Genomic DNA, 114,476 nt, shown 5'->3' with positions numbered 1-114,476 from the left:
CGATCATAGTCTCGACCTGAAATACAACGCCACTGCCCAGGCCGGGGAGTGGTTGTCGAAACAGCTTCAAGACGTGCAGGATAAACTTGAACAATCGGAGGCCGCCCTGCACGAATTCGTAAAACAGAAACAGATTCTGACCGTCGGAGAGAAAAAAGATATCGTCACGACAAAGCTGGCCGATTTGAGCGAGGCGCTGACCAAGGCCCAGGGTGAGCGGATCGCCAAGGAGGCCCTGTATCGCCAGAGCCAGAAGTTGCGGTTCGATTCGATCCCTGCGGTCCTGGAAAACTCGATGATCTCCAACCTCAAGACTGAGTACTATAAGTTAGACTCCGAGTACCGTCGGCTGGGCGAGACCTATAAACCGGGCTATCCCAAGATGGTCCGGCTTCGCGAAAGTATGGACCAGATCAAGCGTCAGATCGAGGTGGAAATCGCTCGAATCGTCGACGCCATTAAGCAGGAGTATGAGGCGGCGGTCAAGAAGGAGCAGCTTCTCCAGGCGGCGGTCAACGAGCAGAAACATCTGGCCATCGGATTGAACCAGGAACTGATCCGGTACGACATCCTGAAGCGCGACGTCGACACGAATCGCCAGATTTACAGCGGGATTCTCGAGCGCCAGAAGCAGGCGGGGGTCTCCCAGGGTCTCGCGGCAAGCAACGTCCAGATCGTCGATACCGCCGAGGCGCCGACGACGCCGTTCAGTCCGAATAAGACCCGCAATATTGTGCTCGGGATCGTCCTCGGATTGACGGTGGCCGTCGGCATGGCCTTTTTCTTTGACTATTTGGATAATACCGTGAAACAACCGGACGCGCTTGAACGGACCCTCGGGATCCCAAGCCTGGCGCTGATCCCGTCGCTGGCCTCAGCCCTGCCCAAACAAAGACGGGGCAGGCTGTCACGTAACGGCAATAACGGGAATCACAACGGCGCACCGGCCTTTGCCACGGTTGCGCACAGCGATCTGCGCTCCGCATTGGCAGAGGCGTTCCGCACGCTTCGCACCTCGCTCCTCTTTTCATCTCCAGGCTCGCCTCCAAAATCGATCCTGTTTACCAGCGCTCAACCCTCAGAAGGCAAGACCGGACTGTCCATTAATACGGCTATTACCCTGGCACAGTTGGGGGGCGGCGTGCTCCTCATCGACGGCGACATGCGTCGACCGAGTTGCCATTCGCACCTCGAGATTCCTCTGAAGGCCGGACTCTCAGATTACCTGACCGGGAATGCGGACCTGGTGTCGGTCATCAAGCGGACCACCGTCTCAAATCTCTATTGTATTCCGGCGGGAACCATTCCCGTAAATCCCGCAGAACTACTGGCGTCTCCACGGATGAGGGAAACCATCGACCTACTGTCCCAACGATTTGACTACATTGTCGTAGACTCGCCTCCGATCTTCAGTGTCGCCGACGCGCTGATTCTTTCGACAGTGGTCAAGGGTGTGATCCTGGTAGTCCACGGCGGGCGGACGCCGCGCGACATGATTCAACGGTCCTTCAAAAACCTGATTGAGTTGAACGCGCCGGTTTTGGGCGCCGTCCTGAATAATATCGACATTCGCGGCAACGGCTATCCGTACTACTATCGCTACCATTACAGCCACTACTACCAATACGCGGCCCCGGACACCGTGCCCGATCCGGCATCTACTGTACAGGCTCACGCGCCCGTCGAGTCGCAGCCGACGAACGCGGGAAACGGCGATCGGCCTGTCTAACCCCACTCCGGGAGCGACCTCCGAATGGTCATTCGCCTGCACGCGCGATCGGCGCAAATTATCGTCGCCGGCACGATTGCGCTCGTCTTTCTCGCTGCCTCGTGGGCGGCGCTGCGGCCATGGCTCGCTGAAAGGTCGTTGAGTCGAGACCCGACGCGCGAGACCGCCAGTCGGGCGCTTTCGCTCGACCCCGCCAACCACCGCATCCGCGCCATGATTGCCGCCCTGCACCACTATAGTCTGCGGCTTCGGGATTACCCCGCAGCCCTCGCCGCCTATCAGTCAATCCTGCGCGACAATCCGCTCGATGGCGTCGTCTGGCTGCACCTCGGAAAGCTCTACGCGGCCCTGGGGCGGCTATCGGAGTCCGACCGCGCCCTCCGCCTCGCCGCACAACTCGGCCAGAGCAACACCGCGCTTCTTTGGGAAACCGCCGTCGCCTATCTTGATCAGGAACAGCCGTCCAGGACGCTGGACGCCTTGACCGGATTGCTGTCGGCCTCCGAGAATCCGTCAGACCTTGCAAAAGGGTACGAACTGGCGCGCACACTGCTGACCTCAGAAGAGATGCTGGACACCTTCATTCTACCGACTGTCGCCCACTATACGCGCTATGCGAATTACCTACTCGACCGCAATCTGAACGATCAGGCGCTGGCCGTCTGGATACGGCTCGCCGACCTGGCGCCTCGTACGGCAGAGCCGATCGACCCGTACCTCCAACTCCGGGTGGTCGATCTCTTGATGCAGGCCGGTCGGCTTGACTCGGCGCACCAACTGTGGACCGCCGCCGTGCAGCGGATGGGGTTCGCCGACGCCAAGGCTCAATCGAATCTCGTGTCCAACGGAAGCTTCGAATGGAACGCGACTGTGGGCAGGGGCTTCGACTGGCGGATTCGAGGCGTCTCCGGGGTCGCGGCGTCGATCGATCCCTTCACGGCTTACACAGGACGGCGTTCGCTCCGGCTGATCTTCACTAAAAGCCGCGCCGACTTTTCATACGTGTCGCAACTCGTTCCGATACGGCCTGATGCCACGTACGCGCTCCAGGCTCAGATCAGGACCGACGGCCTGACCGACCCTACAGGGATCGCCGTTGAGGTCATCGATCCGGATGGCCACGCGTTGGTGACAACCGACGCTATTACAGGAACTAAAGGCTGGACCGCTGTTACCGCACAATTTCGCGCCTCCGACGGTATCGAGATTGTCACCCTGAGAGTTCGTAAGGCCCCTCCTCCCCCGTATCTCCCTCCGATCTCCGGGGTGGCATGGATTGACAACGTTTCGCTGGCGAGGGTACCCTAAGGCTTCGCATCCAACCTTCGAGGTTCGAGTTCAGGGTAAAAATGCCACCAACAAAGCAAAGCCCAAGGGATTCCGACCAGGACAATGCAGGCAATCGTCAACTGATGGAGGCATTGGCCGGCGGCAATCCGATCCCCGACACATCGACGATTTGTCCGGATAAGCGACAACTTATTACGCTCCTCGCCGAGATCACCAAAGGCGAGCGATCGGCCCTGTGGCTGATGATCCGTCAGGTGGCGGAGCGTCGGGGACTTGCGCCGCACGAAATCGCCTCACGGGCGGCCTTTCTGCTCGCCTGCCTCGATTCCCCCGGCACAGACGACCCCTATACCATCCTGGGCGTCGCCCCGACTGCAACGAACGACGAGATCAAAGAGGCGTGGCTCAGCCGCCTGACCGTGTATCATCCTGATCGCCACCCGGAGAACAGCGAGTGGTTCACGCGGCAGGCCGCCCGTCTGAACGAAGCCTACCACGTCTTGAAGGACCCGGCGCGGCGACACGCCTACGATGAGCGAAGACGACGCGAGTTTCTGGCGCGAGAGCAATGTACGTCAATCGGGATGCCTCCTGGTTCGTCTGCGCCCCCTGCCGCATCGCCCCAACCCTCGCGGCCGACGGGTCGTCGCATACCGGTGCTGGTAACGGTCTCCTCAATCGCGGCAGCCGGACTGCTTCTGTTGGCGCTCTCCGATCGTGATGCGCCGAGACCGCAACTCTATCTCCGAACCGTTCCGCCCGTCGCCGCAGTCGGCCTTCCGCCCGTCGTCCCCACGGCGAAACGTCATCCTGTGAAGCTGCGCCTCGGCCAAGTCGCTTCGCGGCCTTCGTCCCTCACCACTCCTTCGGATCATCAATCGGAACGACGTCCCACGCGTGTGTCTCAAGACCCTCTGCCGCTTGACGCCCACGCGAGCGGCCCCGGCTCCTCTGACGACCCGACTATCTCGGCGCAGCCACTCGACCATTCCGTTCAACTCGCCCAGGCGCTCCCGCCTATAACGCCCGAGCCCAAGGCCCTGGATCGGCAGGAGATCGATGCCCTGCTGGACGAGTATGTGGACGCCTACGAAAAGGCGGACGTAGAGCGCGTCATGGCCGTCCTCTCAACCCGGGTGCGCGAAAAGGGAACCCTGGATTATCAGGCCATCCGTAACGCCTACATCAAAGGATTTGCCGGACGAGACCAGATCATCTATCGGCTGAAGAACGTGCAGGTCGAGATCAAGGACGAGCAGGCTACAGTGACCGCCCAGTATCTCATCTCAGCGAGGAACGGCGCTCACTCTGCGAAGGCGACCACGGTATCCGGGCGTATCGAATGGAAGATCCGGCGGGAAAGCGAACGACTGAAGATCGTAGCCATCAACTATTAACGAGGCCCGTGCCGGCCGACCGTGTGTGACATACGGGCGGACGGACGGCTGAGCAGGAGGACGCGGGACGCTACCGCAGACAGGAGGACGAAAAGAATGGCATTGGCCAGGATGTGGAGGTTGAAGTCATAGACACTGTGGATCAACATCGCCACAAGCCCGGCCAACAGCCCAAGTCCGATTCCCCGCGTATGCGATCGCTCATGTTGAGACCAGGCGTTCAGCAACTGGGTCCCGCCCCAGAGCAGTGCCAAGGCCAGGATCGCCATCAGAGGCAGTCCCCCTTCGGCGTACGCCTGCAGATAGTCGTTGTGGGCATAATCATAGACAGCCTGCCCGATCAGCGGTTGCTTGTACGGCGGAAAGGCCCAGATATAGGTGTCCAGGCCGGTGCCGCTCCAGCGAAAATCGTGGCCCAGACGCAGTGTATCCTCCCAGACGAGGAGCCGTCCCTGAAATGAGGCATCGTCGGTCCCCACCCAAAGAATCGCGAATGTCTTCAGGACGCGGTCCGGGTTGAGCCAGAGGGCATAGGTCAGCCCCAACGCCACAAACGAGGCCGGCATCCCCCACAGTCGCCGGCTGTGTAAGCGCCCAACCGAGAGTAGAAAGGCGATAAACAGCATAGAACAGAAGAAGCTGAATAACCCGGCCCGTGATCCGGTCAGCAGCAGGGCCACGACCATGATCAGTCCGCTAAAAAACGCCAGTAACGATCGACTCGCCTGCGGCGTTCCCCAGTGGAGCAACCGGCTTCGCCAGTCTCCCCTCTCATCGAAGCCGGGTCGCCGGTTCGCCACGATATAGCCGATTGCGAGCGGGATCACCATCTCCATGTAGCCGCTGAAGTGATTACGATTGACGTAGGGACCGAACAGACTGCCGCCATGGGTCAACTCGCGTACCCAGTACAGTTTGCCGTTCCCGGAGAAATGCTGAAGAATCCCGAAAAGCGCAAGCCCGAAACCTGTCATCATGATGACCCGAACGATACGGTCGATCTGCTCGCGGGTCTGCAGGTGGTTGACGACGATCCAGAACACGAGCGCCAAGGCCAGAAGCCTCACAAGCGCCTGTCGGGTCGCGTCGGGCACCAGCGACAGGGTGTGCCACGAGGCTCCAGGTTCGCCGTTGAATTCTACCTGCTGATAGAGGGCCGCGGCCTTGGGTGAGATGACGCGGATGAAATTGGGCGGAAGCGGGACGGCCTGCCACAGCCCATAGGCGAGGACCATGAGCCAACAGAGGCTCAGTGCCGTACGCTCGATACGGATCTCGCCGGCGCTGACCATGGCGAGTCCCCATACCAGTGCGATGGCGAAGATCGCAAACTCTGCGAGGCCGATCGACCAACGCTCGACGGCGCCGAAGGCCAGGGGTGTGAGGACGATCAGGCCGTACAGACCGACCTCAATGATGCGATCGGCCATGAGGGCGTATCGAAGCTGAACGACCTTCCAGGGTGCGAGCGCGGGGCGGTCTGCCGACGATGAGGTCCTGATCGTGGAGGCGTCACGATCGTGGGGCATATCCGAAACGTATTATACCGGCACGACGTCATCGGCGTCGATCTCGACCGATGCGCCCTGACGAATCAGACTGACGGCGATGACGAGACGAGCCTTGGCGGCCTTTCGGACCAGGAATCCGCGAAGACCCTTGAGGGGGCCGCGCCGTACCTCAACAGCCCTGCCCGGCTCCAGGAAGGGATACGGATCGACCCGCAGGGTGCTGGTGACCAGACGGCGCACGTTCTCGATTTCGGTCTCGGCAACCGGAACGCCCTGACCCCCTACTCCCAGCACCTCCACGACACCGGGGGCGGTCAGGACCTGCAATCGATCGTTCCAGGCAAAGTGCGCGAAACAATAGCCGGGAAAGAGGGGGAGTTCAACCTTCACCGTCCGATCCTTCCAGCGGTTCCGCCGTCCGATAAGCGGAAGAAACACTTCGATACCCCGGCTATCCACCTGGGCCGACACCCGCTTCTCGTGTCGAGAGCGGGTACGCAACGCGTACCATCTTGGCGTTCCCATCCGTATCGCCCTACAAAGATTCGTGGAAGTCGGTACTCCGCCAAGGATTGGATTTGAGCCCATGGATCGTCCACGGCTCGCTTGACGCAAACTCTAATGTATACTAGCAATTCACACATAACTGTCAAGAATAATTCCGTATCAGAATACGAGATATCTTAAACACCATGGAAATGAAGGATGAATGGCAACAACGTATAAGACTATTCGATCTGTTGAAAGGTTGCGTGACTCGATTACGCAGTTATAAGGGATTGGTCAGGCAATCCACAATCACCTGTCGAGGTGATTCGATACCTGGATGACTTCACGCGAGGGAAGGATCAGGCAGGTCAGCTTGTTACCATAGACACAGGCGGTGTCGATGCCGATTCGGTCCTCCTCCATCAGCACCTCGCGCATCGGGGTGTGGCCGAATACGACAGTCTTGGGAAACCGGCCCGAGTAAGCATAAAAGTCGTCGCGGATCCACAGGAGGTCGCGCTCGTCCTGCTCGTGCAACGGAACCTCCGGCCTGATCCCCGCATGGACGAAAAAATACTCCTGGTTCTCATGGTACGGTCGTAACCGTTCCAGAAACGCCAGATGCGTTGCGGGAATCCCGCGGAGCCCGCCGTAGCTGTCGAGGGTCGCGGTCCCGCCGTTGTACAGAAACAGCGCCCGCTCTTTGCCCTGAAGAAAGTCGAGGAACATCCGTTCATGGTTGCCCATGAGGAAGGTGTAGCGTCCGCGGAGGGTCAGCAGGTAATCGATGACCCCGCGCGAATTCGGTCCTCGATCCACATAATCGCCAAGAAACACGACGTCGTCATCATCGCCCGGACGAAGTTGTGCGATAAGACGACGCAGAGGGTGCAGACAACCGTGAATGTCGCCGATCACGTAGATCACGTCTCATCGTCCAGCGTGGGGCAGGGTCTCGGTGATCTGCTGTTGGGTGTGGACAGAACAGGCGGCGGCTGAGGACCAATGGCTGGGGTCACCACACTACTTGTGGCCGATAGCATCCAGGACGCGGGCGATTTCTTCCTTGACGTGTGTGTTGATCTTCAGCCGCGCAAGAATTTCCGGGTGGTGTTCGGCGAGGAATTGAATCATTGCAATGCCGTCGAGCGGGGAGTCGTGGGGCTGACTATCGAGGATCCAGTCGCTGAGCGCATCCTTATGCGCCCGGCGTGTGCTCGGATCGCAGAATAGAATATCCAAAATGTCCTGAGCCAATGACTTTTGCATGACGCCGCCTTCATCATCAATTCTAGTTGTAATATAGCACCTCCTAAACGACTCTACAAGGAAGAAACCTCACGATCCGGAAAGAAATAGTCGTCCGCTTTACAACGGGATGAGCGTCGAGTACCGCAAAAATCGTCCAAGAAACTCTCCGATAGAGCTGGTCACAACCGCGATGTACAGAAAACCGGTTGCGGACTGGACGTTCGGAATGCTCAAGGTGTCCCAGATCACGCACGCCAGGATGAACGAACCCAGGATTCCAACCCCTATACGGCTCAGAAATTCCGCCAGAAAGGAGGTCGAAAGCAGTCCGATCCTCGCTGTTCCCTCGGCTCCGCCAAAGAGGTGGAGCGACCCAAGCGTGACGATCAGCAACAGGGCCTGGAGCGCCGCAGATGCCAGAAAGAGGATGGCCAGCCGACGGATCAGTGCGACGGGCAGGCGGGGATCTCTCAGGTAATAGTGGCCGAGCAACATACCGGTCAGGGATGAACCCAAGAGAAGCGCTGACGTCATGGTACCGGCAATATGGAATACTGTTTCGGCGACACCGACCGATTCCTGAGTCGACGGCAGAGCGGGGATCAGTGCCCCGACCCCTCCGACCGCGAGGCTCAACCAGAGTATCCGCCTCGACCACCGCTCGTTCGGCATCCAGAAGGCCCCGGCATACAGGACGAGCAGCCCGCACAATACGAACGAGATCGGTGTTGGCTTAACCCAGATCATGACACCGAGCGCGCTCAGCAGAACCAGCACGCAGGTCTGGAAAAAGCCTCGTCGGATGGGTGGCGAATGCAAAAAGCTCAGGCAGAACACACTGCCGACGACCGCTTCCTGGATCGTCTGAAATACCGGAAGCGCTACAGGCGACATCAGTCGATCTCAAACATGTCGATCCCCTTTGGAAAGCGGGTCAGATTTCGACACCCCATTGTCGTAACAACCACGAGGTCTTCAACTCGAATGGCCCCTGCGTCAAGGTAGTAGAGCCCGGGTTCAACGGTGACCACATGGCCGGTTCGCAGAACGGCGCCCGTCTTATTGATACGAGGAGGTTCGTGAATATCGAGGCCGATCCCGTGACCCGTCCCGTGAAAAAAGCCTTGCATACGACCGGTTGTCATCCCGGTATAAAATCCGTCCTTTTCCAAGACGGCATTTACCTGGCTATGAATGGCGCTCCCGTCGGCTCCGTCCCTGATGAGCTCTATCCCGCGTTCCTGGGCATTGAGGACCGCTTTGTACATCGCCCGAAGCTTGGGTGATGCCTTCCCCTTGACGACGGTCCGACTCATGTCGGCGAAGTACCGGCTCTGTTCGGATCTCGGGAAGACGTCGATGACGATCGATTCGTGCGCCCTGATAGGTCCATGTCCATGATGATGGGGATCGACCCCCTGCAGACCGGGCGCCACGATGGTATGTTGCGCCACACACTCGTGCTCCATTAACGTTGCGTGCATGATCTTCTTCAGCGCCTCGGCCGTCAACACCCGGCCGTCCAGGTACAGCAGCTCGTCATTCCCCACCCTGGCTGCGCCGATCGCCGAGATGGCCGCATGCACGGCCTGTTCGATCGCGCGCTGGGTCGCGGTAATCGCCTCGACCTCTTCGTCGCGCTTCACCAGTCGCATCTCGAAAAACGGTTCGCGTTTGACGGCGATTGCGTAACCTCTGGCCCGCAGACCGTCGGCATACTCGATACCCAAATTACCGGGGACCAGCAGGGAGCGCACACCACGATCCCGCAGCACCAGGTCCAGCACAACCAGCAAAGACGGTATCTCGACACCCTTCTGTCTCGCTCGCTGCTCATAGGCGCTATACGAAAGAACCGTCTCGACCCTTGCCTCACTCCTGGCCCGATCGATCTCCAGATCGCTCATCACAACGATCTTTTCTGTCTCAGTCTGGACAAAGATAAACGGATCTGGTGCGGCGAACCGAGTTGCATAGTAGAGGTTCGAGTCGATTTCGCTGGTGGCGACCATCACGATCGCATCATATCCCGGCTGTTTCATCATGGACACCTGCTCAATCCGACAGAATGACTTTACCCATTCCAATCGCGGCCAGCAACCCGAGCGTCCATACCCATGGGAACGCGCCGGTGCAGTACCAGGCGATTACCGGATAGGCCAGCGTCGAGAGCGGCAGCAACGCGGTCGCCCCAAGCACGCCCCTGACCCCCCAGACGTCGCCGTAGCCCACCAGCATCCAGGCAAAAAGGACCAGCATCAGCGCCATCCAGGCGAAACCGTAGCAGCCGCCCCAGAAGGTCGGCCCTTTAGACTTCGTGCTGGTCATATGCGTGATGTCCTCCTCCAACGGTCACGCTGACTCGCGGGCGGCCGACGGCTCGTCAAGATGCGACGAGATGTGCATCGAGCAGAACTTCGGACCGCACATCGAGCAGAATTCGGCGCGCTTGAATGCCTCGTTGGGCAGGCTCTCATCGTGCATTCGGCGTGCCGTCTCAGGATCGATCGCCAGCGCAAACTGCCGTTCCCAGTCGAAGTTGAATCGGGCGCGGGACAGCGCATCGTCCCGGTCGCGCGAACCTTTCCGCCCGCGCGCGATATCGGCAGCATGCGCAGCAATCTTGTACGCGATACATCCTTGTTTGACGTCCTCCGGCGTAGGCAGACCGAGGTGCTCTTTCGGCGTCACATAACAGAGCAGCGAGGCGCCGTACCAGCCGACCATCGCCGCGCCGATCGCGGAGGTAATGTGATCGTATCCCGGCGCAATGTCGGTCACCAGCGGGCCAAGCGTGTAAAACGGCGCCTCCTGACAGATCTCCTGCTCCATCCGGACGTTCATTTCGATCTGATCCATCGGGACATGCCCGGGCCCCTCGATCATCACCTGGACATCGTGCGCCCAGGCGATCTTCGTCAGTTCGCCCAAGGTCCGAAGCTCGGCAAACTGGGCCGCATCCGAGGCGTCGGCGGTACAACCCGGCCTCAGGCCGTCGCCCAAGCTGAAGCTGACGTCGTATTTTCGGAAGATCCGACAGAGCTGATCGAAATGGGTATAGAGCGGATTCTGTGCGTTATGGGCCAGCATCCATCGCGCCATGAGGGCGCCGCCTCGGCTGACGATCCCGGTGATTCGAGACTGGACCAGCGGCAGGTGCTCGAGCAAGACGCCGGCATGAATCGTCATATAGTCCACACCCTGCTGGGCCTGGTGCGCAATTATGTCGATCATATCGTCGGCGCTCAGATCCTCGACCTGATTGACCGCGGCGACCGCCTGATAGAGCGGGACGGTCCCGACTGGAACCGGGCTGGCTGCGATGATCGTCCTGCGGATATCGTCGATACGCCCACCCGTGCTCAGGTCCATCACCGTATCGGCTCCGTACTGTATCGCCAGCTTCAGTTTCCGCAGCTCCTCCTCGATGTCGGAGATCAGGGCGGAGTTGCCGATGTTGGCGTTAATCTTGACGGTCGCGACGGTCCCGATCCCCATTGGTTCGAGGCTGACGTGATGAATATTGGCAGGAATAATGAGTCGGCCGCGGGCGACCTCGGCCCGGATTACCTCGGCGTCGAGTCCTTCCCGTTCGGCGACGTAGGCCATTTCGGGCGTCATCACCCCTTTGCGGGCGTAGGACATCTGTGTGACGCAGTCTCCATTGCCGTGAGTCATCCGTACACTCATATCAGCCTCCTCTTGATTGCGTCTATTGCGTCGGCGCGTCTATCGCGTCTGTTGCGTCGATGGCGGTCAAGGCGCGCGGCTTCTGATCAATCGGCTGGAGCTCCTGGATCTCTTTCTTGCCCACAGCCCCAAGCGTCTGAAATTTTCTCGCCGTAGAAAAGACGCGGGTCTCGAGCGAGGCGACCGCGGCGTTATATGAATCCACCGCCTTCCCCATGGCCCCTCCCACCCTGATCAGGTGCTCGGCAAGCGTTCCCATCCGATCCGACAGCTCCTGCCCCAATGCGCTGATCCGCTGGGCATTTTCGGTGAGCTGCTCCTGTCGCCATCCGTAGGCAATCGCCCGAAGCAGGGCAATAAAGGTCGTGGGTGTGGCAATCACAACCTTCTTTGAGAGGGCCGATTCGACCAGCGCCGGATCCTTTTCGGCGGCCGCGGCGAGGAAGGAGTCGTTCGGGATGAAGAGGACAACGAACTCGGGAGCAGCCGCGAACTGATCCCAGTACTCTTTGGAGGCCAGTTTCGTTACATGTTGGCGCACCTGCGCCGCATGCTTCACAAGCGCCCCTTCACGATCCTCGTCAGTTTTGGCTTCGAGCGCCTCAAGAAATCCGCCGAGGGGAACCTTCGAATCGACCACCACCTCGCGTCCGGCCGGTAGCTTGACCACCATATCGGGACGCACGCGTCCCTCCTCGGTCGTCACGGTCGCCTGCTCCACAAAATCGCAGTGGGGCGACATACCGGCGAGTTCGGCCGTCTTGCGCAGCGCGATCTCCCCCCATCGGCCGCGTACCTGTGGCGACCGCAGGGCATTGACAAGTTTGGCGGTCTCACCCTGCAAGATCGTCTGACCCTGCGCGACGGCGCGAAGCTGTTCGCCTACTGTACTATACTCTCTCAGCCGCCTGTCTTCGAGCGCCCTGGTCTCCTGCTGATAGGCCACGAGGGTGTCGCTGAGCGGCTGAATGATCGTCGCGATGGCCTGTTTTCGACTCTCCAGATCAACCGCCGCTTCATCCTTCAGCGCCCTGAACCTCTCCTCAGCCAGGACGAGGAACCCTGCGTTGTTGCCCGCGAGCGCCTCCGCCGCCAGCGATTTGAACGTATCGGATAGCCTGCTCTTCGCCTCGTCGAGGAGGGTTTTCTGCTCGGCGAGGTTCTTTCCGGTCTCGATCACCCGGGTTTCGGCGGCAACCCGCGCTGTTTCCGCCTGTCGCAAATCCTCGCGCAGCGTCTCGAAGTCGTTTCTTGCCGAGGCAAGCTGTTGCCGGACCTCCTCGACCCGCGCCTCTGCGGCGGCCGCTCGCGCCTCCCGCTCTCGCAGGATGGCGTTCACCCCGGCCTTGGTTCGGGCGATGCTGATGAACCATCCCAGGACGGCTCCAATCCACAGTCCCAACAACAGGCTTAGCCATTCAGTCATGTGCGTCTTTCGTGTCGATCGCGTCTATAGCGTCTGTTGCGTTGGTTGCATCGTTGCGTCTGTTGCGTTGGGGCTCTTATCCCTTGATGACGCCCATGGGGCGGAGGCGCGCCACCATCCTGGAGAGGCCCGCACGGTGCACAACCGTCACGACCTGCATGGCGTCCTTATAGGCCTCAGGCATCTCCTCGGCCAGCGACTCTCGTCCCGATGCCTTCACGATAATCCCCTGGTCCTCCAACTCGCGATGGATGGCCCTGCCCTTCGCCGCTCGAATCGCCGCATGTCGGCTCATCACCCGTCCGGCACCGTGGCAGGTGCTCCCGAAGGTCTGCTGCATGGCGCCCGTGCCGACCAGGACAAATGAGGCGCGACCCATATCGCCAGGGATCAGCACAGGCTGGCCGATTGCCTGGTAGTGGGCGGGCAACTCGGGATGTCCGGGCGGGAAGGCCCGGGTCGCGCCCTTGCGGTGGACCGCCAGCTTCATCCGTTTGCCCTCTACCTCGTGCTCCTCGACCTTGACGATATTATGGGCCACGTCATAGACCGTTGCGAGCCCCAATGTCCTGGGAGAGATGTTTAAGACCCTCAGCAACACCTCCTTCGTCCAATGCGCCAGACACTGCCGATTCGTCCAGGCGAAGTTGGCGGCGGCCCGCATCGCGCCCAGATACGCCTTGGCCTCGGGTGAATTCCATGGGGTGCAGGCGAGCTGCCGATCCGGCAGTTCGATCCCGTACTTGACAATGGCCCGCTCCATCTCGACCAGATAGTCGGTGCAGACCTGATGGCCCAGGCCCCTGGAGCCGGTGTGGATCAGTATCGTTACCTGCCCCTCGAACAGACCGAGGACTCCGGCAGCATGAGGATCGTAGATCTCGGCGACGCTCTGTACCTCCAGGAAATGATTGCCTGAACCCAGCGTCCCGAGCTGGCTGCTCCCCCGCTCAAACGCCTTATGGCTCACCGCCTCCGGATCGGCATCCGAAAGACACCCGCCGGATTCGATGTGCGCGAGATCCGCCGACTCGCCGTACCCCTGCTTCACGGCCCACGCCGCACCTTTCAGCAGCGGCTCCTCCGCCGCTTTCTGGCTTAAGCGGATCCGGCCCCGCGAGCCGACCCCTGTCGGAATCTCACGAAACAGGGCCACAACCAGTTCCTTCAGCCTCGGTTGCACATCCGCCTGTGTCAACTCGGTTCGAAGCAGGCGGACCCCGCAGTTGATGTCGTAGCCGACGGCGCCGGGGGAGAGGACGCCATCCCTGATGTTGGTCGCCACTACACCGCCGACCGGCAGGCCGTACCCCTGGTGAATGTCGGGCATGGCAAAGGAGGCCTTGACGATCCCCGGCAGGAAGGCGCCGTTCGCCACCTGTTCCAGAGAGAGGTCCTTCATGATGGCCTCCATCAGGGCCTCATCGGCGTAGATGATCCCGGGAACCCGCATCCCGGGTTTATAGTCCTGCGGGAGCAGCCATCGATAGTCGTCGAGTTTCTGTACGACCGTACCCATATTCAATCCCTGCGGTCTGTCTTTGTCTCGCCGGTCTTCCAGATGTCACGTCCGACGTGAGGCTCATTCCCCTTCTCTGTTTGCCGCAGCAACTCGCTATACACCGTCACCGGGAGAGAGGCTGCCCACTCCCTCGCATCCTCATCATCCTTGAGCGTCTGGGCAACATGGTGCTCGGCTTCTTCCTTCGAACGAAAGAGCCTCCACAGATAATAATACCCCGCCCCGGGCCTGCTCAGGTAAAAGAGTGCGTCCTGAACACCAATCGGTTCCTCGGGCGGCATCCGCTGCCCATCACCGATGAAGCACAGTACCACGCCAATACCATGGCCCGCCAGTACGCGCGCCCTGACCGAATCCTCACTCGGCAGGTCCTTGAGACCTGGCTGTAGATGGCGGGGGTAGTAGATTGGAATGCGATCGCTTGAGATCTCGGCCAAAACCGTAAACGTGATTCCGACCTCTTCCAGGGCGTGCCGTGCCTCGGCCGCAATCCAGAAGATCCCCGGCTCGAAGACATCGCTCCAGATCTCGATGTACCGCCCTTTCAAGACCTGGCGAAGTCTTTGCCACAGATCGCTCAAGCTCAGCCCTTGGCCGAGCGCGATTCGACTGATCATCCCTATGCCGCTCTTTACAGTTACCATGCCGACGGAACGGTCATTCGTTACAGCGAGATAAGTACCAGACTCACGACCAGGAACTACTCCAGAAGCTGATACCGTGTCGTGCGGCGCGTTGGCACAAAGCCGGCATCCCGTACGTTGCGTCGAATCTCTTCGAAAGACATCAGTTGCCGCGTTGCATGCGTCCTCACCACATTCTCCTCGAGGACGGTGCTGCCGAAATCATCGACCCCATATTGTAACGAAAGCTGCCCCACCTTGGGACCCATCGTCAGCCAGGCGGCCTGGATATGCTTGACATTGTCCAGCACAATCCTCGAAACGGCGACGGTCCGAAGATAGCCGTAGCCGCTGCCGGCATAACCTCCGAATGCATCACCGTTTGGTTGGTAGCTCCATGGGATAAAGGCCGTAAAACCACCGGTATGATCTTGCAGGTCTCGAATCTTCATGAGGTGTTCGACCCGCTGGGCCAGCGCCTCGCCTACCCCATACATCATCGTCGCCGTGCTGGGTATCCCAAGTTCGTGGGCGGTCCGCATCACGTTCAGCCAATCGGATGCGCTCTCTTTCAGCGGCGACACACGCTGCCTCACCTCATCAACTAACAGCTCGGCGCCGGCTCCAGGGATCGAGTCGAGACCGGCCGCCTTGAGTCGCTTCAAGATCTCCATGATGGATAGTTTGGAACTATTTGAAATATAACTGATCTCAACCGTTGATAACGCGTGCAGATCGACCGAATAGCGGGCCTTAATGGAGGCGAACAGATCCTCGTAGTAGTCGATCTTCAGACTGGGATTCAACCCCCCTTGAAGCAGGACCTCTGTCCCGTCCAGTTCGATCAGTTCCTCAATCTTCTGAAAGATTTCATCCTTAGACAGGAGATAACCTTCCGGAGAGGTCGGCAGCCGGTAGAACGCGCAGAACGCACATTGGACCCAGCAGATGTTGGTATAGTTGATGGTGCGGCCGATGACATAGGTTACGACCGGATCGGGATGCAGGCGCCGGCGCACGCAATCGGCCATGGCGGATAGCTCGAGCAGTGTCGCCCGCTCGAACAGCTCGACCCCCTCATCGAAGGTCAGCCGCTCCCCCGCCTCAACCTTCTCCCCGATCGCCTCGATTTTTCTGTTCCACTCAGTCATGCCGTACGCGTCTCACATGCATTGTCTCTAAGATCCGTCCGAATCGTCTGTCCTTCGTCACTTCGCCTTCAATGGAAATCGATCCGGGTGGTCTATCATCTCGATCGTAAGATCGATATCCAGATCCGGCCAGTAGAAATGGCCGAGCATCGGTTCCTCAACAGTAAGGACCTTGCCAATAGGGGCATCTTTGAACCACGGGAAGTCCTCATAGGATAAAAACAGTTCTCTCTCCGGGGTCAGAAGCCATATCCCGTGGCTGGAAATGTTTGTAACCTCAACGGGTGAAGTGCTTTTTCCAAGCGGTTTGGATCTCATCGTGATGCGCCCCGATTAGCTGTTCGATCTCCTTTAACTGAGCATGAGAGAGGCGATGATTCTTGCCCAACTCGATCTCCGGTTCCAGCCAGTACTTCGCCTCACCATCCGCACAAATCGCATGCACATGCATCCGTGGTTCCTCGCGCGAGAAGAAAAAGAACCGATAGCCTTTCTCCCGAAAGATCGTCGGACTCATCTCTTAGCTTATAGAAACACGGTTGTAGAGCGCATCGCGCTCGACCGGCTGCCGGCCTGTTTCACGGATCATGGTGAGCAACTGGTCATGGCGAAGTTCCTGATGGTGGGAGTTATCCCCCAGCGCATGGGTAATCTCATAGTGCGTCACCGTCCCATCAAGGTCGTCCGCGCCGTACCAGAGCGCGAGCTGTGCCACCGCCGGGGTGGTCATGATCCAGAACGCCTTCACGTGAGGGATATTGTCCAGAAGCAGCCGAGCGATCGCAATCTCCCGCAGGTTGGCATACCCGGTCGTGGTCGGCAGATGGCTGAGCTCGGTGCCGGTCGGATCGAACGCCAGCGGGACGAAGCACATGAAGCCGCCGGTTTCATCCTGCAGCTCGCGAATATGCAGCAGGTGCGCCACCTTTTCCTCGATGGTTTCGATGTGGCCGTAGAGCATCGTCACGTTCGATGGAATCCCGGCCCGATGTACGGCCCTGGTGACGTCGAACCACCCCTCGTTGTCCAGCTTGGCCCGGAACAGCTCTTCGTGGACGCGGTCGCTGAATACCTCTGCCCCGCCGCCCGGACAACAATCGAGTCCGGCCTCCTTCAGATCGGTCAGCATCTCCGTCATCGACCTACCGGCCACACGCTGGATCTGTGCCAGCTCGATCATCGTAAAGGCCTTAACCTGAACGCCCGGTCTCGCAGCTTTGACGGCCTTCACGAGATCGAGATAGTACTGGTACGGAAGCCTCGGGTTGATCCCCGCCACGATGTGGATCTCTCGAATCGCAACATCCGCGTGTTTCCGGATCTGATCCCGAATCTCTTCGATGCTCAGCGTATACGCGCGCGGGTCGCCGGCTGTCGCATAAAACGAGCAGAACTTGCATCCCTTGTTACAGATATTCGTATAATTGATATGGAGGTTGCGAACGAAATAGGTGAGGTTGCCGCTCAGCCGCTCCCGGACCAGGTTGGCCAGAAATCCCACCGAGGTCAGATCAGGCGTCCGATAGAGGGCCAATCCGTCAGAGATGTCCAGGCGAACGCCGTCCCGGATCTTCAGATAGATCTTGTCCAGATCGGAGGCCGCCAGCCGGGACTCCATCAGACGACTCATCGACGACGTTTCCTGGGTGACTGTGTCTTTTGATCGTCCTGTCGGCCACCCACTCGGTCGATTGCTTGAAGGATGGCGATCGCTCTCAGTTCATAGCTGTGACGCGCCTGCTCATAGTCTTCCAGGCTGAGCTTCCCTGCTTGGCGGTCGAAATCGAGCTCCTTGATGGCGGCGTAGATCATCTGCTTCTCGTCCAGGAGTTCCTGCAGATCGGCCGACTCCACCTCGACCGCAACGGCACGCGATTTGAAGAACGGAATAAGCACCGGCAAAAGGGCAAGTAAGAACAGTAGGATGATAATTAAAATAACCATAATGGGAGTTCAACGCTCAAGGTGGTACAGTTCAAGGTTCAAGATTGGACCGTTCGACGTTGAACGTTGCACGGTACACGTTGCACATTGAACCTTGAACGGTGAACGGTGAACGTTCTTTCATCGTTCCCACTCCTTGAGTTCCGATTCGAGTCGGCCGGCATATCGCGGATCGGAAGGAGGGGGCGGTTCGCCATGCGACTGACGGCCTCTCCGGATTGAGCGGGAGATGGTCAGCACAACGATCCCAAACCCGCCGACGATGGCGACAAACGGCAGCAGCCAGGCCAGCCAGTTGAACCCCTGGCGCGCGGGCGACAACAGGATCCACTCCCCGTAACGACTGACAAAATAATCGCGAATCTGCTCCGGACTCTCGCCGTTCTTTAACTTCTCGTGGATCACCTCTCGCATCTGGGTCGCCATCTCCGACGGCGAGTCGGCCACCGAGAGATTCTGGCAGACGGGACAACGCAACTCTGCCGCCAACCGAAGCGTCTGCTCCTCCACGCTCCCGGCATTCGCAACAGATACCCATATCCCGAACACCATCAGCAGCAGGGTCGGAACCAGAGATTGCTTTCCGCGCTTCCCGTTCTGCATTTGTTACCCTACCCCCCTCAAAAGCAGGGTATAGGGTTTAGGGTAAAGGGTTTGACAACCCCCGCCTTTGCCACCCTGTATCCTATACCCCACACCCTACCCCCTCCCACCCTGTCTTTATAGCATTTCCTCAATCTTCGCCTTCAGGATCTTCGCATCGAGGGCGCCGACGTGCTTGTAATGAATCGTACCGTCGCGATTGATGAAGAAGGTCTCCGGAACCCCGTAGACGCCATAGTCGATCGATACCTTACCCTGTACATCAGGACCGTTTGGAAAGCTGAGCTTGAATCGATCAATGAATACCTTCGCATCGGCATCCCGATCCTGGATATCCACACCGATGACCACCACCCCTCGATCCCGATAACTTTGCCAGGCCGCCTCCAGGTGAGGCGCCTCCTCGTAACAGGCCGGGAAGCACCAGGACGCCCAGAAGTTGAGTACGACGGGGCTCCCGCGGTGTTGCTCCAACGTGTGGCTACTCCCATCGAACGCAGCCATGGCAAACGGGGGCGCCTGACGCCCCACCAGCGGGGACGGCACCTCTCTCGGATTGGTTTTGAAGCCGTAGGCGAGTAAGAGGAGGATCGGGACGATACTGAGGAGCAGACTCAGCTTCTTCCAGGTTGCCATACCGCGTACTCCGAGGTTGCCTCGGCCACGACAGCCCGTCGCCGATCCGGCCAGATCGCGATCAGCGAGCCGAGGACCATCACCCACCCCCCGACCCAGATCCACATGACCAGCGGGCGAACCAATGCCTTCACCGTCGCCGACGTGCCGTCCTGGGTAAACGACGACAGGACCAGATACAGATCTTCCCGCATGGTCGAGCGAATGTCGACCGTCCCGATCGGCTGTTGCTCGGACGGATAGAACCGCTTGGCGGGTCGCATCTCGCCCACCTTCTGGTTCGCGTTAAAGATTGTAAAATTGCCCTGCACCACAAAGCGGTGCGGCTCTTGCCAAGCGCTCAGTTCGTCAAACCGTACCTGGTACCGACCGAGTTGAAGCGACTCGCCCTGCTTCAGTGTGACCTCCTGCTCCAACTTGAAGAACGACGAGGCGGTAATGCCGACCACCAGGAACGCTACCCCCAGATGAACGATCAACCCGCCGTAGCGCCGTCGCCCCCGGCTGGTCAGTTTCGAAAGCGCCATGAGATAACCCTCACCCGTATTTCGTCGCCGCGCGATGACGCCCCGACCAAACTCCTGAAAGACGGTGGTGACGGTGAAGAGACTGAGCGCGAAGGCGAGTAGCGGGTATAACCCTCGAACCCCAAAGAACCAGGAGATTCCCGTACCGAGGAGCGCCAGGTATAACGGCACAGCAAAGGTCCGACGCAGACTCTCCAGCGAGGCATGTCGCCAGGCAATCAGCGGTCCGATCGCCATCAAAAAGATCAGCGCCAGACCGATCGGAATGTTTACGGTGTTGAAGAACGGCTCGCCGACGCTGACCTTCACCCCGCGAACCGCCTCAGACAGCAGGGGGAACAGCGTACCGAGCAGAACCGAAAAGGCGAACCCCAGCAACAGCAGATTGTTCACCAGAAACGCGCTCTCGCGGGATACCAACGAGTCAAGATCACCCTCCGCCTGCAGCCTGTCGCTCCGATAGACCAGCAGCGCGAAGGAGATCAACAGAATGACGCCGATAAAGATCAGGAATAACGGCCCGACCGACGAGTTGGAAAAGGTGTGAACCGACGACAGGATGCCGCTTCGCGTGAGAAAGGTCCCGAAGATGGTCAGCGCGAAGGTGAGGATCACCAATGCGACATTCCAGAACTTCAGCATCTTGCGTCGCTCTTGGATCATCACCGTATGCAGAAACGCCGTCCCGGTCAGCCAGGGGAGCAGCGAGGCGTTTTCTACCGGGTCCCAGGCCCAATACCCGCCCCAGCCCAGCACCGCGTAGGACCACCGTCCGCCGACGATGATGCCGATCGTGAGAAAGCCCCAGGATGCCAGCGACCAGCGACGCACGGTCCTGATCCAGGTCTCGCCGAGTCGGCCGGTGATCAATGCGGCCATCCCGAAGGCATAGGGAATCGACCAGCCGACATAGCCGGCGTACAACCCGGGCGGGTGAACGGCCATCAGCGGGTGGTTTTGCAGGAGCGGATTCGGTCCGCGTCCATCCGGCGGCGGCGGGAAGATGGTCGTAAATGGGCTGGCCGGAACGGCGGCCAGGAAGAGAAAGAACGCCGAGATGCACAACAGGATCGCCGTCACATAGGGGATCAATTCACGCTGCCGCTTTCGCTCAAGCCACACCGCGATCAGGCTCATGAGCGCCAATAGCCAGATCCAGAGCAGGATGGAGCCCTCAAGCGCCCCCCACAACGCGATGATCTCAAAGAACAGCGGCGTGTCGGTGCTGCCGTTTCTGGCCACGTACTCAAGGCTGAAGTCGCGCCCGACCAGCCCGGCCTCCATCAGCAGAACCGCAAACGTACTCAGGCCGAACACCGATACGACGGCCCCTTGGCCGCTCTCGATCAAAGACGCCCGCTGCCGCCGCGCGCCAAGGATCGACACGACCGCCCCGTAGACCGCAAGGGCGAGGGCCAACCAGAGACTGAATCGACCGAGCGTCGCAATCATTATTGTACGCCCTGCGGCGCGGCCAACGGTCGGTGGATATGCTTGGCCGAGCCTTCGCCGTCCTTCGGGGGGGTATACTCCTCCGAGTGCTTGGCCATGATCATGCTTGATCGAAAGGGACCATCAGCCGTGCACTTTCCCTCGACCACGGCGCCGGCGCCCTCCTTAAAAAGATCGGGCGGAGAACCGATATGTTCGACCGCGACCTCCTCCTTGCCGTCGGTTAATCGAAACGTGAGTTTGAGCGTCTGCGGCTCCCAGTGAAGCGACCCCGGCACCACCATTCCGCCCAGGCGGAACGATTGATCGGAGACCGCCTTACCCTTCGCCTTCAGTTCGGACGGTGTGATGTAGTACACGCTCGCCTCACGGATCCCGCTGTTGATCAAGTACGCGAGAGCCACTATGATGAGACCTCCCCCCAACAGTAGTTTCGTCCTCTTCGTCATCCTGCCGCGTCCTTCTGCCGGCGTTTGAGGGCCTCACACTGCACGTCCACCGCCCTCTTCCGCCAGCCAAGCGATATGAGATACAGGAGTACACTGACGGCTGTCAGTGTATATCCAGCCAGAACATAACCCCATGGATTCACCCGAGTCGTTCCATTTGTAGCCTGAGCAACTCTTCCCTCGTCTCCTCGATCCGCAATCGCTTCACCAGGAGGTACCCGTAGAGTAACCCGAAGGCGACGAGATTCGTGTACAGCGCCATCTGCATATCCGGGGCCACCGTTGACAGACCCGGCTTGAGGATCGACGCCGGCTGATGCAACGTACGCCACCACACGACCGACATGTGAATGATCGGGATGTCGAGGAAACCGAGAATCCCGAGTACTGCACTGAACGTTGCGCCTCTCGACGGATCCTCTACCAGCGTCCGAAGCATCAAATAGCCGAGAAAGACCAGCAGCAGGATCGCCGTCGTCGTCAACCGCGCGTCCCAAGTCCACCAGGCTCCCCACGTCGGCCGGCCCCATATAGAACCGATGGCAATTGACAAGGCTGTAAAAATTACACCGATCTCTGCGGAGGAGTGCGCAATTGCGTCATACCCCCGATGACGACGCCATAGATACAGAATACTTGTGACGAAGACCACAAAAAACGCCAGATAGCCGACCAGAATCAGCGGGACGTGCAGGTACATCAGCCGCTGTACCTCTCCCTGCACCGCATCGGGCGGCGCGTAGACGAATGCGGTGTACAGCCCCGCCGCCACGCCAAAGACCGCCAAGATACCCAGCGTACGCTCCCACCCCTGTCCGCTCATCGAACCGTGCACCTTAAAACCAGGGTATAGGGTCCAGGGTTTAGGGTATAGGGTGACGGCTGAACCATATACTTTAGACTTCGTACCAATTTGTCATTCCTCAATCAGCAGTTCGAACGTCAGCAGCGACCCCACAAGAAACAAGACATCGAATGCTCCGGTCAGCTTGAGCCAAGGCATCGCCAGCTCGAATACCTCGCCTCGCAGGACGATCTCTGTCCCTCTGACCGCTGCCAGGATCAGGGGGATAGTCAGAGGAAACAGCAGAAACGGCAGCATCGCCTCTCGCGCCCTCAGACCCACCGTCATCGTCGACAACAACGTTCCCGCCGTTGCAAATCCGAACGTCGCCGGCACGGCGATCAACAGCAGTTTGGGAAGTTGCGACCAGATATCCATGTTGTAGAGGACAGCAAAGACGGGAAAGCTGATCAGCTCGACCAGCATGATGACGATGAAGCTGCCGCACAGCTTCCCCAGGAAGATGGCCTCCCGCTCGGCCGGATACAGCAGCAGGCCGTCGAGGCAGTCATTCGTCATTTCGCCCTGAACCGATCGAGCGAGACCGAGCACAGCAGTGAATGTAAAGGCCAGCCACAACAGGCCGGATGAGGCGCCACGGATCAGCGTCTGATCCCCTCCGAGCGCAAAGTTGAAGAGGAACAGCACCAGAAACGCAAAAAAACACATGGCGGTCATGCTCTCTCGATCGCGCCACTCCGCAATCAGGTCCTTCCACGCGATCGCCGCAACCCGCCGAGCGAAGATCATTCGCCCCCCCATAATTCGCCGTGGATCGAAAAGAGCGAACGCAACGACTCCAGACTCACCTCGTCCCGTCTCGCATCAAAGACCAGCCGCCCCTGTTGCAACACCGCCACACGATCCGCCATAGTAAACCCCATCGTCAGATCATGGGTGGCCAATACGGTCGTCACCCCGGCAGCCTTTGAGGCGAGAAGAAACTCTTCCAACAGCTTCGCCGCCTGTAGGTCGAGATTGGTAAACGGCTCGTCCAGGAGCATCACCTTCGGTTCGCGCAGCATCAGCTTCGCGAGGGCCAGGCGCCGCTTCATCCCACTGGAAAAGGTCTTGACCCGACCGTCTGCCGCCGTCTCCAGTCCGACCTTTGCCAGCACCTTGGCCACCCGCTCGGCCGGCCGATCCAGTCCGAGCATGGTCGCCGCAAACTGCAGATTTTCTCGAGCGGTCAAGGTCTCATAGAGCTGGTGACCGTGGGTCAGCACCCCGATCGCCCGCCTGACGCCGTCGCCACACTTGCCGACCTCCAGTCCGGTCACCCGTACTGATCCGGCGGTCGGTCGGACCAGCCCGGTAAGAATTCTCAGCAGGGTGCTCTTCCCTGCTCCATTCGGGCCAAACAGCGCGAGGATCTCGCCCTGACCGATCTGCAGATTTACGCCGCGTAGGGCCGGATGTGCGCCGTACCACTTGATCAGGCCTGTAGTCTCGACGGCCAGCACGACCCCATGAAGTCCCCCCGTTCCGTCAGCGATCGCCATTGGAAGCCCATAGCCCTGGAGGTTCGGCGCCGCCGTATGCGGTCTCATACGGGACGGCGCGGCCAAACGGCGGATTCACGCAGATGGCGAACATGAGGTCAGATAGCGATTCACACCCGGTTTTCAATACAAGTATAGTGTAGCAGAACGTCCGTGGAGGGACAACTTAAAAGGGGCCGAACGAGTGTCAAACTATAGCGATCTGGGTCTTGCCTTCTCTAAACCCACCAGATTCTGGCCCGACTGCAGCAAGCCGATAAACTGCTCAATTAATCGACGATCGCACGAGCCCTCCTGCGCTGCCTGCCGCATGATCATAACGGCCTGATGCAGATCAAGGGACGGCTTGTAGGGCCGGGCCGTCATCAGCGCATCATAGATGTCAACCGTCTGAATGATCCGGGCGGCCAGCGGAATCTTCTCTCGCGCCAAGCCGTCGGGATACCCGCGGCCATCCCACCGTTCATGATGGTGACGAATGATGGGGAGGACAAATTTCAACGACTTGAGCGGCTTGCAGATCCGCTCTCCGATGATCGGATGTTCCCGTATGATCCGCGACTCCTCTTCCGTCAATTCCGTCGTCTTATTCAGGATCGACTCCGGGACGGCGATCTTCCCGACGTCGTGCAGATAGCCTCCCCTATGCAGCGCTCTGAGTTGGTCCTTGGGCAGGCCAAGGCTTCGTCCGAGGGCTACTGAGTAGCGCGCTAATCGCTCACAGTGGCCATCGGTGTACGCATCCTTAGCCTCAACGCTGAGGGCCAGCGCGCACAATACGTCCTCCGCATCTTCCAATTCATCAGTAAACTGCTTGACCCTGAGCAGAGAGCGGACCCGCGCGCTCAACTCCGCCGGATGAAACGGTTTGCTCAAAAAATCGTCGGCCCCGACCTCGATGCCACGGATTCTGTCCGGCAGATCGCTAAGCGAGGTCACCATCACGATGGGAATCAGGCGGGTTCGCTCGTCCTCCTTCAGCCGGGTGCAGACCTCAAACCCGCTCATCCCCGGCATGATCACATCGAGCAGAATCAGATCGGGCGGCCGGGTGGCCACCAATTCAAGGGCGCGTTTCCCATCGGTCGCTGAGATGATCTCATAGCCCTGAGGGGCTAGAATCGTTTCAATCAGAGCGGAGTTGACCTCCTGGTCGTCTACGACCAGGATCGTCCCACGGGATGGAGGCAGAGGATTGATCACTGTACACCCCCAACGAGGGCTGCCGTCTCACTGATACCGAGTTCTCCGTGAATGGGTTCTGCGCTCATCAGCTCCGTCAACGATATGGGGAGCACCGACACCCCGAACTCCGTCTCAAAACATTCGACCAATGTGTCGGTCACCTTACACATCGAGATCGGACGGCTCAGCTCCTGCGCCATACTGGTCATTGCGACATCCTGGATCCCGCACGGAACGATCAGACCGAACGGCGTCAGATCCATATCGACGTTCAGGGCAAAGCCGTGGCGGGTGATCCAACGACCGATATGAATGCCCAACGAGGCGATCTTGCGCTCGCCGACCCAGACGCCCGTTCGGCCAGATGAGCGACCGGCGGTAATCTTGAACCGGCCTAAGGTCGTGGTCAGGACCTCTTCGAGCCGGCGAAGGTATCGATGTACGTCGCGGCCGTGATCGGTCAGATTGAGGATCGGGTAGCCTATTAACTGTCCAGGACCGTGATAGGTAATGTCGCCCCCGCGCTCGACCTCAAAAAACTCAATCCCCAGCCCGGCGAGGATTGATTCCGGGCAACGGAGGTGCGCTTTCTGTCCGGCTCGTCCGAGGGTAACAACCGGTGGATGTTCGACAAGCAGCAGGATATCACCCAGCGACCCTTCGGCCCGAAGGGTCGCTAACCGTCGCTGCAGCGTGAGTGCGTCAGCATAGGGTACGCGTCCGAGGTCGATCAGGCTACACGTACGCATGGACGATACCGGGGGTTAGGAATTGGGGATTGGGTGTTAGGGAACAACAAAAAGAGCTTCTCGATCCCATTGTCTAATCCCCAACCCCTATACCCTATCCCCTGCCACTACATGTGAAGGGACCGGCCGAGAACGGCAAGCGCGGCTTCCCCCATTGCCTCACCAAGCGTCGGGTGGGCATGGATCGATCTGGCGATCTCCTCTGGGGTAGCCTCCATGGTAATCGCCAGACCGGCCTCGGCGATCAATTCAGTCGCATGGGCGCCCATGATATGCACGCCCAGAATCTCGCCATGTTCGGCATCAGCGACAATTTTCACCATCCCCTCGGTCTCGCCGAGCGTCGTCGCCATTCCGCTGGCGCTGAAGGGAAATCGTCCGACACGTACCGTATACCCGTTTGCCTTTGCCTTTGCCTCGGTCAGACCGATGCCGGCGACCTGCGGGTCGCAATAGGTGCAGCTCGGGATTCTCCGCGGATCGACCGGCGTCACATCATCAAGTTTGGCCATCTTTTCGACCGCAACGATCCCATCGTGGGAGGCCTTATGGGCCAGAAGCGGCGCGCCCGCGAGATCGCCGATGGCGTAGATCCCGGCAACGCTCGACTCCATCCACTCATCGATCGCAACAAATCCGTTCTTCGTGGCGACACCCAGCTCGTTCAGGCCGCCCACCTCGGAGTTCGGCATCCTGCCGACCGCCACCAGGACCGTCTCGCCAAGAAGCTCTTGGCTCTTCCCATTGCTCGATATCCTGACCCTGGCCTGTCCGGCCTCGACGCTCACCTGCTCAACGCTGGTGCTGGTGTGAATCGTCATCCCTTTCTTGATCAGGGCGCGGCGGAGCAGCGCGGTGATCTCTTCATCCTCATACGGCAGGATCGTCGGCAGCAGTTCGACCAGTGTCACAGCCGTTCCATACGCCTGATAGATGTCCGCAAACTCGACGCCGATGGCCCCGGCACCGATGATAATCATCGATGCCGGGGCGTGATCCAGCAGCATCGCCTCGGTACTCGTCAGCACGATCTTCCCATCGACCGTGACGTTCGGCAGCAGCCTGGATCTCGACCCGGTCGCCAGGAGGATCCGCTCGGCGCGGATCGCACCGCTCGTCTTACCCTCTCGATCCGCAATCTCCAGTTGCTTAGCCCCGACAAGACGGGCCTCTCCGGGGAAGACACCGATCTTATTTTTACGCGTTAGGAATTCAATCCCCTTGGACAGTCGCTCTGCCTTCTCGCGGCTGCGCTTGACGGCCGCCCCGAAGTCTGCCCGGAGATTGTCCGCGTAGATACCGAACTCCCCGGCGCGGCGCATGAGCGATAGCACGTGCGCGTTCTGAAGCAGTGCCTTCGTCGGGATACACCCCCAATTCAGACACGTTCCGCCCAGGCGATCCCGCTCGATGAGGGCGACCCGCATCCCAAGCTGCGCGGCGCGTATCGCCGCGACATAGCCGCCGGGGCCTGCCCCGATGACCGCCAGATCAAATGTACGCTCATCCCCCATGATGGTCCTTCTGGTCTGTTGAGTCTGTCCGGTCTATCTGGTCTATCTGACTGAACGACCGAATAGACTGAATGACCAATATGTTAGAGAACGAGGTGCAACGGTTGCTCAAGCAGCCGCTTCACCTCTTGGAGGAATACGGCCCCTGTTGCCCCATCCACCGCTCGATGATCGCACGACAATGTCATTCGCATCCGCTGGCCGATCTGCACGACGCCGTCCACGACGACCGGCTTGCCCTGAATTCGTCCGACGGCGAGAATGGCGGCCTCCGGCGGGTTGATGATCGCGGTAAACTCATCGATCTCATACATGCCCAGGTTTGAGACGGTAAAGGTCGCCCCGACGTACTCTTCCGGCCTCAACTTCTGCGCCCTGGCCCGCTCGGCCAGACCCTTCGCCTCTTTGGCAATCTGTACCAGGCTTTTGCCGCCGCAGTCGCGCAATATGGGGTTGATCAGCCCCTCCTCAAGCGCCACCGCAATGCCGATATGGATCTGCGAATAGGCGCGAATCCGGTCGTCCATAAACGAGACGTTCATCTTTGGATGTCGTCCCAGCGCCATCGCTACCGCCCTGATGATAATATCGGTGAAGGTTACCTTGAGATCGGGCATCTGGATCGCCATCGCGTCGCGCAACTCCGCCGCCTTTTCCATGGCCACCTCGACCGTCAGATAGAAATGAGGGACGGTGGCCATGCTCTGGGCAACGCGCTTCGCGATCGCCCGGCGCATCGGAGACAGCGGACGATCCTCAAATTCCGCCGACGGAGCGCCGATCGCCACGGCCGACTCTAAAGCTGCCGGCGCCGATACAATTGATGGCGCCTGCTGACCAGCCGTTACGGATGTTGGTGTCGCAACAGCCAGATCGCGACGGACGATCCGCCCGCCGGGACCGGATCCCCTGAGCATCGACAGATCGATCCCCTGGGCCTTTGCGAGCTTCCGTGCCAAGGGTGAGGCCTTGATCCGTCCCGCCGTCTCCAGAGCGGGACCGGTCGGCGCGGGCATGGTCGGCTGAGTCGATATGGCGGCAGGCATAGATGACACACCAGACGGCACCAGCGCCGCAATATCCTCGTCCGCCTCGGCTATCACCCCGATGGGCTGGCCGACCGGCGCCGACTGGCCGGCCCCGACAAGTATCCTCCGAAGGATACCGGATCCGAAGGCCTCCATCTCAATATCGGCCTTGTCGGTCTGGACCTCCGCGATGATCTCGCCGCCCTCAACCCGGTCCCCTTCCTTCTTCAGCCATCGAAGGATCTTTCCCTCCTCCATGGTGTCGCTCAACCGGGGCATGACCACGGTAATAGCCATCGTCGCGTCGTCTCCCTCCTCTGCAGATCTAGGGTATAATAGCGTGTAGGGTGTAGGGTGTAGGGAATGAGAGGAACAGGACAACATGGAAACGAAAACGACTCACCTTCATCCGTCTGTTCCCTGAACTCTTTACCCTGTCTAAATGGCGAGGACCTTTTTGACCGCCGCAATCAGTCGTTCCTTACTCGGAATCTTGGCGCGCTCAAGATTTTTGGCGTACGGTGTCGGGGCATTCGCGCCGGTGACCCGCTCGACCGGTGCATCCAGATAATCGAAGGCCTGCTCGGAAATGATCGCGCCGATCCCCGACCCGATCCCGGCGAATCCGGCGCCCGACTCCATGACCACTGCTCGATTCGTCTTTTTGACCGACTCGATGATAAGATCAATATCTAGGGGGCGGAGCGTACGCGGATCAACGACCTCAACCGAGATCCCCTCACGCTCCAACTCTTCGGCTGTCTGTAAGGCCAGCAGCAGCATTGTGGAGTAAGCGATGATAGTCACATCGCGTCCCTCGCGCTTGATCTCCCCGACCCCAAGCGGGATAGTGTAGTCACCGTCGGGTACCTCGCCCTTGGTCCCGTACAGCAGTTCCGACTCGATGAAGATGACAGGATCATCATCCCGAATCGAGCTCTTGAGCAGTCCCTTGGCATCCTTGGGGGTCCCGGGACGCACGATCTTGAGACCCGGAACATGATAGAAATATGACTCCATGCTCTGAGAGTGCTGGGCCGCCAGTTGATGGGCGGGGCCGCCTGGCCCGCGAATGACCATCGGGACATTGTACTGCCCGCCGGACATATAGAGGATCTTCGCGGCTTGATTAACGATCTGATCGATTGCCACCAGCGCGAAGTTAAAGGTCATCATCTCCACAATAGGCCGCAGGCCGACCATGGCCGCGCCGATCCCGACGCCGGTAAACCCGGCCTCGCTGATCGGGGTATCGATCACCCGCTTGGAACCGAACTCTTCGAGCAGACCCTGGCTGACCTTATAGGCCCCCTGGTAGAGGCCGACCTCCTCCCCCATCAGGAATACACGAGGGTCCCGGCGCATCTCTTCGCGGAGTGCCTGGTTCAGGGCCTCTCGATAGGTAATGATCGCCATAACTTTGTTTCCTCCCTCAGCGCTCGGAGACGTAGACGTCGGTGCACAGCCACTCGAGTGGCGGCTCCGGGGAGGCGTCGGCATACCGAACCGACTCCTCTACGATGACTCGAACCTCCTTCTCCAGCGCTTTCCAATCCGACTCCTTCATCACCGCGTCGGCCATCAGACGATCCCGAAACAGGAAGACGGGGTCCCGTTGTTTTTCGCGCTCGACCTCTTCTTTCGTTCGATAGGTCCCCGGATCCGCCGTCGAGTGCCCACGGAATCGGTAGGTCTTCGCCTCAATAAAGGAGGGAAGATGCTCTCGGCGCGCCCGTTCAACCGCCGCGCCCACACATTCCCGAACGGCCAGGACGTCCATCCCATCGACCGCCTCTCCGGGTATCCCATAGGCCTCAGCCCGCCGATACAGTTCGCTCACTGTGGTCGCGCGCTCTACGGCGGTCCCCATGCCGTAGCGGTTGTTCTCGCAGATATAGACGATCGGCAGGTGCCACAGGGACGCCAGATTGAGCGCCTCATGAAATACCCCCTGGTTCACGGCGGCGTCCCCAAAGAAGCAGAGCGTCACCTGATCCTTCCCCTCGTACTGGCTCGCAAAGGCGGCGCCGGTCCCGATCGGAATCTGTCCGGCCACGATCGCGTGGCCGCCCAGGAAGTTGCGCGCCTTGTCGAACAGGTGCATCGATCCGCCCTTGCCTTTACAGAGGCCGTCTGCCCGTCCAAACAACTCCGCCATGATTTTACCGGGATCGCACCCCTTGGCCAGGGCGTGACCATGTTCCCGATAGCTGGCAATGACGTAGTCGTCCGGCCGCAGGACGGAGATCGCCCCTGTCGCCACCGCCTCCTGGCCGATATACAGATGGAGAAAGCCGCCGATCTTTCCCATCGCGTACATCTCGGCGCACTTCTCCTCGAATCGACGCATCAGGAGCATCATCCGGAGCAGCTCTACCAGCTCCTTGCGCTCTAACTTGTGCATCACTCAGTCCCCCCGCGCTCGCGCTTCCGGCTGACCTCCTCAGCCTGGCCGCGCGCATGGTATGAACTCCGAACCAACGGTCCGGATTCCACATATTTAAACCCCATCTCGTCACCAATCACTTTCAGTTCCGTGAACTCCTCCGGGGTATAATATTTTCTAATCGGCAGGTGCATCGGACTCGGACGCAGGTATTGGCCCAGCGTCAGGATGTCACAATCCACCGCCCGAAGGTCCGCCATTGTCCTGAGCAGTTCTGCCCACGACTCACCGAATCCCACAATCACCCCGGACTTGGTCGCCAACGTAGGCGCCATGCGCCTCGCCCTGGCCAACAGATTGAGCGACTGTTCATAGTCCGATCCTGGACGCACCTCCCGGTACAATCGGGGAACTGTTTCCACGTTGTGGCTGAGAATCGCCGGCGCGGCCTCGACGACGGTTCGCAGGGCTGCCTCATTACTACGGAAATCGGGAACCAGCAGTTCGACGCTGCAATCGGGCAAACGTTCCCGAATGCGACGCATGACTGCCGCAAAGATGCTCGCGCCGCCGTCGGCCAGATCATCGCGATTGACCGAGGTGATGACCACATGGGCCAGCCCCAACTCGGAAATCGCCTTGGCCACACGCTCCGGCTCGGCCAGATCCAGTTCCGTCGGCTTTCCATGCGCGGCCGCGCAGAAACCGCAGTTACGGGTGCAGACCTCGCCCAGAATAAGGAACGTCGCCGTAAGCTGCTGCCAACACTCGCCGATATTGGGACACAACGCCTCTTCGCAGATGGTGTGAAGCTGATGCTCGCGAAGGAGCCGCTTCAACCGAAGGTAATTAGGTGAGCCGGGGGCCCTGACCTTCAGCCATGGCGGCTTGGGTGAGCCGACAATCTCGGGAAGCGACAGAAGCGGTGTTGTCTCGATCGGTTGGAGCACACATGCCTCGCTTGAGCCCGCAAACGTGATTGATCGGGTGCCGTATTGGCAGGCAGACGACTAGCGCGCTGTGTGTCCTTGTATCACGACTGGAGCCGTCTGTCAAGCTTCCTTGACTTGTTCTGAGGGCTCGGAATAATGCCGTATCAGCCCTCTCACAGCTAAGCCTAGGTACCGATAAAGCCCAGTAACGACACGGCCACCTCGGGGAAGTCACGCAGGATCTGCTGGTCGACCGTCACCAAGGTAATCCCGAGGTCCTGGGCAAGCGCTACAAACTCGCAATCGTAGGCCGAACACGAACTCGCAGCAACCAACTTCAGCACGTGTTCAGAGTCAACATGGTACTCGTTACCATCCATGAAGCTAAGCGCTTCACTCATGATCTGCCCACTCTCCTCTAACGACAACCATCGCTTGCGAATATACAGGGCGAGCACATTTCGAAACTCACTCCGCCACAGCAACGGCGCGGCCCAATCCCCCTCTTTCAGCAGGACTCGTTCAACCTGCGCCGAATGCACGCTTTCCAGGTACAAATAGCCGATTATATTTGTGTCGACGACGATCACGGGCGGCCCACAAGTTTGGCTGCCTTGAATGTACTGTCAGCGATTGGATGACGCCTGGTTTGCCGGCGCAGCTCTCGTGCGCGCGCGAGCAGAGCCTCAGTGTTGATCTTCCGGCCCCGCACCACACGCTCGATACAGGTAATCACTTCACTATTGATGCTGCGCCGGTTGGCCGCAGCCGACCGTTTGAGCAGTTCGTATAGATCAGGAGGAATATTTTTGACGGTAATCGCTGGCATGTTGAGCCTCCTTAACGGTTACAATATGGAACCATTATGGTACTAGCACCGCTCAATGTCAACCCAGTTATGCCTTAGGGGGTTGAATCATCATGCCCAGGCCAACACTCCCCTATTCCCGTCCGCATCATTGTTCCAAAAGTCTCCCGTGTCGGTCATTGCGAGGAGCGCCGCGACGAAGCAATCTCACCGTTCTCCGCAATCTGAAAAACGCTGAGATTGCCGCGCTCCCTCCGGTCGCCCGCAATGACGAGTCAGTGAGTGGCGCGGTCTCCCAACAGACTTTCACGCCCATGAGCACACCGCCAGGCATGGCGGCACCGCCCCCGTGGGCTCTTCTGAAATTTCGTTGACAACCCCGTAGAATGACTAGAGAATTCCACATATCGTGACGACCCTCGACCTGATGCCACGCGGATAGAATGGTAGTATACGATGATATGAAGTGTGATATCTGCGGTAAGAACGGTGCGAAGGTCCGACGCCTGACACAGACCGTCGGCAGGGGCAGCTCCAGCTTCCTCGTACGTAACGTGCCCGTTGTCAGTTGTTTGAGCTGCGGCGAGAGCTATCTCACTGCTGAGACGCTCAAGGAACTCGAGCGAATGCGGCTACACTGGCGCGAGTTGACCAAGCAGGAGAAAGTGCCGGTTGCAACCTTCGTGGACACGGCATGACCCGCCCCTGCCGCCGTTCGGATCTCTCAGCAACTGATAGGTAAGACGTTTGGCGGCATTGTCCGCCGCGGCAACACCGTCTTCACCGGACCTGGACGATGACGCGGCGCTCGCGGGGGCCGTCGAACTCCATGAACATGATGCTCTGCCAGGTCCCCAACATCAGCTTTCCGTTTTTCACCGGCACCGTTTCACTCGGGCCGAGGATGGTCGCCTTGATGTGGGCCGCCGCGTTGTCGTCGATCCGGTCGTGGCGCCAAACCCCCTCCGGAATCAGCTTCACCAGCGCGTCCTGGAGATCCAGGCCGATGTTGGGATCGGCATTTTCGTTGATGGTGACGGCGCCGTCGCGTGCGGGACAAAGACCGTGCACAGCCCCTCCTCCAGACCGTCCTGTGCCGCAATCTCCCGAACCCTCGACGTGATATCGACCACCTGCAATTTGTGCGTCGTCTTGACGGAGAACTCGCGCATCTGCGGCGTTATTTCGCTTGACTTGAGCTGTTGAATGCCAGAACTATGTATACTGCTCTTCTATCACAAAAGTGAGAGTTAATCATATTTGATCATATTTCTACCGTATATGCTTTTTTTCTTGACAATTTCCTATGATTTTGATTTATACAGCAATATTCATCTTTTCGTCCAGAGCGGCTGACAGACGAGGGTGAGGAGGCGATCCGGCTCAGTGCGTAAGGTCCGAGGGGGGCGGGTGGAAGATGGTAAGAGAGATCTCTCGGCGAGGGTTTATGGGAGTCACCCTCAAGGCCTCAGTAATCATTGGTCTCGGTCTTGGCGCCGAGAAGGGGTGGGCCGAAGAGGGATTGCGCTGCCGGAAGTGTGGAAGCCTCCATCGTCCACTCCCCCGAGAATATCGGACCTACTGCGCAAATTGCGGGATCCATCTGCAGCGGCTCGTGTACGACATCGCGTGCGAGAAAAAGGAGAGGCGATGCGACGGATGCCTGAGCGGAAGAGGGGAAATCCCGGCGTGCTGCCAGATCCCCTTCCCAAACATGGCGTACCTCAAAACCTCTCCTAAGCCGTACCTTTCCCTCTCGTTGGTCAGGATGTGAACCGGGGCCCTCTTTTAGATCTGCCATCCGGCAGGGTCTCGCGCTACGCGGGACGCGCACGATGCATGCCAGCGCACGTAGCCGTGACGGCTACGTGCTCAGGAGTCTCAGTAAAAGGGACCCCGGTTCACTTTTTCGAGCAAGGGCGCCATGGCTCGATGGGATGAGGACAAAGAGGCCTTCATCAGAAACCTGATCCAGGTCAACCTGAGGGCCGGGGTTGAACCTGAATTGGTAGACCTCTTGGCCGCTTATGCCCGGATCCGCCTCCAGCAGGGGGACAAGGTCACCTTCTACAGCGAGGATGCCGACCTACCTGGAAGCCGGAGGAAGGCCGTCAGGGCCCTCCTGGAAGCCAACCGCCACTTGGATCCCCGGGCCCTGAGTTTTCTCAGCACCTACGCCGAGGCCATGGTCCAACGGGGGCTTATCCCCATCCTGACTCGTACCCATCTCGCCAAACTTTTAGAGGTCTCCGAAAACGAGCTCTCGGATCTCGCCACTTGTACCGACAGATACTACGACGTCTTCTCCATCCCCAAAGCAAACGGCCAGAGGCGAAAGATCCAAGCCCCAAGACCTCCGCTCAAGGAGATCCAGCAGCGAATCGCGGCACTGCTGGAGCGGGTCAAGCTCCATCCCGACGCCCACGGCTTCAGGGGAGAGCGCTCCATCCTGACGAACGCCCGGCTCCACCTCGACAGGCAGGTCGTCATCAACCTGGATGTGAAGGACTTCTTCCCCAGCATCACCTTCGAGCGGGTTCTGGGGTGCTTGGGCTCCCTCGGCTATCCTCACGGTGTAGCGCTGCTGTTGACACAGCTTACCACCTATCACGATGTTATTCCAACCGGCGCACCGACGAGCCCGATTCTCTCTAACCTGATCTGCCGGAGGCTCGATCTGAGACTGTCTCGCCTCGGGGACCAGCTCAACTTTCGCTACAGCCGCTATGCAGATGACATGACCATCTCCAGCGAGGACGGGGGGATCGTCCGGCGCCTTCCGTTCTTCAAGGAAATCATCCGGGAGGAAGGGTTTGAGGTTCACGAGGAGAAGATCCGGGTCATGCGCAAGGGGAGCCGACAGCAGGTCACCGGCGTGATCGTCAATGAGAAACCCAACCTTCCTCGCCAGGAACTGAAAAAGCTCCGGGCCGTCATCCACAACTGCCTCACCGCGGACTTGGAGACCCAGCGGATTCGGTGGGCCCTCACTGAGAAGGGGCTCCAAGACCCTGACGGGTTCGCCATGGAGGCCTTCAGGCGTTCGCTCTGCGGGCGCGTGAGTCTCGCGCGCATGGTAAATCCCAGGGCCGGGGTGCAACTGCTTGACATGCTCAAGCGTGTGGAGTGGAGGATTTAAAGGCGGATCATGCCGTTCAAGGGGAAGGCGCTCTGCCTGATCGTCGTCCTCCACGCGCTTGTGCTGCCGGTCGTGGCGCAGGCCGCCCTGGGGATCATCGTAGCCCGCACAGCCGACCTCAAGGTGGTCCGAAAGGCGATGGAAGGGGAAGGGGTCGTGGTGAGGAATGGGCGAGAGTTCTACTCAGGGAGGATTGGCGCTGTTCCGGTGGTGATCATCCGATCGCCCAGGGGGAAGATCCAGAATGCCATAACCACCCAGATGCTCCTCCAGCACTTCCCCATGGACAGGGTCATCTCCCTCGGGACTGCCGGGGCCCTTGATAATGCGCTTGAGCCGGGCGATATCCTGATCGCCCAATCGGCCTTGGAGCACGATACCGGCACCATGAAGCCGTACGGGCTGATCTGGGAGGGGCGAGATAACGAGGGGTCGAGAACAAAAGATTCCTCAGCGGCTCAGCGAAAGTTCACTACCCTTGCACGAGAGGCAGCCTTGCGACTCTCAGAGCGGAATGGAGGATTTCATGTCGTGGAGGGGCCTCTTGTCTCCGGCGACCAGTTCATCGCCTCCGAGCCGAAGAAGGAGTGGCTGGTCAAACGCTTCGGCGCCAAGGCCGTGGATATGACCGGGGCGGCTGTGGCCCAGGCCTGTGAAGCCCATGGCGTGCCATTTCTCCTCATCCGTCTCATCACCGACCGGGCAGGCGATCAGGCCGGGGACGAGTACGTGGACTCGCTCCGACGCTTTGAGGGACGATTGGGCCAGATCGTGACGGAGTTCGTCAGGCAGATGTCGTCCTCACCTGTCACCCCAGAAGCTACGCCATGACGGCGCGAAGAGCACAGGTGGGACTGAGCCTTGCCCTGCTCCTCCTGAGCATACCCCTTCTGGTCTCGGAGGCGCCCGCCGGGGAAAAGGAGTGCCTCACGCAAGGCCTCAGCGCCGAGAGGGACAAGAACTACGCTCAGGCGATCACGCGCTACCAGCAGTGCCTCTCACTATTTTCTCAGCAGATCAAGACCTCGATCTCGATCTATCAGAAGCTCTTGAGAGTCTACCAAGTCCAGGGGCAGACCGAGGAGATTCAGCGGGTCGTCAGTTACCTCAAAGCGACCTACCCCACCCCGGAGTGTGACTTGAAAGACCTCGAGCGGCTGGCGCATATGTACCTGGAGTACGGCGCCGAGGCGGACGGACGTCAGCTCCTCGCACGTATCGTCAGCGAACACGCCACCTCACAACGCCCTGAGGAGATCAAGGTGGCGCTTCGGGCGGCTTCGAAGCTGTTAGCCTCCTATGAGAAACACGGCGAGCGTGAGGCTCAGGCACAGCTTATCGGCCACCTCCAACGCCATTATCCGACCCGAGCGTTCGAGACCAAAGACACCTACGACCTGGCCGTGATCTACCTCAAATACGAAGACGTGGAGGCAGGCAAGGCCCTACTCCAGTGGATTGCTGAGCGTCCGGGTGATGATGCTTTTGCCAAGAAGGCCCTCTTCCTCCTCGGTCGAAAGGCCATGGCCGCCCGGGATTGTGAGGCAGCCATTCGCCACTACCGGGCCTACATCGAGCGCTACCCTCAAAACCTCTTCTATGTGCAAAAGGCCTACCAGCGGATTGTGAGCTGCCACTGGGCCGCGGGACGGAAAGAGCTGGCTGAGGAGGAGCTCAAACAGATCGCCGACATTGTCAACGGCATTGCCGACTACCGCAGCCAGATGAACTTTGCTCGAGACCTCCACTGGAAGGGGAAGCATGCTTTGGCCCAGGCAACCTTTGCGTCGGCCTTGGCCCTCGCCAATCAGGTGATCGAGACCCAGCCAGGAAGCTATGAGGCCATGAAGGCGTACTACGAGATGGAGCGGCATGGACATGCCGTTGGCCGCTACGACGTAGTGGAACAAGCGGCGGCCGCCATCGCCTCGGAGTTCGAAACCTTGAGAGGGCAGGCTCGTGATCCCGGGCTCAAGAGTGCCATTGAGCAGATCACCTCCCAGTCGTATCTCTGGCTCGGCAAGACTCGCCAGGATCAGGGGCGGCACGCGGAGGCTGCGGTGATCTACGAGGAGTTTCGGTTCCGGTATCCCAAGCACAAAGATCACGATTACGCCACCTATGAGCTGAGTCGGGCTCACGAAGGACTCGGCCACATGGATCAGGCCGTTCAGCTCTATCAATCCGTGGGTGACGGTGGAGATGGTGTCTGGAAAAAGGAGGCTGCCAAGCGGCTGAAGAGCGTAAGCGATGGGAGTTCGACAGGGGTCAGGCCGCGATGAGGGCGCGCGCCGCAAGTCTCTTCGTGGGGTGGGTGCTGCTGGTCCTGTGGGAATCTCCTGTCCATGCCTGGGTCTGCACCGTCACGGTTAGTGGGCCATCGGAGGCGGTGGTGGGCGAGACCATCACACTGACCGCAACGGCCACCGTTCCAGGAGGGTCCTTTGACTGGTCACTGACCCATGGCCTCAGCCCCTTGGGAGCTTCCGGCACCTTCACATACACAGGGAGCAGCCCGGAGACGGTGACCATCAGCGTCAATTATCTGAACCCGAAAGGTCCCCCATGTTCGGCCAGTCACACCATCGCGATCATCGCCCCCACGCTAACCATCGTCCAGCCCCAGGCAACCTGGATGTTTATCACGGAGACTGAGACACGGGTGGCGAACCTCACGGCATCGGCGACGATCTCGCCGGATCGCATCCATACGCAGTTCGCGTCTGGGATTAGCTGGGAGCTGCCGGCTGATCCCACCAGTGGCCCATCGACGACCCTGACCGGCCAGGGAGAAACGTGGACGCCCCAGATTGATGTGCCCCCTCACGGGAAGGACGGAAGGCCGGGGCCACTTTCCTATACCTTCATGGCGAAGGTGACCATCTTTGGGAACACCTGGGACGCCACCCCGGTCACCGTGACAGAGCGCAGCCCAGACCCCGTTCGCCAGCAATATGTGGACCACGCCATCAAGGTCCCTGCGCGAGAAGACTTCGTAGGCGATCGCATCCCTCTCAAGCCCGAGCTGCCGGCTGGAGAGGCCGCCACGCAGACGGCTTATGCGGATTGGGTGCGCCAGACCCGACAGAGAGATACCGCCTACCGACTTGCGAATAATCGTTCCAGCACCTACCGCACCCCTCAGTACAATGAGTCCCTCAAAAAGGACCGAGGGTCCAAAGATCACAGCCTCCACCAGTACGGTTGGGCCGTGGATTGGTCACCGATTCTGGATGAGGGAGGGGGTCCAGGAAAACGAGACGATTGCGTTGAAATTGCGAGAAGAGCGAAGCTCTACGGAGGGGCAACTTATAGCTACTGCGCCCCGAAACTTACCCACGTCCATGGTCAGTGGCGTGATTACATACGAGTTTCTGACTTCCACTTCCCAAACATTTTGGAGCAGTGACAATCATGCGTCCACTTATTATCGCCGTTGCCGCGATCGGTCTGATCTTTTTGGGAACAGTAAGCGCGGCAGAGACCTATCCTCCCGCGCCGCAACGAGACGCCCTTAAGCTAGCGTTTTTCCTCTCGGAAACTCTGGCCCCTAATCTCCACCTCTTTACCCGCACCCTCGCCGCTGGCAGACTGGAGGGTGAGAAGTCCGATGTGCTCGTCGTTGAAAGCCGAAACCCTCAGCGAGCCGGTCTCACTGAGCTACATCTCTATACCTGGAGCCTAGCGGCATTCAGAGAAACTGGAATGCTCGAAGAGGGAAATGTTAGCTTAAGTGCACTCGTGGTCGCCGATATCGATCGCAACTCGAAAGGCGAGCTCATTTACTATGCCCCTATTTTCGAGGATCCGGAGAAAGCCGCAGGAGCCTTTCTAGTGGTTCAAAAAGAAGGGGAGCAGTGGAAGCGGAAGACGTTTCGCGTGCCCCTCGATGCCCAGCCCCAAGCTCTCGTTGCCGGGAAGCTTGTGGACCCGAAGCTGACAACTCTGGCCATTGATGCGGCGTGGTGGATGCCGGAGGACCCCGAATATGCTTTCGACGACGTGGTATTCTTCACATGGGAGGGTAAGGGCTTTCGTCAGGGTTCCAAGATCCACCTCAAGTACGATGTGCAGAGCCTCGTCCCTTTGGACCTGGATGGCGATGGGCGTGACGAACTGCTGATCCTTGGAGACGGGACGTCCACCTACGACGAGCCCCACAAGAAGTGCCAATTCGAGGTCTACGGGTATGATGTAAAGATCAAGGGCATGAGAGCGTTGGCCCAGTCTGTCCTCCCGTTTGAGGAATGCATGGGCAATAGGCTTGTCCTCGTGCGCGCGCTGGGGCGGCCCCACCTCCTCTTCATTCGCGGACACGAGATCTACGAGGTCAAGCTGCCAACAGGAATGGAGGCCCAGCCGACGGTTGAGCTCAGGGCCACGACCCATATGAACACCCCTGACGTAGCAGTGGGAGACATCGACGGGGATGGCAACCAGGAACTTCTTATCTCGGCCATGAAATTTGTCCAGGAGAAGCCCGAGCACGGCTTCTTCATCTACAAGTTCTTCCCCCAGTAGCCCAGCCGGTCATCGTGGCGCAACGCAGCACCGGACCGCTTAGCTGACCTGGACGATGATCCGCCGCTCGCGCGGGCCGTCAAACTCTACGAGCATAATGCTCTGCCAGGTGCCCAACACCAACCGCCCGTGCTTGACCGGCACCGTCTCGCTCGGGCCGAGGATGGTCGCCTTGATGTGGGCCGCCGCATTGTCGTCGATCCGATCGTGACGCCACACCCCCTCCGGGATCAGCTTTCCTAACGCCTCTTGAAGATCGTCGCCGATGTTGGGATCGGCATTCTCGTTGATGGTGACCGCCGCGGTCGCATGCGGCACAAAAACACAACACAGCCCTTCCTCCAGACCGTCCTGCGCCACGATCTCCCGAACTCTCGATGTGATATCGACCACCTGATACTTGTGCGTCGTCTTGACGAAAAACTCGCGCATCTGCGGGGTCATCCCACCTCAGTTCGAAGAGGGTGGGTGCGGGCAGCGGAACATGCGGCGACCAACTCGTCGAACCGCGCCTCCGGCAGGGCCGGCCTCCCGAGCCCTATCGAGCGAAGGCCGCCGGTGCCGTGATAGTCGGAGCCGCCGACCGCCACCAGGCCGTATTCCAGACGCATACGCTCATACCGGAATACCGATTCCGTGTCATGCTCCGGATGATACACCTCAAGGCCGTCAAGGCCGTGCTGCACAAGGAAGGGAACGATCTCGTCGCGGTGGTAATCTCCAGGGTGCGCCAGAGATGCGAGACCTCCAGCCGCCTTGATCGAACGTATCGCCATAGAAGCAGGAATCCGGGATCGTTCCACATAGGCGGGCTTGCCGGATGTCAGATACCGGTCGAAGGCATCCTTCAACGACGTCACATACCCGCGTTGGATCATCGCCTGTGCCACATGGGGGCGTCCGACCGAATAGCCCGGCGCCAGCTTGACGACCTCACCGACGTCAAGCGGGAGACCGAGAGTCCAGAGCTTTTCGATCATCCGATGCACCCTCCTGATTCGATCACTGCGGGAGGAGGTCAAAAATTCGGCCAGTTGGTGATCGGACGGATCAATGAAATGACCAAGGATGTGAACCTCAAGCTCCTCCGCATGGGCGGTGATTTCGACGCCTGCGACGATCTGCAGTCCCACCCGTTCCCCTTCAGCTATGGCCGCCGGCAACCCCTCGAGCGTATCGTGATCGGTGACGGCCAGGACGGCAATATCTGACGCTTTCGCAAGACCAACAAGGTCTTGGGGAGAACGTACGCCGTCTGAAGCGGTCGAGTGAGCGTGTAGATCGATCAGGGACATGAGACGAGTGAGGCGTGATTAGTGGCTGGCGGCCATGAGTGACACCTGCTGCGGCAGCAAACGTTCCGGATGGCTGTACACATTGAATCCTTCGCTACGGCAGTAGCCGATCACGGTGATGCCGAAGCGCTTGGCCGCGGCAATAGCGAGGCCGGTGGGTGAGGTACGAGAGATAACGAATGGGGTCCGCATGTGGGCCCCTTTGCGGAGCATCTCGGACGAGATCCGACCGGTAGATAGGAGGATTCGCCCGGCGGTGGAAATCCCTTGCAGCAACGCTTCACCGTGAATTTTGTCCAGTGCGTTATGACGGCCGACGTCCTCAGCAACCAACAACAATCGCTTGCCATCGCTCAGGGCCGCGGCGTGAATACCACGCGACTCCCGGTAGAGATACGCCTCAGCATACAACTGTTTCATGAGATCGAACGGTTGCTCCGGATGCAGGGTCGCGTCTTCAGGGAACCCCGTGACTCCCTCCATCGGCATGCCGAACGTGATCCCTCCGGTGCACCCGGAGGTCAGGATGCGCCGATGCGGGGGGGTAAATTTCTGAGTCAGCCTGACATCCGCCACCCCCTCCTCGGCAAACACCTCAAACGATCGCACCTCATCGAGCGAGCGGATGATCCCCTCAAAACTGAGAAATCCCAGGACCAGTCCGTCGAGCTTGACCGGCGTACAGAGCAATGTCGCGAGTTCATGCCCGTTGACGAAGATCGTGAGGGGTTGCTCTCCTACCACCGGGATCTCGACCGTCTCGAATGAACCGCCGCGATACCGAACAATCCGATGCATAGCCATATCAGTACCAGAGGGCGCCTAAGACGTACCCGATGCCGTAACCCGCAACCGAGACCAGGAGCCCGATCCCCATCATCTCCAACCCGCTCTTCCACCAGGTCTTTTTGGTGAGGACGGTTTTCCCTGCCCCGGTGACAAACAGGGCCGACGCGGCCACGCCGATCGACGCCACAAACGCCCATCTCAGTTCGAGAAAGAAGTATGGCAGGATCGGTAAAAACGCTCCGATAAGCGACGAAACCCCGATCAGCAGGCCGACCTTTGCGGGGTTGTCGAATCGATCCTCAATCAGTCCCAACTCCTCCATCATCATCGCCTTGAGCCAGACGTCCCGGTCGGCCGTCATCCGAGCCACGACCAGCTCGACCTCACGATCCGAAAAGCCTTTGCTCCGATAGATTTCACGCATCTCATCGCGTTCCCTCTCCGGCGCGGTCTCGATCTCTAACCGTTCCCGAACGATCTCCCGTTGGTAAAACTCCCGTTCCGATTTGGTGGACAGATAGCCGCCGAATCCCATTGACAGGGTCTGGGCAACCGCCTCCGCCAGCCCAGCGACGATGATGATACGCCAACTCGCATTTGCCGCATTGACCCCCGATAGGAACCCGATGGTGGTGATCAGACCATCGTGCATCCCAAAGACGACCTCGCGGATGGCCCGTCCCTTCCGAGAATGCCAACCCTCCTCAAATTCAGTAATCCCCGGGGCAGCCGTGCTCATTGTCTCGCCCCTTCAGCCTGTCTGGGCACGAAGCGCAGATAGGCAGGATCCGGCATCAACCCTCTTTCGCAGTCAGTATCTGGAGTTGAATCTGCCGCTCCCTCGGTCCGTCCAGCTCGGCAAAGATAATGGACTCAAAGGTTCCGAGGTTCATCTCCCCATCTACGACCGGAACCGAAAGCTGCCGGCCAAGCAGGAGCGAACGAAGGTGCGAGTCGGCGTTGCTCCGATCGCAATCAGAGTACGATGGATCGTTATGGCGATAGCCGTCTCCCTGTCCGACCAGCCGGTTCAGCAGATCCTGGATGTCGTGCAGCAGGGCCTCTTGCCACTCATTGATGAACAGCGCCGTCGTCGTGTGAAGAGAGTTGAGGACGACCAACCCCTGCTTGATCCTATGCCCCTGGATCAGATCTCGCACACGCTTTGTCAGGTCCATGAACTGGAGCCGATCCTCCGTCGCTACCGTAAACGTTTCGTGCCTGATTACCATGCCCTCCCTCCGTTAAGTTGCGAACGCGTCACACAGATACCTGCCGCCTCGGACGGGGCGGCGCCACCTTCTCGCATCCCGAATGCGCAGCGCAGCCGGCCGCGAACGTCGCGCGCCGTGACCTTCCTCACCCGCTTCGATCCCGCTACCAGTCGGGGTGAAGATCAGGCCGCTGCTTCAGCGCCTCAGCCAGCGGCGTCATCAAACGCTCCTTTCCGTACACAAACTCTCCCCGCTCGTAGGATGCGATCTCGTACTGTTTGCCCAGCACAATCGCCTCCTCAGGGCAGGCCTCTTCGCAGTAGCCGCAAAAGATACACCGCAGCATGTGAATCTTGTACACCTTCGCATAGCGCTCACCTTTGGAGTGGCGCTCCTGCTCGGTATTTTCAGCCGCCTCCACATAGATCGCGTCGGCCGGACAGGCGACCGCACATAATTCGCATCCTACGCACCGCTCCATCCCATCGTCGCCCACCACAAGCATGTGCAGGCCGCGGTAGCGAGGCGCCAGCGGCAGCCGCTCTTCCGGATAGGAGACCGTCACCGGCTTCCGGAAGATATGCTTGAATGTCGTCGCCATCCCCTTCAAGATCTCGGCGATCATCATAGCCACCCCTCACGTGCCACACGCAACGACCTTATGCCGCCCGTTTCCAGGGCAGGTGAAAAAGACCCTGCTTGCTCGGCCGCTCCTTCGCGATCTTTTCCTGCAGCAGCATGATCCCGTGAATTAACTGCTCCGGTCTGGGCGGGCAGCCCGGCACATAGACATCAACCGGAACGATCTGATCTACGCCCTGAACGATGGTATAGGTGTTAAAGATCCCGCCGCAGGACGCACACGCGCCCATGGCAATCACCCACTTCGGCTCAGGCATCTGATCGTAGATCCTTCTGAGGACCGGCGCCATCTTTCGGCTCACACGACCGGCCACAATCATCAGGTCGGATTGACGCGGCGATCCGCGAAAGACCTCGGCCCCGAATCGAGCCAGATCGAATCGCGAGGCGCCCGTGGCCATCATTTCAATGGCACAGCAGGCCAGTCCGAAGCTCGCCGGCCAGATCGATGACTTCCTCGCCCAATTAACCAGGTTGTCCAGGGTCGTCAACAGGAGCCCCCGCTCGAATTCTTCTTCTTCCGCCTTGGTGATCGGCCCCTCTGTATTCGTCAACTGAAGTTCTTTCATCCTATCTCTCTCTCAACACGCCCGAATACTCCACCGGGTGTCTTTCACATCGATCCCCTCAAGCGCCATCTCGTATAATGGCGAGAGCGCCCGCAGGCGGCTCACATTCTCTATCACGCGGGCGGCCACGTAGTCCACCTCTTCCTCGCTATTCGACCGACCCAGTCCGAAACGGATGCTGGCATGGGCGAGTTCGGCATTCAGTCCGATCGCCAGCAGCACATATGAGGGCTCAACCGTGGCGCTGGTGCACGCAGAGCCCGACGAGACGGCGATTCCCTTCAGCGCCATCAGCAACGACTCGCCCTCAACGAACTCGAACGAGATGTTCAGATTGCCGGGAAGCCGGTCGGTGGGGTGACCGTTGAGGTGCAGAAAGTCCAGGCCGGACCACAGCGCGTTGCGTAACCGCTCGCGAAGTGCAAGGAGTCGCGCGGGCTCGGTTTGAAGCTCGCGTTCGGCAAGCGCACAGGCGGCACCGAACCCGACGCACCCCGGGACATTCAGCGTCCCGGAGCGACGCCCCTTCTCGTGGCCGCCGCCGTCCATCTGTGGAATGAGTGTGACGCGAGGCTTGGTCATCCGCACGTAAAGCGCGCCCACCCCCTTCGGACCATAACACTTATGCGCTGACGCCGAAAGGAGATCGACCTGCCAGTCGTCCACCGATAGCGGGAGTTTCCCGACGTACTGGGCGGCGTCGGTATGAAACAGGACCCCATGACGCTTCGCGATCCGGCCGATTTCGGCGACCGGTTGCAGCGTCCCGATCTCGTTGTTCGCCGCCATGATCGAGATCAGGATTGTATCCTTTCTGATCGCTCGCTCGATGTCGGTCGGATCGACCCGCCCGGTATTATCTACCGGAAGGTAGGTCACCTGACAGCCCTCCCGTTCCAGCCGCCGACACGTATCGAGAACCGCATGATGCTCGGTCGTTGAGGTGATGATGTGTCGGCCCTTCTCTCGGTAGGCCGACGCGACCCCTTTGATCGCAAGATTGTCCGCCTCGGTGGCGCCGCTCGTCCAGACGATCTCTGCGGCCCTACAGCCGAGCAGGTGCGCAACCTGGGCGCGGGCCTGCTCCACCGCCTCCTCCGCCACCCACCCAAACGAGTGGCTCCGAGAGGCCGGATTGCCGAACCGCTCGCAGAAGTACGGACGCATCGCCTCGAACACCTCCGAGGCGACGGGCGTCGTCGCCATATGATCCATGTAGAGAGGAAGGGTCGCTGCCATCAGAATTCTCGCGGCTGTTCGGTTGTCAGCCCTCCGCCATCGGCCGTTTTACCCGGTCGCACCAACTGCTCAACGCTATCCATAGTAAGAATACTATTATGCGAGTGTCAATTTCAACGGTGATTTCGCCGCCCTCGTCTGTTTTTGGCCTCATGCCCCACACTTCTTGAATCGCAATGCGTCGGCCATAGCAAGAGGTATCAGATCCATCCCACCCGCACGATAAGGATGAGCGCCCGCATTCCCATCCGGTTCCATACGGCACAGCCGATCTGCGACCGAGTGTATCTTACAGCCCAGTGTCTGATTCCGTCCTGATGGGCGCGCTTCCAAGCCGTCGCCGATGCAGTGCTATCTCCAACGCGTGCGTCCCCAGGCCGACCGCCGTCCAGAATATCTGGTTGATTCGCAGGATCATCGAAAACGCCACACCCTCACTGAAGGTAAAGCCGATCGCCCGCTCGAAGATCAGCGCTCGCGTAAGTTCCTGCGTCCCGAGCCCAGCCGGAACCATAAAGATCATGCAGTCGAACCAGCTCCCCAAGGACCAGATCGCAGACGCCTTCGCCCAGTCGTCTACGCCGAACACATACCAGAGGAAGAGTCCGGCCTGCGCGATCCCCATTGTGAACGCCAGGGCGTGCCAGAATAGCGACAGGATCAGCGCCTTTCCCTGCTGCTCGTAGTGACTGCGCAGCCGGCCGTCCAACTCGGACAGGTTGGTCTCGATCCACTCGCGTGCCTTTCGCCCGGCAACGACCCCGACGATGCGGCTGAGAAATCCGCCCAACCACCCCTGCCGTTGAAAGACCAGAAATCCGATGAAGCCGCCCCACATGAGCGCGCTCGCAGCCCAGAACGTGAGCTTGACACCGCGGTCCAGCGGCGTCCACCACAGGATCACCGCGGATCCCAGAAAGGCCATCCCAAACTGCGCGACACCGTACGTAAACTTATCGACGATCACCGCTCTCGCCGCCTCGCTGCGCGGGACGTACTTTTCCAGGAGCATCGCCTTGACCACGTCGCCGCCAAACCCGGACGTCGGCGTGATAAAGTTGTACGCCGCCGCGGTACAGCGTACATACAGCAGGTTCATGAGCGGCACCTTCGGGCCGTCCGGGCTGAAGCAGTAGCGCGTCGCTATGGCGCGCATAACGTCGCCCACCCCCTCCAGCGCCAGAAAGAGGACAAGCCCGAAGCCGAAGCGTACGACCCCTCCCCACAGCTCCCGCGGCCCCGCTGAGTAGATCAGGTAGCTGAAGAGCGCAACGCCGGCGAGCGGCAGGAGAACGTGAACGATTCTGAGGCCGCGCTTGTCTGTTTCCTGACTCATCTAGTGTTCGGTAAGCTGGCAGCAGCGGTTGCAGATCGGCAGGAGCCCCCCTTGCTCCGACAGCATCCGCCGGAAGGTCTGGTACCTGTCGCCGAACCAGATATCGAGGAACGGTTGCTCGTTGACGTTCCCCATCGAAAGCGGCTCGTCTATGAAAAGGTTACACGGATAGACATGACCGTCAACGTCGATCGTCGGCTCAAGGTAGGGCACTGGGCAATGCGTGCGCCCGAGATTCCAGTTGTAGTCCGCGTAGAGCCTCGGAACCTCCGGCAATGGGATCGACGGTACGTGATGAACGAAAAAGTCATATTCCTTGGTCTTGAGCCGGCGGATCGTCTGCGCGATCTCCCGTGCCTCCTCCTCGAAATCTCCGTAGTCCTCAACGAATCCCATCCAGCTCGTGATGTCACCGACGCCGAAATACTGATCGATCATCTTGTTATAGGCTTCGCCCTTGTCCGTAGGAACCCAGATCGGATTCGACTTGATACAGAGAACGTCCAGCAACCCTTTCCCGGTCAGCTCCTCGCAGAGCTTGTAGAGCGACAGGCCCTTGTTATGGCGCGTCATGGTGAAGCTCACATGCACAAGCGGCCTATGGCGGTTGCGGCGCTCGCGCTCCACAATGATCGCCTCCATCCCCTCCAGCGTCTTGCTGTATGCCCACTCCGCTTGGCGCACAAAGTTGTGGGTGTGCTCATCGCCGTCGATCGACACGTGGATCGCATCGATCCCCGTATCGATCAACTCTCCCGCATACTTTGTCAAGAGCGTCCCGTTGGTGACGGGCTTCACGAACAGACGGTGGCGTTTGCATATCCGCAAGAGCTCGATGATGTGCGGATAGAGAAAGGTCTCGCCCCCCTCAATGTCGACGTACCTGAGGCCGTGCGGTACGAGTTCCTGAATGACCCTCTCAATCACCTCGAGCTTCAGTTTGCGCTGGAGCCTGGCGGTATCGTAACCGAAGTAGGTCCCGGTGTCGCCCCACTGGCCGCACATCCTGCAGCGGAGGTTACAACCGTAGATGATGCGCAGGTTAAGCTTGACAGGATAGAAGGTTCCCTTGTCGGGGAGGTCATTGTTCGCAAGCCGTCTGGCGGTCTTATCGTAGGCGCTCCTCCGAAGTACGAAGTAGTAGTAGCGCGGGTTTTCCACGACACCCTGGAGGAGGCGCCAGTACAGGCCGACCCTTGACATACATTCCTCCTCAATGCTGCGTCGTTCACCATGGCGCAGACCCGGCGAATAGAAACGTCTTCGTGCTGCGAGAGGATGGTGGGAGGCGCTCCGGATAAACCTGTGTCAGGCCCCGAATTTCTTGAATCGCAAGGCGTTGGCCATGGCCATTGGGATGAGATCGATCGCGTGCATTCGTGCCACCGGTCCCCGCGCACACTCCCGCTCTGTAAATCTCTCGACCCCGCTCGGGCGAGACCATCGCGACCACAGCAGAAAGGGGACCGGATGCCAGCTATGGCTTTTCAGCACGACCGGGGTCGAATGATCGCCGGTCACGATAAAGACATCGGGGTGAAGCGCAAGAAAATCGGGAATCCGCCGATCCGCCTCTTCCAGCGCGGCCACCTTCGCGTCAAAGTCGCCGTCCTCACCGGCCCGATCGGTCCCCTTGAAATGGACGTAGAAGAAATCGTACCGGTCCCAGTTGGCCGACAACGTCCGGAGTTCGTCATCCAGATCGGCGCAGAAGGGTAACGCCTCCATGCCGACAAGTTTGGCGAGACCGCGGTACATCGGATAACAGGTGATCGCTACCGCACGGAGCCCCAGCAGGTCGGGAAACGCCGGCAGCCTTGGCGGCAGAGCAAATCCCCTGAGGAGAATCATATTGGCCCGCTGCTCCGCCTTGAGGATGCCGCGCGCCTGTTCCAGAAACCGGTTCACCAGCGCTGCCGTCCGTTCGGCCTCATGGCTGAGCGCCGTGACCGCAAGCGGTCGCGCATCGATGGTCTGAGGATCGGAGTCGCACAAGGCATCCGAGAGCCCATCCCCCCGAAATACGACGACGAACCGATGCTCCTTGACGGGCCGTACAATAATCTCTACCCCCTCGACCCGGATCCGGTCGAGTTGCCGACACAAACGTTCACAGACATCCGTCGTGATTCGACCGGCGCGCCGGTCCGTAATCCTGCCCTCCCCGTCAAGTGTGCAGAAGTTGCCACGACTCGCGACGTCACCCGGACGAAGTTCCAGGTCGATGCCGCACGCCTCGAGCACCCCCCGTCCGATCTGATACGTCAACGGATCGTAACCAAAAAGGGCGAGGTGGCCGGGTCCGCTGCCGGGGATGATTCCCGGACCCACCATATCGATGAGACCGCAGAGCGAACGAGCGGCAAGGGCGTCGAGATTAGGGAGCCTTGCGATCTCCATTTCACTCCGACCATCGGCCTCTCTCGGCAGGCCCCCAAGCCCGTCGGCGACGAACAGGACGATCTTCGAGGACGAAGGAACGGCAAGTTGCTTGATAAGCGTCAGATCCATGAGGGTCTCGTCTCCAGACAGTACGGCCCGGACAGAACGCCGCGGGTAATCGGATGGGTGGTCAAAACAGGAGAACCTCCACGACTTCTCCCTTTTCAAGGAGGTCCACGTTGGCAGGAATCTCGATATACCCTTCGGCGTCGGCCATCGAGGTAATGGCGCCCGATTCCTTGAATACCGGGACGACCTCCCCTCCGTCGAGACGGACGGGCAGGTATTGATGCCGACCGATGGTCGAGGTGTAACGACGGGCCATCGGGGCCTTCAGCGAGGCGAGCGTGCCCCGGCCGAGCCTCGCCATTTTCCGAAGCGCGGGCGCCAGGATGCCATATCCGTTGGTCAGACATGACGTGGGATACCCCGGCATCCCGATCAACAGCCGGCCTTCCACGATGCCGCACAGGGTCGGTTTGCCCGGCTTGACGGCAATGCCGTGAAACTTTATCTCCCCCATCCGCTGTACCGCCTCGACCATCATATCCCGCTCACCGACCGAGCTGCCCCCGGACAGGACAATCAGGTCGTAGGCCAAGGCCTCGCGGATGGTCGCCATCGCCGATTCCAATGTGTCCTTCATGATAGGGAAGATGTGCGGAAGCCCGCCGTTCTCGCTGATGAGCGCAGACAGCGTATATGAATTGATATCGTAGATCTTCCCGGGGGTCAGCGCCTCCCCGGGCATCAGGATCTCGTTGCCGGACGGAATGACCGCAACCAAGGGCTTCTGGTAGACCGTCACCTTCTGGAACCCAAGGGCGGCCAGCACACCGATCTTGCTCGGGTCCAGACGCATCCCTCGCTGCAGGACGACGCGTCCGATTGTGATGTCCTCACCCATCGGGGAGGCGTGCTGCTGCGGGTAGACGGGCTTATAGACCCTCGCATTGGTCCCGTCCAGTTCCGTATCCTCCACCATCACCACGGCATCGGCGCCCTCGGGCATCGGGGCGCCCGTCGCCACTTGAATACAGCTTCCCGGACGAACGCTGAGACGGGCGGACTCGCCGGCGTGGATGACCTCGATGAGTTCCAGGATCCTGGGTGAAAAGTTGCCCGCGCCGAACGTATCCTCCGCCCTGACGGCATACCCGTCCATGGCCGCTCGGGCAAAAGGCGGGACATCCATCGATGCGCAGATCTCTTCGGCCAGGACCCGGCCCACCGCCTCCAGCAGCGTCACCTGGTCGGTCCGCTCTATCGGCGGGGCTGCGTCCATCACGATCCGCATCCCCGCCTCCAGGTCGAGGAGCGCCTTCATCGGTTTCATGGCCATCGGATTGCCCTCGTCACTTCACAGTGCCCCATGATGTGCCTGTGGCCCCTACCTATCAACGTCTACGACGAGACCTTCACCTAACAGCCTGTCATTGCGAGCGACCAACGGGAGCGCGGCCATCTCACTGTTGTTATCCCGAAGGACTGTGAGATTGCTTCGGCTTCGCCTCGCAATGACACGGGAGAGTTGGGCGTCGCATTCTGCCCCATACAGCTCGTCCTACAAGCTTTCCAGATACCGCTCGACATCCAGGGCGGCCATACACCCCGATCCGGCTGCCGTGACCGCCTGCTTGTAGACATGATCCTGCACATCACCCGCCGCAAAAACGCCGGGGACACTCGTCATCGTCCCGTTGCGCGTGATGATATAGCCCCGTTCGTCCATCTCCAATTGCCCAGCAAACAATTTAGTATTCGGGGAATGCCCGATCGCCACAAATACGCCGTCGCAGGCAAGCGTCTCCGCCGACGTCGAACCGTCACGGCGGGTGGCAATGCCGGTCACCTTCCCCTGCGACACATCAAGAATCTCTGCGACGGTCCGGTTCCACAAGATCTCAATCTTCGGATTCGCGAAGGTCCGCTCCTGCATGATCTTGGACGCCCGCAGCTTGTCCCGTCGATGAATCAGCGTCACCTTCGTGGCAAACTTCGTCAGGAAGAGCGCCTCTTCTACCGCCGAGTCGCCCCCACCGACTACCGCGACCTGCTGATCCCTGAAGAAGAACCCATCACATGTCGCGCAGGTCGAGACGCCATGTCCCAGCAGCTTACGTTCGGATTCCAACCCGAGCATATTGGCCGACGCCCCGGTCGCCACGATCAGCGCCTTGGTCTGACGGACCTCGTTGTCCACAGTGAGGGTAAACGGCCTGCTGTGCAGGTCTGCGGCCGTGGCATCCCCCTTTCCGAACCGCGCGCCGAACCGCTCTGCCTGCTGTCGCATCCGCGAGATCAGATCCGGCCCCATGAGCCCATCCGGAAATCCCGGATAGTTCTCCACCAGCGTCGTCAGGACCAACTGTCCGCCCGTCTCGTTCCCTTCGATGACCAGCGGATGCAGATTGGCGCGGGCGGTATATAGGGCCGCCGTCAGCCCCGCCGGACCCGACCCGAGAATGATCACCTCTTCCGTTGATGTACTCATCTCAGGCAGAGGGCGCCGCAGCGACCGCCTCAACCTTCTCCGGCTCCGGGGCCTTCTCAGGTTCAGGGGCCGGCGGCAGCGGCTTTTCCGGGGTCATCGGAGAGGGGTAGAAGCGCTCTGCGGTCAGGGCCTTGATATCAAAGACCAGGCCGGTGCGTTCCGGCGCGCTGAGTTCGCCGATTCGGGTCCACATCGTAATGGCATCGAAGGGGCAGACCTCAACGCACAGATTACAATACATGCAGAGGTTGTGGTCGATCTGAAAGGCGGACGGGTGGCGGTTCTTGCCTTTGCCGGTCCCGGTGAGCTCGATACAGCGCGTAGGACAGATCCTGGCGCAGGCCTCGCAGGCGGTACACTTAAGCTGCCCGGTCGTCTCGTCGATCCTGAGTACGTGCCGATTAAGCGCGCGCAACGGCTGCGTCCGCTGCTCATCGGGGTATTGCACGGTAATGGCGCGGGTAAAGAGGTGCCTGAGCGTCACCTTCATGGAGCGCAGGATGCTCGCGCTGCCGCCGAACAGATCTGAAAAATAGCTCCCCATCGCGTCCTCCCTACACCGCCGCCAGGGGCTCGGGCAGGGTCGGCCGGCCGCCTGGTTTCGCTCGCTCGCCGCGGGCGATCTGATCCTGAAGCGTCAGAATGCCGAAAATGAGCGCCTCAGGCGTGGGCGGACAGCCCGGGACATAGACGTCGACCGGAACCAGCAGGTCGACACCCTTGACGACATGGTACGCATCATAGTAGAACGGGCCACCTGAAATGGCGCACGCGCCCATGGCGATCACCCACTTGGGATCCGGCATCTGCTCGTACAGGGTCTTGATGCGCGGCGCCATTTTCTCGGTGACGGTCCCGGCGACGATCATGACGTCGGACTGTCGCGGTGACGGACGAAAGACCCCCGCCCCCAGTCGGTCCAAGTCGAAACGAGAGGCGCCCGTAGCCATCATCTCAATCGCGCAGCAGGCCAGACCGAAGGTCATCGGCCAGGGGGACGATTTGCGCGCCCAGTTAAAGAGCCACTCAACCGTCGTCGTAATGACGTTGGGCTCGGCTTGTCTGTTGTCGAACAACCCCATGCGTTGTCTCCTTTACATGTAAGCGCTCAGCCGTCAGCCATCAGCATTCCGTAACTGCAGTCTAATTGTCTTCCTTCCGCGCTCTCGCTGAGCGCTAACGGCTGAAAGCTGATCGCTTCTCTACCGTCGCTATCTTGCCGCCGCCGTGTCTGTGAGCGGCGACCCCAACTCTCCAATACGCTCGTACGTGATACCCGCGCAGGCCGGCACCACGCCGGCAAGCTCGTTCCACACCGCTTTCGCGTTCCCCTCGGTAATGGGAAGCGCCAGCCGGCCTGCGAGGCGCTGGAGGACCTCAATAAGCGGACTGCCGTTGCCGAACGGGTCCAGCGCCGGCTGCAGACGCTGGACCCGTCCCGCAAAATTTGTAAACGTCCCGGTCTTTTCAAAAAAGCTCTGTCCCGGTAGAACAACATGCGCCAGTTTTGCCGTCGCTGTCAAGAACAAATCTACGACCACCAGCAGATCCAGTTTCTGGAGCGACTCGGCAACGGCCGACTCTCCAGACAACGCAGCCACGAGGTCCTCTTCAAACACCAGCAAGGCGGCCAACCGGCCCTCGGCTGCGGCGTGGAGCATCTCCCTGGTCCCCATCCCATCGGGCTGGGGAAGCAGTCCCAGCGTCCGCATCCCGACCGAGTTCGGATACTTGTCGGTCCGTCGAAGCAGGTGATCTTCCGGCGCATCACCGCCCGGCTCCTGAGACCGCCGGACCCGATAATCGATGTTGGGAATGCCCAACCGTTCTCTGAACAGTTGCCGAACGAGGAATGCCTCCTCGTTGGTCAGTCGTGCGGACGCAATCACGCCGACGGCTTCAGGCCCCCGCTCTCGCAGGATGCGATCGAGGTCCTCGGCAATACGCCGGATCGCCTCGTCCCAACTCGCCGGTTGCAGCCCTTCATGACGCTGTATGAGCGGCGTCCCGATCCGGCCCGGGTCCTGGGCGAAATGGAATCCGAAGCGGCCCTCGTCGCAGATCCAGTAACCGTTCACCTCGTCATTCACCCTGGGACGGATACGGAGAAGCTGCGCGCCCGGTTCCTTGTGACGGACATCGGCCGTGATGTTGCACCCGGCGCTGCACAGCCCGCACACAGTCGGAACCTGTTTGATCAAATCCCACGGCCTGGCGGTAAACCGATAGTCGCGGCTTGTCAGCGCCCCCACCGGGCACAAATCGATCACATTCCCCGAGTATCCGTTGTCCAGGCTCCGTCCTGGGAAGAGGCTGATCTCGGATCGATCGCCACGGCCGAACACGCCCAGCTCGGAGGTGCCCGTCACATCCTGACAAAACCGGACACAACGGGTGCAAAGAATACACCGTTCGGCGTCAAAGATGATGAAGGGACCGATCGGCTGGTGCTTGATCCGATGGATCTTCGGTTCAATAAAGCGACTTTCGCCGGGACCATATCGGAGCGTGTAGTTCTGAAGCGGGCACTCGCCGCCCTTGTCGCACACGGGGCAATCCAGCGGGTGGTTCAAGAGGAGAAACTCGAGTACCGCATTCCTCGCCTTTTTCACCCGTTCGGAGGCCGTAAATACCTCCATCCCGTCGGCAACCGGGGTGGCGCACGAAATCACCAGCTTCGGGGCTCCCTGAACCTCGACTTGGCACATCCGACAACTGCCCACCACACGCAGCTTCGGGTGATAGCAAAAATGTGGAATCTCGGCGCCGGTCTGCAGGACCGCCTCAAGAATCGATACCCCGGTTGGAACCTGGACCGGTTTGCCATCGATCGTCAGCTCAACCAACGTTCCTCCATTTCTATTACTGCACGGTGACAATCACCGGGACCGACGCTCGTAACCTATGAATTCGACGCATGTCGTACCATCTTTAGTATAGTCGAGCCGTCAGACAGTGTCAACTGCAAAGCCGCCTGTTTTGCGGCCTCAGATGCCTTCCCTGTGCCGGCTTTCACCTTGACATCGGGTTCGATCACGGCTATCGTAAAAAAGAGGTAGCGGCGCAATGAAAAGAGGGGACGCACGACGTGTGAGAGCACTCCGGCATGAAGATCAGGAGGCTGAGCGGGATGGGTATTGCAGCAAGCGAATTTGAGGATGCATACGAAGATATCGAGGAAGAGGAAGATATCGAGAAGATATGCTGTTCGATCTTAACGGAGCCGATACGGGGATTGGGATTCCGTGAGCCGATCTATGTCCGACCCGATACCACTATACGGGGCGCGGCGACGGCGATGAACGAGGCCCACGTCGGCTGCGTGCTGGTGATGGAAGGGAATCGGCTGGCCGGTATCCTCACCGAGCGCGACATCCTGCAGAAGGTGGTCGGACAGCTCGACCTGGACAGCCCTGTCGGCCAGATGATGACACCCAATCCGGAGACGGTAGGGATGGATGACGGGATCGCGTATGCGCTCAACAAGATGCACGTCGGCGGCTATCGTCATATCCCGGTGCTTAATAAACAGGGCCAGCCCGTAGGCGTTGTATCGATACGTGACGTTGTCCGATTCATCGTCTCGCTGTTCCCCACCGCCGTCCTCAACGTCCCGCCCGAGCCCGGCCTTGCAGCACGGGGGCTTCACGGCGGTTAGTGAACAGCGGGACCCTCTTCTACACGAAAGGACCCAGATGAGCGATATCGAGAGCACCCAGTCTGCGCCTGTAGGCCGCCCCAGGCCGATAAGCGAACTGGAGACGGTCGTCGTCCGGTTTGCCGGCGATTCCGGCGATGGGATGCAACTGACCGGCACCGAATTTACTAAAAGCGTTGCGGCGGAAGGGAGCGACCTGGCGACCTTTCCGGACTATCCGGCCGAGATTCGGGCGCCAGCAGGCACGTTGGCAGGCGTGTCGGCCTACCAGATTCACTTCTCAAGCCAGGAGGTGTATACACCGGGCGATCAGCCCGACGTACTGGTCGTGATGAATCCGGCCGCACTGCGAATCAATCTGCCGGACCTGCCGCGCGGCGGGATCATCATCGCCAATGTCGGGACATTCACCCAGGCGAACCTTGAGAAGGCCGGGTATAAATCACACCCATTGGAGGACGGCAGCCTCTCCGGATACCAGGTCTTCGCCATCGACATCTCCAAGCAGGTCGCTCTCGCGTTGGAAGGCATGGGGCTGTCGGCCAAAGAGGTGGGACGCTGCAAGAACTTTTATGCCCTCGGCCTGATGTTCTGGCTCTACAACCACCCAACGGAGCGCGAAGAACGGAGCATCCGGGCCAAGTTCCAGAAGAACCCTCGGCTGGCCGAGGCCAACATCAAGGCGTTTCGGGCCGGCTACTATTACGGCGAGACGGCCGAGCTGTTTCCGTCCCGCTACGCCGTGCCCCCCGCCATCATTGCACCCGGCACCTATCGCCACATTACCGGAAACGAAGCCACGGCCGTCGGCCTGATCACGGCGGCGCAACTGGCATCGCTGCCCCTCTTTTGCGGTACCTACCCGATTACACCGGCCTCCGATATCCTGCACACCCTGGCGATGTATCCGCACTACAACGTCATCACGTTTCAGGCCGAGGACGAGATCGCGGCGATCACCGCGACTATCGGGGCGGCATACGCGGGCGCGCTTGGTATGACCACCACCTCCGGTCCGGGCATGGCGCTCAAGACCGAGGCGATCGGCCTGGCGGTGATGACCGAGCTGCCGCTGGTCATTGTCAACGTCCAGCGCGGCGGCCCATCCACCGGCCTCCCAACCAAGACCGAACAGGCCGACCTCTTCCAGGCGGTCTTCGGGCGGAACGGCGAGTGTCCCGTGGTCGTGGTCGCCCCGGCGACACCGGGCGACTGCTTCTGGATGGCCATTGAGGCCGCCAGGATTGCCATACGCCACATGTGTACGGTCATCTACCTGTCGGACGGCTTCCTGGCCAACGGCGCCGAGCCCTGGAAGCTCCCGGAAGTAGCCTCGCTTCAGACGATCCCGGTGACGTTCAGGACGGACCCCAAGGGGTTCTATCCCTATCTGCGCGAGCCCCAGACACTGGCGCGCCCATGGGTCGTCCCCGGTACGCCGGCCATGGAGCATCGTATCGGCGGCCTGGAGAAAGAGGATGTCGTCGGCAACGTCTCGTACGACCCGCAGAACCATGAAACGATGGTTCGGCTGCGGGCCGAGAAGATCGCGCGTGTTGTCGATGAGATTCCGGAAGCGACGGCCTACGGCGACCCATCCGGCGATCTGCTCATAGTGGGATGGGGCTCGACCTACGGCGCGATCACGCAGGCGGTCAAGAGCCTTCGCCGGCGCGGCTGTCGTGTGTCTGCCCTCCATCTGCGCTACCTGAACCCGATGCCGGCCAACGTCGGCCGCATCCTGAAGAACTTCCGGCGGATACTGGTAGCGGAAATGAACCTCGGACAGTTGCTGACGATCCTGCGGGCGCAGTTCCTGATTGACGCGGTCGGGTTCCACAAGGTCCAGGGGAGGCCGTTTAAGGTCTCCGAGATCGTGGCCCAGGCGGAAGAACTGTTAGGTGCGCGTGAGCAGGCCGAGCTTTGTACACACGCGGAGGCACGATAACAATGGCGCAATGCAGTGTCGACCAGCCCCCCAAACTGACACGCAAGGATTTCATTTCGGATCAGGATGTCCGCTGGTGTCCCGGCTGCGGCGACTATGCGATCCTGGCCAGCCTGCAGCGGGTGATGCCCGACCTTGGCATCCCGCGCGAGCAGATCGTCTTCGTCTCCGGAATCGGCTGCTCGTCGCGGTTCCCCTACTATATGAACACCTACGGGTTCCACTCGATCCACGGTCGGGCGCCGGCGATCGCAACCGGCATCAAGATGACGCGCCCCGATCTGATGGTCTGGGTGATTACCGGCGACGGCGACGGCCTGTCGATCGGCGGCAACCACTTGATTCATACCATGCGGCGTAATGTCGATCTCAAGATTCTGCTCTTCAACAACCGTATTTACGGTCTCACAAAGGGCCAGACCTCGCCGACCAGCGAGCTGGGCATGAAGACCAAGTCGACACCGTTCGGTGCGCTCGATCGCCCCTTTAATCCGCTGTCTGTCGCAATCGGGTCGTCCGCCACATTCGTCGCGCGCTCGATCGACATCGACAGCCCACACCTGCAGTACGTGCTGCGGCGTGCGGCCGAACACAAGGGTACGGCCTTCGTCGAGCTCTATCAGAACTGCAACGTCTTTAACGACGGGACGTGGGAGTCGGTGACGGATAAGGATGTGCGGAGCGATCGCCTGTTGATCCTGGAGCACGGCAAGCCGCTGGTATTTGGGAAAGAGCGAAACAAGGGGATCCGGATGCGCCCCGATATGTCGCCGGAGGTTGTGGAGATCGACGGCAATCCATCGGGGCTCCTGGTGCATGATGAACGGCAAAAGGATGGGGGCTATCATTTCATGCTCTCGCGACTCGAAGGCCCTGAGTTTCCGCAGCCGGTGGGTGTGCTGCGCGCCGTCCGCGAACCGACCTACGACGAGTTGCTGACCGAACAACACCAGGCGGTCATCCAGCGACAAGGTAAAGGCACCCTCGAAAAGCTTCTGCACGCCGGCGAGACCTGGACGGTTTCATAAACTACCAGCCATCAGCCGTCAGCGATCAGCGATTGGCCGGAAGCTCCACATACCTGCACAGAGTGGCGGTGTCCGTATACACATAAAGGGGGTGGGCATGAAGGAAGTGGAACCGCAAGTCTTTCTCCTGGCCAGACCGTCAATAGATGCTGAGGGTCTCGCGGCCTATCTTGAAGCCGTCGGCGCGCCCGAGTGGTCGACCGATGCCCCCTCAGCGGCCGAGCAACTGATCGAGGTGGCGGGGCGGGCCTGCTATCGCTCGTTTGCGCCCGGTCTCAATCCGAATGTCACGAAGGTCCGAGAGGGAAGCCGGGCCTATCTGGACAATATCCTGAACGTGAAGCATGGCAGCGTGCTGGAACATGCCAACTGGACCTTCGCGTTCTTCCAGGTCAGCCGGGTCCTGACCCATGAGTTGGTGCGACACCGGGCCGGAACGGCCATCAGCCAGGAGAGCCTGCGCTTCGTGCGGCTGACCGATATCCCGATGTGGCTCCCGCCGGAGATCCGCGACAATCCGGAGGCACGCGCGATCTTCGAAGAGGCGGTGAGGCACGGCGAGAAGGCGCAGGCGCAACTGGCAGAGGCCCTACAGATCGACGGGCGGCCGTTTCACGAGAAGAAGGTCCTCACCTCCGCCATGCGGCGCATCGCCCCGGACGGGGTCGCAACGACCCTGATCTGGACGGCGAATGCCCGGACGCTGCGGTGGGTGATCGAGGCCAGGACGGTCCCGGGGGCGGAAGTGGAGATTCGGAGCGTCTTCGGGAAGGTAGCCGAGATCATGATCCGGGAGGCGCCGCACCTCTTTGGGGATTTTACCGCAGTTCCTCTCCCCGACGGCACCGCCCAATGGCAGCCCGCTCACAGCAAGGTGTAACCAGCGCCATCTATTCTTTGCCCCGGTAGCCATGGGCCGTGCGCTCCAAGATACTGACCAGTTCCCAAACTCCTGCTATCCGAGACACCTTTCTTCCCGCAAGACTCAGCTCCGCTTTTCCGGGCCGAATGTTCGATCGATCGTTGACGCCTTCGAGTCCCGTGTCGAAGGTCTAACGTGGAGTTCACCGGCGCGCCGTCTTCGCGCGTCTGGCGGAACGGTTCTGCGAATGACCCGCGGCGCTACTCACCGGAACTCTCCATGTCCACCGTCTCTCGCCGCATGGACTAACCCACCAGGCTTGAGGAGCCCGCCGCGCCGCCAGGTCCATTCGCTCGTTAGGCGGCACCTCCGGGGGACCTGCTCAAAAGGTAAAGATCTGCTCCTCGCCGATGAGGACAACGGGTGGGCCCCCGGTCGAAATCTTCGCAGCATGCGCCAGGGTCTCTTTTCCGCCGGCAGAGGCCGCACAAGCCTGCAGCGCCTCGAGCGAGGGGAAATGAATCTCTGCGATCCGGTAGAATGCCGGCTTCCCCTGGGGCGAAGCCTGGACCTTGGTCGCGATAATCTTGGTCTTGCCCTCGAGCTTCTCGACGGCCATCGGAACATGCTCGTCTTTGTAGAGCCGCTCGAACGTTTTGACATCCGCCGGGGGCGGGTACATCACGATCAGTTTCGTGGCAGGCATTTAGGCCCTCCCTCCTCGCTGTAATCTTAGCTCGCGGCCGGTGCCGCCTAACTATTATGTATGCTGGTCAGCCTATCCCGATCAGCCGTTCCTGAAGCTGACCGCAACTCTATAATCTTTTCCGGCACTTAACAAGACATTTGTGGGAATCCGGACAATGGCAAACACTGCACCTATGTCAGCCTATCCGGTTTTCCGCCGGCGAGTTGCCCACACTACATCCGAGTTTATCAACTGGGCTTTGGACGCCTCTTCCGCCGCGATTCAAAACATGGGTGTAGATCATCGTAGTACTGACGTCGGTGTGACCGAGCAACTCCTGGACTATGCGGATATTAGAGCCATCTTCAAGGCGGTATCATCCCTGAGACTAGAAAAGTACTGGATTCCGGGTCAAGCCCGGAATGACGAACTGTCTGAGACGTATATCGTCATATATAGCAGATGAGTGGCAAAGAAGTGGCGAACATCAATGAAAGTTGCGGCTGGGAGCGGTGACGAGGTCAGTATGAACTTGCGGTTGCCAGAGGTGTTCGGCGACGAGGTGGATTACCCCTTGCTCGGCTTGCAGGATCCAGGTGGCGCCCAGGACGGTACTCAACGTAGATCGGCCACGTGTACCGTGCATCACTGAGAGGGTCCGCTACGGAGGAGATCCACTACATCATCGAGGATCTGCTGGAAGGGATGCGACTTGAGCGTGCCGACCTGCGTCACAATCAAGTCGAGATTGGCGGTGAAGAGCTTGCCCGGCCGAGCATAGCTCGTGACTCGCAATGAGCCCGCAGTGAAGTCGGCGTCCTTAAGTTGGATTGCACGGGGATCGCCATAGGGTTTGCTGGTTACCTGACACAGAATCCAGTCACCTCGGCCGGCGTCGGCCAGCACAACGGCCGGCCGCAACTTGACCTGCGATAGGTCGGAGAAGGGGAAACGGACGAGAACTACCGCACCTGCTGTAGGTGCAACCACGCTTTGTCCTCCTCGGGCTTGTCCCAGTCTTCGGCAAGCGCCGCCTCGCTCAGCAACGCGCTTTCCGGCGCGCCCGAAATAGGACGTTCCTCCAGGATCGTTACGAGTGCCCGCCGGGCAGCTTGAAGATGGATAGGTTCGAGGAGCCGCACATTCCCGTGCTCATCGATCACGGCTTCAACCGTTCGAATCATCGTCTCTGCCTCCGCAATCAGTGTACACGATCTAACCCTCGCAAGTCTAACGTCCTTGCGGATGAGCTGCGAACAATGATCTATCTTCGCTCAACGACTGGCGTGAGTCAGCTCGATCCGCCTGTTAGACCGCGCTTCGCGGTTCAAGCTCGTTGAGCAAGCGCTTACATTGGGAGCGAAGAACCGGTACGTCACGAGTGGCGGTTGTCCAGACGATCTTGTCATTGATGGACGGGTACTCATGAGTTAGCTGATTGCGGAAGTCGATAATGCGGCGGGCATGGGAGAGCTCCGCGAAGATGTCCGGGGCGAGACGCGACAGAACGTTGGTGGCTTCCCCGATGATTATGAACTCGCGCTCCACTGAAGAGCGCACGAGCCGATTGCTCCGATAGCTCTCGAGATCGAGGCCGGCAACCGCGGCCGAGATGGCCTCGCAAGACTCGATGATGTCGAACAGGTAGGCTCGGACATCACGCTGCATACAGAACCTGCTTTGTCCGGTCGACGTCCGCCCGGATGTACGGATTCTTGAGCGCATCAGCCATAACGAGATCGACGGGCGTGTCGAGGATCTCACGAAGCTCGTCGAGCAGGTCGAAGTACGCGTCCGTGAGGGCGTACGGGTCCATGGGCTTGAACTCGACGAGCAGGTCGATGTCGCTGTCCCCTGGCCTGAAGTCGTCCCGAAGCGCCGACCCAAAGACATAGAGGCAGGCAACGCCGTGCCTTGCCGCCGCGGCGACGAGTGCCCCACGCTTCTTGTCCAGGACTGCCACCATGCCAAGTCTCCCGCGCCATCCTACCCGTCACGGCAACATCCCGCCGCACCAGAGGGACGGACGGTTCGTCGGTCTAACGCTGCAAATCACCGGCGGCAAAAAGCGGAGTGCCGAAGGAGCGGCGCTTTTTGCCGTCCGAGTGCATTTGCTTTGTTAGGCTCATGCTTTCACGAGTGTCCATATACCAATAACAATGAATCCAATCCCCGCAATGTAGTGCAGAGGCTTTTCACCGATATATTGCGAAATAATGCCTCCAGCGAGAACGCCTATGCCTGATGCCACAACTAATGCTAAAGAAGCACCAATGAATACAGTGAGCTTGCTTACTTCTTTATCCGTAGCAAATAACATTGTGGCCAATTGAGTTTTGTCGCCGAGCTCGGCGATGAAAACTGCGGCAAAAACTGTGAGTAGTACTTTGTATTCCAATGTTCTATTTCTCTATTTATTGACGGAGTCTAAGGATAATTTGGTTCCCGACACCAAGGCCTACCTCAACCAACTTCAGACTCGCGCCGGGGGAACGTAGATGGTCACGGTGTCGCGCAACACAATCATGGCCTACACAGTTCCACTTGAAACGACTTCATTGTTTGACGTCATGACACTCATCGTTCGGGAGCCGAACTATTAATTGAGCCGCTTAGAGGGCTGCAAACGCCAGCGGCCTATCTCCTGAAATTGCCAGTTGACTCAGAGCCGCATCGGCCCCAATATCCATCACTGAGCTGGACGTGTCAAGGATGTTATGGTCGTCAAACACGGTCGTACCCAGCGGCCTATCTCCGTCACAACCCGCCGCCTATCTCGGCTGCGCTATCGCCGATCGGCCGGGCCATTGACCCCTTGTCCGCCCCGGTTCAATACGTGAGTGTAGATCATCGTCGTGTTCACATCCCGATGGCCAAGCAACTCGTGGATCGTCCGGATATCACTTTGAAGAAGCGGTACGCATCGGTGAGACGGCGCAGCGGCGGTTGGCTGAGGTCTTACAGATCGAGGGGTAAAGGTGGACATTCGGAGTGTCCTCGGGAAGGTAGCCGAAATCATGATCCGGGAGGCGCCGCACCTCTTCGGGGATTTTACCGCACTTCCTCTCCCCGACGGCACCGCCCAGTGGCAACCCGCGCATAGCAAGGTATGGGTGGGTCGCCTCAAAAGCGACGGCTACTCCTCGGCGATAGTGATTCCTAACGCCTTCAAGAACGAGTCGATCTGATCTCTCTTAATTCTTGTTGACCCGCCGCGCCCCCAAAACTTGACATGAAAGAGATCAGCATCATCAAAATCGGCGCCCGAAAAGTTGGTGCCTGCGACGTTGGCATCCCGGAGATTGGCCTTCCTCAGGTTCGCGCCGGCCAGGTTCGCATCGCGCAGATTGGCGCCCTGAAGGTTGGCGCCCTCCAGATCGGCGTCCCGGAGGTCGGCACCGCCGAGGATGGCACCCGCGAGATCGGCGTCCCGGAGGTAGGCGCTCTTGAGGTCGGCATTCATCAGGGGGATGTCCTTCCTGACCGCTTCGACTACCGCATCACGTATAGACCCTTTTCCCGATTCGTAGACGACCTTGTCGCTTTTGTACCAGGATACAATTCTCATCTCAGCTACCCTTTGTGACCAACGCTACGATACGTCACGCCCCTTCCCAACGTTCCATGCGGCTTCGAGCCTTACGAACACCGCGAACAGTTTACGCCCCCCTGATTCGGCTACAGGTATCTGCGCACCCGCTCTATCTGCGCCTCCAACCCTTCTCCCACAACATACGATCATGAAACAGTCGTTAATATAATTGGGCTCATCGACCTGTCAAGAAAAAAAATGGCGTCCTGAAATATCGATAGGATCGTCGCGCCAGGCGCCGCGGGTCAGCGTGTTAGGGGCGAAAACCTTCCCGCCCCTACATCCCAATTCGTATGGCTTCGGGAACCTCGATGAGCCGACCGGTCCTCACATCGTAGATGTAGCCATAGATGGGAATCGTGCGCGGGACCAGCGGATGCGTCCTGATGCGGCGCACATCGGCACAGACACTCGCAACCTGATCGGCAATAGTCAACCAGTCGATAAATGCGCCCTCCGTCGACCCGGGACCCTGACCCGTATCGTGCCAACCATCGGCATCGATGGTCGCCGTCTCGAGACTCTTGGCCAGCAGCCCGCGCATGATCTCGTCGGTAAAGGTCTCCATCCCGCAATCCGTATGGTGGATCACAAACCATTCTCGAGTCCCCAGCAGCTTGTGGGAAATCACCAGCGATCGGATCGCGTCGTCGCTGGCGCGACCGCCGGCATTGCGGATGACGTGGGCATCACCCTCAGACAGCCCGGCATACTTGGCCGGATCAAGCCGCGCATCCATACAGGTCAGGATGGCGAACCGTCGACCCGGCGGCATAGGAAGCGTACGCTTATCCCCAAAACCGGCAGCATAGGCCCTGTTCGCAGCGAGCACCTCATCCACAATTCTGCTCATGTCACCCCTCCTGTTACCGAACGTGAAATGTCGTTGTCGGGGGTCATCGGCCAGTTGGATCTATGGTGCGCCCGGGCAGATTTGAACTGCCGGCCTTTTGCTCCGCAGGCAAACGCTCTATCCGGGCTGAGCTACGGGCGCAGAATTTCGGGGACGGAACGGGGTGACTGTAGCATGAGAGGCGTAGACGGTCAAGCCGTTCAGAGCCGGTGTTCGTCCAGGGCCTTGGCCAGATCACGCAACACGGGGGCCACCTGAACAGGATACTCCGGTCCCTTTTCCAGTGCATGAAGCGCGTACGGCAGGCGCGTGAGCTGGTTCTGCGCGTACTCACGCGTCGCCGCGAGGGGGACAGCCGCATGAAGTCGCTTCCCGGCGCGCATCACCGGCCGGATCAGCGGCTCACCATCCCGTGGATCGTCTTCCAGGGTCAGGACGTCGGAGCGCATACACCCCCCGGCGTCATACCGACGATACACCTGCTTACGGCCCGGCCATGTCGCCTTACCCTCAGAACGCTTGCGACGCGGCCTGCCGTTGTACTCCTCCAGCTTATAGGCACAATCCAGGTAGGGGGCATCGGCGGAGGTATCCATGCGCGTCCCGATGCCGAAACCGTCAATCGGGGCCTGCGCTGCGACCAATTGCCTGACGATCGACTCGTCCAGATTTCCGCTGGCGAAGATCGTCGTATCGCCTAACCCACCCTCATCCAGAATCCGTCGTACCTTCCTCGCGTGGTCCGCCAGATCACCGCTGTCCAGACGCACCCCTTTGACGGCGATCCCTTTCCGGCGCAGCCTGGGCGCCAGCGAGACGACCTTCGCCGCACCGGCCTCAGTGTCGTAGGTATCGATGAGCAGGACGACGTTGTCCGGGTTGGCATCTGCAAAACGCTCAAAAGCGGCCGTCTCATCCTCATGGGCCTGAATAAAGGAGTGCGCCATCGTCCCGTAGATCGGTATCCCGAAGAGCGGCGCCGCCTGCACCACGGACGTCCCGGAGAATCCCGCCAGGTAGCTCGCGCGCGCGGCAAGTAACCCGGCCTCCGCCCCATGGGTGCGGCGCAGACCGAAATCGACCAGTAGCTTGCCGGGGGCGACAAGCACTGAACGCACCGCCTTTGAGGCGATCATGGTTTGAAAGTGTAACAGGTTAATCAGACGCGTCTCGACGAGTTGTGCCTGCGGCAGCGGGGCGGTGACCCGCACAGTCGGCTCGTCAGGGAAAAAGACCGTCCCTTCCGGCATCGCATAGACGTCCCCTGTGAAATGTAGTGTTTCCAGGTAGTCCACGAGGATCGGTCGAAACAGTCCGCAACCGCTCAGCCACTCCAACTCCTCGGGCGTGAATCGTAGATCTTCGAGGAAGCCCAACGCCTGTTCCAGGCCGGCCGCCAAGAGAAAATTACGTGCGGGCGGCAGCTTGCGCACAAAAAACTCGAAGGTTGCCTGCTCCTCCATCCCATGCTCAATATAGCCTTGCAACATGGTAAGCTGATAGAGGTCGGTCAACAGCAGGCTCGATGGCGGATTCATACGGCCAGCATTTCCCATCGGATCGGCACCGCTCCCCGTCGAATCATCTCCATCTCTGCCCGCTCTCCGTCGCCGGGACGCACATCGACGGCTCGAACAGCATCCCGCAAGAGGACCATCACATATCCGGCATTCAGGCCATCCTCCACCGTATAGCGGACGCAATAGTCGGTAGCCAGGCCGCCTACGAAGAGTCGTCGAATCTTTTGGGAGCGCAGATACAGATCAAGATCGGTTCCGTCGAATCCCGAATAGGCGTCCTGCTTGGACTGCGTACCCTTACGAATGATGACGGCATCAGCGGGAAGTTCGAGGGCCGGGGCATGCGCCGCGCCGTCCGATCCCGCCACACAGTGAAGCGGCCACGGTCCGCCGTATACTCGAAAGGAACAGTGATCGGGCGGGTGCCAGTCTTGCGTCGCGACGACCGGCAACCCGCAGCGCACAAAGGCATCCAGGTAGCGATTCAGCGCCGGGATCACTTCCTCGCCATGCGGGACTGCCAGGCTGCCCCCAGGCAGGAAGTCGTTCTGGACGTCGACGACAATCAGGGCGTCTCCCGGGCTTAAGGTGAGTTGTTGCGCTCCCTGCGGCGACATCGGGCCACCTTACATCTGTTGCGCCATCAGGGCAGCCGCTTCCTCGGGCGGAATCGGGTTCACAAAGAGCCGCGCGCCCCACCCGAACGCCGCCACAGGCGCCGTCTTCGGCATGATCTCGAGATGCCAGTGATAGTCATGCGTATGCGGTTCGTCAAAGGGGGTACTATGAAGGACGATCGTGCACGATTGATTGCCCAACACCTTTTCAAGCATCTGTATCGTCCGCCTGACAAGGCCGGCCAGATCGATCAATTCCTTTTCGCCGATCTTCCCGAAATCGGAGCCGTGACGGATGGGTAACAGCCACGTCTCGAACGGAAAGCGAGAGGCAAAGGGCGCCAAGACCACAAAGTGCTCGGTCTCCACGACTCGTCGAACGCGGGAGACCCGCTCGTGCAGGATGATATCGCAAAAGGCGCAACGCTCCTTTCTTGCATAGAACTCCCGACAGCCACGCAGTTCCTCTTCTACCCCATAGGGGATAAACGGTAACGCCAGCACATGCGAATGGGGGTGTCGGAGGATCCCGGCCGCCTCCGCATTGTTCTTGACGACGATCAGCGACCGGAACCGCTCATCCTGGCGCAGATCCAGACTGCGCATCCGGTAGGTACGCAGGATCCGCTCCAACTGTTGGTCAGAAAAGTCCGCCCATGTCAGATGATGCTGCGGACTCTCGATGACAATCTCATGAGCCCCCAACGCGTTCATCACATCAAAAGGTCCTTCCGGCCGTCGATCAAAATCGCCCTCAATCCGACATAGCGGCTGCAAATCCGGAGTCACCCGAACCCACCAGCCGCTTTCATTGCGCCGGCGCGAGGGCTCGCCGAAGGCGATAATCTCAGGTGGGGTCATCGACTCATTGCCGGGACAAAGCGGGCACGGTTCGGACAGCGGAGGGGGCGGCTGCGCCTCAACCGTAAGCGCAGCCTCTCGGTCCGGACGCTCAGGATCGATCACCACCCAACGATTTCTTACCGGATCGCGCCGCAACTCACCCATGACTCTCCTCGCGCTATCTCAATATGTGTCCCGTCTTCACACGATACGCTCAACACTCGCGCTACTCGTTACTCTATCGGCAGCGCCGGGTCATTGCCCCACTCGCTCCACGAGCGATCGTAGCCTCGAACGTCCGGATATCCCAACAGTCGTAACACAAAGTACGTCATGGCGCCGCGATGCATCGTCTGACAATAGGCGATCACCGTCTTATCCTTCGTCACCCCTGCCCGGTTATACAGGGCCGACAACTCTTCAGCCGGCTTGAACGTCTTGTCGGCGGCCAGGTTGTGCGTCCACTCAATATTCACGGCTCCCGGGATGTGACCTCCTCGCTTAGCCCGCAGATCCTCACCGCGAAACTCAGCGACTGAGCGGGCATCCGCCAGCGCCAGATTCGGCCTGCCAAGGTTGCTGACAATCCAGCGGGCCGTAGCAACGCGGTGCGTCTCGGGCTGGACGCGATAGACCGTCTTGCCGACCGGCGGCGCCGTTTTCGACAGCGGTCGCGCTTCAGCGACCCATTTCGTGATGCCTCCGTTCAGCAACGCAACCTTCTTGTGACCGACATACTCAAGGGTAAAAAACAGGCGCGATGCATTGAGCCCACCCTGATCGTCATATGCGATCACCATCGTCTCTTTCGTAATCCCAAGCTGACCCATCCGCTCTTCGATGTCATAATCCGGAGACATCGCGAAACCCGAGTCCTTCAGGGCCAGGCGCACCTGATTGACCGACAGGTACACTGCGCCCGGAATGTGTCCGGCTGCATACTCATCCGGACTGTTGCGCATATCGACAACCCGCAGATCCGGTTCATTGAGGTGCTGTGCCAACCACTGGGTGTCAACGAGTACCTGTGGATTGCCGTAGGCCGCCGCCCAGGTCAATCGATGGATCGTGACGAGCAGCGTCATAACCGCCATGATCGCAATCATCCACCGTTTCATCCCGTTCCTCCTGCTCCTGCCGCCAAAGAACAGCCGTTCGATTCGCCTACTCCGCAAAGCAAACAGCACGCTTCCCAAACGCATTATAGATTCCCCGTACGATCCGACGCAAGGGCGGAGGCGACGTACCTTTATGACTATCAGAAGCGCTCATCCCGGTGGCGAACGATCAGTACGGGGCGGTCGGCTGACCGCAGCACACGCTCTGCGACCGAACCCATGAGCAGGCGAGCGATCCCGGAATGACCGTGGGAGGCCATCACGATGAGGTCCACGTCTAATTCTGCCGCCTCCTCACAGATCGCCTCGTGGACCAGCAACTGCGTCTCCACGACCCGAACCTCCGTCGTCACACCCTCCGCACGGGCCTGTTCAGGCACCAGGGTTTCCAACGAGCGAAGCAGTGACTGTCGAAGCTCCGTTCGTTCCAGCCCGGATAGCGAACCCCATGATGCGTAGTGAGCATAGAGCGGGTTCGGCGGCCCATGGACCTCCATCACGTGGCACAGGATTACGGTCCCCCCGCTCTCCCCTATGACGGCATACGCATGGGGGATCGCGGCGTTTCCATGAGGTGAAAAATCTGTGGTAACCAGTACCTTCCGATACCTCGGTATCATCATGGGTCAACTCCTTCCGTCGTATCCACCACGGTGTACTGTCTCGGAGAGTGTCTCAGTATAGCCTCCATCGCTTCCTTTGGGAAGGACACAAGGTGGAACGGTCGGTTGAATCGGCACACAATGGGCCTTGTCAATTATCATGGAGCGTCCTATATTAACAATGAGGAAGCCCCAGAGAACGGGCGACGGCTAAAGAGCCGCGAGCAAGCATGAAGCAATATCGGCTTGCAGAGCAAGAGGGCTTGGCCTGAGACCGAAACCCGCTCCAAGTGAGGCTTCCTCGAGAGAGCCACGGGGTGTCCGGCATTCAGCCGGGAGGTGATGTATCAATCGACACCTTGTGGCTTTTGCTTGTTCAGCCTCCACCGTTCGCATCCTGTGCTCCGGACCGCTCGAATATGACTCAACGGCAGGTGTTCTACACTCCCTTCTTGACGTGATCTACCGCGCTTGCTAGAGTTCGCGCGTAAGCGACAATAGACGTGTACGGACACTGTCCATCACAGCCGCATGTGTGGAGCGTCAGATGCAACAGGCTCAATCGCCGGAAGGAATCCGCCTGAAAGTGGCCGAGGCCGGCCAGGAGGATGTCGGTCGCGGGATCGTTCGTGTCAGCGACGCCGCCTTTGCCGTCCTGGAGCTGGACCGTGGCGAGATCGTCTCCATCATCGGAGAACGGGAGACGGCTGCTCTAGTGGCGGCGGCCCGCTCAGCCGATCAAGGTCTGGATGTCATCCGGGTTGATGGCGTGATCCGTACGAACGCACATGCCAGCATCGGAGACTATGTACAGGTCCGAAAGGCTGCCTGGCGTGAGGCGCAGAAGGTGACGCTGGCCCCCGCCCGCAAGGGGTTACGTGCCGTCGCTCCCGGCGAGGTACTCCGCCAGGCGCTCCTCTATCGCCCCGTGGTCCGCGGCGACCTGATCTCGGTCGGGACCGCCTCACGCTCTAAAGAGACGATCCCGTCCGGAATGTACCCGGAAGAGCTCTTCCGGGGCCTGCTCGGCTCGCTGGCGATCGGGCTGGGCGAGGTGCGTCTGGTCGTCTCCGCCACCGTCCCATCCGGCATTGTACGCATCAATCCCCAGACCGAGGTCGAACTCCTCCCTGAGTTTGTGGAAACCAAGGAGACCCGCATACCCGATATCACCTACGACGACATCGGCGGGCTGGGCGAGGTCATCAGCGAAATCCGTGAGGTCATCGAGCTGCCGCTGAAGCATCCCGAGCTGTTCGATCGGCTCGGGATTGCACCGCCCAAAGGCGTCCTCCTGCACGGCCCCCCGGGAACCGGCAAGACGCTCCTGGCCCAGGCCCTGGCCAATGAGGCCAAGGCCCACTTCGCGACTATCAACGGTCCGGAGATCATGGGGCGCTTCTATGGCGAATCGGAGGAACGACTACGCGCCATCTTTCAGGAGGGACAAGAGAACCCGCCCGCCATCATCTTCATCGATGAACTGGACTCCATCGCCCCCAAGCGCGAGACGGTGATGGGCGAGGTAGAACGGCGGGTGGTGGCTCAGCTTCTGACCCTTATGGACGGTCTGGCGCCGCGCGGCAACGTGATCGTGATCGGCGCCACCAACCGCGTCGGGGCTATCGATCTGGCGCTGCGCCGCCCAGGCCGCTTTGACCGGGAGATCGAGCTGCGGGTGCCCGACCGCAACGGACGCCGCCAGATCCTGACGATCCATACGCGGGCCATGCCGATGGCGTCCGACGTGAACCTGGATTGGGTGGCGGACCTGACGCACGGCTGCGTCGGCTCGGACCTGGCCGCCCTGTGCCGTGAGGCTGCTCTGAACGCTCTTCGACGCAATCTCCCGGATCTCGATTTGCGACTTGAGACCTTCCCGGCCGAGGTGTTGGAGCGCCTGATCGTGACCCATGAGGACTTCAGCCAAGCCTTGAGGCGGATCCGCCCTTCGGCCCTTCGAGAGATGTTGATCGAGGTTCCTCGCGTCACCTGGAGCGATGTCGGGGGTCTAGCCGACGTCAAACGGGCCCTCCGCGAAACGGTAGAGTTGCCGCTCACCCATCCCCAGGCCTTCGAACGCCTTGGTATTAAACCGCCAAAAGGGGTCCTCCTCTACGGTCCGCCGGGGACCGGCAAGACCCTTCTGGCCAAGGCGGTCGCCAATGAGGCGCACGCCAACTTCATGCTGGCCAAAGGAAGCGATCTGCTGTCCAAGTGGTACGGCGAGTCGGAGCAGCGGATTCGGGAGTTTTTCGCCAAGGCCCGCCAGGTGGCCCCCGCCATCGTCTTCTTCGACGAGGTGGATGCCCTGGTGCCGCGACGTGGAACCGCGGTCGGCGAACCCCATGTGACCGAACGGATCGTCAACCAACTCCTCTCCGAACTGGACGGCCTGGAAGAGCTGCGCGGGGTGGTCATTCTTGGAGCGACCAACCGACCCGATCTGATTGATCCGGCGCTGCTGCGACCAGGACGCTTTGACGCGCTGGTCTATGTGCCGGTCCCCGATGCCACGGCCCGGCACGACATCCTGACCGTTCACACCCGCCATATGGCCCTCGCCGACGACGTGGACGTCAAGGACCTCGTCCGCCGGACCGAGCGATTCACCGGGGCCGACCTTGCCCTGCTCTGCATGCGCGCCGCCCAGCTTACCCTGCGGAAGGACCTGGAAGCGAAGGCGGTCACACACACCGACTTCCTGGCCGCACTTGCTGAGATACAGCCGTCGGTTACTGAAGCGATGGAGCGGGAATACGGCGAGGTCGGCAAACGCCTGCGTCAGGCCGGTCCCCAACGCGACCAGGCCCTCGGCCACTACCTGTAGCCCGTGCCACTGCGGGCGGATTACACCATCCGATGGTCAGGACGTTCGATATCGTATTGCGTCATGAAGATCGTTAGAGCGCACTCCAGCCTTGGGAACGTGCTATGAAGGTTACCATGCTGTTGGCCGATGCCGCACAGGCCGTCGAGGGCAAACTGTACATCCTCGGGGGTGGATGGTCGATCACGGGTCCCGACCCTGCTCCATCAGCTATCGCGCTGAAGATCGAAGTCCCCTGGACCGACACCAACCGCAAGCACCGTCTCGAACTAAAGCTGCTGGACGACGATGGCCAACCGGTGAAAGTTTCGACACAAGCCGGCGAGCACCCCATCGAATTCGGCGGCGATTTTGAGGTCGGCCGACCTGCAGGTCTTCCGGAAGGGAGTCCCCTTGATGTGGTGCTGGCGATCAACATGGGTCCTCTTCCACTCCAACCCGGTCGCCGCTACGAGTGGAAGTGCTTCATCAACGGGGATACCAAGGAAGATTGGAGGGTGGGGTTCTACAATCGAGGCACACATAAATAGCACGTCGAGTTGTACCTTAACGATAAAGCACAGCCTTAAAGAATTCTTATAATCTCTTGAATATGCACTGATTACTTATCTGTATCGAATTTACTTTTCTTGAGAAGATGGCTCTCCGGACAATGTCGAAATTACGGACTGCCATTAGCAAGCGGATCGCCGGTCGTGAGACGGCTCATGCGGGAGGGCTCGCGGGCCGCCGACTGCCGAGCGAGAGGCCCCAACCCATCCAGGGGAAATGCTGCCAGAGGAATTCCTCAGGCCATCAGGGATCACGCAGTCGGCCATGGCGGCGCATCTCGGCATCTCCTTTCCTGTATTGAATGAGATCATTCGCGACAAGCGTGGCGTCACCCCTGATACGGCCTTGCGACTGGCCCGCGTGGTGGGGATGTCGGCGGACTTCCGGCTGGGGCTTCAGCAGGATTGGGATCTATGGCACGCGATGCACAGCACGGGAGCTACCGGAATAGCCCACCTGAAGCCGCTCAGCCAGTCGGTATGACTGGCTTACTTTTATCCAAAGGCTACTCTGCGGTACAATACAATTGCTTGAGAAGCTGACATACGGGGCTGGTGAGAGCGGCGGCTTTCCCAGCCCCATTTTGTTATCCCTAACTGGAAAGGAGGAACGATGGCCGTCAATATTGTTTCGGTGACGATTCAGAAGCCCGATACGGTCAACCTGATCCTGGGACAGGCCCACTTCATCAAGACCGTCGAGGATCTGCACGAGGCGCTGGTGACGGCCGTACCCGGTATCGCCTTCGGACTCGCCTTCTGCGAGTCCTCAGGGCCGTGCCTGGTGCGCTGGAGCGGGACCGACCAGGATCTGACAGAACTGGCTCGCACCAACGCATACGCCATCGGGGCCGGCCATAGCTTCCTGATCTTCTTGCGCAACAGCTTTCCGATCAACGTCCTGCCGGTCATCCGCCAGGTGCCCGAGGTCTGCGGCATCTATTGCGCGACCGCCAATCCGGTCGAGGTCATTCTGGCCGAAACCGCTACGGGGCGAGGGATTATGGGGGTCGTAGACGGGCTGGCGCCAAAGGGGATCGAACAGGACGCCGACATCACCGCGCGAAAGGCGTTGCTCCGGCAGTTCGGCTACAAATTGTAAGCAGTCCAGAAGGCCCCGTCGACTGATGCCGTCACGGGGCCTTCTGCCGGAGCCCTGCCGAGATCATGTCACGCCGCCTGTTCGTGCGCGATGGTGCAGATCTCGTACACCTGAGCGCCCGTGATCCGAAGGAAATCCTTCGACGCGATCCGGATCACCTCGTGGTGGCTTCCCGCCGGAAAGGCGATCGTCGTCTCCCTGGTCAGATGCTGATCGCAGTAGACCGGAATGCCATACAGGTTGCCGAAGGCCGGCATGGCCCCAGGCTCACACCCGGTAAAGATCTGCGCGAAATCGGTCTCCGGGTCCAGGCTCGCCGCACTGTCGCCCACAACCTGCCGCATCCGCACGATGTCCAACCGACACATGGCCGGGAGAACCGCCATCATCAGGCCCTGCCGCCCTTTCAGAATGACCACCTTGGCATAGGCCCGACCGGGGATATGAGTGGCGCCCGCCACCTCCTGAGCCGTGTACACCTCCCTGTGGGGAATGATCTCGTACCGTACCTGCTGCTGATCCAACCACTCGCGTACCCGCGCCGGAACTGTCATGACCGCACCTCCTGCCCGCAGGCGATAGCCCCTTCACCGAGGCCTCTGCGCGCCGTTACGATAGCCTCATGTTCAATTTGGCCGCGCACCCCTAGTACTTCATTCGAAAGTTAGCGTACACAATTCGTCATTCCGGCGGAAGCCGGAATCCAGTTCCCATAAGCTTCTGGACCCCGGCTTTCGCCGGGGTGACGGCTTGTTGTCGTATCGCTGACTTTTGCAAGTAAGCACGCGATCACTCTTTTAGTTTGGCCGGTGCCCGCTTCGTCTGGGCTTTCTTGACAACACCATTGCCCTTGGGAAGAATAACCGTCAACATCCCCTCTGCCATCTCTGCCTGCGCCTTCTCCGGGATGACGGTGTTCGGAAGCGCCAGCGACCGATACAACTCTCCCCGATGAAACTCACAGAAGTGACAGGTTCCCTCTTCCTTCCTGTCTTCGTGTTTGATGGCCGCCCGGACCGTCAGGTGGTTAGGCTCAGCCAGCACCTTGACATTTGTGGCCGTCAGACCGGCCAGGGCGAAGCTGGCGCGAAACTCACCGTCGGTTTCGACCAACTCCGCACAGGGTCTCCACAGCAGCTCCTTTTCTGCCTGCAGCCAATATTCACACTCGTGACCGGCCTGGCACCCATGCTCCCTGAACAGCTCATGGGCGCGATCGGCGATCCGTCGCTCGATCTCCAGCAGTTCACTCAGCAGTGACCCAACCTTCTTGACCGACTTGACCGGAACCTTTTCACCTGCCATCTTCCACCTCCTGTCCTTTTCACTTCTTTCACTCAACTCCTCACTCCTCACTCCTCACTCCTTTCTGCTCCATCTCCAATACCTTTGCCGTCATCTTCATGACCGCGTCCGGATTAAGCGAGATACTGTCGATCTCCTCCTCCACCAAAAACTGCGCGAACTCCGGGTAGTCGCTAGGCGCCTGTCCGCAGATCCCGATCTTCCGGCCCCGCGCCCTGGCCGTTGCGATCACCGAGGCGATCAGCCGCTTGACCGCCCGGTTCCGTTCGTCGAAGATGGGGGCGACCAGTTCCGAATCTCTGTCGACCCCCAACGTCAACTGGGTGAGGTCGTTCGATCCGATGGAAAAGCCGTCAAAGATCTCCGCAAACTCCTCGGCCAGCAGGACGTTGCTGGGAATCTCGCACATCACGTACACCTCAAGCCCGTTCTGCCCGCGTATGAGTCCATGCGTTGCCATCTCCGCCAGGACCTTTTCGCCCTCCCCCACCGTTCGGACAAATGGGATCATCAGCTTGACGTTGGTCAGGCCCATCTCCTGTCGAACCTTCCACATGGCGCGACATTCCAGGGCAAACCCCTCCCGATACCGGTCGTTGTAATAGCGTGAGGCGCCACGAAAGCCCAGCATCGGATTCTCTTCCGTCGGCTCGAACGCCTTGCCGCCGATCAGGTTGGCGTATTCGTTGGTCTTGAAATCGCTCAGACGGACAATGACGTCCTTCGGGTAGAAGGCCGCGGCAATCATCCCGACCCCCTCCGCCAGCTTGTCCACAAAATACTGCGGCTTATCGGCATAGGCGGCGGTTAACAGCGCGATCTCGATCCTGGCCGCCTCGTCGGCCAGCGTGTCGTAGCGCACCAACGCCATAGGATGGATCCGGATCGCGTGGCCGATGATCAGCTCGACCCTCGCCAGGCCGACGCCGTCATTGGGGATGGCCGCCAGGCTGAATGCCTCCTGCGGGTTGGCGACGTTCAGCATGATCTTGGTCCTGGGGCGTTTGAGCATCCCCAGATCGATCTCCCGAACGCTGTACCTGAGCCGACCGCGATAGACATACCCGGCATCCCCCTCGGCGCACGACACGGTAATCTCCTCTCTGTCGGCGATAACCTGCGTCCCCTGTTCGGTCCCAACGACCGCCGGGATCCCCAGTTCGCGGCTGACGATGGCCGCATGCGAGGTCCGCCCGCCGCGATTAGTGACGATTGCGGCGGCCTTCTTCATGACCGGCTCCCAGTCCGGATCGGTCTTGTCGGTCACCAGGACCTCACCGTCGTGGAACCGCTCCATATGGTGCGGGTCTGCGATAATCCTGGCGCGTCCCTGGCCGATCATCTCACCCACGCTCTTGCCGATCAGGACCGGCGTCCCGCGCTCTTCCAATCGATAGACCCGCAGCAGGTCCATTCGCTTGACCGATTGCACCGTCTCCGGGCGCGCCTGCAGGATGAATAACTCGCCGCTGCGGCCGTCCTTGGCCCATTCGATGTCCATCGGCGTGTATCGGGCGTTCTTCCGGCTGTAATGCGCCTCGATGGCGCACCCCCAGCGGGCGAGCTGCAGGATGTCGTCGTCGCTGATGGCGAACCGCTGACGATCCTCGGCAGGAACCGGGACATTCCTGGTCTGCTTGCTGCCCCCCTCATCGTAAACCAGCTTCCACTCCTTGCTCCCGACCGTTCGTTGAAGAATGGGGCGATGACCCGTCAGCAGCGTCGGCTTAAAGACGTACACCTCATCCGGCGTGACCGAGCCCTGCACAACACTCTCGCCAAGGCCGTAAGAGGCGTTAATGAGGATACAATCACGGAACCCGGTCTCCGTATCGATGGTAAACATGACGCCGGACGCGCCCTGGTCGGAACGGACCATCTTCTGTACGCCGACAGACAACGCCACGCCCAGATGATCGAACCCCTTATCCTCACGGTAAGAGATGGCGCGATCGGTAAAGAGCGAGGCGAAGCACTTGCGACAGGCCTCCAGCAAGCCCGGGACCCCGTGGACGTTCAGATAGCTCTCCTGCTGGCCGGCAAAGCTGGCATCCGGAAGGTCCTCGGCGGTGGCGCTGCTCCGCACCGCCACATCAATGTTCGGTCCGTACTCGCCGCATAACCGCTCATAGGCAGCGACGATCCCGCGCTCGAGCGCAGACGGCAGGGGGGCTTCGAGGATGATTGTTCGGATGGCCTCGCCGCGGGCACGCAGATTGACGATGTCGGCGGTGTTCAAATCGCGCAGGTGCGCCCTGATCCGCGCCTCGCACCCGCTTTCGCCGAGGAAGCCTCGGTAGGCCGCGGCGGTCACGGCAAAGCCGTAAGGGACCCGTACGCCGAGGGGTTTGAGGTGTTGATACATCTCGCCCAGCGACGCATTCTTGCCGCCAACCAGCGGGATATCGGCCAGGTCGATCTCATCAAACCAGCGGATGAACGCATCCTCACGCATGGCCCGTCCTCTCGACCTCTTGTTCGTGTTCTGCTACGATTCGGCGTCGTCGTGGCGGTCGGCTGCCGACGGCGATTGTGCCGAGGTCTCGCCCCCGTAGGCCTTTGCCTGCTCCGCCATCTCGCGCAACCGCGCCTGTACCAGGCCGTTCGCGCTTCCTTCCGGAAAACTCCCATCCGGACCCCGTTCACCGGCCTCCCGCCCGGTCAATAGGGCGATCCCCTCATCGATGGTCCGAATGGGATAGATATGGAACTGCCCGGCCGCCACCGCCTCCACGACATCTTCTCGGAGCATCAGATGGCGGACATTACTCGCGGGGATCAGGACCCCCTGCTCGCCCGTGAGCCCCCGTGCGCGGCAGACATCGAAAAACCCCTCGACCTTGGCGTTGACGGCGCCGATGGCCTGAACCTCCCCCTGCTGATTCACCGACCCGGTCACCGCAAACCCCTGCTTGATCGGCAACCCCGACAGACTGGAGAGGATCGCGTACAGCTCCGCCGATGAGGCGCTGTCGCCTTCCACCTCCTCATACACCTGTTCGAAGGCGAGGCTGGCCGACAAGGCCAGCGGCGTCTGCTGCACATAGCGGCCGCCGAGATAGCCCGACAGGATCAGGACGCCTTTACTGTGGATACGGCCGCCCATCCTGGCCTCGCGCTCGATATCGACGATGCCGCCGCGCCCGAGGAAGGTGCGCGCCGTAATACGACTCGGCTTGCCGAAGTGATACTCCCCAAGCTGGATCACCGCAATCCCATTGACCTGCCCGACCACGGCGTCCTCGGTATCGACCAGCAGGGTCCGATCCAGGACCAGCTCCTGCAACAATTCCTCGACCCGATTCGCCCGTCGGATCTTAGCGGCAATCGCCTTCTGTACGTCCTCCGCCATCACCCGCTGATGCCCGTTCTGCCCGGCCCGGAAGCAGGCCTCGCGGCCCACATCCAACAGATGGCTGAAGGTCGTCGACAGCTTGTCCTGATCCTCCACCAGGCGCGAACTGTGCTCCACCAGCTTGGCCACGGCGCCGCGATCGAACGACCTGAGCCCTTCGGCCCCGCAACAGGTGGACAGCAGGCGGGCAAAGGTCAGGATTGTTTCGGGCGTTCGGGTCATACGGTCGCTAAATTCGGCCTGGACCTTGAACAGCTCCTGAAACTCCGGGTCGTAGGCATGCAGCAGGTAGTAGAGCCAGGGGTTTCCGATCAACACGACCTTGACGTTGAGGGGGATCGGTTCGGGCTCCAGCGTCACGGTACTGTAGAGTCGGAACTGCTCGCCCGGCTCCTCGATCCGGATCCGGCGGTTCTTCAACGTCCGCTTCAGTTGGTCCCACGCAAAAAACTGCTTCAGCAGTTCCAGCGCCTCAATGACCAGAAAGCCGCCGTTGGCCCGATGCAGGGCGCCCGCCTTGGCCATCAGAAAGTTGGTGTACAGCGCGCCCATTTGGACTTGGTGCTCGACCCGCCCCAGCAGGTTCTGGCAGGTCGGGTGCGCCTCGACCACCACCGGCGCACCGCCATTTTCCCCGTGCTCGATCAGGACATTGACACGGTAGCGGTCGAAGGGATCCATCCCCTGACGCAGCATCGCCGTCTGGTCCTGCTGGCCTTGCGCCCCGCTCTGCTCCCGACGAAACAGATCGACATTCGCGATGACATCCTCACGGATCGCCTCGAGGTGCGCCTGTACCGCCTCATGATCCGCATAATTCTCTTTGACCTCTTCAATCAGGTGGTCGACCGCGGAGGTCGCGACCTCGCGGTCGATCCCGTCAAGGCGGTTCTTCGCCTCCCGCTCCAGATCCCGGACGCGTCGCCGGGTGGCGACCAGATCCTTTTGCACCTCCTCCATTCTCTGATTCACCAACTGCTTGGTCTCTTCGTCAAGCCCCTCAAACCCCTCCGGCTTGAGCGGCTTGCCTCGGAGCATCGGAACGATCATGAAGCCGCTGGCGGTCTTGGCCAGTCCGAACCCCAGTGCGTCGGCGCGCTTGCGCAGCCCCTCCAGCTCGTCGCTGGTCTGTTTCTGTAACTCCTCCAGGACCGCTTGTCGGTTCTGTTCGTAAGCCTCGGACTCAAAGGCCCTCGAGACGCCCGTCTTCAACTCCGTCAGTAGCCGCTCACAGTCGGCCTGCAAGATGCGGGCGCGGCCGGGCGGCAGACAGAGCGCGCGGGGGCGTTGCGGGTCGGTGAAGTTGTTGACGTAACACCAGTCGGGCGGGGTGGGAAGCTTGGCCGCCTCGCTCGCCAGAAAGCGTTTGATCGCCGTCATCTTGCCGCTGCCGGCCGGCCCCAGCGCAAAGAGATTGAACCCTTCGCATTTGATGCCGACGCCGAAGGTGATGGCCTCGACGGCTCGGTCCTGGGCCACGACCTCGTCCAGGGGCTTCAACTCATCAGTCGCCTCGAAGGGAAGGCTCTCCGGCGGACAGATCTTGCGTAATGCATCAGGTGCCAATGGGCTGATCATGGGCTCTCTCTCGTCATGTTGTGGTGTCGGTCGCTTACGTGGTGTTGCCCTCCGTCTTCAAGGCCTTCAGCACCGCCTGCTTGGCCCGTTTCCGATCGTACCGTACCCGTTGTGGCTCCACCCTGGTCGGCCGATGGGCGACTCGTCCTTTTGGCGCCTTGACTTTGATCACCAGCTTCATGGGTCGCGCCTCACAGTCCGGACTAAAACGGCATCATGGACGGCTCGATCTGGAGGTTCTTCATCATGACTACGAGGTCGTGCTCTTCCCCGATCTGATCCTTGACATAGTTGTAGAAGACCGCCTCTTTCGTGAATCCCAGCCGCTTGAGCATCTTCAACACCTCGGTTTGACCTGCCATAATCTCGGCGACGAGAATCTCCAGCCCGGCCTTCGCGGCGGTCTCAATCAACGCCTCGAGCATGAACGTCCCGAGCCCCTTTGCCCGGTACTCGGTCTCGACGGCCAGGCGAATCTTGCCGACATGGCTGGTCCAGCCGAATTTGCGGCGATGCAGGGTCGCATCGGCGACGATGGTGTCGTCAACCTCCGCGACAATCGGCAGGACCTTGTCGTAGTCCAGTTCCTCCGCCCACGTATCGATCACCTCCCGGATGGAGACATCGTCCCTCAGAAAGAGACGGTCCTCCCGCGGCAGCCTGCAGAAAAATTCGTGAAGCCGCTTCGCATCCTCCTGAATCATCGGGCGGATCGTGACGATTGTTCCGCTCTGAAGCGTGACCTGCTTTGGGAACCCGGCCAGCATGGGACAGCCTCCTTTGTGGTGTAGGTGTTTATTTCGATAAATACTGCGTGAGGGCCCGCATCATCAGCTCCGACTGGGTGACGCCGCGCCTGCGCGCCTCGGCCTCGATGCGCATCATCATCGCACGGGAGAGGCGGAGGGTTACTATTCCTTCCGACTCTATCGAGCCCAAGTCCGCCCGCGCCTCTTTGGCCCGCACCTGCGCCTCCAGCGAGGCCAACGCGATATCCTCGGCATCAAGCGGCCGCTCGACCTCTTCACCGAGGTCCCGTAACGGTTCGGTCTCCGTCGATCGTACCCGCCGCTTTGGCGTCCGTTCTGCGCCAGGTCGACGCGATGGTCCAGCCTTTGGTGTCATGCGGTCCCCTCCCGGTAACGAAGTCTTCTCCCCGGTTCACGATAGCGGACGATCCCCTTTCGTGTCTCTTCTACAACCACCAACAGTATCGCACAGCCGATCAATAGCCACCAGAACTCTCCGGAAAAGGCATCGGTCCCGAAGATCCGATGCCCGATCGGGCTATAGACGATCAGGCCCAGAATAGCCAGCTCGACCGCAATACCCCACACGATCAGTCGATTGGTAAACAGACCGACAGAAAAAACCGATGCCCTCCGACTCCGGCAGGCGTAGACGTTCGCCACCTGGCAAATGACAATCGCGGCGAACGCCACCGTCGTCGCCTGTCTGTAGAGCGGGCTCGTCGCCGCCAGGTCAATATCCCACGCCCAACCACTACGACTGAGATACCAGAGTCCGGCGGTCATGGCTGCCCCTGCCTCCATCGGTCCGAGGAACAGGTACGCTCGAGCCAGTACCGGCAGATTCAGCAGGCGCTCGTCCCTGGATCTCGGCGGTCGATTCATCGTGTTGGCGTCCGGCGGTTCGGCCCCAAGGCCTAAGGCCGGCAGCATATCGGTGCCCAGGTCGACAGCCAGGATCTGCACGATCGTCAGCAGAAGCGGAATCCGAAACAGGACCGAGGCCAGATAGGGCACGATCTCCGGAATGTTGCTGGCCAGGATATAGGTGACGAATTTCCGGAGGTTCTCATAGACCGCCCGCCCCTCTTCGACGGCGTTCACGATGGTGGCGAAGTTGTCGTCGAGCAGGACAATGTCGGCCGCCTCCTTCGCCACATCCGTCCCGACGATCCCCATGGCGATCCCGATATCGGCCTTCTTCAGGGCCGGCGCGTCGTTGACGCCGTCGCCTGTCACCGCGACCACCTCTCCCATTTCCTTGAGCAGCGTCACGACCCGCATCTTCTGCGTGGGGGTCATCCGCGCAAAGACGATCTCCGGACCGGCAAGGGCGGTCTTCAACTCCTCATCCGGCATCTGTTCGATCCGACTCCCCTCGAGGACCGGCGCCTTTTCGTTTCGTACCATCCCGATAGTCCGCGCGATCGCCAGGGCGGTGCGGCTGTTGTCGCCGGTGATCATGATCGGCCTGATCCCGGCCTGCCTGCAGCGGGCGACCGCCTCCGGGACCTCCGGTCGCGGCGGATCAAGCATGGCCGCCAGACCGACAAAGGTCAGGTCCTGCTCCGCCTCTTCCATCAACGCTAGCCGCGCCCCTGTCGGCAACTCCCGGTACGCCAGGGCCAGGACCCGCAGGGCCGAGCCCCCGAAGACATTCAGCCGGTCCACGATTGCCCGACGCTCGGCCTCCCCAAGAGGGACCGTGCGCCCATCGCGATAGAGAGAGCGGCAGATCGGCAGAACCGCCTCCGGAGCGCCCTTGACATAGACAACCTGTCCGCCGGACGCTGTCGCATGAATCGTGGCCATCCGCCGCCGGTCGGCATCAAACGGGCACTCCCCTACTCGAGGCGACACGCTGGGTCCGTTCGGCAGCACCGCATCCGCGAACTGGAGCAGGGCAATCTCTGTCGGATCGCCGACACAGGTCGTTCCCGAACCGTTCGGATCGTGACGGCGACCCGCATTGTTGCACCCGACGGCGATGGCGAAGAGCGGCGCCCACTGCTGCAGGAGATCAGGGGCCACCGCCGTGCCTGTCTCGGTAGTGACAGCACGTCCCGATACGCGAAACTCGCGGCCGTCGATATACAGACGGGTCACCGCCATCCGATTCTCCGTAAGCGTCCCGGTCTTATCGGTGCAGATCACGGTGGCGCATCCCAGCGTCTCCACCGAGGCCAGATTCCTCATGAGCGCCTTTCGTTTGGCCATCCGTTGCGCGCCGACTGCCAATGCAAGGGTGACTGTCGGAAGCAGACCCTCCGGGACGTTCGCGACCAGAAGTCCCACTGCAAAGACGAAATTCTCCCAGAAGCTCCGACCGATCAGGACCCCGAGTCCAAAGAAGGCGAAGCCGATGCCGATGGAGATCGCCGCGATCAGCCGGGTCACCTTTCGGATCTCCTGCTGCAGCGGACTCAGCTCGGCCTCGATCCCCGACGTCAGGTGGGCGATCTTGCCGAACTCGGTGTTCATCCCGGTGGCGAAGACGACCGCCCTCGCCGTCCCTGAGAGGACCGTCGTGCCGGCGAAGACGACATTCGGGCTCTCAACGAGCGACTTGGCCGTTGCGGCGTCGGATGTACGACTCTTGGCGATCGATTCGCCCGTAAGCGGCGCATTGTCGACCCGGAATTGAACCGCGGCGATCACCCGCCCATCGGCCGGGACCCGATCCCCCTCGGCCAGGATCACGAGATCACCCGGCGCAAGGTCGGATGCCGTGACCTCCCTGATCCCGCCGGCCCGAACGATCTTGACGCGCATCGGCAGGAGGCGCTTCAAGGCGATGATCGCCCGCTCCGCCTTGTATTCCTGAACGAAGGAAAAGAGGGCGTTGACGCCGATGACCCCGATGATGGCCCAGGCGAGCAGATCCATCCCCTCGCCCGGCTTCATCCAATCCGCAATAAACGCCAGCGCCGCCGCCGCCCACAGCAGGAGGGCCAGAAAGTGCGTACACTGGCGCGTCAGCATGGCGAAGACCGGGATACGTTCGGCGGCCTGAAGTTCGTTGAGGCCGAATTCGTGGAGTCGTCTCTCCGCCTCGGCCTCGCTCAACCCCTGGTCGCTAGTTCCGAGGGCCTTCAGCGCCTCTTCGACCGTCAGACGGTGAATCTGCATGGTCGCCCATCCCCCGCCTGCGTCCGATCTTAAGCGGCCGGACGGAAGAGCATCAGGTCGCAGGGGCTCTTCCGCACCACATGGTCGACGGTCCCACGACGCAGCCGTTGCAGGACACTCTTCGGCCCCTTTGTCCCAAGAAAGATGAGGTCATGACGCCTGGCCGCCGCCTCAGCCGTAATGCCGGGGCCGTGCCGACGACCCCAGGACACCCGCATTGCCGGCGCCAGGCCCCGGCGCGCGAGCGCGGCGATCAGGGGATGCAGCGACCGTTCCGCCTGCTCCAGCGTCTCGTCGACGAGGCGCGGACGGTCGAACAGACGCGCAAGCGGCCGTCTCAATCGAAAGAGAACGACACGGGCATGCCAGAATGCGCCCAGTCGGGCCAGCAGATCGGCCGCCGCCTCGAGACCGCCCCCCTCGAATTCGCCGCCGTAGACGGGAACCAGAATCTCGTGCGGCGACGCCATCCGTCCGGGGTGGACCACCCGAACCAGCAGCATGGCGCAGGGCAGTTCGCGCAGGAGGCGATGCGCCGCCTCCGGTCCGGTCACCGACGCCATGGTCAGCGTGACTCCCTCGCGCGCCACATAGTCCTGAATCACCCGTACCGGATCGCCGATCTCGGTGACGCTCCGCGCCTTCAGGCCAAGCGCGTGCGCCTGCCGAAGCAGGCGTACCAGCGATTCCTCGGCCCGTTTCATCGCGGGGGCCGATTGATCGCCGGCGACGAACAGCAGGTCAAGCTCGGCCCCAAGGGCCTTGCCGAGCGCCAAGGCGTAACGCGCCCCCGCCTCTGCGGCGAACGACCCGTCCACGCTCATCAGGATCTTCTGCATGGCTCCACTAAGACACAAACTCACCCACAACCTGCGGGTAGCCGCGCTGCTCCAGTGCTCGGACGACCGGGTCCGGATTGATGGTCCGCAGCCGAAGGATCACCAGCCGCCTCGCCCCCTCACGACACGGCAACGTCACAAGGCTGGCAATCTCCACCTGCTGGTTCTCAACGATCCCGATGACATCAGTCAGCGTCCCCGCGCTCGCTGGAATCTCAATCTCCACTCGAGACGCGGTCTGCGTCGCCCCCATCATCTCGGTCATGACACCCAGGACATCGGTCTCGGTCAGCATCCCGACCAGCCGCCCCTCCTGGACAACCGGCAGTGCCCCGATCCGCCTCTCGCTCATCAGGCTGGCTGCCTCCTCAATGGGGGTGAGCGGCGTCACCGTTACCACCTCCTTCGTCATGATCTCCTTGACAGCCACTGCGGATGTAAAGGCTCGAAACTCCTCCGCGGTCGGATAGTCAAAGGGAGAAGGCGCAGCCTTTTTCACGTCACGGTCCGAGACGATCCCCACAATGCGGTCCCCCTTGACCACCGGCAGGTGGCGGATATTGAACCGCTTTAACGTCGTCATCGCGTGATCCAGCGTGTCGGACTGTGCGATACTCACCAGTGAGCGCCTCATTCGATCCTTTACTCGCATCGTCGGCTCCTTTCCATGGCTTAGCAAACAGGATATTTCCCCTCGGTTAATTCCAGACAAAAATCGGTTAAACGACTCAGCTCTTGCTCAATGACCAATCTGCACTCCCGCGTAATCCGGTCATCCTCCGTATCCGATGCCGGGATCAGTTGGACCGCCGTCCAGGGTTGATCGACCGGCCGACCGATCTGCCCCACAAGCCAGACGTAGACCTCGCGCACCCCGCCAACCCGCCGGTAGATCTGGTCGGCCATCCGATGCGACAAGACCGTATAGATCTTTCCGACATGGCTGACCGGGTTCTTCCCGGCCGCCGCCTCACTGCCGACCGGACGGTTCAGCGGAATCACCCCATTGACGCGGTTGCCGCGTCCCACCTGTCCGGAATCGGCGTCCTCCGCCGAGGTACCCAGCAGCGACAGGTACATGCCGCCCATCCCGCGGCCCTCACGATCCAGTGGGTTCAAGGTCGGCTCGATGCGATCCAGTCCCGGCGAGGTCGGCAGCGCCCGGCGCAGGACCTCTACAACCTCCGCCTTCTTGCGAAAATAGGCTGCTTCCGACGCAATGGCCCTGCACAACAGCGGCATGGCTATTGTCAGATTCAGCTCCCGGTCCGAGCGGATCCCCATCACCTTGACATCCTCCCCTGTTTCGGGAAATGCCGTCTTGAAGTCGGAGGAGTTCAGGTATCGCTCGACCCAGAGGACGATCTGTTCGGTCTCGCTCAGAGGCGCATAGCCGACCGCCGCCGAGGTGTCATTGGATTCCCTGACCCCCTCACGACTGAAGATGTCGGCCAACTCCTCGGATCCCTCGGCCAGGACTACCCGATACCGCAGGTGCTTGTTCGGGTCGACGTGACGCAGCGACCTGCGAAACCACCCCTTCGCCGCCTCGACCGCGATCTCCCTGATCGGGACGCGGACCCGCCCGACGCGAAACGTGGCGCGATCGCCGATCACCAGCTCCATCGGTTGCAGCACGCGCCCCCGCCCGAGCCGCCGTCGCACCCGTCCGGCGACAAGAAGGGCCTTGTCGATGTTGTTGTGCAGGACCCGGCCAAAGCGCTGCTGATACTCGGCGTTGATGGCCCGCGCAATCTCTTCCATCACGGCGTCGCAGATCGAGTCGGGATGGCCCAACCCCTTCCGCTCGACGATCTCGATCGGCTGCTCGGCGATGGGCGGCTGCTGCAACCGTTGCACACGCACCGGCGGCATCGGGCTCCCCCTCAACGCTCCCACTGCACGCGAAGGAACTTGTTGCCATGCGACCAGCCGTACTCGACGGTCCCCCCACAGGCCTTGTGAAGCTCCCGTCCGATCCGTTGCGCCAGCTTCTCATCGGTCGTCGTAACCTCAAGCTGTCCGTTCTCCTCGCGCAGCCCCATGATCCGGTGGAGCGGATTGCGCTCCCTGGCCCGTTTCTCCTCGTTGCTGATGATGTGCAGAATCTCATCCTGATGCTCGGCCAGGAACGCCCCCCTCAGCGTTACCTGCCCGCTTGGATAGCTGTCGCGAATCTTTTCACATGCCGGACAGAAGATCTCTTTCACCGTTCCCGCCTTGAGAAGCTTGGCGTACGCCGCCTCATCCTGATACCATCGCCTCCCCGTCGAGATCGCATGGCATCCGTGGCACACCATCTTACCGGGCGCGCCCTTGGCCAGGTAGGAATCGGTCGCAGTGTCGACGCTCTTTTTGGACGATGCGATGTCGTACCGCTTGCGTCCAACCGTGGCTGTCTTCATCGCACTCTCCTCATTCAACCTGAATCGGGATCGCCTTTCGCTTCGCCTCCTCGGTCTTTGGAAGGGTGATGGTCAACACCCCGTTCTTGAACGCCGCCTTGATCTTATCGGCCGCCACCGGCGCGGGAAGTTCGACCGTTCGAGTAAAGGCGCCGTAGGAGCGTTCGAGCAGATGGTGATGTTCGTCGTGCTCCTCTTTGACCTGTCGCTTCTCCCCCTTCAGACTCAGCGTATTCCCGGATATGGTGATATCCAGGTCTTTGGCCTCCATTCCAGGAAGCTCGGCCTTGACGATGACGCGATCCTTGGTTTCGGTCACGTCCAGGTGGGGGCTCCATCCTGCTCCGGCCAGGTCCAGGCGAGGCAGTTCGCCGAAAAATCGCTCAAAGACCCTATCCATCTCCCGCCTGAATGTCGCAAGATCGCCGAATGGTGTCCACTTGACAAGCGCCATGGCTATTCCTCCTTTCTTACACGATTACTTCCAGCAGTTGAAGCACTCCCGACCGCACCTTGGCTTCAGCATCAGACAGCCCCGCGCGCCGGGTCTCCCGCACCCAGTTCCTGATGGCGCAGCTCGCGATACAGTTGACACTGAACGTGATCGGCCGTTGTGCACAACTCCCGAAACTCGGCAATCGTGACAACCCGAAGCCTCCCGTGAGGGTGCCCCACGCAATACCCCTCGATCGGGTACCTGGAGGTCAAGATGGCCCGTTTCAGGTAGGGACACGCCTCGCTTCGCTCGCCCTGTTCTCGGACACGATCTGTTACCCGAGAGTTTGTCAGCGCGTTCATCGCCTCTCCCCCGCAGTCGGCCTGTTCTCAACATCCCGGCTCAACCATACCGACAGTCTGGCCGACCTCTAACGCTTCAAGAAATCTCACTGCCTGTTCAGCGGCGTCCATCACGTCGAGCGCCTCGGTATCGAGGGCCAGTTCTGGATGAAGCGGCGGCTCATACGCCTCATCGACGCCCGGCACCGTCGATCCCTCGCGGCCGGCCTGTCCGTAGACGTCGGCGGGGGCATAGCCGCCTCGCCGGTCCCCCGCCCGAGCGCGACAGGTCGAGAGCGACGTCCGAAGATAGATCTCGGCAAAGGCGGGAATCAGCGCGCGGGCCGTGTCGCGAAATCGCCGTCGATGGGCGGTTGCATCAACAATGACGCTGACCCCTTCGCTGTAAAGCAGCCACGCCATGTAGGCCAGGGCGCGATAGACGATCTCGCGTTCCTGGGCGGTGTAGCTCGGCGTAGGGGTCACGACCCGTCGGATCTCATCAAGCTCCAGCACCCGCACCCGGATTCCGCGCGCCTGTACGCGCAACGCAACCTCACGGCTGATGCTGCTTTTACCGCTTCCGGGCAGTCCTGTCAACCACGCTACCCACGCCATCGCTGTCGCCTCACATCAGATACTGATTCACATCGGTGTGATCGAACTGCTCGAGTCGAAGCATCGTCTGGACGAACCGAAACAGCTTGACGCGTACCTCTTCGGGCAGGTCGGGGTACCACCGCGGGCTGGCGATCACCAGGGCCCGAAAGACGTAAAAGGGCGGAATCACCGAGTTCAGCTCCGAATCGCGGGTCCGCTCCAGGTAGCCGCCATAAAAGCAATCAAACAGCTCCCGAAACGGGCCCTCCAGCCGACCCGACCGCAACAGTGAGAAGAAGAGAAAGTTGATGCTCAGGGCCGCAATGTCGTCGGCCGGATCCCCCCACTCGCCGCGACTGCGGTCGAGCAGCGTGAAATCGGTCCCCTTGCGAAAGAGGATATTCCACGGGTGAAAATCGCCATGGACGATACTCAGACGCGCGCTCTTCTCTTTCAGGTACTGACGCCAGGCCACACATCCGCTCTCGACAATGTACTGTTGTTCGGATGGAAGAAGCGGATAATCGGTCGGATAGCCGTCCAGGATCCCCATGATCCCCTCGCCGTGGCCGATCAGGTCCCGGATTCGACGGAAATAGAGCTGTTCATCCCGGCCTTTCTGTGCGTGGATGTCCGCCAGATAGTCCGAGAGCGCCCTGGCACGGTCAAAATCCGGTTCGGTCGCCGTCCCCGCCGCCCGAATCCGCTCCAGGTCCAGCCAATACGCGGCCCCCTCGACCTTCTCCATCAGTAGGAAGTACTCGTCCGCGCGCCCGGCCGATTGCAGTTGCCCCTCGTACGTAAAGAAGCCGACATCGACGCTCTGCACGTGCCGCGCGAGCCTGCCGAAGGCATCATGCGCCCAGATCAAGGTCCCCGCCCGGTCGGCCTTATGATCGTGGCCGAACCCGGAGCCGCCCCGCATGGTGGACAGCACGTAGGAGCGGGGGGTCCCGTTCAGGAGCAGGTCGATCTGGATCGGCCGACCGTAACCGAAGGCCTTCAGATCGTGGCCGTGCAGCGTCCCAAGCTCCCGCCCGACAATGGAAGGCTCCTCACCGGTAAGCGGCCGTACGGCCTGCACCTGGACAACGCCCCCAAGCGCCGCTTCGAGGTAATGGGCCAACGCCTTATGCTGCAGCGTCATGTCGCCGCCTCCTCTTTAGCGTCCTCGCCGCCCCTGCGCGGCGGAAGCTTGACGGTCAGGACAGGACACGAGGCGTGGCGGACCACCCGCTCGGCGACGCTCCCCAGAAAGACATGAGCCAGCCCGGTCCGTCCACGGGTCCCCATGACGATGAGATCGATCTTCTCCCGCTCGGCATACTTCGTAATTTCGACATGCTCCACCCCGACCTGTACGTCCAGACGAAAGACCGATTTCGGCTCCGGGACCCCTTCGGCGAGTTTTTTCAGGTTGTCCTCGGCATTCTTGACCAGGCTGTCGATGACCTGTCCGATGTCGTATTCGGGCGTTTGAGGAGGAAAATAGATGACGTGAAGCAGGTGGAGTTCGGCGCCGAACTCTCTCGCAAAGGTCAGGGCATACTGGAATGCGTGTTCGGCGTCATGGGAGAAATCGGTCGGAAAAAGGATCCGTGAGATCTGCATTCGTCCCTCCTGTCGGCTGCGCCGCCTTCGGGTCGGCTGCAATACGTAACCTTCCGTCCCTATCGATGCGCGATACGTTCGCTATGCGCTATCGGTCCGATACCCATAGCGCGTCCATCTCCTGTAATAATGTAGGTTCGAGGTCACCAATCGGCTAGACGCATCTGCATGACAAAGTGAGTAAATTTGAGGATATGCGGATGTCCGGAGGCCCAGACCTATCCCCGATCGGCTGCTGTCGCCCCTGTCAGCGCGGCCTCCGGCCTGTAGGCGCACAGCGGATCGCTGCCGTTGGGATCGTTGGTCTCGGCGAACGCGCGGGCCCGCGACCCGCCGCAAACCCAGCGAAACTCACAGAGGCCGCATTTTCCGGCATACGAATCGGCGTCGCGCAGGCGCGTGAAGATCTCCGAGTGGCGATAGATCGAGACCGGGCTTTCGCGACGGACATTGCCGGCCGTCACCGGCAGGAACCCGGACGGATAGACATCCCCGGTATGGGAGATGAACATGATGCCGTTGCCGTCGCGGATGCCGAATCCCCGTCCGATGGGCGTCTGCCGGATCGCGGCGTCGTCCAGACCCTCCAGCCGCATCCGCATATAGGCAACGCGGCGGAAATGGGGGGCCTCTGTCGCCTTAATGGCGAAAGGGGCCGTCTTGACGAGGTCGTAGATCCAGTTGTGTAGCGCCTCGGCTTCGCTGGGTCTGATCTCGCGCAGCGCCCGACCGCGCCCCGTGGCGATCAGATAGAAGAGACTCCACCGCATGATCCCCATGTCCTGAAGCAACCGGAAGACGCCCGGCAGTTCCCCCATGGTCTCGGGGGTGACAAGGGTGTTGATCTGCAGCGGAATCCCTGCCGCCCGGACAGCCCGGATGGCGCGCATGGTGGTCTCAAAACAGCCCGCGACACCGCGGAATCGATCGTGGCTCTCGGCCGTGGCACCGTCGATGCTCAGCGACATGCTCATGACCCCGTTCTCCGCCAGGGCCGCGATCGCCTCCGGCGTCAGCAACGGGGTGCCGCTGGGCGCCACAGAGATCGGCATCCCGATGCTTCGGCCGTGACGGACCAACTCAAAGAAATCGGGACGTTTCAGCGGGTCGCCCCCGGTCATCACGAGTTGCGGCGCCGGGTCGCCGAACGTCCGGAACTGCCCCAGCAGCGTCTTGGCCTCGTTGGTACTTAACTCAAACGGGTCGCGCATCGCTATCGCCTCGGCGCGACAGTGGGTACAGACCAGATCGCAGGCCCGCGTCAGCTCCCAATAGATCAACCTGGGCGCCTCGGCAAAGACCAGATGGTCAAATCCGCTGATAACCGGATACATATGCCTCCTTCGGCAGGTTACTGCCTGATCCCTTTCCTATTCGGACCGTCGTCCGAGTCTACATATTCCACGTCGCATCGTGTAACCGATAATCTTGATACACGCTACGTCCCCTCAACGGGACAGCCGTATTTTATTAAGCATAGCATATCAATACGCTGCATTCCATGAAATCGACCGGTTACAGTATACCGGCGGCCAGTCCAGCGTGGTTCCAGCTATGGCGGGGCCGGAGGGGGCGTTGCCCCTTCCGTTAACGGATGCCGGCGAGCTCTTGCAGGCGTCGCCAGTACTGAAGTCGCTCTTCCCGGGCGTAGAGCAGCGTCTCAGATGGACGGCCTTCCACATCGAACTGTTTGGCAAATCGGCCTTCGGTTCGGGCAAACGCAATAAAGTCAACCACCTCACCTGTATTCGGCAATCGATACCAATCGTCGTTCACCGCCGGGTTACCCGCCAGGCTTAGCCGCTCTTTGATCCGCTCGCCCTTACGCGGGTCGTAGGCAAAGAGGGGAAAAGCCCGGGAATCGACCGCCAGCTTCGCCTGACACGACGACCGGTCGTCCGCCACACCATGCTCCGGCTCGCAGGTCGTGTAGACACTCACCACAGCCGGACCCGGGTACTCATTAGCCGCCATGATGGCCCGGTAAAAATGGTTGATATGGGCGGCAGTGGTCTGTGCCACAAAGGTATCCGGGTGCATCATGGCGATGAGCGCGAGCTCTTTGCGCCGCTCCCGCTTGCCGGGCGCCGCCTTGCCGACCACCGCCATCTTGGCATCCTGGCCGGTAAAGGTCGCCGTGGAGGCCTGTCCCCCCGTATTGGAGTAGACCTGCGTGTCGAGGATCAGGACGTTGATATCCATCCCGGAGGCCATCATTCGCGACAGCGCCTGGAAGCCGATGTCGTACATGGCGCCGTCCCCCCCGATGACCCACAGTTTCTTCTGCTGCCATCCCCGCTGATCCCACCGGGCGCGCACCCCCATCGCCACGGCGGGCGCGTTCTCGAACAGCGAGTTGGTCCAGGGGACCAGGAACGGGTTGTAGGGATAGGTCGAGCCGTAGACGGTGTTGCATCCGGTCGCCGCCACGATCCCGACCGCCTCGGCGCCATGGACGAATCCGGTGGCAGCCAGCATCATCCGGATCGCCGTCGCCTCGCCGCATCCCATGCACGACCCGGCGCCGCCGACATACAGGAGCGCGTCGTCGGACAGCATCATGTCGGCCAGCGCCCGCTCATTGATATAGGCGCGCGGGGTCGGGCCGACCTGTCGGAAGAAGTTGAACCAGCCCCGATAGCGGGGGATCGTCTGCTCGTCCTTCTTGACCATCCTGAGGGCATGGTAGCCGAGAGAATCGCAAACCTCGACGCACTCGGCGCACCCTTTGCACTTGGTCGGATCGACAAAGATACCGAAGAGGGCGCCCTCCTCCCCCTTCTTCTCAAAGACCTCGTAATATTTCCGCGTCACGGCCCACTGGGCCCGGATCGACTCGCGCTCCTGGGGGTCGGCGACGGCATTCAGTTCCGCCTCCAGGTGCGACCTGGGGATCGCCTTCCCAAGGATGGCGGTGTCGGGGCACTCGGTCACACAGGACATACAGCCGACGCACTTGGTGTGATCGAACAGCGGGATCTCCGGCGCAATGTAGCTGAAGTCGCGCAGGGCGCCGGTCCCCGGCGGGATCAGGCTGCGGGCCACGCCGACGTCGGCCGGCAGGCTCCGCTCGCCGGTCCCGGCCGCATAGGCGCCGATGATCCGCTCATTGAAGTCGCCCACGTACCGTTCGAGATTCAGCTCCAGCACCCCGACCGGCGGCAGGGCGCCCTCGTGGATCTCCTTCTCAAGTCCGCGAGGCTTCGTCCCCGCGACCTGTTCGACGTGCTCCTCATCCAGCGGGTTATAGACCGATTGTTGATCTGCCATGACTGAACCTTTCTGTTTTACTGCTTTTCTATAGTCATAGTTTCCCGGCCAGGTCGGTCACCGAGAGGATACCGATCGGCTTGTCGTGCGAGTCCTGCCGCTCGGTCACCACCAACCGATGGATCTTCCGGTCGCGCAGCCGCGCCGCCGCCTCGGCAATCGGTGTACTGTCCGATACGCTGATGACCGGGGCGCTCATCAGGTGCTTGGCGGTCAGCCCGCGCCAGTGCTTCAGATACGGCTCGACGAATCGCGCGTTGACGAGGTCGGTGCGGGAGATGACGCCGATGGCGTCGCCCGCCTCGTCCACCACCACCAGGGCGCTGATGTCGTGTGCCTTCATCGCGTCGGCCACCGCCTGGACGGGCATCTCGGGTCCGCAGGTAATGACACCCCGGTGCATCCAGTCTCTGACCAGTTCCTCCGCCATCACCGCTCCTTCAGGCTCCCACCATGGTTTCCACCGGGACCTCGAAGACCTCGGTATAGCCTCGTCGAACCGCCGCCATGTTGTCTCGAACCACCTGCTCACCCCGCTTGCCGAAGTATTTTCGCAGCGATCGCTCGACCGCCGGGAAGACCTGCTCTTCGTTGAGATGCTGCTCGCGGAGAAACGGCGTACAGCGGAGGAAAATCCCCAACAGGACAATCCCCTGCATCCGTTGCTCCAGGTCGGGCGAGCTGGCCGTCTCGCTCGCAATCTTCACCGTATCCAGCGCCAGGACTCGGATCTGTCGTTCGCGGATGATCTGCTTGGCATAATCGGGAATGCCCGTCCAGACCTCCTCCGGCGTCTTTTTATCCGTCTGGATAAAGACCATGCCGCCGGTGGCCAAGCCGGTCAATGGGTTCCCGAGATTGAAGGCGTTGATGTCATTGAGGGGGACGAAATCGACCTGCGTCAACTCGCAGTGGGTACGGATCGGTTCCTTGGCCACGGTCAGATAGTAGGTCGTCGGGAGCCCCTTCTTTTCTGAGCCGTACTTCGGATAGGCCTGGACCTTCAAGCCGAACAGATCGCCGACGATGGTGGCAATCACCTTATTGGTCGTCACCGACCCGAAGCCGCCGACCGAATGACCGCGCATCGAGAAGCTGCCCGCCGATCGGACGTCCGCGTCCTCGGCGGGGGCAAGCGCCTGCTCGTGTTTAATCCCCAGCACGAAGTAGCGCGATCCGCTGTCGTCGCGCCGCATGTTCTCGATGGCGGCTACCAGGTCGCCGGGACGGATATCGCGGCTGCCCAGCCCGGCCGATCCCGAGTAGATAATCGGCATCCGCTCAATCGCCGGAAACCCCGGCGTACCCGTCAGCGCATCGGCGAACGCCGCCTTGATCTCGGCGGTCAGCGGATTCGATTGGGCCAGCGGATTGTCCATCCGTTCGATCACTGCCACCGCCTTCAGGTGTCTCGTCGCCTCGATGATCTGGGAACCGGGAAACGGGCGGAAACTGGTGACGTGGAGGGCGCCCGCACAAATGCCGCGGTGAGCCCTCAGATAATCGACGGTGGCCATGGCGGTCTCGACCAATCCCCCCATCCCCACGATGGCATAGTCGGCATCCTCCAGCCGGTACGACTCCACCAGACCATACCGGCGGCCGGTCAGGGCATAGAATCGCTCCATGACCCCTTCGACGATCGCCGGCAACCGGTCATAGAAGAACCGCTGGGCGATCTTCCCCTTCATGTAGCTGTCCTGATTCTGCACCACCCCGCTCATGATCGGTTGCAACGGGTTCATGAGGTTGCGCAGACGCGTGCCGCCGTGCGGGTCGCCGATAAACTCCTTCATCAGCTCCGGCTCCGGCAGCAGGATATTCTCGATGGTATGGGTAGTCAGGAACCCATCTTGTACGGTCATGAAGGGGGTCTCTCCCTCCTCGGCGGCGCGGCGGGCAATGAGCGCCAGATCGGCCGCGCCCTGGGCGTTCTTCGCAAAGAGCATCCCCCAACCGCAGTCCGCCACGGCCATCACGTCGTCGTGGCCGGCGTGGACGTTCAGGGCCTGGGAGGTGAGCGCGCGGGCGCCGATGTGGAAGACCGCCGGAAGCCGCTTGCCCGCGATGGTATACAGGACCTCCTTCATCAGGACCAGCCCCTGACCGGAGGTAAAGTTCGAAACCCGACCGCCCGCCAGCGCAAACCCTTCGCATGCAGACGCCGAACTATGCTCCGACTCCGGCTCGAGGAAGAAGAGCGGCTCGCCCCAGAGGTTGCGCCCGCCGTTCGCGACCTCCGCCTGGTAGCCCGTCCCCATATTGGTGGAGGGGGTGATCGGATAGGCGCAGGCGCCTTGCGTAATGTGCGTATCAACCCAGACGACGGCGGCCGAGCCGTCCGCCGTGGCGGGAATGCCCGGGTACGGAAATGGCGTGTCGGTCATGGTTGCTGTATGCTGCGTCATCGGCTACTCTCTACCAGAGGGCCAACCCGTGAGGACGCTTGCCGACCGGCACCCGTCCGACTGCGGTCTGGGACAGCAGGTTAATGACGGCAATGTCGTCCGATCCGGTGTTGACTACAAAGGCGTATCGGCCGTCGCCTGAGACGACGATATCGTGGGGACGGGTCCCCACGGGCATCGTCGCGACCACGGCGCTGGTCAGCGTTGAAATCACCGAGACATCGCCGCTTCCCGTGTTGGTGACGTAGATATAGTGGCCGGATGGCGTGATGTCGGCATCGCCCGGCTCCTTCCCCACCGGAATGGTCGCCACCACCTGATGATTGGCCATTTGAATCACACTCAAGCTGTTCGAGCCCCTATTCATAATATATGCAAAGGCGCCGCCCGGGCCAAACAGTACGTGATGGGGATCATCACCGACGGGAATTCTGCGCAACGACTGCCGGGTCGCCGTATTGATGATGGTGATGCTGTTCGACTCGGGGCTGGAGACCAACAGGTATTTGCCGTCGGGAGAGATCTCGGCGGCATAGGGTCTCACGGCCATCGGCAGCTCGGCTGCGACCACGTTCAGCGAGAGGTTCAGCGCCGCGACGGTATGGGACCGTTCACTGGGAACATAGGCATGGCCGCCGTCCGGGGAGATGCCGATCTGGGTCGGCGCCTCGCCGACCGGGATGATGGCCACCTTCTTGCCCGTAGCCGTTTCAATGACCGTCACGCGGCCATACACACTGTTGGTGACGTAGGCATAGGTCCCGCCCGCTCCAAACACGGTCTGGCTCCCCGGACCCGTTGCGTCGGGCACCGTAGCGACAACGGTATGGGCGGGCAGGGCCAGAATCCAGACCTCAGCCGAACGGCCACAGGTCACAAGGGCGTAACGCCGATCGGGGCTGATGGCGATGTGCTGTGGGCCGGCGCCTACGGTGACAGTATCGGTCACCTTCATCGACCCAATATCGATCACCGAGACGGTGTCGGAGCCTTCATTGACCACATAGAGCGTCTGTGAGCCGCGCGCGCCTGGTCCGTGCGCGAGCGCAACCGAATGAACGATCAGGAGCGATACGATCGCCGAGATACCGATACACCCCATACGCCGAATCGCCGTCATGCCACCCCTCCCCGCTCGCCGCCCGGCCTCCATACCTTCGTCTCCGGCTTGCCCCATGCGGCCTCAGTCTCTACGACCGCCGGGACTGGAGCAGTTGCGTCAGGGCCTCCCGATCCACAACCTCCTTTTCCAACAGCAGCTTGGCCAGCGCGTCCAGATCGCTGCGTCTGGAGGCCAGTGTCTCCTTCACTCGGATGTGGGCATCATCCAGAAGCTTGCGGATCTCCTCGTCAATCGTCTGGGCGGTCTGCTCGCTGTACTCCCGGACCCGCTGAGGCTTCGCAATGTTGAGGAAGGGCGAACTGCGCGGCTCCTCAAACGTCGCCAATCCGAGCTGTTCGCTCATTCCATACTGGGTGACCATCAGGCGGGCCATATCGGTCGCCCGCTGCAGGTCGTCCTGGGCGCCGGTCGAGACATCGCCGAACACGATCTCTTCCGCCACTCGACCCCCCAGCAACACATCGAGCCGGTCGAGCATCTCGGCCCGCTTGAGCAGGTACCGATCCTCCGTGGGCGACTGCTGCGTGTAGCCCAGCGCGGCCACACCGCGCGGGATGATAGAGATCTTCGCCACCCGGTCGGCGCGAGGGCGCGACTCCGCCACCAGCGCATGACCGGCCTCGTGGTACGCGACGGTCTCCTTCTCGACCGGATTCATGACGCGGGTCTTTTTCTCGAGGCCGGCAACGATCCGGTCGATGGCCTCGTCAAAATCGGCCGTGGCCACGGCGTCCCGGCCCTTCCGCGCGGCGAGCAGCGCAGCCTCGTTCACCAGGTTGGCCAGATCGGCGCCGACAAAGCCGGGGGTCCTTGCAGCGATAGCTGAAAGATCGACTTCCGGCGCAAGCGTAACCGACTTCACATGCACCTGAAGGATCTTTTCACGCCCCCTGATATCGGGCCGATCAATGGCCACATGGCGGTCGAATCGTCCGGGGCGGAGCAAGGCCGGATCGAGAATCTCCGGACGGTTCGTCGCAGCCATGATAATGACACCTTTATTTGTGTCGAAGCCGTCCATCTCCACCAGCAGTTGGTTGAGGGTCTGCTCTCGTTCATCGTGTCCGCCCATCGGGTTCAGCCCGCGCGCCTTCCCAAGGGCGTCCAGCTCATCGATGAAGATGATGCACGGAGCCTTTTCCTGGGCCTGCGCAAACAGATCACGCACGCGAGCCGCGCCGACCCCCACGAACATCTCGACGAACTCCGACCCGCTCATACTGAAGAATGGGACCCCCGCCTCTCCGGCGACCGCTTTGGCCAGCAGCGTCTTTCCGGTCCCTGGAGCGCCGACGATCAAGACCCCTTTAGGGATCTTGCCGCCAAGGCGGCGGTACCGTTGCGGCGTCTTCAGAAATTCGACAACCTCCATCAGCTCGGCGCGCGCCTCGTCGATCCCCGCCACATCGGCAAAGGTGACGCCGGTCTCTTTCTCCATATAGACCTTTGCCTTACTCTTACCGATCGCCATCAGACCGCTGGCCGCTCCTCCGAACCGCTTCATGAGAAACATCCACACACCAACGAAGACCAGAGCGGGGAGCACCCAGGAGAGTAGCGTGGTAAACCACGTACTCTCTACCTCGCCGGCAAAACGCACTCTTGATGTCTCCAACTCCTGGACGAGGGTAGGATCATCAACGCGGATGGTCACAAAGCGAAGCTCTCCACCGGCCGCACGTTGAATCTGCTCCGCCTTCTCTTTGGTGAGCAGTCCCTCCAGTCCCTCCCTTTTCAGCCGCCCCGCGATAATACGCGTCCCGACGGTCAGGTCCTCCACCTTGCCGGCTTTCAGGAGCACCTTGAATTCGCTGTACGAGAGGGTCTCGATGTGGCGGGCTATCAGGAAATCGTGAACCGCCAGCACCAGGAAGAAGGCCGCGACAAAGTACAGGAAGGAAAACTGCCGCTGTTTCTTTTCCATCGCGCTCATCTTGTACGTCTGCCGTGTGTCGTAGAAGCCTCCAGTGTGAATTGATCCGGTTTCATCTCAGACGCCACGTCATCCCGACTACTGACCTTGGGCAGGGTGGTGCTCCTGTGGTGCCGACCCTCCTTCCTGCGGCATCGTGCCCATACCCATCCCCTGTCGCGGCTGCATCATCATCTCCATCATCTCGTCCATCATCTTCATGTGCTTCTTCATCTCCATCAGGAGCTGCTGCTGTTTCTTCATATCCTCCATCATCATGCAGCCCTGCATCCCGCCCATCTCTTTATCCTGTTTATCCTGCTTCATCATGCCCATCCCCATACCCGACTTCCCCTGCTGCATCCCACCCATCTGGTGGTCCTTCATCATGGCGCAGGGTTGGGGCTGTTGCGCCAGCGCAGATCCCGCCGATACGACAACCATTGTGAACGCCACTATACCGGCACACCTTATACGATTCATGCTCATTCCTCCTCCTGAAAAGGGCCTCTCACCAGATCCATATCAGCATCAGCCGATCAATCCGCTCAATCCGTACATCGTGATGCTCTACCGACACTCAGGGTTATCATCGCAACAATACCGCATGCACCGTCGGCGCGTCCATGGACATGAACGTGTGTTGCGAGGCCGTCCCATTGCTGGCTCGTCATTGCGAGCGACCAACGGGAGCGCGGCAATCTCACCGTAGTTGCTCCGAACAACTGTGAGATTACTTCGGCTTCGCCTCGCAATGACACGGGAGACGTTCGGAACAATGACATTAAGCAATGCGTTCAGCTCCTGTTGCCGACCACAGGTCGGCACACCCTTATCTTACTGCACTTTTGATTCAATTGCGCACCACAATACGGCTCAAGCTACTTCTTGCCGTAGATAGAAATCAGGATCAGTTGCTTGACAAATTCGATGATCCGAGGATCATCGATGTCGTTATGATCACGAATCAGTCGCCCGTCGACATAGGTGACGAGATAGGGGTTGCGACCCGCCGAGATGGTGGTGCGTTCCAGCACCACATCACCGAACGTGATCTTGCTGCCGGGTTCGTCGCTTGCCCAATCAGCTCTGGAGCGCTTGAACATCCGGATGCTGTCGGCGGCGCTGGGGGTCTTCAGTTCCTCGCGTATGCGCTCCGTCTTCGGGTAGAGGCGGTGGGTACGGTACGGTTTGAAATGGCCGACGGCGCGGACATTGGCGTCACGTGCGCTGATCGTCTCCGTTTCACCGGTCACCGCATTCCGTCGCTGCCGATCGTGCGCCTTCTCAAAAATGGTCGAAAACCAGCGCCCGATCGGAAAGGCGTAACGGGTGGCGCCATCGGCCTCTGAGGTCAATACCAACACGACCGGCAGTTGTGAGGAGAAGTAGGTGCGCTCCGCCGCCATGTCGCTCATCGGTGTAAACAGGTTGGCCTCAAACGCCGGGTTGATCAGCACCACCAGGTTGCCGAATCCTTCGACATCGCTTTTTTGGCCGGCCGGTCCGGCGGTCTGAACAAAACGGTTTTCCAGGATCTGGGCAAGCGCGGTGTGCATCACCGCGCCGCCGAAGCTGTGGCCGACGGCCACGAGCTGGGTGCTGCTGCGGCACAACGGCTCGCCGTTTGCGGGTACCGGGCGATCGCGGCAGACCATGCTGTCCTTGGTGAGCTTGATATCCTCCAACCGGCTCAGGACCTCGGCCACCCCGCCGTACCCGACCTTCTGGGCGGTGTTTTTGCGGTCCCAGAAGGTGACGTTTTCCAGATATTTTATGGGCAGCGAACCGCCGCGCCAGCCGAAGTAGATGCCGACCACCTGGCGGGCTTGGGCTCCGCTGGTCTTGGCCAGATAGGCTTCGGTATCGCTCAGGTCGGCCAGCACGCCGCGGAAGGTATTGATGTTAGGATCACCGGGCGCGGCGCTATGCTTCCAACCGTGCACGAATACCACCATCAGCAGATCGCGGGTCCCAGCCTCGGTCTCGAGTTTCGACAGGACATCGCGCATCTGTCTGCGGTCCCAGAGCTGGCCCTGATCGTCGAATTCAATGAACCCAAGCAGGTAGCTGGAGCCGTTGTCGCCGGGCAGTTGTTGCAGCGCGTAGGCTTCGCACTCCGGCGTGGGTTTCGGCTTCGGGCTGACACAGACGTCCGGGTGGACAGTGCGGTATTGCATGTGCGGGGCGCAGGCCGTCACGGCCAGCAGTGTAAGAGCAATGGTTGCGATTGATACGGCTGTGTGTTTCATAGACTTCCGCTCCCTCCCGTATCCCTCTGACGCGTCGGAACCGATGCTTACGGAAATAGTACGCCGGTACGGGTCATCGGACAAGTCGAATCTGGCCGCGCGCCGCCGCGTAACGATTCACTGCCGACCACGATCCTCACGAACCACCTTACCTGATACGCCATGACCTGTCGGTGATCCCTGGCGCCTCAATCCTCCTACACATACGCATGGGCGGCGTACTGTTGGACCATCCGATGGGTATTGAAAAATGATGCATTGAACGCGATCGATTGCCGCATGATATCGGTCCATCGCTCGCGGTCCTGATAAAACATCGGGACAATGACCCGTCGCAACTTATGATACAGCTCTTCGCTATCGCGGCCGTCCGTCAAGTTCGAATCGGAGCGATCCATGACGGCAGGCCCGATAGCCCATCCCGTCACACCCTCGATGTGGCCCTCGACCCACCAGCCGTCCAGGATGCTGAAGCTCGGGACCCCGTTATGCGCAGCCTTCATACCCGAGGTTCCGGACGCCTCCAGCGGACGCAAGGGGGTGTTCAGCCAGAGGTCCACCCCGGAAGCCAGGAGCCGGCCCAGTTCCATATCGTAGTTCTCCAGGTAGACAATCGTCACCCGATCCTTGAGCTGTCGGGCGAACTGAACCACGCGCCGAATCAGCTCCTTGCCGGGACCATCCTTCGGGTGCGCCTTCCCTGCAAAGATGAATTGCATCGGGCCTGCCGTGGCGGCAATATCCGCCAACTGACCGGGATCGGAAAAGAGCAGGTCGGCCCGTTTGTACAACGTGGCTCGTCGCGCAAAACCGATGGTAAACACATCGGGCTTGAGAGTCATATGAGTCCGCCGGTTCACCTCGTCGATCAGCCGTGCCTTGGCCTCGACATGGGCCTCCCATATCTCGCTCTTCGGGATGCTGATGGCATAGCGAAGCGAAAAGGGGTCATCGATCCACCCGGGAATGTGACGATCATACAACTTCCTGAAGCTGTCGCAACTCCACGTGAATGAGTGAACGCCGTTGGTAATGGAATCGATGGGGTAGCCGGGGAACATCTCCCGGGAAATCTCTTCGTGCCGTTTCGCCACCCCGTTGACATACTGACTGAGATTCAACGCGAGCAGCGTCATGTTCATGCGCTCCCGTCCGCCCAGCATCCGTATCAGTTCCAGCGACACGAACTCCCCGAGGACACTCTGTACAAGATCATACGAGAACTGATCGTGACCGGCCGAGACGGGTGTATGCGTCGTGAAGACGCAGCGCTCTCTGACACCCTGAAAATCCCACACGCCAATGCCGGCTTCTCGGTGTTCGCGTAAGAGCTCCAGGGCCAGCAGGCTGGCATGGCCTTCGTTCAGGTGGAATCGTTGTAACTTGGTGTATCCCAACGCTCGGAGCATCCGAAGGCCTCCTATACCCAGGATAATCTCCTGAGCCAGACGGTATCGCTCGTCCCCGCCGTAGAGAAACGAGGTCAGTTCCCTGTCGGACGGCATGTTCTCATCCACGTTCGTATCCAGCAGGATCAGAGGAACTGAGTACCCGGCGCAGCCCTTGATATCGTATTGCCAGCCCCTCACGATGATAGACCGGTTTTCTATCGGCACAGCAACGGTAACCGGCAGCGGGCGCACAAAATGGGAAGGTTCCCATACGACAGGAATTTCTTGCTGGTTACCCCATTCATCCAGTCTCTGATCAAAGTACCCCTTGGCATACAGGAGGCTCACGGCCACCATCGGGATCTTGAGATCGGCGCAGGACCGTAAAGTGTCCCCGGCCAGTACGCCCAAGCCACCGCTGTACGTCGGCATACGGGGATCTACCGCGACCTCCATCGAGAAATAGGCAATGCGTCTGGTGGAATCGGCTTGGCCGGGGGCTTGAATCGGGTACTGTTCGGCATACTTCCCGGGATCGGCCAGGAAGGTCTGCTTGCAGAGATCAGAGCAGAAGGCGTAGGTCTTGCTCTGGTGCGAGACGACGAAGCCCTCCTCGATACGGGCCGCCATCCCGCACACCGGATCTTTGGCAATATCCGTCACACGAACACCCCCTTCCCGTCCTCACCCGGGCCTTCAGGCCCCTGCTCGTGCAGGGCCTCAGTCATCACCCGCCACTGAACCCACGCGCCAAAAGGATGGCATGCGCTTCCTCCTGGATACGGCGCAGGTGATCCCGGCCCTTGAAGCTCTCCGCATAGAGCGCGTAGCCCCAGACCGCGCCGGCAATGGTCTTCATGACGACTCTCTTCTGCCTCTCATTACACTGATCGGGGCTTCTTTGTGTACTGGTTGCCGGCTTCGTCCGGACTCCATCGCCAATCGCGAATCTCGGGCATGTCATCGCCGTGCTCGACGATATAGGCCCTATGCTCGATCCGCCTATCGCGCATCGCCTGCTTCACGTGAGCCGCGCGATAGCCCAGCCCCGGCGCCCGGTCGATCACGTCCATCACCAGGTGGTAGCGATCCAGGTCGTTCCTGACGACCATGTCGAACGGCGTTGTCGTCGTGCCCTCTTCTTTGTATCCCCGCACGTGGAGGTTCTTGTGGTTCGTCCGGCGATACGTCAGCCGATGGATCAGCCAGGGGTAGCCGTGGTAGGCGAAGATGATCGGCTTGTCGGTGGTGAAGAGCGTGTCGAACTCGCTGTTCGTGAGCCCGTTGGGGTGTTCCTCGCTGGGCTGGAGCCGCATCAGATCCACAACGTTCACCACACGGATCCGCAACTCGGGCAGGTGCTGACGGAGCAGGCGTACCGCTGCCAGCGTCTCCAGTGTCGGCACGTCGCCGGCGCACGCCATCACCACGTCGGGCGCGACGTCCTTGTCGTTGCTCGCCCACTCCCAGATTCCGATTCCGGCCGTGCAGTGTTTGATCGCGGCGTCCATGTCAAGATACTGTGGCGCCGGCTGCTTGCCGGCCACGACCACGTTGACGAAGTTTCGGCTTCTGAGACAGTGGTCCATCACCGAAAGCAGACTGTTCGCGTCGGGAGGCAGGTAGACCCGAATCACATCGGCCTTCTTGTTCACGACGTGGTCGATGAAGCCCGGGTCCTGGTGGGAGAAGCCATTATGGTCCTGCCGCCAGACGTGGGAGGTCAGAAGGTAGTTGAGCGAGGCGATCGGCGCGCGCCAGGGAATTTCGTTGCACACCTTCAGCCACTTGGCGTGCTGGTTGAACATCGAGCCCACGATGTGGATGAACGCCTCGTAGCAGGAGAAGAGGCCGTGGCGTCCGGTGAGGAGATAGCCTTCAAGCCACCCCTGGCAGGTGTGCTCACTCAGGATCTCCATCACGCGGCCGTCGGGCGCGAGGTGATCGTCCTCGGGCACGCGGTCGCCCATCCAGGCCCGGTCCGTCGCCTCAAAAAGGGCGGAGAGGCGGTTTGACGCGGTCTCGTCGGGACCAAATACCCGAAAGTTCCGACTGTCCCTGTTGAGCTTCATGACGTCGCGCAGGAAGCCTCCGAGCACACGTGTGGCTTCCCCGAACACAGCGCCGGGGCGAGGAACCTCGACGGCATACCCGCGGAAGTCCGGGAGCTTGAGCTCCTTGAGCAGCAGGCCGCCGTTGGCGTAGAGGTTGGATCCCATGCGGCGCCGGCCTGTCGGCGCAAGCTCGACCAGCTTCGGGATCAGTGTTCCGCGCGCATCAAACAACTCCTCGGGCTTGTAACTTTTCATCCAGTTCTCGAGGAGCTTGAGATGCTCCGGCTTCTCCGCAAGCTCGGCCAACGGCACCTGGTGTGACCGCCACGACCCTTCGGTCTTCTTGCCGTCGATCTCCTTTGGACCCGTCCACCCTTTGGGAGTTCTGAGGATGATCATCGGCCAACGGGAGCGACGCGGGATTCCGTTGTCACGGGCCTCGCGCTGAATCGCCCGGATCTCAGCGATCACCGTCTCGAGCGTCGCCGCCATCATCTGATGCATACTCGCAGCGTCATCGCCCTCGACGACGTGAGGCCGGTACCCATAGCCGACGAACAGGCTCTCCAGCTCCGCGGGAGTGATTCGGGCCAGCACAGTCGGGTTGGCGATCTTGTAGCCGTTCAGATGGAGGATAGGCAGAACCGCGCCGTCGTGAACGGGATTGAGGAACTTGTTCGAGTGCCAGGCCGTGGCCATGGGCCCCGTTTCGGCCTCGCCGTCGCCCACCACACAGGCCACGATGAGGTTGGGGTTGTCAAAGGCCGCGCCGTAGGCGTGTGAGAGGGCATAGCCCAACTCGCCGCCTTCGTGGATCGAGCCGGGAGTTTCGGGAGCGGCGTGGCTGGGAATCCCGCCGGGGAACGAGAACTGCCTGAAGAGCTTCTGCAGACCCTGCACGTCCCGGGAGATGTTCGGGTAGATTTCGCTGTACGTCCCTTCCAGGTAGGTATTCGCGACCACGCCAGGGCCGCCATGGCCCGGGCCGGTGATAAAGATCATGTCGAGGTCGTGCGCTGTGATCATCCGGTTGAGGTGCGCGTAGATGAAGTTCAGGCCCGGCGTCGTCCCCCAGTGCCCGAGCAGCCTCGGCTTGACATGCGCCGGCCTGAGCGGCTCCTGAAGCACTGGATTGGCAAGGAGATAGATCTGGCCCACGGACAGGTAATTTGCCGCGCGCCAGTAGGCGTCGATGGCATGAAGCTCGGCGGGGGAAAGCGGACCATCCATTGTTGCCTCCTTCCTTACGAGGTTCACTTCAGCGCACGTCGACCGTTGTCGCGGGGGGGGCACAACATCGCGGCGTGTCGACACCAGTTGCCAGGTAGGATCGAATGCTGCGCCGGTGGCTTGGTTGTTGCGGCGAGGCTACATGTGCATATTCTTCACTCGCCGCCCCCCTCGCACACCTGCACCGTCTCCCGCGCGATGATCTGCTCCTCGTCGGGCGAGATCGCGTAGCCGGCGATAGGCGCGGCATCCGCGCTGATCCGCCCGTCCACACCGGCCGCCCGCCTGTTGAGCGCAGGATCAATCCGAAGGCCGAACCACTGCAGCCCGTCGCAAATGCGGCGACGAATCTCCGGCGAGTTGGCCCCGATCCCGCCCGTGAAGACGACCGCCTGGGCCCCGCCGAGGGCGGCAAGATACGCGCCCACATACTTGCGAGCGCGGTAGCAAAACACCTCGATGGCCAGGCGCGCGCCCGCGTGATCCGCCTCCCGCGCAAGGAGCGTCTGCATGTCAGGGCTCAGTCCGGACAGCCCAAGCAGCCCTGACCTCGTGTTCAGCCAGTCCTCTACCGTATTGATTCCCACACCTTCCATCCTCGATAGGTGACCCACCAGCGCCGGATCGATGTCGCCGGCTCGGGTCCCCATGACCAGGCCTTCGAGCGGCGTGAAGCCCATCGAGGTATCCACTGAGCGTCCGCCCTCGATGGCGGCTGCGGAGCAGCCGTTCCCGAGATGCAACGCGACGATCCTGGCCTGCTCTGGGCGGGTCCCGGTCAGCTCACCAAACCGCCAGAGGGTCCACTGGTACGAGAGGCCGTGGAAGCCGAAGCGACGTACGCCGTGCCGTTGTACAAGGTTCTCCGGGATGGCGTAACGCCACGCCCGATCGGGCAGGAAGGCATGAAAGGCCGTGTCGAACGCCCCGACCATCGGCACGCGCCACCCGAGCAGCGCCCGCGCGGCCCGGACGCCGGCGAGACTCGCTCGATTGTGCAACGGCGCCAGTTCCTCCAGCTCCTCGAGTGTCTTCAGGACCGACGCGTCGATGAGTACCGAGCGCGTGAATCGCGTTCCGCCATGAACGATCCGGTGCCCTACCGCCTCGATCCGCGAAAGGCCAAGGGCGCCCGTCAGCTCCTGAAGGAGGCGTCGGACACCGCCCGCGTTGTCGTCCACGGCGATCGCCTGCCGCAGGGCACCCGCCTCAGTACGCAGCACCATCACAGGCTCCTCCGGAACGCCTCCGACCGAGCCCTCCGCCAACACTCGTACGGCTACGGGCTTATGGTCATTCGTCACGTCGAACACTCGACACTTCACGGAAGAGCTGCCGCAATTCACCGCAAGGACGATCATTCCCGGATTCCTGCGGGGAGCCTCCCCGTGATCCTCGTCGCCAAGCCGTTCACAGGAGTGATTGCACCGGTGCAAGGCCATCCCGCACAAGCCGAGGCAGGAGGAAATGGCTCCTGACGTGCGCACGGCCTTCGTCTCGAGCTTGAAGGCTTGGGCAAGGGTCAAAGGAGCCGGGTGGGTGTCCGCACGCAGACAGGTGGAACGACAAACCGGCTGAGACTTATGTCGTCATGCATAGATCGGCAGTTGCGCCATAACGCGGCAACTGAGCGGCGAGAGGTCTCACTCCCGGCTGAGGACAACGAGGACGGGGCGATCGGCTGACTTTAACACACTCTCTGCCACTGAACCCAGGAGCAGGTGCTTTATCCCGGAATGGCCATGGGATGCCATCACAATGAGGTCCGCCCCCTGGGTTCTGGCGTCCTGGCAGATCGCCTCCTGGATCACTCCCGGGGCCTCGACCACCCGTATCTCCGTTGTCACCCGCCCCTCTGCACGGGCCTCCTCAGGCACAAGCGCTTCCAGCGAGGAAAACAGCGAATCCCGGAGAGCGGCCCGCTGCTCAGCAAGCGGTTTCCCAGGCATGCGCTGGGCGTAAACCGAGGACGGTATCCCAGACAGATCAATCGCGTGCCAAAGGATAACGGTGCCGCCCAGTCCTGCCAGGACGGCATAGGCATGGGGGATGGCGGAGTTGCCGGTTGGGGAAAGATCTGTGGTCACCAGCACTTTCCGATACGTTGGTATCATAGTATGTTACGTCCTCCCGTCAAGCAAGTTATATTACCATTCGCTCACTGACATTGGGGAAATCGGCTCGACAACTCTATAGCATGCCTCTCACGCTTAATACCGAGGCAATTTTCTTAATTTATAACCCTCTTCGGGCAGCCTGTCAATAGTCGATCATTGAGGCGGAACAATTCGTCCTCAAAATCGCGTCCGCGATCTCGCAGAATCTCCGGCTCCTGTAGCGGCATCGGTCTTCCCTCTCTGTTCCTCGTGTCCCCTACTTTACCTCATCGACTACGACCATGTTATGTCCGGTCGTAGTCCAGTGAGTACTCGCAATAAGCACGATCCGGTCTCCGGGGCGAAGCAGGTCTTGATTGCGAGCCCAGTTGAGCACGCGCCTCAGCAGTTCGCCGGTATGACGATTTATGTGCGCTAATTTTTGCAATTCAGTACTGGTCAGCTCAACGGTCAGTCCACCCACTGTCGATGCTGAGCGCCGATCTGCGCGAGCTTCGCTTTCATCTCGTCGAGGCAGCGCACCTCGCATTCGTCCACCGGCCTGCCGATCTCGACGCGGTGGAGAATCTTGATGGTCAGCGCGACATCCGGTCGATTGCCGCGTTCGGGAGCAAAATGAATCGCGTGGTCGAAGATCTGAATGTCGTATCGGGAGGGACGCTCGACCTTGGGCATGATCCACTCGGCGATCTGGCGAAGATGCTCGAAAATCGCCTTGCACTTCTCGCATCCGGCGGAAGGCCGATCCTCGTGGGCATGGGCGCCGTTCAGCACCAGATCGAAGCCGACCTGCAACGGCCGATAGCCGGCCCCTGCAAGCTGCTCAGGCCACACCTCCCAGCAGACGCGATGCTCCCGGACGATCGCTTTCAGCCGCTCGATCGTTTCAGGCGCATCCGGCTCCGGTATACTTGTTTTGATTTGTTCTTCGTTTGCCATAGCTCGAACTCCCCAAGCCAACACGGTATGCCCGACCCGAACGACCACGTTCGGATTATAGAGTACAGGCTGGGAGATGCGATAGCCAATTTCCGCCCACCCCGCGAGAACGCAACCGACAGCAGAGCAATGGAACTTTGGCCGACAAACCGAAGTTAGCATAGAGCAAGACAAGAAATGGCGAGTCGCGTCGATACCGTGACAACTCACCCTGCTCACCGGCGCCGGTCCAGTCCCCCACCACCCTCGCTCTTTAACTCCGACTCGTCCTCTTCCTCGCCACTGCCGCGGTCCGGTCTGTGATCATGACCGCCGCAGCAACCCAGACCGAACCGATGCATCACCAGGAAAATTACACCCAGCACAATCCAGAGACCATAATTCTGAAAGAATCCCCACATCGCACTCCCTCGCATCCCTTATTCATATTCGACCATTATCAGGAGGAAAGGCGGCTCTCGCAACGAGAGCCGCCTTTCCGGAGCCTTTCAGGTCGGCTCAGTGCGCTACTTTGACTTTGTGACGACCACAGCGGTAGGCTCCCACTCATGCTCACCTTCTTGGGGACCACCAACTGTGAAGCTGTGTGTCGACACTTCCACTTTGTCGCCTCGCTTCAGGTTAGCCAATGCCCTTGCAGCCTGCCCCTCGACCCTGAAAGTCAGCAGCATCTTCTCACCCTGAGGCTTCATCACCAGGATCATCGCAGTGGGGTCTACCGAGATCACCTCACCCTTGATCGTCGCTGCCCCGTGGGCCGCAAAAGCCACTCCGCCAAAGGCGAGCGTCGCCAGGATGGCCACAAAGGCTCCTGCCACTTTGTTCCGCATCGACATTCACCTCCTTCCACGCCATCGAATCGATCCATCGTCAAGATACCCATACCTCATAGAATCCGGAAACCCTAGTTCCGGAGGAATTCCCACATTGTGCTTGCATCACCTCCCCTCTGGAGCCTTTCAGGTCGGTTCAGTACGTTACTCTGACGTTGTCCCAACCTGAGGGTAAGGCGCCAACTCATGCACACCTTCTTTGAAACCACCGAGTATGAGACTATGTCCCAGTGGGGTCGTGGCGCCTCGCATCAAGTCACTCACAGCCCCTGCAGTCCGTTCTTCGACGTTGAAGATCGGCATCGTCGACTCACCCGCAGGCTTTATCGTCGGAGTCATTGCGGATGGGCCTACCGAGATCGTCGGCCCGCTGATCGTCACGTCGAACGCAAAAGCGACCCCGGCAAAGGAGACGGCTGCCAGGATGACGGCAAACGCTCCTACCCCTTTTCTCCGCATTGAAACTCACCTCCTTCCGCACTATCGAACGAACCGATGTAGTTCTACGAAAAACACACCTGATCCACTCCAACGACCCTACCGCTAAAGGAATTCCCCTATTGTCCTTCTGTCACTTCCTTTCCTGTGTTGATGTGAGCCCGCAACTCGATCGAGCCTTACTTCACGACGACCTTGCCGCGAAGGTCAAACGGAGCTCCGCCGCGGGCCTCGGGAAGCATTGTGACGTGTGCACTGTACCCATAGGTGCCCGACTTTTCGAATTTCGCCCGCACGTCGCCTTCTTTGCTTGTGCTGAGCCGGACCCCTGTCTGCCAACTGCTGAAATCCAGGCTCACATGAGCGTTCTGATCAGTGGTGGCATCCACCCATATGACCTCTTCACCCCGGTTGACCGTCACAGTCGCAGGCTGAAGATCACTGTCGGTGATCTTGACAGTCGCCGCGAGCGACAGCTCAACCCCGGTTACGAGGATTAGGGCGCTCAGCCCTCCCAAGATCGCTCCTAATTTTTGCATGATCTCTGCACTTCCTTTCCTTCGGCGATTCAACCCTTCAACCACTGGATCTCACGCTTCCTCTTTGGCCTCTTTGTTGTCGTCTACACTCAAAGAGGTCTCAAACCTCCGAACCTTCACCATCTCCTACGACTGAAGAGGGCAAGTTGGATGCCAAACGGCGCGTCAAAAATGGCATCATAACTTGTTGAAAGTACAGCGGTGATTTTGCGTCTCAATTGCTTGGCCTCAGTGTCCGCCATGATCCCTTGACATTCTGTCATTCGTGGCGAGAATGGGCTTTGAAGGAGCGACATTTTGTCAAGTGAAGCGGATCACTTAGGAGTGCTGGCGGGGTGATGAAAAGGGATCTCAGCGGGAGAGGAGTCTCTTTGGCGAGGCCGACAGCTTGATCGGGGTGAGTCCGCAGCAGTCTATCTGAATCGGAACCAGAGCAATGAGAATCTCGAGACCAGGAAAGGCACTGATAAGTTGTCAAAAGCGGCTCAAGTAATGATGCCGGCGGGACATTCGATCAAGCCAGTTCAGTCTCCCCTCGTTTCAGCTTGCGGTAGATGGTGCGGCTGGCAATTCCAAGCAGTTTGGCGGCCAGTTCCTTATCGCCCTTGGTCAGCCGCAGGGTCTCCTCGATCAACCGCAGTTCCACCTCGTCCAGCGGTGTGCCCAGCGGGATCGTCAAGGCCCGCTCCAGGGCCTTCCTCCGCTCAGTCGAAATGGCGGGAGGAAGGTCGTCGACGCTGATATTGGTCTCCCGGGCGAAGATCACGGCATGCTCAATGGCGTGTTCCAGTTCCCGAACGTTTCCCGGCCAGTTGTACTCCAAGAGACTCGCTAGCGCCGCATCCGAGAAGCCTGAAAGTGCCTTTTGGCTTTTTTGGGCATACCGACGCAAGAAATGCTCGGCGAGGAGAGGGATATCCTCTGGTCGTTCGCGTAGGGGTGGCAGAACAATAGTGACAACATCCAGCCGGTAGAGGAGGTCCTCTCGGAACTTCTTCTCCCTTACGCTCTGCCGAAGATCCTGGTTCGTCGCCGTCACTAGCCGGACATCGACCTTGAGGGTCTGCGTGCCTCCCAGCCGTTCGAACTCGCCTTCCTGGAGGACCCTGAGGAGTTTCGCTTGCGTTGTCAAACTCAGGTCCCCGATCTCGTCCAAAAACATCGTGCCTCTATTCGCCAGCTCAAATCGCCCAGCTTTCCTGGTCAGCGCGCCGGTGAATGCACCCTTTTCGTAGCCGAAGAGCTCGGATTCCAGGAGGGTTTCTGGCAGGGCGGCGCAGTTGACCTTGATGTACGGCCTCTCACGCCTTGGACTGAGGCGATGGACCAGATTCGCAATGAGCTCCTTCCCTGTACCGCTCTCCCCTTGGATCGTGACGGTGGCCTCGCTGCCCGCCACCTGTTCCACCAGCCCCAGGACCCGGCCCATGGCAGCACTGATCCCAACAATCCGGTCTTTCTCTTCTACTTCATCCAGTTTGCGCTGCAAGACCTTAGCCTGCGTGCTCAGTCTCTGCTTTTCAAGGGCCTTCTCCACAGTCTTCAACAGATTGAAGCGGCTGAAGGGCTTCGTGACGACGTCATAGGCCCCCTGTTTCATTGCCGTCACCGCGTCGTCGATCGTCCCGTGGCCGGTGATAATGATGACCTCAACGTCGGGGACAAGCAGCCTTGCGGCTTTCAGGAGTTCAAGTCCGGCCAGTCCCGGCATTTTCAGGTCCAAGAGGGTCACATTCACCGGCTTGTTTCGCAGTTGGTCCAAACCCTCTTGCCCGTCCGCAGCAAGGATGACCGCATGCCCTTCCTTGGCCAATGCTTTCCCCAACGCCTCCCGAAGGGCCTGGTCATCATCAACGACGAGGATCACATTTTGCTCGGTCATGCCCTGCCTCGGTCCTCTTCGCCTTCGCCAAGGGGCAGGCTGATGGCGACCACGGTCCCGCTCCCGGGGCGGCTTGAGCAGTGGATCTGCCCGCCGTGGGCCTCGACGATCTCCTTGGCGATCGCCAGACCAAGCCCTGTCCCACCCGCCTTCGTCGTGAAGAAGGGTTCAAAGATCTTCTCCAGGTGGTCGGCAGGGACGCCGGGACCCTCGTCGGCAAAGGCGATCTCGACGCGGCCGCCGGTCTTTTTTGCAGATACAGTCACCAACCCTCCGGACGGCATCGCTTCGAAAGCGTTGCCGAGCACATTGATGAATGCCTGTCTGAGCTGGTTTCTGTCAACCAGCACGAGGGGAATCCCGGGATCGATCCGTACTTCGATCTTGACCTGCCGCTTCCCCATCTCGCCCCGGAGAAGGTCGCAAAGACTCTCCAGGAGCTCTCCAAGCGATTCGGTAGCAAGCTTAGGTTCCGGAAGCCTCGCCAGCCGCAGATAGCTTTCGGTCACCTCCGTCAGGCGCTCGATTTCAACCTTGATCGAACTCACCAAACCCTTCGCTTGATCCGCCGGGGGCGCGGAACCAGCCGCGATCTCATCCTCCAGCAACTCAAGGTTCAGGCTGATGGAGCTGAGAGGGTTTCGGACCTCATGCGCAACCTTGGCGGCCAGTTTCCCCACCATGGCAAGACGCTCCGAGTGGAGCAGCCGTCGCTGGGTATCGCGCAGATGCTGATATGCCCGCTCCAGGCTGGCCTGTCGCTCTGCGAGCTGGACGTTGAGCGTCTCTGCCTTCTGCCGAGCCAGCCGCTCTCGATCCGACAGTAGGCCGAGGGCCGTGCCAAGGAAGATCATGAGGCTCACCCGAGCAGGGAGGTGGCCCGGATGAGGGTAGGACGGCGGACTTAACAGATCGGCCCCAACGTAGAGGGCCCCCGCTGTGATGGAAGCGGACAAGGCCACGCGGGAGCCAAAATAATAGGCGTCCAGAGCAATCAAAAGATAGTACAGGAGATAGAAATGGCTGTCGAGGCCGCCCGTGAACCAGATAAACACGAACACGAAGGTCAGATCGATGTAGGTGGTCCAGATGAAGATCGTGCGGACTCTTTCGGGCCAGAGTCGAACAGATGCAAAGAGGAGCGCTTTGTAGATGAGGAAACCGACAAAGAGGGGCGCAAGATGCCGGCCATGTTCGGGCCTTACCGGGACGAGAAATAGCGCAATCAGGCCCCCGATCAAGCTGAGCGACCTGAGCGTTCCGTAGGCCAGCTCATCCGGTCCAAGGCGGGATCTCGTGATCCGGTCAATGAGAGCCATCGACATCCTGTCTGCTACACGTTATCCTACGCCTGGTCCTCCCCACTGGACAGCAGCAGATTTCTAAATGTAACGTCATTAGCCGTCATTCCCGCGAAAGCGGGAATCCAGAACTCCTCTTATTTCCTGGATTCCGGCTCGCGCCCGCGATGCGGCCCCCGACCTGATCGGGGGCGAAATGACGTCGGAAAATATGCAGCGAATTTTGGATACAGGTTACTAACGTTCCCCTTCGCCGTGAACAGTCGGTGGCGCGCCGGGTTGCGGAAGCTGGCGGCTGCGCCACATCTC

At 60.5% G+C, this 114,476-nt stretch carries 116 protein-coding genes, 1 tRNA gene and 3 pseudogenes (2 of these 120 cut by a window edge); 19 read left to right on the top strand and 101 right to left on the bottom strand.

The features are described from left to right. The 3 genes in view from C3F12_09660 to C3F12_09650 are tightly spaced (at most 41 nt apart) and all read left to right on the top strand, a layout consistent with a single transcriptional unit that may run on beyond the window. A protein-coding gene (locus C3F12_09660) for a hypothetical protein (protein PWB46298.1) crosses the window boundary here: on the top strand, positions 1-1,729 show its 3' portion. It extends 686 nt beyond the left edge of the window; the window shows 1,729 of its 2,415 coding nt (coding positions 687-2,415); its start codon lies beyond the left edge, outside the window; the stop codon is at positions 1,727-1,729. Positions 1,730-1,753: 24 nt separating this feature from the next. Further along, positions 1,754-3,037 carry a hypothetical protein gene (locus C3F12_09655; GenBank protein ID PWB46297.1) on the top strand — a complete coding sequence of 428 codons (1,284 nt, stop codon included), beginning with the start codon at positions 1,754-1,756 and terminating at the stop codon, positions 3,035-3,037. 41 nt (positions 3,038-3,078) lie between these two features. After that, a complete protein-coding gene (locus tag C3F12_09650; GenBank protein PWB46296.1) occupies positions 3,079-4,416 on the top strand; it encodes a hypothetical protein in 1,338 nt (445 codons plus the stop codon). On the opposite strand, the gene C3F12_09645 is transcribed toward C3F12_09650, so the two are convergent. From C3F12_09645 to C3F12_09490, 32 genes are all read right to left on the bottom strand, one after another. After that, positions 4,413-5,945, bottom strand: coding sequence for a hypothetical protein (locus tag C3F12_09645; GenBank protein PWB46295.1), 1,533 nt, complete (start codon positions 5,943-5,945; stop codon positions 4,413-4,415). The genes C3F12_09650 and C3F12_09645 overlap by 4 nt on opposite strands. A 12-nt stretch (positions 5,946-5,957) precedes the next feature. Then, on the bottom strand, positions 5,958-6,515 hold the full coding sequence (locus tag C3F12_09640; GenBank protein PWB46294.1) for a hypothetical protein: 558 nt from the start codon (positions 6,513-6,515) through the stop codon (positions 5,958-5,960). A gap of 210 nt (positions 6,516-6,725) precedes the next feature. After that, complete coding sequence (locus C3F12_09635; protein ID PWB46293.1) at positions 6,726-7,343, bottom strand: serine/threonine protein phosphatase; 618 nt, start codon at positions 7,341-7,343, stop codon at positions 6,726-6,728. A 96-nt stretch (positions 7,344-7,439) separates the two neighbouring features. Further along, positions 7,440-7,685 carry a hypothetical protein gene (locus tag C3F12_09630; GenBank protein ID PWB46292.1) on the bottom strand — a complete coding sequence of 82 codons (246 nt, stop codon included), beginning with the start codon at positions 7,683-7,685 and terminating at the stop codon, positions 7,440-7,442. Between the two features lie 99 nt (positions 7,686-7,784). Further along, complete coding sequence (locus tag C3F12_09625) at positions 7,785-8,561, bottom strand: hypothetical protein (GenBank protein PWB46291.1); 777 nt, start codon at positions 8,559-8,561, stop codon at positions 7,785-7,787. Then, positions 8,561-9,712 (bottom strand): aminopeptidase P family protein, encoded by a 1,152-nt coding sequence (locus tag C3F12_09620; protein PWB46290.1) that lies wholly within the window; start codon positions 9,710-9,712, stop codon positions 8,561-8,563. The genes C3F12_09625 and C3F12_09620 overlap by 1 nt, the downstream gene beginning before the upstream one ends. A 10-nt stretch (positions 9,713-9,722) precedes the next feature. After that, entirely contained in the window at positions 9,723-9,995 is a 273-nt protein-coding gene (locus tag C3F12_09615) for a hypothetical protein (protein ID PWB46289.1), read from the bottom strand. A gap of 24 nt (positions 9,996-10,019) precedes the next feature. After that, positions 10,020-11,357, bottom strand: coding sequence for a thiamine biosynthesis protein ThiC (locus C3F12_09610; protein PWB46288.1), 1,338 nt, complete (start codon positions 11,355-11,357; stop codon positions 10,020-10,022). A gap of 22 nt (positions 11,358-11,379) precedes the next feature. Beyond that, the gene (locus C3F12_09605) at positions 11,380-12,783 is read right to left on the bottom strand and encodes a DNA recombination protein RmuC (protein ID PWB46287.1); all 1,404 of its coding nucleotides are present in this window, start codon (positions 12,781-12,783) and stop codon (positions 11,380-11,382) included. Positions 12,784-12,859: 76 nt separating this feature from the next. After that, positions 12,860-14,302, bottom strand: coding sequence for an RNA-splicing ligase RtcB (locus C3F12_09600; GenBank protein PWB46286.1), 1,443 nt, complete (start codon positions 14,300-14,302; stop codon positions 12,860-12,862). Between the two features lie 2 nt (positions 14,303-14,304). Further along, positions 14,305-14,922: a hypothetical protein gene (locus C3F12_09595; GenBank protein ID PWB46285.1), complete on the bottom strand. Its 618-nt coding sequence runs from the start codon at positions 14,920-14,922 to the stop codon at positions 14,305-14,307. A gap of 83 nt (positions 14,923-15,005) precedes the next feature. Continuing rightward, a complete protein-coding gene (gene mqnC / locus C3F12_09590) occupies positions 15,006-16,079 on the bottom strand; it encodes a dehypoxanthine futalosine cyclase (GenBank protein ID PWB46284.1) in 1,074 nt (357 codons plus the stop codon). A gap of 57 nt (positions 16,080-16,136) precedes the next feature. Further along, on the bottom strand, positions 16,137-16,397 hold the full coding sequence (locus tag C3F12_09585) for an integron cassette protein (protein ID PWB46283.1): 261 nt from the start codon (positions 16,395-16,397) through the stop codon (positions 16,137-16,139). After that, complete coding sequence (locus C3F12_09580) at positions 16,357-16,596, bottom strand: DUF4160 domain-containing protein (GenBank protein ID PWB46282.1); 240 nt, start codon at positions 16,594-16,596, stop codon at positions 16,357-16,359. Before C3F12_09580 ends, C3F12_09585 begins: the two co-directional genes overlap by 41 nt. 3 nt (positions 16,597-16,599) lie before the next feature. Next, positions 16,600-17,709, bottom strand: coding sequence for an aminofutalosine synthase MqnE (locus tag C3F12_09575; GenBank protein PWB46281.1), 1,110 nt, complete (start codon positions 17,707-17,709; stop codon positions 16,600-16,602). Further along, entirely contained in the window at positions 17,706-18,023 is a 318-nt protein-coding gene (locus C3F12_09570; GenBank protein ID PWB46280.1) for a hypothetical protein, read from the bottom strand. Before C3F12_09570 ends, C3F12_09575 begins: the two co-directional genes overlap by 4 nt. 120 nt (positions 18,024-18,143) lie before the next feature. Then, positions 18,144-18,626, bottom strand: a complete 483-nt coding sequence (locus tag C3F12_09565; protein ID PWB46279.1) for a cytochrome c-type biogenesis protein CcmH — start codon at positions 18,624-18,626, stop codon at positions 18,144-18,146. A 117-nt stretch (positions 18,627-18,743) separates the two neighbouring features. Continuing rightward, the gene (locus C3F12_09560) at positions 18,744-19,262 is read right to left on the bottom strand and encodes a hypothetical protein (GenBank protein PWB46278.1); all 519 of its coding nucleotides are present in this window, start codon (positions 19,260-19,262) and stop codon (positions 18,744-18,746) included. Next, complete coding sequence (locus tag C3F12_09555) at positions 19,241-21,241, bottom strand: cytochrome C biogenesis protein (protein ID PWB46277.1); 2,001 nt, start codon at positions 21,239-21,241, stop codon at positions 19,241-19,243. Before C3F12_09555 ends, C3F12_09560 begins: the two co-directional genes overlap by 22 nt. After that, entirely contained in the window at positions 21,241-21,690 is a 450-nt protein-coding gene (locus C3F12_09550) for a cytochrome c biogenesis protein CcmE (GenBank protein PWB46276.1), read from the bottom strand. The genes C3F12_09555 and C3F12_09550 overlap by 1 nt, the downstream gene beginning before the upstream one ends. A gap of 139 nt (positions 21,691-21,829) precedes the next feature. Further along, complete coding sequence (locus tag C3F12_09545; protein PWB46275.1) at positions 21,830-22,513, bottom strand: cytochrome C assembly protein; 684 nt, start codon at positions 22,511-22,513, stop codon at positions 21,830-21,832. A 93-nt stretch (positions 22,514-22,606) separates the two neighbouring features. Next, positions 22,607-23,296 carry a cytochrome C biogenesis protein gene (locus C3F12_09540; GenBank protein ID PWB46274.1) on the bottom strand — a complete coding sequence of 230 codons (690 nt, stop codon included), beginning with the start codon at positions 23,294-23,296 and terminating at the stop codon, positions 22,607-22,609. After that, a complete protein-coding gene (gene ccmA / locus C3F12_09535; protein ID PWB46273.1) occupies positions 23,281-24,084 on the bottom strand; it encodes a heme ABC exporter ATP-binding protein CcmA in 804 nt (267 codons plus the stop codon). The genes C3F12_09540 and ccmA overlap by 16 nt, the downstream gene beginning before the upstream one ends. Before the next feature lie 144 nt (positions 24,085-24,228). After that, positions 24,229-25,239 carry a metal-dependent phosphohydrolase gene (locus C3F12_09530; GenBank protein ID PWB46272.1) on the bottom strand — a complete coding sequence of 337 codons (1,011 nt, stop codon included), beginning with the start codon at positions 25,237-25,239 and terminating at the stop codon, positions 24,229-24,231. Further along, a complete protein-coding gene (locus C3F12_09525) occupies positions 25,236-25,970 on the bottom strand; it encodes a lipoyl(octanoyl) transferase (GenBank protein PWB46271.1) in 735 nt (244 codons plus the stop codon). Before C3F12_09525 ends, C3F12_09530 begins: the two co-directional genes overlap by 4 nt. 107 nt (positions 25,971-26,077) lie before the next feature. After that, a complete protein-coding gene (gene lpdA, locus C3F12_09520) occupies positions 26,078-27,484 on the bottom strand; it encodes a dihydrolipoyl dehydrogenase (protein ID PWB46270.1) in 1,407 nt (468 codons plus the stop codon). A gap of 83 nt (positions 27,485-27,567) precedes the next feature. Then, the gene (locus C3F12_09515) at positions 27,568-28,809 is read right to left on the bottom strand and encodes a dihydrolipoamide acyltransferase (protein PWB46269.1); all 1,242 of its coding nucleotides are present in this window, start codon (positions 28,807-28,809) and stop codon (positions 27,568-27,570) included. Between the two features lie 141 nt (positions 28,810-28,950). After that, entirely contained in the window at positions 28,951-29,928 is a 978-nt protein-coding gene (locus C3F12_09510) for a pyruvate dehydrogenase complex E1 component subunit beta (protein PWB46268.1), read from the bottom strand. Between the two features lie 16 nt (positions 29,929-29,944). Next, positions 29,945-30,916 carry a pyruvate dehydrogenase (acetyl-transferring) E1 component subunit alpha gene (pdhA, locus tag C3F12_09505; protein PWB46267.1) on the bottom strand — a complete coding sequence of 324 codons (972 nt, stop codon included), beginning with the start codon at positions 30,914-30,916 and terminating at the stop codon, positions 29,945-29,947. Then, positions 30,916-31,848, bottom strand: a complete 933-nt coding sequence (lipA, locus tag C3F12_09500) for a lipoyl synthase (protein PWB46266.1) — start codon at positions 31,846-31,848, stop codon at positions 30,916-30,918. Before lipA ends, pdhA begins: the two co-directional genes overlap by 1 nt. 167 nt (positions 31,849-32,015) lie before the next feature. Next, a complete protein-coding gene (locus C3F12_09495) occupies positions 32,016-32,420 on the bottom strand; it encodes a VapC toxin family PIN domain ribonuclease (GenBank protein ID PWB46265.1) in 405 nt (134 codons plus the stop codon). After that, positions 32,417-32,659 (bottom strand): DNA-binding protein, encoded by a 243-nt coding sequence (locus C3F12_09490; protein ID PWB46264.1) that lies wholly within the window; start codon positions 32,657-32,659, stop codon positions 32,417-32,419. Before C3F12_09490 ends, C3F12_09495 begins: the two co-directional genes overlap by 4 nt. Before the next feature lie 440 nt (positions 32,660-33,099). Between C3F12_09490 and C3F12_09485 the strand changes: the two genes are divergently transcribed. After that, positions 33,100-33,336 (top strand): YgiT-type zinc finger domain-containing protein, encoded by a 237-nt coding sequence (locus tag C3F12_09485; protein ID PWB46420.1) that lies wholly within the window; start codon positions 33,100-33,102, stop codon positions 33,334-33,336. 82 nt (positions 33,337-33,418) lie between these two features. Here C3F12_09485 and C3F12_09480 read toward each other — a convergent pair. Continuing rightward, a pseudogene (locus C3F12_09480) lies at positions 33,419-33,810 on the bottom strand (hypothetical protein). Between the two features lie 245 nt (positions 33,811-34,055). Between C3F12_09480 and C3F12_09475 the strand changes: the two are divergent. The 6 genes from C3F12_09475 (at position 34,056) to C3F12_09450 (ending at position 40,298) form a co-directional block, all read left to right on the top strand. After that, positions 34,056-34,412 (top strand): hypothetical protein, encoded by a 357-nt coding sequence (locus C3F12_09475; GenBank protein ID PWB46263.1) that lies wholly within the window; start codon positions 34,056-34,058, stop codon positions 34,410-34,412. Positions 34,413-34,562: 150 nt separating this feature from the next. Beyond that, entirely contained in the window at positions 34,563-35,777 is a 1,215-nt protein-coding gene (locus C3F12_09470) for a hypothetical protein (protein ID PWB46262.1), read from the top strand. Between the two features lie 9 nt (positions 35,778-35,786). Further along, positions 35,787-36,608 (top strand): 5'-methylthioadenosine/S-adenosylhomocysteine nucleosidase, encoded by an 822-nt coding sequence (gene mtnN / locus C3F12_09465; protein PWB46261.1) that lies wholly within the window; start codon positions 35,787-35,789, stop codon positions 36,606-36,608. Continuing rightward, a complete protein-coding gene (locus C3F12_09460) occupies positions 36,605-38,059 on the top strand; it encodes a hypothetical protein (protein PWB46260.1) in 1,455 nt (484 codons plus the stop codon). The genes mtnN and C3F12_09460 overlap by 4 nt, the downstream gene beginning before the upstream one ends. Next, positions 38,056-39,186, top strand: a complete 1,131-nt coding sequence (locus C3F12_09455) for a hypothetical protein (protein ID PWB46259.1) — start codon at positions 38,056-38,058, stop codon at positions 39,184-39,186. The genes C3F12_09460 and C3F12_09455 overlap by 4 nt, the downstream gene beginning before the upstream one ends. Then, positions 39,183-40,298 carry a hypothetical protein gene (locus C3F12_09450; GenBank protein PWB46258.1) on the top strand — a complete coding sequence of 372 codons (1,116 nt, stop codon included), beginning with the start codon at positions 39,183-39,185 and terminating at the stop codon, positions 40,296-40,298. Before C3F12_09455 ends, C3F12_09450 begins: the two co-directional genes overlap by 4 nt. Positions 40,299-40,337: 39 nt before the next feature. On the opposite strand, the gene C3F12_09445 is transcribed toward C3F12_09450, so the two are convergent. The 16 genes from C3F12_09445 to C3F12_09370 all read right to left on the bottom strand — a co-directional run bounded on the left by C3F12_09445 (position 40,338) and on the right by C3F12_09370 (position 55,197). After that, positions 40,338-40,730 carry a hypothetical protein gene (locus tag C3F12_09445; GenBank protein PWB46419.1) on the bottom strand — a complete coding sequence of 131 codons (393 nt, stop codon included), beginning with the start codon at positions 40,728-40,730 and terminating at the stop codon, positions 40,338-40,340. An 8-nt stretch (positions 40,731-40,738) separates the two neighbouring features. Beyond that, entirely contained in the window at positions 40,739-41,593 is an 855-nt protein-coding gene (locus C3F12_09440) for a hypothetical protein (protein PWB46257.1), read from the bottom strand. Positions 41,594-41,611: 18 nt separating this feature from the next. Next, positions 41,612-42,397: a formate dehydrogenase accessory sulfurtransferase FdhD gene (locus tag C3F12_09435; protein PWB46256.1), complete on the bottom strand. Its 786-nt coding sequence runs from the start codon at positions 42,395-42,397 to the stop codon at positions 41,612-41,614. Position 42,398: 1 nt separating this feature from the next. Then, a complete protein-coding gene (locus C3F12_09430) occupies positions 42,399-43,121 on the bottom strand; it encodes a hypothetical protein (protein ID PWB46255.1) in 723 nt (240 codons plus the stop codon). 55 nt (positions 43,122-43,176) lie between these two features. Beyond that, entirely contained in the window at positions 43,177-43,614 is a 438-nt protein-coding gene (locus C3F12_09425) for a hypothetical protein (protein PWB46254.1), read from the bottom strand. Between the two features lie 145 nt (positions 43,615-43,759). Continuing rightward, entirely contained in the window at positions 43,760-44,221 is a 462-nt protein-coding gene (locus tag C3F12_09420) for an NADH-quinone oxidoreductase subunit NuoI (protein PWB46418.1), read from the bottom strand. A gap of 34 nt (positions 44,222-44,255) precedes the next feature. Further along, complete coding sequence (locus C3F12_09415) at positions 44,256-44,807, bottom strand: NADH-quinone oxidoreductase subunit B (protein PWB46253.1); 552 nt, start codon at positions 44,805-44,807, stop codon at positions 44,256-44,258. 12 nt (positions 44,808-44,819) lie between these two features. Beyond that, the gene (locus C3F12_09410; GenBank protein PWB46252.1) at positions 44,820-46,046 is read right to left on the bottom strand and encodes an IscS subfamily cysteine desulfurase; all 1,227 of its coding nucleotides are present in this window, start codon (positions 46,044-46,046) and stop codon (positions 44,820-44,822) included. A gap of 289 nt (positions 46,047-46,335) precedes the next feature. Further along, positions 46,336-47,382: a hypothetical protein gene (locus tag C3F12_09405; protein PWB46251.1), complete on the bottom strand. Its 1,047-nt coding sequence runs from the start codon at positions 47,380-47,382 to the stop codon at positions 46,336-46,338. Beyond that, a complete protein-coding gene (locus C3F12_09400) occupies positions 47,383-48,585 on the bottom strand; it encodes a hypothetical protein (protein ID PWB46250.1) in 1,203 nt (400 codons plus the stop codon). It abuts the gene before it with no gap. Positions 48,586-48,690: 105 nt separating this feature from the next. Further along, positions 48,691-49,893: a phosphoglycerate mutase gene (locus C3F12_09395; protein PWB46249.1), complete on the bottom strand. Its 1,203-nt coding sequence runs from the start codon at positions 49,891-49,893 to the stop codon at positions 48,691-48,693. Between the two features lie 61 nt (positions 49,894-49,954). After that, complete coding sequence (locus tag C3F12_09390) at positions 49,955-51,166, bottom strand: molybdenum cofactor biosynthesis protein (protein PWB46248.1); 1,212 nt, start codon at positions 51,164-51,166, stop codon at positions 49,955-49,957. Positions 51,167-51,388: 222 nt separating this feature from the next. Next, a complete protein-coding gene (gene trxB / locus C3F12_09385) occupies positions 51,389-52,318 on the bottom strand; it encodes a thioredoxin-disulfide reductase (GenBank protein PWB46247.1) in 930 nt (309 codons plus the stop codon). A gap of 1 nt (position 52,319) precedes the next feature. Then, entirely contained in the window at positions 52,320-52,862 is a 543-nt protein-coding gene (locus C3F12_09380) for an NADH-quinone oxidoreductase subunit I (GenBank protein ID PWB46246.1), read from the bottom strand. 10 nt (positions 52,863-52,872) lie between these two features. Further along, positions 52,873-53,400, bottom strand: coding sequence for an NADH-quinone oxidoreductase subunit B (locus C3F12_09375; protein ID PWB46245.1), 528 nt, complete (start codon positions 53,398-53,400; stop codon positions 52,873-52,875). 129 nt (positions 53,401-53,529) lie between these two features. After that, entirely contained in the window at positions 53,530-55,197 is a 1,668-nt protein-coding gene (locus C3F12_09370; GenBank protein ID PWB46244.1) for an NADH-quinone oxidoreductase subunit G, read from the bottom strand. Positions 55,198-55,424: 227 nt separating this feature from the next. On the opposite strand from C3F12_09370, the gene C3F12_09365 reads away from it, so the two are divergent. From C3F12_09365 to thyX, 4 genes are all read left to right on the top strand, one after another. Further along, a complete protein-coding gene (locus C3F12_09365; GenBank protein PWB46243.1) occupies positions 55,425-55,976 on the top strand; it encodes a CBS domain-containing protein in 552 nt (183 codons plus the stop codon). 37 nt (positions 55,977-56,013) lie between these two features. Beyond that, positions 56,014-57,924 carry a 2-oxoglutarate ferredoxin oxidoreductase subunit alpha gene (locus tag C3F12_09360; protein ID PWB46242.1) on the top strand — a complete coding sequence of 637 codons (1,911 nt, stop codon included), beginning with the start codon at positions 56,014-56,016 and terminating at the stop codon, positions 57,922-57,924. A gap of 2 nt (positions 57,925-57,926) precedes the next feature. Continuing rightward, positions 57,927-58,952 (top strand): 2-oxoacid:ferredoxin oxidoreductase subunit beta, encoded by a 1,026-nt coding sequence (locus C3F12_09355; protein PWB46241.1) that lies wholly within the window; start codon positions 57,927-57,929, stop codon positions 58,950-58,952. A gap of 97 nt (positions 58,953-59,049) precedes the next feature. Beyond that, complete coding sequence (gene thyX, locus C3F12_09350; GenBank protein ID PWB46240.1) at positions 59,050-59,832, top strand: thymidylate synthase (FAD); 783 nt, start codon at positions 59,050-59,052, stop codon at positions 59,830-59,832. 364 nt (positions 59,833-60,196) lie between these two features. On the opposite strand, the gene C3F12_09345 is transcribed toward thyX, so the two are convergent. The 8 genes and pseudogenes from C3F12_09345 to C3F12_09310 all read right to left on the bottom strand — a co-directional run bounded on the left by C3F12_09345 (position 60,197) and on the right by C3F12_09310 (position 63,416). Continuing rightward, on the bottom strand, positions 60,197-60,520 hold the full coding sequence (locus C3F12_09345; GenBank protein ID PWB46239.1) for an ethyl tert-butyl ether degradation protein EthD: 324 nt from the start codon (positions 60,518-60,520) through the stop codon (positions 60,197-60,199). 178 nt (positions 60,521-60,698) lie between these two features. Next, the gene (locus tag C3F12_09340; protein ID PWB46238.1) at positions 60,699-60,854 is read right to left on the bottom strand and encodes a hypothetical protein; all 156 of its coding nucleotides are present in this window, start codon (positions 60,852-60,854) and stop codon (positions 60,699-60,701) included. Between the two features lie 293 nt (positions 60,855-61,147). Then, the gene (locus tag C3F12_09335) at positions 61,148-61,519 is read right to left on the bottom strand and encodes a MazF family transcriptional regulator (protein PWB46237.1); all 372 of its coding nucleotides are present in this window, start codon (positions 61,517-61,519) and stop codon (positions 61,148-61,150) included. Then, on the bottom strand, positions 61,465-61,686 hold the full coding sequence (locus C3F12_09330; GenBank protein ID PWB46236.1) for a hypothetical protein: 222 nt from the start codon (positions 61,684-61,686) through the stop codon (positions 61,465-61,467). The genes C3F12_09335 and C3F12_09330 overlap by 55 nt, the downstream gene beginning before the upstream one ends. A gap of 124 nt (positions 61,687-61,810) precedes the next feature. Continuing rightward, positions 61,811-62,227, bottom strand: a complete 417-nt coding sequence (locus C3F12_09325) for a hypothetical protein (GenBank protein PWB46235.1) — start codon at positions 62,225-62,227, stop codon at positions 61,811-61,813. Continuing rightward, positions 62,160-62,468, bottom strand: coding sequence for a hypothetical protein (locus C3F12_09320; protein ID PWB46234.1), 309 nt, complete (start codon positions 62,466-62,468; stop codon positions 62,160-62,162). The genes C3F12_09325 and C3F12_09320 overlap by 68 nt, the downstream gene beginning before the upstream one ends. A gap of 159 nt (positions 62,469-62,627) precedes the next feature. Continuing rightward, positions 62,628-62,900, bottom strand: coding sequence for a hypothetical protein (locus tag C3F12_09315; GenBank protein PWB46233.1), 273 nt, complete (start codon positions 62,898-62,900; stop codon positions 62,628-62,630). Positions 62,901-63,287: 387 nt separating this feature from the next. Beyond that, positions 63,288-63,416, bottom strand: a pseudogene (locus tag C3F12_09310) (integron integrase). A gap of 55 nt (positions 63,417-63,471) precedes the next feature. Here C3F12_09310 and C3F12_09305 point away from each other — a divergent pair. After that, positions 63,472-63,612: pseudogene (locus tag C3F12_09305) on the top strand (thymidylate synthase (FAD)). 26 nt (positions 63,613-63,638) lie between these two features. Here C3F12_09305 and C3F12_09300 read toward each other — a convergent pair. From C3F12_09300 to C3F12_09265, 8 genes are all read right to left on the bottom strand, one after another. Beyond that, positions 63,639-64,070 carry a hypothetical protein gene (locus C3F12_09300; protein PWB46232.1) on the bottom strand — a complete coding sequence of 144 codons (432 nt, stop codon included), beginning with the start codon at positions 64,068-64,070 and terminating at the stop codon, positions 63,639-63,641. Between the two features lie 301 nt (positions 64,071-64,371). Beyond that, positions 64,372-64,947, bottom strand: a complete 576-nt coding sequence (locus C3F12_09295) for a carbonic anhydrase (protein ID PWB46231.1) — start codon at positions 64,945-64,947, stop codon at positions 64,372-64,374. Between the two features lie 63 nt (positions 64,948-65,010). After that, positions 65,011-65,088, bottom strand: a tRNA-Arg gene (locus C3F12_09290). Positions 65,089-65,147: 59 nt separating this feature from the next. Further along, positions 65,148-66,485: a nicotinate phosphoribosyltransferase gene (locus C3F12_09285; protein PWB46230.1), complete on the bottom strand. Its 1,338-nt coding sequence runs from the start codon at positions 66,483-66,485 to the stop codon at positions 65,148-65,150. Continuing rightward, a complete protein-coding gene (locus C3F12_09280; protein ID PWB46229.1) occupies positions 66,482-67,084 on the bottom strand; it encodes a nicotinamidase in 603 nt (200 codons plus the stop codon). Before C3F12_09280 ends, C3F12_09285 begins: the two co-directional genes overlap by 4 nt. Before the next feature lie 9 nt (positions 67,085-67,093). Next, positions 67,094-68,092, bottom strand: a complete 999-nt coding sequence (locus C3F12_09275; GenBank protein ID PWB46228.1) for a galactose-1-phosphate uridylyltransferase — start codon at positions 68,090-68,092, stop codon at positions 67,094-67,096. Positions 68,093-68,160: 68 nt separating this feature from the next. After that, the gene (locus C3F12_09270; protein PWB46227.1) at positions 68,161-69,129 is read right to left on the bottom strand and encodes a thiosulfate sulfurtransferase; all 969 of its coding nucleotides are present in this window, start codon (positions 69,127-69,129) and stop codon (positions 68,161-68,163) included. Positions 69,130-69,185: 56 nt separating this feature from the next. Beyond that, positions 69,186-69,665 carry a universal stress protein gene (locus tag C3F12_09265; protein PWB46417.1) on the bottom strand — a complete coding sequence of 160 codons (480 nt, stop codon included), beginning with the start codon at positions 69,663-69,665 and terminating at the stop codon, positions 69,186-69,188. A 529-nt stretch (positions 69,666-70,194) separates the two neighbouring features. On the opposite strand from C3F12_09265, the gene C3F12_09260 reads away from it, so the two are divergent. The 4 genes from C3F12_09260 to C3F12_09245 all read left to right on the top strand — a co-directional run bounded on the left by C3F12_09260 (position 70,195) and on the right by C3F12_09245 (position 74,130). Beyond that, positions 70,195-72,477, top strand: a complete 2,283-nt coding sequence (locus C3F12_09260; protein PWB46226.1) for an AAA family ATPase — start codon at positions 70,195-70,197, stop codon at positions 72,475-72,477. A gap of 116 nt (positions 72,478-72,593) precedes the next feature. Continuing rightward, a complete protein-coding gene (locus tag C3F12_09255; protein ID PWB46225.1) occupies positions 72,594-73,007 on the top strand; it encodes a hypothetical protein in 414 nt (137 codons plus the stop codon). 238 nt (positions 73,008-73,245) lie between these two features. Next, positions 73,246-73,512 carry an addiction module antidote protein, HigA family gene (gene higA, locus C3F12_09250; protein ID PWB46224.1) on the top strand — a complete coding sequence of 89 codons (267 nt, stop codon included), beginning with the start codon at positions 73,246-73,248 and terminating at the stop codon, positions 73,510-73,512. Positions 73,513-73,641: 129 nt separating this feature from the next. Next, complete coding sequence (locus C3F12_09245; GenBank protein PWB46223.1) at positions 73,642-74,130, top strand: hypothetical protein; 489 nt, start codon at positions 73,642-73,644, stop codon at positions 74,128-74,130. 68 nt (positions 74,131-74,198) lie between these two features. Here the strand turns inward: C3F12_09245 and C3F12_09240 are convergent, their stop codons facing one another. From C3F12_09240 to C3F12_09065, 36 genes are all read right to left on the bottom strand, one after another. Then, on the bottom strand, positions 74,199-74,684 hold the full coding sequence (locus C3F12_09240; GenBank protein PWB46222.1) for a deacylase: 486 nt from the start codon (positions 74,682-74,684) through the stop codon (positions 74,199-74,201). Between the two features lie 235 nt (positions 74,685-74,919). Further along, complete coding sequence (locus C3F12_09235) at positions 74,920-75,435, bottom strand: hypothetical protein (GenBank protein PWB46221.1); 516 nt, start codon at positions 75,433-75,435, stop codon at positions 74,920-74,922. Positions 75,436-75,475: 40 nt separating this feature from the next. Next, positions 75,476-77,890: a phosphoenolpyruvate synthase gene (locus C3F12_09230; protein PWB46220.1), complete on the bottom strand. Its 2,415-nt coding sequence runs from the start codon at positions 77,888-77,890 to the stop codon at positions 75,476-75,478. Positions 77,891-77,923: 33 nt separating this feature from the next. Beyond that, positions 77,924-80,368, bottom strand: coding sequence for an ATP-dependent protease (locus C3F12_09225; protein ID PWB46219.1), 2,445 nt, complete (start codon positions 80,366-80,368; stop codon positions 77,924-77,926). Positions 80,369-80,571: 203 nt separating this feature from the next. After that, a complete protein-coding gene (locus C3F12_09220; GenBank protein PWB46218.1) occupies positions 80,572-81,135 on the bottom strand; it encodes a hypothetical protein in 564 nt (187 codons plus the stop codon). A 28-nt stretch (positions 81,136-81,163) separates the two neighbouring features. Next, on the bottom strand, positions 81,164-81,493 hold the full coding sequence (locus tag C3F12_09215) for a hypothetical protein (GenBank protein PWB46217.1): 330 nt from the start codon (positions 81,491-81,493) through the stop codon (positions 81,164-81,166). Then, on the bottom strand, positions 81,490-84,246 hold the full coding sequence (locus C3F12_09210; protein ID PWB46216.1) for an ATPase: 2,757 nt from the start codon (positions 84,244-84,246) through the stop codon (positions 81,490-81,492). The genes C3F12_09215 and C3F12_09210 overlap by 4 nt, the downstream gene beginning before the upstream one ends. Before the next feature lie 29 nt (positions 84,247-84,275). Beyond that, entirely contained in the window at positions 84,276-85,085 is an 810-nt protein-coding gene (locus C3F12_09205) for a hypothetical protein (GenBank protein PWB46215.1), read from the bottom strand. A gap of 7 nt (positions 85,086-85,092) precedes the next feature. Next, complete coding sequence (locus C3F12_09200; GenBank protein ID PWB46214.1) at positions 85,093-85,737, bottom strand: acetoin utilization protein AcuB; 645 nt, start codon at positions 85,735-85,737, stop codon at positions 85,093-85,095. A gap of 20 nt (positions 85,738-85,757) precedes the next feature. After that, positions 85,758-86,960 (bottom strand): S-adenosylmethionine synthetase, encoded by a 1,203-nt coding sequence (locus C3F12_09195; protein ID PWB46213.1) that lies wholly within the window; start codon positions 86,958-86,960, stop codon positions 85,758-85,760. 11 nt (positions 86,961-86,971) lie between these two features. Then, positions 86,972-87,490: an ATPase gene (locus C3F12_09190; protein PWB46212.1), complete on the bottom strand. Its 519-nt coding sequence runs from the start codon at positions 87,488-87,490 to the stop codon at positions 86,972-86,974. Between the two features lie 10 nt (positions 87,491-87,500). Continuing rightward, positions 87,501-87,944 carry a molecular chaperone gene (locus C3F12_09185; GenBank protein ID PWB46211.1) on the bottom strand — a complete coding sequence of 148 codons (444 nt, stop codon included), beginning with the start codon at positions 87,942-87,944 and terminating at the stop codon, positions 87,501-87,503. A gap of 71 nt (positions 87,945-88,015) precedes the next feature. Beyond that, entirely contained in the window at positions 88,016-88,288 is a 273-nt protein-coding gene (locus tag C3F12_09180; protein PWB46210.1) for a hypothetical protein, read from the bottom strand. 27 nt (positions 88,289-88,315) lie between these two features. Then, complete coding sequence (locus C3F12_09175) at positions 88,316-88,885, bottom strand: adenylyl-sulfate kinase (protein ID PWB46209.1); 570 nt, start codon at positions 88,883-88,885, stop codon at positions 88,316-88,318. 10 nt (positions 88,886-88,895) lie between these two features. Further along, complete coding sequence (locus tag C3F12_09170) at positions 88,896-90,014, bottom strand: aminoglycoside phosphotransferase (GenBank protein ID PWB46208.1); 1,119 nt, start codon at positions 90,012-90,014, stop codon at positions 88,896-88,898. After that, the gene (locus tag C3F12_09165) at positions 90,011-90,478 is read right to left on the bottom strand and encodes a universal stress protein (GenBank protein PWB46207.1); all 468 of its coding nucleotides are present in this window, start codon (positions 90,476-90,478) and stop codon (positions 90,011-90,013) included. Before C3F12_09165 ends, C3F12_09170 begins: the two co-directional genes overlap by 4 nt. Before the next feature lie 218 nt (positions 90,479-90,696). Beyond that, on the bottom strand, positions 90,697-91,812 hold the full coding sequence (locus tag C3F12_09160; protein ID PWB46206.1) for a radical SAM/SPASM domain-containing protein: 1,116 nt from the start codon (positions 91,810-91,812) through the stop codon (positions 90,697-90,699). A gap of 253 nt (positions 91,813-92,065) precedes the next feature. Beyond that, entirely contained in the window at positions 92,066-93,748 is a 1,683-nt protein-coding gene (locus tag C3F12_09155) for a thiamine pyrophosphate-binding protein (protein ID PWB46205.1), read from the bottom strand. A 34-nt stretch (positions 93,749-93,782) separates the two neighbouring features. After that, positions 93,783-94,178, bottom strand: coding sequence for a histidine kinase (locus C3F12_09150; protein ID PWB46204.1), 396 nt, complete (start codon positions 94,176-94,178; stop codon positions 93,783-93,785). A 10-nt stretch (positions 94,179-94,188) separates the two neighbouring features. Then, a complete protein-coding gene (locus C3F12_09145; GenBank protein PWB46203.1) occupies positions 94,189-96,135 on the bottom strand; it encodes a pyruvate ferredoxin oxidoreductase in 1,947 nt (648 codons plus the stop codon). A gap of 31 nt (positions 96,136-96,166) precedes the next feature. Continuing rightward, positions 96,167-97,333, bottom strand: a complete 1,167-nt coding sequence (locus tag C3F12_09140; GenBank protein PWB46202.1) for a hypothetical protein — start codon at positions 97,331-97,333, stop codon at positions 96,167-96,169. A 13-nt stretch (positions 97,334-97,346) separates the two neighbouring features. After that, complete coding sequence (locus C3F12_09135) at positions 97,347-99,203, bottom strand: cell division protein FtsH (protein PWB46201.1); 1,857 nt, start codon at positions 99,201-99,203, stop codon at positions 97,347-97,349. 87 nt (positions 99,204-99,290) lie between these two features. After that, on the bottom strand, positions 99,291-99,680 hold the full coding sequence (locus C3F12_09130; GenBank protein ID PWB46200.1) for a hypothetical protein: 390 nt from the start codon (positions 99,678-99,680) through the stop codon (positions 99,291-99,293). A 392-nt stretch (positions 99,681-100,072) separates the two neighbouring features. Further along, the gene (locus tag C3F12_09125) at positions 100,073-101,443 is read right to left on the bottom strand and encodes an esterase (GenBank protein ID PWB46199.1); all 1,371 of its coding nucleotides are present in this window, start codon (positions 101,441-101,443) and stop codon (positions 100,073-100,075) included. 197 nt (positions 101,444-101,640) lie between these two features. Beyond that, positions 101,641-103,497 (bottom strand): alpha-glucan family phosphorylase, encoded by a 1,857-nt coding sequence (locus C3F12_09120; protein PWB46198.1) that lies wholly within the window; start codon positions 103,495-103,497, stop codon positions 101,641-101,643. A gap of 218 nt (positions 103,498-103,715) precedes the next feature. Next, on the bottom strand, positions 103,716-106,118 hold the full coding sequence (locus tag C3F12_09115; protein ID PWB46197.1) for a phosphoketolase: 2,403 nt from the start codon (positions 106,116-106,118) through the stop codon (positions 103,716-103,718). 155 nt (positions 106,119-106,273) lie between these two features. Then, entirely contained in the window at positions 106,274-107,479 is a 1,206-nt protein-coding gene (locus tag C3F12_09110) for an acetate kinase (protein ID PWB46196.1), read from the bottom strand. 282 nt (positions 107,480-107,761) lie between these two features. After that, positions 107,762-108,232, bottom strand: coding sequence for a universal stress protein (locus C3F12_09105; GenBank protein ID PWB46195.1), 471 nt, complete (start codon positions 108,230-108,232; stop codon positions 107,762-107,764). Positions 108,233-108,685: 453 nt separating this feature from the next. Continuing rightward, the gene (locus tag C3F12_09100; GenBank protein PWB46194.1) at positions 108,686-109,174 is read right to left on the bottom strand and encodes a hypothetical protein; all 489 of its coding nucleotides are present in this window, start codon (positions 109,172-109,174) and stop codon (positions 108,686-108,688) included. A gap of 215 nt (positions 109,175-109,389) precedes the next feature. Further along, a complete protein-coding gene (locus tag C3F12_09095; protein ID PWB46193.1) occupies positions 109,390-109,575 on the bottom strand; it encodes a hypothetical protein in 186 nt (61 codons plus the stop codon). 105 nt (positions 109,576-109,680) lie between these two features. Beyond that, a complete protein-coding gene (locus C3F12_09090; protein ID PWB46192.1) occupies positions 109,681-110,010 on the bottom strand; it encodes a hypothetical protein in 330 nt (109 codons plus the stop codon). A gap of 141 nt (positions 110,011-110,151) precedes the next feature. Further along, positions 110,152-110,466: a hypothetical protein gene (locus C3F12_09085; GenBank protein ID PWB46191.1), complete on the bottom strand. Its 315-nt coding sequence runs from the start codon at positions 110,464-110,466 to the stop codon at positions 110,152-110,154. Positions 110,467-110,624: 158 nt separating this feature from the next. After that, a complete protein-coding gene (locus tag C3F12_09080; GenBank protein PWB46190.1) occupies positions 110,625-110,984 on the bottom strand; it encodes a hypothetical protein in 360 nt (119 codons plus the stop codon). A 514-nt stretch (positions 110,985-111,498) separates the two neighbouring features. Next, positions 111,499-112,866: a DNA-binding response regulator gene (locus C3F12_09075; protein PWB46189.1), complete on the bottom strand. Its 1,368-nt coding sequence runs from the start codon at positions 112,864-112,866 to the stop codon at positions 111,499-111,501. Further along, entirely contained in the window at positions 112,863-114,191 is a 1,329-nt protein-coding gene (locus C3F12_09070; GenBank protein PWB46188.1) for a hypothetical protein, read from the bottom strand. The genes C3F12_09075 and C3F12_09070 overlap by 4 nt, the downstream gene beginning before the upstream one ends. 213 nt (positions 114,192-114,404) lie before the next feature. Further along, a protein-coding gene (locus C3F12_09065) for a CusA/CzcA family heavy metal efflux RND transporter (GenBank protein PWB46187.1) crosses the window boundary here: on the bottom strand, positions 114,405-114,476 show its 3' end. 3,075 nt of this gene lie beyond the right edge of the window; only the last 72 of its 3,147 coding nucleotides appear in the window; the start codon falls outside the window, past its right edge; its stop codon occupies positions 114,405-114,407.

It is taken from the genome of Candidatus Methylomirabilota bacterium, assembly GCA_003104975.1.
In the GTDB taxonomy this organism is placed as follows: Bacteria; Methylomirabilota; Methylomirabilia; order Methylomirabilales; family Methylomirabilaceae; genus Methylomirabilis.
Note: the sequence above shows the minus strand (reverse complement) of the source record. Positions and strands in the feature narration are given on the sequence as shown.

Coding starts and splice junctions, on each gene's coding strand:
- C3F12_09235 (PWB46221.1), bottom strand. CDS start 75,435: ATGGCAGGTGAAAAGGTTCCGGTCAAGTCGGTCAAGAAGGTTGGGTCA.
- C3F12_09610 (PWB46288.1), bottom strand. CDS start 11,357: ATGAGTGTACGGATGACTCACGGCAATGGAGACTGCGTCACACAGATG.
- C3F12_09630 (PWB46292.1), bottom strand. CDS start 7,685: ATGCAAAAGTCATTGGCTCAGGACATTTTGGATATTCTATTCTGCGAT.
- C3F12_09625 (PWB46291.1), bottom strand. CDS start 8,561: ATGTCGCCTGTAGCGCTTCCGGTATTTCAGACGATCCAGGAAGCGGTC.
- trxB (PWB46247.1), bottom strand. CDS start 52,318: ATGAGTACATCAACGGAAGAGGTGATCATTCTCGGGTCGGGTCCGGCG.
- C3F12_09225 (PWB46219.1), bottom strand. CDS start 80,368: ATGATCAGCCCATTGGCACCTGATGCATTACGCAAGATCTGTCCGCCG.
- C3F12_09255 (PWB46225.1), top strand. CDS start 72,594: ATGCTGTTGGCCGATGCCGCACAGGCCGTCGAGGGCAAACTGTACATC.
- C3F12_09485 (PWB46420.1), top strand. CDS start 33,100: ATGAAGTGTGATATCTGCGGTAAGAACGGTGCGAAGGTCCGACGCCTG.
- C3F12_09460 (PWB46260.1), top strand. CDS start 36,605: ATGACGGCGCGAAGAGCACAGGTGGGACTGAGCCTTGCCCTGCTCCTC.
- C3F12_09110 (PWB46196.1), bottom strand. CDS start 107,479: ATGATCGTCCTTGCGGTGAATTGCGGCAGCTCTTCCGTGAAGTGTCGA.
- pdhA (PWB46267.1), bottom strand. CDS start 30,916: ATGCACAAGTTAGAGCGCAAGGAGCTGGTAGAGCTGCTCCGGATGATG.
- lpdA (PWB46270.1), bottom strand. CDS start 27,484: ATGGGGGATGAGCGTACATTTGATCTGGCGGTCATCGGGGCAGGCCCC.
- C3F12_09430 (PWB46255.1), bottom strand. CDS start 43,121: ATGAGCACGGCTGCCCCGGGGATTACTGAATTTGAGGAGGGTTGGCAT.
- C3F12_09410 (PWB46252.1), bottom strand. CDS start 46,046: ATGGCAGCGACCCTTCCTCTCTACATGGATCATATGGCGACGACGCCC.
- C3F12_09620 (PWB46290.1), bottom strand. CDS start 9,712: ATGATGAAACAGCCGGGATATGATGCGATCGTGATGGTCGCCACCAGC.
- C3F12_09230 (PWB46220.1), bottom strand. CDS start 77,890: ATGCGTGAGGATGCGTTCATCCGCTGGTTTGATGAGATCGACCTGGCC.
- C3F12_09575 (PWB46281.1), bottom strand. CDS start 17,709: ATGAGTCGTCTGATGGAGTCCCGGCTGGCGGCCTCCGATCTGGACAAG.
- C3F12_09490 (PWB46264.1), bottom strand. CDS start 32,659: ATGCCAGCGATTACCGTCAAAAATATTCCTCCTGATCTATACGAACTG.
- C3F12_09115 (PWB46197.1), bottom strand. CDS start 106,118: ATGGATGGTCCGCTTTCCCCCGCCGAGCTTCATGCCATCGACGCCTAC.
- C3F12_09565 (PWB46279.1), bottom strand. CDS start 18,626: ATGCAGAACGGGAAGCGCGGAAAGCAATCTCTGGTTCCGACCCTGCTG.
- C3F12_09195 (PWB46213.1), bottom strand. CDS start 86,960: ATGCCGCCGGTGCGTGTGCAACGGTTGCAGCAGCCGCCCATCGCCGAG.
- C3F12_09595 (PWB46285.1), bottom strand. CDS start 14,922: ATGATCAGTCGAATCGCGCTCGGCCAAGGGCTGAGCTTGAGCGATCTG.
- C3F12_09585 (PWB46283.1), bottom strand. CDS start 16,397: ATGAGATCCAAACCGCTTGGAAAAAGCACTTCACCCGTTGAGGTTACA.
- C3F12_09070 (PWB46188.1), bottom strand. CDS start 114,191: ATGTCGATGGCTCTCATTGACCGGATCACGAGATCCCGCCTTGGACCG.
- C3F12_09320 (PWB46234.1), bottom strand. CDS start 62,468: ATGGTGGCAGTCCTGGACAAGAAGCGTGGGGCACTCGTCGCCGCGGCG.
- C3F12_09580 (PWB46282.1), bottom strand. CDS start 16,596: ATGAGTCCGACGATCTTTCGGGAGAAAGGCTATCGGTTCTTTTTCTTC.
- C3F12_09390 (PWB46248.1), bottom strand. CDS start 51,166: ATGGCCATGAAACCGATGAAGGCGCTCCTCGACCTGGAGGCGGGGATG.
- C3F12_09260 (PWB46226.1), top strand. CDS start 70,195: ATGCAACAGGCTCAATCGCCGGAAGGAATCCGCCTGAAAGTGGCCGAG.
- C3F12_09075 (PWB46189.1), bottom strand. CDS start 112,866: ATGACCGAGCAAAATGTGATCCTCGTCGTTGATGATGACCAGGCCCTT.
- C3F12_09400 (PWB46250.1), bottom strand. CDS start 48,585: ATGTCAAGGGTCGGCCTGTACTGGCGCCTCCTCCAGGGTGTCGTGGAA.
- C3F12_09345 (PWB46239.1), bottom strand. CDS start 60,520: ATGCCTGCCACGAAACTGATCGTGATGTACCCGCCCCCGGCGGATGTC.
- C3F12_09275 (PWB46228.1), bottom strand. CDS start 68,092: ATGGGTGAGTTGCGGCGCGATCCGGTAAGAAATCGTTGGGTGGTGATC.
- C3F12_09240 (PWB46222.1), bottom strand. CDS start 74,684: ATGACAGTTCCGGCGCGGGTACGCGAGTGGTTGGATCAGCAGCAGGTA.
- C3F12_09615 (PWB46289.1), bottom strand. CDS start 9,995: ATGACCAGCACGAAGTCTAAAGGGCCGACCTTCTGGGGCGGCTGCTAC.
- C3F12_09405 (PWB46251.1), bottom strand. CDS start 47,382: ATGAGTCAGGAAACAGACAAGCGCGGCCTCAGAATCGTTCACGTTCTC.
- C3F12_09650 (PWB46296.1), top strand. CDS start 3,079: ATGCCACCAACAAAGCAAAGCCCAAGGGATTCCGACCAGGACAATGCA.
- C3F12_09555 (PWB46277.1), bottom strand. CDS start 21,241: ATGATTGCGACGCTCGGTCGATTCAGTCTCTGGTTGGCCCTCGCCCTT.
- C3F12_09145 (PWB46203.1), bottom strand. CDS start 96,135: ATGACCGACACGCCATTTCCGTACCCGGGCATTCCCGCCACGGCGGAC.
- C3F12_09600 (PWB46286.1), bottom strand. CDS start 14,302: ATGGGTACGGTCGTACAGAAACTCGACGACTATCGATGGCTGCTCCCG.
- C3F12_09605 (PWB46287.1), bottom strand. CDS start 12,783: ATGACTGAATGGCTAAGCCTGTTGTTGGGACTGTGGATTGGAGCCGTC.
- C3F12_09375 (PWB46245.1), bottom strand. CDS start 53,400: ATGGGGTTGTTCGACAACAGACAAGCCGAGCCCAACGTCATTACGACG.
- C3F12_09325 (PWB46235.1), bottom strand. CDS start 62,227: ATGCGCTCAAGAATCCGTACATCCGGGCGGACGTCGACCGGACAAAGC.
- C3F12_09100 (PWB46194.1), bottom strand. CDS start 109,174: ATGGCAAACGAAGAACAAATCAAAACAAGTATACCGGAGCCGGATGCG.
- mtnN (PWB46261.1), top strand. CDS start 35,787: ATGCCGTTCAAGGGGAAGGCGCTCTGCCTGATCGTCGTCCTCCACGCG.
- C3F12_09515 (PWB46269.1), bottom strand. CDS start 28,809: ATGGCTATTACCGTGGTCATGCCCCGGTTGAGCGACACCATGGAGGAG.
- C3F12_09150 (PWB46204.1), bottom strand. CDS start 94,178: ATGGCGGAGGAACTGGTCAGAGACTGGATGCACCGGGGTGTCATTACC.
- C3F12_09200 (PWB46214.1), bottom strand. CDS start 85,737: ATGCGAGTAAAGGATCGAATGAGGCGCTCACTGGTGAGTATCGCACAG.
- C3F12_09245 (PWB46223.1), top strand. CDS start 73,642: ATGGCCGTCAATATTGTTTCGGTGACGATTCAGAAGCCCGATACGGTC.
- C3F12_09185 (PWB46211.1), bottom strand. CDS start 87,944: ATGGCGCTTGTCAAGTGGACACCATTCGGCGATCTTGCGACATTCAGG.
- C3F12_09550 (PWB46276.1), bottom strand. CDS start 21,690: ATGACGAAGAGGACGAAACTACTGTTGGGGGGAGGTCTCATCATAGTG.
- C3F12_09365 (PWB46243.1), top strand. CDS start 55,425: ATGAAGATCAGGAGGCTGAGCGGGATGGGTATTGCAGCAAGCGAATTT.
- C3F12_09470 (PWB46262.1), top strand. CDS start 34,563: ATGGCTCGATGGGATGAGGACAAAGAGGCCTTCATCAGAAACCTGATC.
- C3F12_09510 (PWB46268.1), bottom strand. CDS start 29,928: ATGGCGATCATTACCTATCGAGAGGCCCTGAACCAGGCACTCCGCGAA.
- C3F12_09095 (PWB46193.1), bottom strand. CDS start 109,575: ATGTGGGGATTCTTTCAGAATTATGGTCTCTGGATTGTGCTGGGTGTA.
- C3F12_09300 (PWB46232.1), bottom strand. CDS start 64,070: ATGAGAATTGTATCCTGGTACAAAAGCGACAAGGTCGTCTACGAATCG.
- thyX (PWB46240.1), top strand. CDS start 59,050: ATGAAGGAAGTGGAACCGCAAGTCTTTCTCCTGGCCAGACCGTCAATA.
- C3F12_09090 (PWB46192.1), bottom strand. CDS start 110,010: ATGTCGATGCGGAACAAAGTGGCAGGAGCCTTTGTGGCCATCCTGGCG.
- C3F12_09360 (PWB46242.1), top strand. CDS start 56,014: ATGAGCGATATCGAGAGCACCCAGTCTGCGCCTGTAGGCCGCCCCAGG.
- C3F12_09425 (PWB46254.1), bottom strand. CDS start 43,614: ATGGTAATCAGGCACGAAACGTTTACGGTAGCGACGGAGGATCGGCTC.
- C3F12_09165 (PWB46207.1), bottom strand. CDS start 90,478: ATGCAGATCTCACGGATCCTTTTTCCGACCGATTTCTCCCATGACGCC.
- C3F12_09560 (PWB46278.1), bottom strand. CDS start 19,262: ATGGCAACCTGGAAGAAGCTGAGTCTGCTCCTCAGTATCGTCCCGATC.
- C3F12_09170 (PWB46208.1), bottom strand. CDS start 90,014: ATGACGCTGCAGCATAAGGCGTTGGCCCATTACCTCGAAGCGGCGCTT.
- C3F12_09215 (PWB46217.1), bottom strand. CDS start 81,493: ATGACACCAAAGGCTGGACCATCGCGTCGACCTGGCGCAGAACGGACG.
- C3F12_09525 (PWB46271.1), bottom strand. CDS start 25,970: ATGCGTACGTGTAGCCTGATCGACCTCGGACGCGTACCCTATGCTGAC.
- C3F12_09455 (PWB46259.1), top strand. CDS start 38,056: ATGAGGGCGCGCGCCGCAAGTCTCTTCGTGGGGTGGGTGCTGCTGGTC.
- C3F12_09175 (PWB46209.1), bottom strand. CDS start 88,885: ATGGCGTGGGTAGCGTGGTTGACAGGACTGCCCGGAAGCGGTAAAAGC.
- C3F12_09415 (PWB46253.1), bottom strand. CDS start 44,807: ATGAAAGAACTTCAGTTGACGAATACAGAGGGGCCGATCACCAAGGCG.
- C3F12_09475 (PWB46263.1), top strand. CDS start 34,056: ATGGTAAGAGAGATCTCTCGGCGAGGGTTTATGGGAGTCACCCTCAAG.
- C3F12_09570 (PWB46280.1), bottom strand. CDS start 18,023: ATGGTTATTTTAATTATCATCCTACTGTTCTTACTTGCCCTTTTGCCG.
- C3F12_09420 (PWB46418.1), bottom strand. CDS start 44,221: ATGATCGCCGAGATCTTGAAGGGGATGGCGACGACATTCAAGCATATC.
- C3F12_09540 (PWB46274.1), bottom strand. CDS start 23,296: ATGGGGGGGCGAATGATCTTCGCTCGGCGGGTTGCGGCGATCGCGTGG.
- C3F12_09265 (PWB46417.1), bottom strand. CDS start 69,665: ATGATACCGAGGTATCGGAAGGTACTGGTTACCACAGATTTTTCACCT.
- C3F12_09155 (PWB46205.1), bottom strand. CDS start 93,748: ATGGCAGATCAACAATCGGTCTATAACCCGCTGGATGAGGAGCACGTC.
- C3F12_09190 (PWB46212.1), bottom strand. CDS start 87,490: ATGAAGACAGCCACGGTTGGACGCAAGCGGTACGACATCGCATCGTCC.
- C3F12_09640 (PWB46294.1), bottom strand. CDS start 6,515: ATGGGCTCAAATCCAATCCTTGGCGGAGTACCGACTTCCACGAATCTT.
- C3F12_09330 (PWB46236.1), bottom strand. CDS start 61,686: ATGATTCGAACGGTTGAAGCCGTGATCGATGAGCACGGGAATGTGCGG.
- C3F12_09380 (PWB46246.1), bottom strand. CDS start 52,862: ATGGGGAGCTATTTTTCAGATCTGTTCGGCGGCAGCGCGAGCATCCTG.
- C3F12_09295 (PWB46231.1), bottom strand. CDS start 64,947: ATGAGCAGAATTGTGGATGAGGTGCTCGCTGCGAACAGGGCCTATGCT.
- C3F12_09085 (PWB46191.1), bottom strand. CDS start 110,466: ATGCGGAGAAAAGGGGTAGGAGCGTTTGCCGTCATCCTGGCAGCCGTC.
- C3F12_09445 (PWB46419.1), bottom strand. CDS start 40,730: ATGCGCGAGTTTTTCGTCAAGACGACGCACAAGTATCAGGTGGTCGAT.
- C3F12_09355 (PWB46241.1), top strand. CDS start 57,927: ATGGCGCAATGCAGTGTCGACCAGCCCCCCAAACTGACACGCAAGGAT.
- C3F12_09125 (PWB46199.1), bottom strand. CDS start 101,443: ATGAAACACACAGCCGTATCAATCGCAACCATTGCTCTTACACTGCTG.
- C3F12_09105 (PWB46195.1), bottom strand. CDS start 108,232: ATGATACCAACGTATCGGAAAGTGCTGGTGACCACAGATCTTTCCCCA.
- higA (PWB46224.1), top strand. CDS start 73,246: ATGCTGCCAGAGGAATTCCTCAGGCCATCAGGGATCACGCAGTCGGCC.
- C3F12_09270 (PWB46227.1), bottom strand. CDS start 69,129: ATGCGTTTGGGAAGCGTGCTGTTTGCTTTGCGGAGTAGGCGAATCGAA.
- C3F12_09440 (PWB46257.1), bottom strand. CDS start 41,593: ATGTCCCTGATCGATCTACACGCTCACTCGACCGCTTCAGACGGCGTA.
- C3F12_09655 (PWB46297.1), top strand. CDS start 1,754: ATGGTCATTCGCCTGCACGCGCGATCGGCGCAAATTATCGTCGCCGGC.
- C3F12_09395 (PWB46249.1), bottom strand. CDS start 49,893: ATGGATCTGACGCTTATCAAGCAACTTGCCGTTCCTTCGTCCTCGAAG.
- C3F12_09280 (PWB46229.1), bottom strand. CDS start 67,084: ATGTCGCCGCAGGGAGCGCAACAACTCACCTTAAGCCCGGGAGACGCC.
- C3F12_09135 (PWB46201.1), bottom strand. CDS start 99,203: ATGGAAAAGAAACAGCGGCAGTTTTCCTTCCTGTACTTTGTCGCGGCC.
- C3F12_09130 (PWB46200.1), bottom strand. CDS start 99,680: ATGAGCATGAATCGTATAAGGTGTGCCGGTATAGTGGCGTTCACAATG.
- C3F12_09435 (PWB46256.1), bottom strand. CDS start 42,397: ATGGCTATGCATCGGATTGTTCGGTATCGCGGCGGTTCATTCGAGACG.
- C3F12_09210 (PWB46216.1), bottom strand. CDS start 84,246: ATGCAGATTCACCGTCTGACGGTCGAAGAGGCGCTGAAGGCCCTCGGA.
- C3F12_09080 (PWB46190.1), bottom strand. CDS start 110,984: ATGCAAAAATTAGGAGCGATCTTGGGAGGGCTGAGCGCCCTAATCCTC.
- C3F12_09160 (PWB46206.1), bottom strand. CDS start 91,812: ATGTATCCGGTTATCAGCGGATTTGACCATCTGGTCTTTGCCGAGGCG.
- ccmA (PWB46273.1), bottom strand. CDS start 24,084: ATGAGACCGCATACGGCGGCGCCGAACCTCCAGGGCTATGGGCTTCCA.
- C3F12_09205 (PWB46215.1), bottom strand. CDS start 85,085: ATGCAGAAGATCCTGATGAGCGTGGACGGGTCGTTCGCCGCAGAGGCG.
- C3F12_09140 (PWB46202.1), bottom strand. CDS start 97,333: ATGGGGCAAGCCGGAGACGAAGGTATGGAGGCCGGGCGGCGAGCGGGG.
- C3F12_09645 (PWB46295.1), bottom strand. CDS start 5,945: ATGCCCCACGATCGTGACGCCTCCACGATCAGGACCTCATCGTCGGCA.
- mqnC (PWB46284.1), bottom strand. CDS start 16,079: ATGACTGAGTGGAACAGAAAAATCGAGGCGATCGGGGAGAAGGTTGAG.
- C3F12_09285 (PWB46230.1), bottom strand. CDS start 66,485: ATGAATCCGCCATCGAGCCTGCTGTTGACCGACCTCTATCAGCTTACC.
- C3F12_09180 (PWB46210.1), bottom strand. CDS start 88,288: ATGAACGCGCTGACAAACTCTCGGGTAACAGATCGTGTCCGAGAACAG.
- C3F12_09220 (PWB46218.1), bottom strand. CDS start 81,135: ATGCTGGCCGGGTTCCCAAAGCAGGTCACGCTTCAGAGCGGAACAATC.
- C3F12_09545 (PWB46275.1), bottom strand. CDS start 22,513: ATGAGCGGACAGGGGTGGGAGCGTACGCTGGGTATCTTGGCGGTCTTT.